Source organism: Sphingomonas sp. CFBP 13706, assembly GCF_014842355.1.
Taxonomy (GTDB): domain Bacteria; phylum Pseudomonadota; class Alphaproteobacteria; order Sphingomonadales; family Sphingomonadaceae; genus Sphingomonas; species Sphingomonas aerolata.
The window spans coordinates 56,874-168,524 of the sequence record NZ_JACYVM010000004.1; the positions used below are offsets into that span (position 1 = coordinate 56,874).

Below are 111,651 nucleotides of genomic sequence, written 5' to 3' on the forward strand. Positions count from 1 at the left end.
CCAAGGCGATGGCGCTGGCGACGCTGGCGATCGACCCCGCGCCCGACGCGCTCGCGGCCGATGTCGTCAAGCCGCTGGTCAAGGTCGAGGGCCGCCAGCGCGTTCTCGCCGACGCGGCGCAGACGGTTCTCGATCAGCGCTATGCCGACACCACGGACACCGTGCGCAAGCTCGGCCTGCGTCCCGAACGCGTCGCTGCTGCCGCCAAGCGCACTCAAGCGAGCAAGCAGGCCGCCATGGGCGGACCGCTGGTCGCCGCCGACAGCCCCGAGGCGCTGGCCGATGTCCGCGCCGACGCCCAGTTCCGCACGCTGTTCCAGACCTGGAAGAAGCTCGACACGCTGCAGCAGGGGGTGATCGCGATCCCTTCGGTCCAGCCGGTTCATCTGCTGTCCTTCACCAGCAATTTCGGCATCCGGTCGGATCCATTCCGCGGGACTGCCGCGATGCATGCCGGCGTGGACATTCCGGGTCCGGTCGGCACGCCGATCTACGCCACGGCTGACGGCATCGTCTCGCATGCCGGTCGCCAGGGCGGCTATGGCAATCTCGTCGAACTCAATCACGGCAAGGGCATCGCGACCCGGTACGGCCACCTCTCGAAGATCCTCGTCGGCGACAATGCCCGCGTGACGCGGGGCCAGCTGATCGCGCTGATGGGCTCGACCGGTCGTTCGACCGGCCCGCATCTTCATTATGAAGTCCGGATCGACGGTCATGCCGTGAACCCGATCCCGTTCCTCACGACCGCCGACTACCTCCTCGCCGCGCAGGATCGCTCGGTCGGTGCGATCCCGGTCTCGACCGACGGACCGGCAGCGCAAGACTGAGCCGCACGGTTTGCTATCAAGCCCGGTCCGCGGTCCTGCGCGGCAGGGCGAGGTTGCCGCGGATAGCGGGACCGCCTATCTCGGGACCATGGCAACTCTGGCTCCCGACATCATCCTGACCCCCTCCGCCGCGGCGCGCGTCGCCGCTATTGCTGCCCGACAGGGCAAGCCGGCGATCCTGCGCCTTTCGGTCGATGGCGGTGGCTGTTCGGGGTTCCAGTACAAGTTCGGTTTCGCCGATGCGGCCGAGGCGGATGACGTGGTCGCCGAACGCGACGGCGTCCGGCTGGTCGTCGACAGCGTCAGCATCGATCTCGTCCGCGGTTGCGCGGTCGACTATGTCGAGTCGCTCGCCGGCGCGGCGTTCCGCGTGGAGAATCCCAATGCAGCCTCGGGCTGCGGTTGCGGCTCGAGCTTTTCGGTCTGACGCCCGGTGAAGATCGTCACGTACAATATCAACGGGATCAAGGCCCGTCTCCCGCGGCTGATCGAATATCTTGCCGAAGAGCAGCCCGAGATCGTCTGTCTGCAGGAACTCAAGACCAGCGACGAAACGTTCCCGGCCGCGGAGATCGAGGCGGCGGGGTACGGTGTTGTCTGGCATGGGCAAAAGGCCTGGAACGGCGTGGCGATCCTCGCCAAGGGCCAGACCCCCAGACTCCGGCAGCGCGGCCTCGAAGGCGAGCCCGAGGACGAGCACAGCCGCTATATCGAGGCAGAGGTCGACGGACTGACGATCGCCGCGCTGTATCTGCCCAATGGCAATCCGCAGCCCGGCCCGAAATTCGACTATAAGCTGCGCTGGATGACGCGGCTTGCGGCGCGCGCGCGCGTGCTGCTGGCCGATGAGGTGCCTGCCATCCTCGCGGGCGATTACAACGTGATCGCGAATGACGACGACACGTTTTCGGTGTCGCGGATGCAGGACGATGCGTTGATGCAGCCCGAAAGCCGGAGCGCCTATCGTGCGCTGCTCGGGCAGGGCTGGACCGATGCCCTTCGAACGCAGTTCCCCAAGGGAGGCGTGTGGACCTTCTGGGACTATCAGGCGGGCGCGTGGCAGCGCGACGCGGGCTTCCGCATCGATCATCTGCTGCTCAGCCCGCAGGCGGCCGACCGGATGATCGATGCCGGTGTCGACAAGGCCTATCGCGGCCGCGAAAAGGCGAGCGATCATGCCCCGACCTGGGTCCGCCTGCGATGAACGCACCGGCGGGGCGGCCTGCGACACGGCTTGCCGCGGGTGTGCTGGCGACGCTGCTATTGGCCTGTTCGACCCAGGTTTGTGCGCAGGAGCGCGACTATTGCCCTGAACGCCCGGGGATCGATACGCCCGCCTGCACCATGGAAAAAGGCCGCGTCTCGGTCGAAGCCGCGCTCGCCGACTGGACGCGCGACGACGGGGCAGGCTCGCGTGAGGACAATGTCCTGATCGCTGATACGCTGGTCCGGGTCGGGCTCAGCGACACGGTCGAGGCAAGGGTGGGATGGACGCCGTTCGGCCATGACCGGACGCGCGACGAAACGGGGATCGACGTCGCGGACCGTATCGGCGACGTGTCGCTGAGCATGAAGGCCAGCCTGAGCCATCCCGACGGCAAGGGCCTGTCGATCGCCGTCCTGCCGTTCGTGACGCTGCCCGTCGGCCGTTCGCCGGTCGGTGATGGCGACTGGGGCAGCGGGTTGCTGCTGCCGGTGACATTCGAAATGTCCGATACGGTGTCGCTCGACCTGACACCCGAAGTCGATGCCGCGGTCGACGATGACGGGCATGGCCGGCACCTGGCCTATAGCAGCGCGGTCGGCCTCGCGTTCACGCTCGACAAGGCGGTGACGCTGAACGCCGAGCTGCAGGCGCTGCGCGACGATGACCCGGCCGGCCGCAGCACCCAGGCACTGGCTGCGCTGTCGCTCGCCTGGATGGTCCGTGACGATCTTCAGTTTGACATTTTCGGGGCGGCAGGCTTGACCCATGATACCCCCGACGCGCGGCTTTATGCGGGGGTGGCGCGGAGGTTCTAGATGATCGCGGTGCTGATCGGACTGCAGGCCGTCGCCGGCCCCCCGCTCCCGCGCGAACTTCGCCCCCCGGTCGCTCGGGCGGCGACCCCCTGTCCCGTAACGCCGCCCGGTGGCGAGATCGTCGTCTGTGGCCGGCCGACCGACCAGCGTCTTGCACGGCTTCCCACGCCGCCGGTCAACGCACCCGATGCGCCGATGACGTTCCGTCTGCCGGGCGGCGGGACGGGCAAGGTCCACGCGGTCCAGAGCACGCTGCCGGGGGCGACCGGATCCGGGGCGGTCGTCACGCTGCGCATCCCGTTCGGTCCGGGTCGCCGAGCGGCCGACCCCGCCCGGTAGGCTCAGGCCGGGTCGCGTGGCCGGGTCCGCAGCGCATCGCTGAGCGAGGCGGTGCCGCTGCCGCGTCGCGCCGGCTTGGGCTGTGACGGGGCAGGCGACCAGCCGGTGAGGAAGATGATCTCGAATCGTTCGGCGGTCCGTCCGTCCGCGTCGGCGAGCTCGGCAAAGGCCTGTGCGAGCCCCGCCAGCGCCTGCCGGCCGAGTGCGCTACGCCCCGCGAGCACGTTCGTCGCCGCCATCCCGCGAAGATCGCCGAGCAGTCGCCCGACATCGCGATAGCCGACGTTCAGCGTCTCGATGTCCGCTACCGGCAGCGCGAACCCCGCGCGCATCAGCAGATCGCCCGCCGAACGGACGTCGATCTGCGGATGCAGCCGCGCGGCGGGTCGCTCCGCCTCCGCCACCCGCAACGCCTGGCGGAGTGCCGGAAGGCTCCCGGCCCCGACGAACGCGCCGAGAAACAGTCCATCCGGGCGCAGCACGCGGCGGATCAGCGACAGCGCGCCGGGCAGATCGTTGACCTGGTCGAGCACGCCCGCGCTGACGACGAGGTCGAACGATGCGTCGGCAAAGGGCAGCCGGTCCTCGTCGGCCTGAACGCCGCCCGCGTGCGCGGCAAAGCCGTGGCCCGCATCGCAGCGTACGACCCGTGCGCCCGGGGGCGCGACGAACGCGCCGTCGAAACAGCCGAGGTCGAGAATGTCGACAAAGTCCCGCGTCACCGCATCGAGCCGCTCGGCGATCCCGTCGAGCATCGTCGCGCGTACGAAATCCGCGTCGGCATAGGCGGCACGCGCGCGGTCGCGGCGCTGGCGGCGGGCGACCCGGTCGAAGATTTCCGGGGCGCTGCCTTGGCTGGGGTCTGGGATCTGCACGCCGCGCTTGTGCCGTCTGCATGCTTTGACGACAAGGGCGGATGCGGTTGCTCGATCCGATTGGCGCGGTGATCCGGCTGGCGCTGCCGCCGCGCTGCCCCGGCTGCGGCAGTCCGGTGGCGGCGGACCACCGGTTCTGCGCAAGCTGCTGGAACGGCCTGCACTTTCTCGGTCCGCCCTGGTGTGCCGCGTGCAACCTGCCCTTTGCGCATGATCGCGGCGACGGCGCATTGTGCGCCGCGTGCCTCACCCAGCCGCCGCGTCACGCAGGCGTCCGCGCCGCGGTCGCCTATGGACCGGTGGCGCGTGGCCTGGCGCTGCGGTTGAAATATGGTGGCCGAACCGCGTTCGCCGCGACGATGGCGCGCGCCATGCACCGGCTCATGCCCGAGCAGGCAGCGCTGATCGTGCCGGTACCGCTGCACCGCTGGCGGCTGTGGTCACGCGGGTTCAACCAGGCGGCGCTCATCGCGACGACACTCGCGAACCTGTCGACCGTGCCCGCCGACCTGAATGTCCTCGTCCGGACGCGGCAGACGACCGTGCTGCGCGGGCTCGGCAGGCGTCAGCGCGGCAGGGCGGTGGCGGGCGCCTTCGCCGTCGCGGCGGGCGGGCGCGACCGGCTGTGCGGCAGGGCGGTCGTGCTGATCGACGACATCTATGCGAGCGGGGCGACGAGCGCGGCGTGCACCGGCGCGCTGCTCGCGGCGGGGGCGGAATCGGTGACGATCCTGTGCTGGGCACGTGTTCTGGACGACACCGATTATTGACAAGCGCGCGGTCAGACCACACCTGAAAATAATGGCTAAAGTTGAAATCTACATCAAACAATTCTGCCCCTATTGCACGCGGGCGATGAAGCTCCTTGCCGCCAAGGGCGTCGAACCCGAAACGTTCGACGTGACGATGGGCGGGCCGAAGAAGAAGGAGATGGTCGAGCGCTCGGGTGGTCGCATGACCATGCCGCAGGTGTTCATCGACGGGAAGCATATCGGCGGGTCGGATGACCTTGCCGCGCTCGATGCCCGGGGTGGGCTCGACCCGCTCCTGGCCTGATGCCCCGCATCGCGCTTCTGCAGATGACCAGCGGGATCGATCCCGCGGGCAATGCTGCAACGCTGGTCGCTGCGATCCGGTCGGCGGCAGGGCAGGGCGCGGTGATGCTGTTCACCCCGGAAATGTCGGGTCTGATCGACCGCGATCGCGCGCGGGCCGCCGCGTCGATCGTGGCCGAGGCCGACGATCCTGTGCTCGCTCGCGTCTGCGCCGCTGCGGCCGATGAGGGGATCTGGGTGCATCTTGGCTCGCTCGCCGTCCGCCGGGCAGACGGCCGGTTTGCCAATCGCGGGTTCGTGATCGATCCGTCGGGCATTATCCGCGCGCGCTACGACAAGCTCCATCTCTTCGATGTCGACCTGCCGACGGGAGAAAGCTGGCGTGAATCCGCGGCCTATGCCGCGGGGGACGCGGCGATCGTCACGCAGACGCCAATCGGCATGCTGGGCGCATCGATCTGTTATGACCTGCGCTTTCCCGACCTGTACCGCGCGTTGAGCCATGCCGGCGCGACGGTGCTTTCGGTCCCGGCGGCGTTCACCAGGCCGACGGGGGCCGCGCATTGGCATGTCCTGCTCCGCGCCCGGGCGATCGAATCGGCCTCCTACGTCGTCGCTGCGGCGCAGACCGGCGTCCACGCCGATGGTCGCGCGACCTATGGCCATTCGCTGGTGATCGATCCCTGGGGCACGGTCCTGCTCGACATGGGTGAGGCGGCAGGGCTCGGTTATGCGGAGATCAGCCCGGACAGCGTGACGGATGTCCGCGCGCGAATCCCGGCGCTCGATCATCGGCGGCCGATCCCTTCCGTGGCTGTGATCCGGTGATCGTCTTCGACCTGAAATGCGGCACCGGGCATGTGTTCGAGGCGTGGTTCGGCTCGAGCGCGGCCTATGAGGCGCAGCGCGCAGCCCGACAGGTCGAATGCCCGCTCTGCGGCGATGCAGAGGTGGCGAAGGCGGTGATGGCGCCGGCCGTTTCGGGCAAGGGCAATCGTATAGCTGAGGGGCCGACGCCCGCGCGGATGAAGGCGATGATGACGATGCTGGCATCGAAACAGGCCGAACTGCTCGCGTCATCCCGGTGGGTCGGCGGCGCCTTTGCGGATCGCGCGCGCGCGATGCACCTGGGCGACGAGGCCCCCGAACCGATCCACGGCCAGGCCAGCCTCGCCGAGGCCAGGGCGCTGGTCGAGGACGGTGTCGCCGTGCTGCCGCTGCCGCTGCCGGTCACGCCACCCGATACGATCAACTAAAGATGGGGTCGCCCGGCCTTACCCCGTAACGCGCGCAAGCACTGGTTTCAGCGCCGACTTGATCTCGAAGAACAACGGATGCTTCAGCAGCCGCAGCGCGATGCCCCACAGGGCGATGCCGATGCCGACGGCCAGGACGATCGGAACCAGCGGCGTCGTCGCGGCCCAGCCATGCCAGGCCATGACGATGATCGCCGGCGCGATCGCGACGCTGGTGGCGATTCCGCTGCGCAGATAGATGGCGAACATGTCGCGGTACTGACTGTCCGTGATCCGGCGGATATGCGGCATGTAGAGCACGCAGGCAAAAATCGCATCGATGACCTTCGCCATCGCGGCGGCCTCGATGCTGATGAAGCAGGCTGCCGAAAATACGACGAAGCCGACGATGCTGCGCACGAATTCAAAGCGTGCCTGACGGCCGGTTTCGTCGGCGATGATGAACAGATCCCACGCCATCGCGATGGCGGTGTTGAATACGCCGACGACGCACAGGATCGACAGGCACATCGCGATCGAAACCCATTTCGCGCCATAGATGAGCAGCACGAACGGCCCCGACAGCACGCCAAGCCCCAGGAATGTCGGCCACATCAGCGCGGTGAACAGGGCCAGCGCGTTCTGATAGCGCGGCCCGATCGGCAGGCCGGCGCGGATCCCCGCGGCAAAGTCGACGAACATGATGCGGCAGATCACCAGGAACACGCTGTCCCACAACATGCTGAAAATGTTGCCGGACCTGGAATATAAGCCAAGCGCAGCCAACCCCAGCAAGCGGCCGAGCGCCATATCCTGCAACCGCGAAAAGACGCGGGAAATGCCCAGCGTGGCGAGCACGTTGATGCTGAACCGATGCACGTCGCGCCAGTTGTCAAACCCGACCTTGACCCTGGCATGATGCGGCGCAAGGCCGATCGCCATCGCGGTGCTGATCAAGGCGGCGATGATCTGCCCATAGGCAAAGCTCATATAGCTCTGGCCCGCGACCGCGAAGGCCACGGTGGCGATCGTGCCCGACGCCGTCGCCAGCATCTTGATGATCGACACGGCTTTGAAATCGCCGTCACGCTCGAGCAACGTCAGGGGCATGAAGCCGGCGGCCGTGATGATCGGGATTATCGCCAGACAGAACAACACGGGCCGGACCGCAGGCTCGTTGAAGACCGCACCGCTCACCAGGCCGAACCCGGCAATGATGAAGGCCAGGACGATTGCGACGCCGAGATTGATGCTGAAGACGGTCGACGACAATTCTGCCGTGAGATTCTTCTCGCGGATGAGATAATTGTTCAATCCGAGCGACTGAATGATGGAGATCAGTCCGCTGGCCGCAAAGGCGACAGCGAAAATGCCGACCTCGTACGGGGTGAGGATGCGCGCCAATACGACCGAGCTGACCAGCTGGAGTATGAAATATATTGCCTGCGAACCGGCCATCCATCCAATTGACTTGCGCATACGCATCGTCTCGGGCTCACTCTATCACTGTCGTTGCGAAGTATACGGCTTGGGGTATGCGCGCACGCGATGCGCGGCGGCGCTAGCGGATCAGTCGTGCGACCTTCCTGATCGCGCGCCCGGCATATTGCCGCACGATGAAGGGATGTCCAAGGAACAGCCGGATGGCCTGGCCGCGCTTGCCCGACTGCACCGCGTGGCGAAATCCGTTCAAGGTCTCGAGCCGTCCAAGCGCCTGCCTGCGATCGTGCAATAGTGCGACCAGCTTGCCGTCACCGGCAACGTCGGAGCGTTTCGCCAGCGATGCGCTCATCGCAATCTGCGCCGTATAATCGACGGTCGTCTGGCTTTTGCCCGATGTGCGCAGCGTCCAGACATAGCCGGGTTGCGGGGTAATGACGAACTTTGCCCCGCACAGCATGGCATCGAAATACATCTTGAAGTCTTCACCATGGCGGATGGCCGGATCATAGCGAATGGCGTGGTCTTCGAGAAACTGACGGCGGAACATCGGTTTGAGCAAACCATAGTCCATGTCCTGGTTGAACGGCCGGGCCGCCGCAACGAAGGCGTGGCGGTCAATCTCGGTGGCGGACCGGATTGCCCGGATTTGTGGCGGGCTCGACGCCGCCTGGGCCTCGTCCAGAAATCGCACATTGTCCGCAACCATATCGGCGGCAAACGCACCGGCGACGTCGAGGAGGTGCCGCAACCGGCCGGGTTCGAAGGCGTCATCGGCATCGAGCACCGCGATCCACGGCGCGCGAGCCGCCGCAAATCCCGCATTGCGCGCCGCCGATGGGCCGCCGTTCCGGTCGAGCCGGATCACGGAGAGGTTTGCGACATGACCATAGCGCGCCGTCACGGCTGCGTGCGTGTCATCAGGACAATGATCGTCGACGACGATCACTTCGAGCGCGACGTCGGTCTGGGACAGGGCAGAGTCGATCGCCTTGCCGATGAACTGGGCCGCACGATAAGCCGGGATAACGACGCAGATCTCAGGCGTATTCATCTGAATTGCGCTCGTCGGCGAAACGCTATTTGGCATCTTCGAAGTCCTGGATTGAGCCGCCAAATGCGTACTTGACGGGCCTTAAGCGGACGTCCGCTCGAATTGCAATACACCGCGGGCTGCTAACCAAGGTCAAGACGGGACAGGTCAAATCGACGCCGCGTCGTAGATGATCGCGCGATTGGCGACACGTCGCCGTGCTTCCGTGTCAGCGACGTGGAGCGGCTCAGTTGTCGCTAAGCAACCTCAAGCGCATCGTGCGGTATCATGCCAATTGTCACGTGCGGCACGATCATACGGCCGAAAATGCCCCATATGGCGAGGATGAGCGTCAGACTTATCAGTTCGCCGCCATCTTCGACGAGCGTGCTGATCGTCTGAAAATGCCCGGGGCCGATCAGCATCTCATGAAGCTTGTCGACGACCACGGCGAAGAACGCGGTGACGCAGAAACCGAAGAGCAGCATGAGGGCGGGGGCGATGCGATCGCGAGCAAGCCTGACCATGCCCAACAGGGTCAGCGCCAGGGGAATGCCGGACAAGATTGCCTGCGCAAGAATTTCGCCATGAGGTCCGATCACGGCATACTGCGACAGCACCGCGCCGAAATGCTCGTGAAGCCGCAGCGAGTCGTCGGCGAGTACCACCAGAAACAGGAGCGCATAGGCCGCGTAGAAAAGCTCCTTCGCGTGGAGGAACGCATAGAGCGCGAGGCCGATGATCGTCAGTTCCTTGAGATATCCCCAGATCTCCATCAACGATCCGTCGACGGACGAGTAGAGCAGCTTACCATAGAGCATGCTCTCCGTCACATTCGCGTGCTCGACATAGGCCCAGCGCAGGAACATCCCGAGTATGACAAGGTCGATCGCTAGAATGACCCCCAGGCCGATCAGCATGGGTCTTGCAGCCGTGGCGATCATTTTTTTCATCACGGCCCCCAATTACCCTGTCACAAAACTGTAATGCGTTTGTTAACAGTTGCATAGGTGGTTTGGATGATGCGCCTTTTCGACGGCCTAGCCTGTTTGGGCAGGGCACAGGTTCGCGCTCCAGCGTTCGCCCGACTTTCAGCCGCGCAGATTAGGGTCTGGCTGTCATGATCGCCTGCGTCGGCGGACGCGCGCAGTCTGGACCGACGGGAATGGGGCTAGTATGGACGTCGCGTGCGTGGCCCCGTAGCTCAGCCGGATAGAGCACCAGATTCCTAATCTGGGGGCCAGTGGTTCAAATCCACTCGGGGTCACCACCACCGACATTATCAAGCGATCCGCCGCCTGCGGGCATCGCGACACGCGTCAGGGATGTAGATTGGCTGGCGACAGGGGGTGCCGTCTGGCGCGGCCCGGTCGCAACGTTGGGGAGCAATCAGGCGACGTTGACCCCTCCGCGGAGGTGGCAACGTCGCCTGGCGTCCCGGTCAGGCTTAGGCCTTGACGTGCTGCGAGATGTACTTGTTCATCTCGAACATGGTGCACTTGTCACGGCCGAAGACCTTCTTCAGCTTCTCGTCGGCGAGGATCTCGCGCTTGTTCTCAGGGTTCTGCAGATTGTGGGCCTTGATATAGACCCAGACCTTGCTGATCACTTCGCTGCGCGGGAGCTTGTCGTTACCGACGATCTCGCCGAGCTCGGGAGAGGGCTGGACGGGGGCGTGGATGCCGCCGGTCTTGGGAGCTGTAGCCATAAGCATTCCTTCCTGTTCGCATGCGTGCGTTAGGCACTGCACGCGTGGTCACGCCTTGTTGAGCGCGCCCGCCTTGTGCGCTGCCTTGCCGCCATTGTCACTCTTTACGATGAATTGCGGCTCGTCCTTGGACGCGCGGACGGTGTGGCCCTTGATCGTCGTGTCGCTGGTCTGCTTCTTTTCGACCGTGCCGTGCGCGGTGCCGCCGGGGGATTTCCAGGTGACTTCGTCGCCCTTTTTCGGATCCTTCATCACACCATCTCCTTGATATTCAACGATCAAGCGCAGAGGTGCGGGTTTTGTTGCATGATCCGCGGTTGCAGACCCAGGGGCTGCGGTTCATCTGATGCGCCACCAAGGAGACCCATGCATGAAGACCCGCGCCGCCGTAGCCTTCGAGGCGAAAAAACCGCTCGAGATCGTCGAGCTCGACCTCGAGGGACCCAAATCCGGCGAAGTTCTGGTCGAAATCATGGCCACGGGCATCTGTCACACCGATGCCTACACGCTCGACGGACTTGATTCGGAAGGCCTTTTCCCGAGCGTGCTGGGGCATGAAGGGGCGGGCATCGTCCGCGAGATCGGCGCGGGCGTCACCAGCGTCGCGGTCGGCGATCATGTCATCCCGCTCTACACCCCCGAATGCCGCCAGTGTAAGTCGTGCCTGAGCCAGAAGACCAACCTGTGCACCGCGCTCCGCGCGACGCAAGGGAAAGGGCTGATGCCCGACGGCACGACGCGGTTCAGCTACAAGGGGCGGCCGATCTTCCATTACATGGGCTGCTCGACCTTTTCGAACTTCACCGTGCTGCCCGAGATCGCACTGGCCAAGATCCGCCCCGACGCGCCGTTCGACACCTCCTGCTATGTCGGTTGCGGCGTGACGACGGGCGTCGGCGCGGTCGTCCACACCGCGAAGGTCCAGCCCGGCGATACGGTCGTGGTGTTCGGGCTCGGCGGGATCGGGCTGAACGTGATCCAGGGTGCGCGACTGGCGGGTGCAGGAATGATCGTCGGCGTCGACATCAATCCCGACCGCGAGGAATGGGGTCGCCGCTTCGGCATGACGCATTTCGCCAATCCCAAGGATGTGGGCGACATCGTCCAGCATATCGTCGCCCTGACCGACGGCGGTGCGGATTACACGTTCGACGCGACCGGCAACACGACCGTCATGCGCCAGGCGCTCGAGGCCTGTCATCGCGGCTGGGGCACGTCGATCGTGATCGGCGTGGCCGAGGCGGGCAAGGAGATCAGCACGCGGCCGTTCCAGCTCGTCACCGGGCGCAACTGGCGCGGGACCGCGTTCGGCGGTGCGCGCGGACGGACCGATACGCCCAAGATCGTCGACTGGTATATGGACGGCAAGATCGAGATCGACCCGATGATCACGCACCGCCTGACGCTCGACGAGATCAACAAGGGGTTCGACCTGATGCACGCCGGCGAGAGCATCCGCTCCGTCGTGATCTACTGAGGAATACGCCATGTTTAGCCATGTCATGCTCGGCGCCGACGATATCGCGGCATCGAAAGCGTTTTACGACGCGAGCCTGGGTGCGCTTGGCGTTCCCGAGGGCGTCGTCGATGAGTGGGGCCGGCTCGTCTATGCGCACGCTGGCGGCCGCTTCCTGCTGACCAAGCCGATCGACGGGCAGCCGGCCACCCACGGCAATGGCAGCACGATGGGGTTCGTCGCGACCTCGCCCGAGGCGGCGGACGCCTGGCATGCCGCGGGGCTCGCGCATGGCGGCACCGCCTGCGAGGATCCGCCCGGCGTCCGGCACGGCACCGCAGGTCGCACCCTGTATCTGGCGTATCTGCGCGACCCGTCGGGCAACAAGCTCTGCGCCGCTCATCGGGTCGCGTGATGGAGACGCTATCGACCAGCACGGCGTTCGGCGGCACGCAGGGCGTCTATCGCCACGCGTCGACCGCGACCGGCACCGACATGACCTTTGCCGTCTATATCCCGCCGCACGCGCCGGATGCGCGCTTGCCGGTTCTGTGGTTCCTGTCGGGGCTGACCTGCACGCATGCCAATGTCATGGACAAGGGCGAGTATCGCCGCGCCTGTGCCGAACACGGCGTGATCCTGATCGCGCCCGACACGAGTCCGCGCGGAGAGGGGGTTCCCGACGACGACGCCTATGATTTCGGCCAGGGCGCGGGCTTCTACGTCGATGCGACCGAGCAGCCCTGGGCCGCGAACTTCAACATGAAGCGCTATGTCGAGGACGAACTCCCCGCGCTGATCGCGGCGGAGTTTCCGATGGCGGACATGACGCGGCAGGGGATCACCGGGCACTCGATGGGCGGGCATGGCGCGCTGACGATCGCGCTGCGCAATCCCGACCGGTTCCGCAGCGTGTCGGCCTTCGCGCCAATCGTCGCGCCGCTGCACTGCCCCTGGGGTGAAAAGGCACTGACGGGGTATCTGGGGCCCGACCGTGCCGACTGGCGTGCGTACGACGCCTGTGCGCTGATCGCCGATGGCGCGCGGGTCGCCGACATCCTGGTCGATCAGGGGGAGGCCGACGGCTTCCTCGACGAACAGCTGAAGCCGGCGCTGCTGGCGGACGCGTGCGCGGCGGCGGGGATCGACCTGACGGTGCGGATGCAGCCGGGGTACGACCATAGCTATAATTTCATATCGACCTTCATGCCGGATCATGTCGCCTGGCATGCGGAACGGCTGCGGCGCGCCTGACACGCCGTCGCGCAAGCGATATGATGCGGCCCTTGTGTTCGGGCCGCGGACGGCCGCATGGCGCGGCGGGCGGGAGTCCGCTGCGATATTGTTGATATTATGATACCTCGGTCGGGCTTTCGTACCGAGGACCTTGCACGCCGTCCTGCGGCGGAATGATGGAGCGCTGTGATGATCGCCGAAACGCCTTTTGCCGATGCCGAGCCAGCCGTCGGCCCGGATGGCAAGCTGATCGTTCCGCAGGAGGTCGAGGCGGCGATCCGGACGCTGATCCGCTGGACCGGCGACGATCCGACGCGCGAGGGGCTGGTCGATACCCCGCGTCGGGTCGCGCGCGCGTGGAAGGAATATTGCGCGGGCTATGGCGACGATCCGGCGCGGCATCTCGAACGCGTGTTCGAGGAGGTCGGCGGCTATGACGAGATCGTGTTGCTGAAGGATATCCCGTTCCAGTCGCACTGTGAGCATCACATGGCGCCGATCATCGGCAAGGCGCACATCGCCTATCTGCCGCGCAACCATGTCGTCGGCATCTCGAAGCTGGCGCGCGTGCTGCACGGCTTTGCCCGCCGGTTGCAGGTGCAGGAGCGGCTGACCGCGGAAGTGGCCGACTGCATCTGGGAGCAACTGCAGCCGCAGGGCGTCGCGGTCGTGATCGAGGCGACCCATGCCTGCATGGCCGCGCGCGGCGTGCGGACGCCGGGGGTGACGATGGTCACCAGCCGGATGATGGGCGTGTTCCGCGAGGATGAGCGTAGCCGCAAGGAGGTGCTGTCGCTGATGGGCGCGCGCGCATGATCCGAACCGTCCTGGTCACCGGCGGGGCGAAGCGCTTGGGCGCCGCGATCGTCCGGCGGCTGGCGGCGGACGGGCATGCGGTGGTCGTGCATCAGGGGCATTCGCCCGAGGAAGCCGATGCGCTGGTCGACGAGATTGTCGCGACCGGCGGCCGTGCGGCGGCGGTCGAGGGCGATCTGAGCGATCTGCACGGGGTCGGCGATCTGTTCGCGGCGGCGCGGGGCGCGATCGGCGGTCCGATCGACGGGCTGGTCAATTGCGCGTCGAAGTTCGCGTTCGATCGGCCGCCCGCGGTCGACCCGGTGCTGTTCGCCGAGCTCGCTGCGATCAACTGCGGCGCGCCGGTGCTGCTCGCCTCGGCGCTCGCGTCGCAGGAGGATGTCCGTGACGGCGCGATCGTCAATCTGCTCGACCAGAAGGTCGCCAACCTCAACCCCGACTTCTTCTCCTATAGCTGCGGCAAGATCGCGCTGGAGGGGGCGACGGTGATGCTGGCGCAGGCGCTGGGGCCCCGGATCAGCGTCAACGCAGTGTCGCCGGGGCTGACGCTGCCGAGCGGCGACCAGACCGACGCGGAATTCGAGGCAGTGGCGAGCGACAACCTGCTCCAGCGCCCGGTCGGGGCGAAGGCGGTCGCCGATGCAGTCGCGTGGCTGCTGGGTGCGAAGGGCGTGACCGGGCAGAACCTGTTCGTCGATTGCGGGCAGCGGTTTCTGGCGCGCGACGGCGACGTGATGTTCGACCGGCATCATGGGGAGCGCAATGGCTGAGTTCACGACGATCCTCGACGGGCTCGAGGTGATGATGCGGCTGGGCATTTATCCGCACGAGGTGGCGCCGCAGCGCGTCGTCGTCTCGGTCGAGATGACGGTCGTGTATCCGGGGCCGCTCGGCGAAGATGCGATCGGCGAGGTGCTCGATTACGACTTCGTCCGCGCCGGGATCCTGGCGATGGCGGCGGAGCGTCCGTTCGCGTTGCAGGAGACGCTGTGCGAGGCGATCGCGGCGCTGTGCCTGGGTGACGCGCGGGTGCGGCGGGTCGAGGTCGAGACGATGAAGACCGACATCTACCCCGATGCCGCGATCGGGTGCCGGATCGTGCGCGAACGCGTGATCTAGTGGAGGCGATAGTCCCACGACCGGGCGCATTTGGTGCCCGTGAGCGGCGCCGATCCCGGCGCCGGCTCGTTCCCTGCCCATAACCCCCTATCCGGAGACTTATGGTGAACATTCTCGTCGTCCTTACCTCGCATGCCGATCTCGGCGATACCGGCCGCAAGACCGGCTTCTGGCTCGAAGAGCTTGCCGCGCCCTATTACGTGTTCAAGGATGCCGGCGCGACCATCACGATCGCCTCGCCGGCCGGTGGCCAGCCGCCGCTCGATCCGAGCAGCGCGAAGCCCGATGCGCAGACCGATGCGACGCGCCGGTTCGAGGGCGATGCCGAGGCGACGGCTGCGCTCGCCGACACGCGGAAACTGTCCGAGATGAAGATCGCCGATTTCGACGCGGTGTTCTATCCCGGCGGACACGGCCCATTGTGGGATCTGGCCAACGACCAGGCGTCGATCGCGCTGATCGAGACGACCATCGGCGCGGGCAAGCCCGTCGCGCTGGTCTGTCACGCGCCCGGCGTGTTGCGCGACGTGAGGGCGGCCGATGGCTCTCCGCTGGTGAAGGGGAAGACGGTCACCGGCTTCACCAACAGCGAAGAGGCCGCGGTCGGGCTCAGCGATATCGTGCCGTTCCTCGTCGAGGACATGCTCGCGCAGCAGGGTGGAAATTATTCGAAGACCGCCGACTGGGGCGTGCATGTCGTCGAGGACGGCCTGCTGATCACCGGGCAGAACCCCGCATCGTCGGAAAAGGCGGCACAGGCGCTGCTGGCGAAGCTCGGCTGAGCGAATGGCCACCGGCTTGACCGGTGGCCGCCCTTCTGGGTGTCAGGCGCGGTTGGCGGCGCTGAGGACGGCACGGACCGAGGCGGTGGCGATGTCGGTGTCCATGCCGACACCGAACACCGTCTTGCCCGCCGCGGTCCGGCATTCGACATAGGCCGCCGCCTGCGCGTCCGCGCCGTGGCCGATCGCATGCTCGTTATAATCCACCACATCGAGCGTCGGGCCGGTCGATTCCGCGATCGCCGCGATCACGCCCGAGATCAGCCCGTTACCGCGCCCCGAGATCGACCGTTCCTCGCCATCGATCGCGACGCGGCCGATGAAGACGCGCTGCCCCGCGGTGCCGCTTTCCTCATAGTCGCGCAACTCCACGCGATCGTCGGCGTGCGGGAGGTAGGTCCGCTCGAACAGCTGCCAGATATCCGCCGCATTCAGTTCGCGGCTCGTCTCGTCGGCATAGGCCTGCACGTGACGGCTGAAATCGGCCTGCAACCGCTTGGGCAGCTTCAGCCCCTTGTCCTGCTCGATCACCCAGGCGACGCCGCCCTTGCCCGACTGCGAGTTGACGCGGATCACCGCCTCGTAGCTGCGGCCCAGGTCGGCGGGGTCGATCGGCAGGTACGGCACCTCCCACAATGTGTCGTTCTTCGCCTCCTGCGCGGCGAATCCCTTCTTGATCGCATCCTGATGGCTGCCCGAAAACGCGGTGAAGACGAGGTCGCCGGCGTAGGGCGTGCGCGGGTGGACTGGGATGTTGGTGCAGTAATTCACGGTGTTCACGACCGCGTCGATGTCCGACAGGTCGAGCTTCGGATCCACCCCCTGCGTGTACATGTTGAGCGCGACGGTCACGAGATCGCAATTGCCGGTGCGCTCGCCATTGCCGAGCAGGCAGCCCTCGACCCGGTCCGCGCCCGCCATCATGCCGAGCTCGGCGGCGGCGACGCCGGTACCGCGGTCGTTGTGCGTGTGCAGGCTGATCGCGACCGAGTCACGATTGCGGATGTGGCGGCCGAACCATTCTATCTGGTCGGCATAGATGTTGGGCGTCGCGCACTCGACGGTGGCGGGCAGGTTGAAGATGATCGGGTTTTCGGGCGTCGGCATCAGGACGTCCATCACCGCCTCGCAGACCTCGAGGCTGAACTCGAGCTCGGCGGTCGAGAAGGTCTCAGGGGAATATTCGAACTGCCAGCGGACGTTCGGTTGCTTGGCGGCCTCGTCACGCAGCACCTTGGCGCCGTCGATCGCGATCTGCTTCACCTGCGCGCGGTCCATCCCGAACACGATCTTGCGCCAGGCGGGGCTGACCGCATTGTACAGGTGGACGATCGCGGTCTTCGCGCCGACGAGGCTGGCAAAGCTCGTCTCAATCAGGTCGCGGCGCGACTGCGTTAGCACCTGGATCGACACGTCGTCGGGGATCCGGCCGGTCTTGACCAGGCCGGATATGAAATCGAATTCGGTCGCGCCCGCGCTCGGGAAGCCGACCTCGATTTCCTTCAGCCCGACCTTGCAGAGCAGGTCGAAGAAGCGGGTCTTCTTCTCGGCATCCATCGGGTCGATCAGCGCCTGGTTGCCGTCGCGGAGATCGGTCGACAGCCAGCGCGGCGGCTTGACGATCGTCTTCGACGGCCATTGGCGGTCGGGCAGGTCGATTTGCGGGAAGGGTCGGTATTTGGTCGATGGGTCGCGCAGCATGGCTCGTGTCTCTCGTGATCGGGAGCGTTCGGGTCAGCCCTTAGGCGCGAGGCGCGGGGGCTGGCCACCACGCAAACGATCGGCGCGCCTAAGGGCGCGTAAGTCGAAGCAGCAGGAGGCGACCGTGAGACATTGCGTCTTCCCTATCGCGCGGACACGGTAAATGTCCAGCGCGATAGGGTCGGCGTACGTATTATTGCGCAGCGAATGCCGCGTTGATCGTCAGGTCGACCTTGTCCGACACGACGGGGGCATAGGCGCCGATGTTGAAGTCGCTGCGTTTGATCGAGGTCGTCGCGCGGAAGCCGAAGTTCAGCTTCTTGTTCATCGGGTTCGCGCCCGCACCGACGAACGTCGCCTGCAGCACGACGGGCTTGGTGACGCCCTTGAGCGTGAGATCACCGGTGATCACGGCCTTGTCGCCGGTCGCGACGACCTTGGTCGAGACGAACTTGGCGGTCGGATAGGTCGCGGCGTCGAAGAAGTCCTTCGACTTCAGATGGCCCGCGAACGGCGCGGACGTGACCGAGAGCTGGTCGATCGCGAAATTGACCTCGACCTTGGTCGCGTTGGGCTTGGCCGGATCGATCGTGATGCTGCCACCCGATGCGCCGAGCTGCCCCTCGAGCATCGAGAAGCCCATGTGGTTGAGCTGCCACGTCACCTGCGTGTGGTTGGCATCGACCGCATAGGTACCCGCGGCGACACGCGCCTTGACGGGGGCGCCGGGGACGGCGGCAGTCTGCGCCAATACGGGAGCGGCGGTGAGGGCGAGGATGGTGGCTAGGGCTAGGCGCATGCGGGGTCTCCTGTTGAACGCGCGATGCTGGCCGAGCGGAGGGAGCGCGTCAAATGACGTTATGCCAACGCTGTGTTTCGGATTTGGGTCGGTGGGGGGTGGGGGGAAGGCACGCTCGCTGTTGTTCCCCCGCGGATGCGGGGGCCCAGCTGAACCACGATCACCGCCCGAGACCCTGGACCCCCGCCTTCGCGGGGGAACGGGTGTGGTTGGGAACGGCAGTGGTGTGGGAACGGGGAGGAGAGCGGTTACCCCCCCCAAAAAAAACAACCACCCCGGCGAAGGCCGGGGCCCAGTTGGGGGACGGTGGTAACGGAAGACGGCGCTTCGTTACTCCGGCCTTCCCAACTGGGCCCCGGCCTGCGCCGGGGTGAGGTAGCGTCGTGCAGGGGGCAAACGGAAGCCGTTCCCCACGCCCGCCCGTCGGCCACGGCGAAGCCGCGCCCTATGGGCGGGCTCCGTCGTGCCGGCCGCGCTCGCGCTTAGTTGCGCTCGCGATCCACCAGCGCGTTCTTCCCGATCCAAGGCATCATGCCGCGCAGCTCGCTGCCGATCTTCTCGATCGGATGCGCCAGCGCCTGCTTGCGCGCCGCCTTAAGCTCGGGCTGGCCCGCGCGGTTGTCGAGGATGAAGTTCTTCACGAACCGGCCCGACTGGATGTCGGCCAGTACGCGCTTCATTTCCTTCTTCGTCTCGTCGGTGATGATCCGCGGACCCGTGGTGATGTCGCCATATTCGGCGGTGTTCGAGATCGAATAGCGCATGTTGGCGATGCCGCCCTCATAGAGCAGGTCGACGATCAGCTTGGTCTCGTGCAGGCACTCGAAATAGGCCATTTCGGGGGCGTAGCCGGCTTCGGTCAGCGTCTCGAACCCGGCCTGGATCAGGTGGGTGATGCCGCCGCAGAGCACGGCCTGCTCGCCGAACAGATCGGTCTCGCATTCCTCGCGGAAATTGGTCTCGATGATCCCCGAGCGACCGCCGCCGACGCCCGATGCATAGGCAAGCGCGATGTCGTGCGCGTTGCCCGACTTGTCCTGGTCGATCGCGATCAGGCAGGGGACGCCGCCGCCGCGGACATATTCGCTGCGCACGGTGTGGCCGGGGCCCTTGGGCGCGATCATGATGACGTCGAGATCGGCGCGCGGCTCGATCAGGCCGAAATGGACGTTCAGGCCGTGCGCGAACGCGATCGTCGCACCCTGCTTCAGATTGTCGTGCAGGTCAGTCGCGTAGATCGCGGCCTGATGCTCGTCGGGCGCGAGGATCATGACGATGTCGGCCCAGGCCGCCGCCTCGGCGTTCGACTTGACCGCGAAACCCGCCTCGATCGCCTTCTTGGCGGTCGGCGAGCCCTCGCGCAGCGCGATCGCGACGTCCTTGACGCCCGAATCGCGCAGGTTCTGCGCGTGCGCATGGCCCTGCGAGCCGTAACCGACGATCGCGATCTTCTTGTCGGTGATCAGGTTCAGGTCGGCGTCGCGATCGTAATAGACACGCATTATATTCTTCCTTCTTTCGTCATTCCGGCGAACGCCGGAACCCAGGGTTCCAGGCGGCGCCGTTCGTGGCTCTGGGTCCTGGCGTTCGTCAGGATGACAGGTAAATTCAGGCCGGTTCTTTGCCGCGGGCGATCGCGACGATTCCGGTTCGGGCGACTTCGATCAGGCCGACTTCGCCCATGAGTTCGACGAACTTGTCGATCTTGTCGATCCCGCCGGTCACCTCGAACACGAAGCTCGACGTCGTCGCATCGACCACGCGCGCGCGGTAGACGTCGGCGAGGCGGAGCGCCTCGATCCGGTGGTCGCCGGTGCCGCGCACCTTGACCAGCGCCAGTTCGCGCTCGACGTGCGCACCTTGCGCGGTCAGGTCGGTGACCTTGTGGACGGGGACGAGCCTGTCGAGCTGCGCGAGGATCTGCTCCATCGTCGCGGGCGATGCGCTGGTGACGATCGTGATCCGGCTGACCGCCTTGTCGGCGGTGATCTCCGACACGGTCAGGCTCTCGATATTATAGCCGCGCGCGGTGAACAGGCCGGCGATCCGGGCGAGGATGCCCGGCTCGTTGTCGACGATCACGGCGAGCGTATGCCGCTCGGCCTTTTCCTGGGAAATATGCATCAAACCAGTGCCTTCGCTTCGTCGTCCATCGTGCCCGACACTTCGTTCGCCTGCAGGATCATGTCGGTATGCGCAGCACCGCTCGGAATCATCGGGAAGCAGTTGGTCAGCTGCGACACGCGGCAGTCGACGATCACCGGGCCGTCATGGGCCAGCATCTCCGCGATCCCGCTGTCGAGCTGGTCGCGCGTCTCGATCAGGATGCCCTTCCAGCCATAAGCCTCGCCCAACCGGACGAAATCGGGCAGCGAATCCGAATAGCTCTCGGCATAGCGGCTCTCATAGGTGAGCTCCTGCCACTGGCGGACCATGCCCATATACTGGTTGTTGAGGATGAAGATCTTCACCGGCAACCGGTATTGGGTGGCGGTCGCCAGCTCCTGGATGTTCATCTGGATCGACGCTTCGCCGGCGATGTCGATCACCAGCGCGTTCGGATTGCCGAGCTGCGCGCCGATCGCGGCGGGCAGGCCATAGCCCATCGTGCCGAGACCGCCGCTGGTCAGCCATTTGTTCGGCTTTTCGAAGCCGAAATGCTGCGCGGCCCACATCTGGTGCTGGCCGACCTCGGTCGTAATGATCGGGTTGCGTGCCTTGGTCGCGTCGAACAGCGCCCGGATCGCGCGCTGCGGCATGATCTCGTTCGGGTCGTTCTCGGGGAAGTCGAGGCACTTCACCGCACGCCAGCCGGCGATCCGCCGCTGCCAGTCGGTGGTGTCGGGCTTGGGATGCTGACGGCTCTTCCAGATCCGCACCATGTCCTCGAGCGCATGGCCGACGTCCGCGATGATGCCGAGATCGACGCGCACCGTCTTGTTCACCGACGAGCGATCGATGTCGATATGCACCTTGCGCGAATTCGGGCTGAACGCGTCGAGCCGTCCGGTCACGCGGTCGTCGAACCGGCTGCCGAGCGCGACGACGAGGTCGGCCTGGTTCATCGCCATGTTGGCCTCGTAGGTGCCATGCATCCCGAGCATGCCGAGCCACTGCTCGCCGCTCGCCGGATAGGCGCCGAGGCCCATCAGCGTCGACGTCACCGGCGCGCCGGTGATCCGGACGAGCTCGCACAGCAGCTGGCTCGCGGCCGGGCCCGAATTGATGATGCCGCCGCCGGTGTACAGGATCGGACGTTCGGCCGCGGCGAGCATGTCCACCAGCTGCTCGATCTGGCTCTGGTCGGCCTTCACCTGCGGGCGATAGGTCTTGTGCTGGATCGGGCCGGGCTTGGTGTAGCGCGCGGTCGCGACCTGCACGTCCTTGGGGATGTCGACGACCACCGGCCCCGGACGACCCGAGGTGGCGATGTGGAACGCCTCGTGGATCACCCCGCCGAGCTTGGCCGGATCCTTCACGAGATAATTATGCTTCGAACAATGGCGCGTGATGCCGACGGTATCGGCCTCCTGGAACGCGTCGGTACCGATCAGCGCGGTCGGCACCTGACCGGTGATCACCACCATCGGGATCGAATCCATCAGCGCATCGGTGATCCCGGTGACCGCATTGGTCGCGCCGGGCCCCGAGGTGACGAGCACCACGCCGGGCTTGCCGGTCGAGCGGGCATAGCCCTCCGCCGCATGCGTCGCGGCCTGTTCATGGCGCACCAGGATGTGCTTGATCCGGCCGCTGCGAAACAGCGCGTCGTAGATCGGCAGCACGGCACCGCCCGGATAGCCGAACACGACCTCCACGCCGAGATCGCACAGCGCCTCGATCAGGATATCGGCTCCACTCTTCTCGGTCATCACGTCAAAATCCTTTCGAATGCGCCGCCTTTAGCGCCTCGTGGAGGGGGCGGCTACCGATATAAAATATGCGTGTCAAACATCACTTTAGCAATATAGTTTCAAATTGCTGCAAGCGCGTTGGAAAATCGAGCGCAGCGGTGCGCGTCCAGGCGGCCGGCGGTTGGTGGCGAAGCCAGGTATATTGCCGCTTGGCATAGCGCCGCGTAGCGAGCGATCCGGCCGCGATCGCGTCGGTTTTTGACATCTCTCCGCGAACGAGCCCGGCGATCTCGGGGACGCCGATCGCGCGGCGGATCGGCGCGTCCTGCGGGATGTCGGTGCGGGCGAGGAGTGCGGTGACTTCCGCTTGGCTGGTTTCGGCCATCTCGGCGAAGCGCTGGTCGATGCGCGCGTTCAGCCAGTCGCGGTCGGGGATCAGGATCAGCGCGCGGACGTCCAGCCGGTCGCCGATCCCGCCCACCCGTTTGGTCTGCCAGTCGGCGAGCGTGCGGCCGGTCCCGCGGACCACCTCCAGTGCGCGCGCAACGCGCGTGGTGTCGGCGGCGTTGAGCCGCGCGGCGGCGCGGGGGTCGAGCAAAGCGAGCGCGGCATGCGCCTCGGCGACCGGGAGCGCGCGGACCTGCTCGCGCAGATCGGGGTCGATCGCGGGGACGGGGGCGATGCCGTCGAGCAAAGTGCGGATATAGAGCCCGGTGCCGCCGACCAGGATCGGCAGTCTGCCCTCCGTCACCACGTCGTCGATTGCGCGCGTCGCCTCGGCGGCCCAGCGCGCCGCCGAATAGGTCGCGTCGGCGGCGTCGACATGGCCGAACAGGCGGTGCGGGACGCTCGCTTCCTCTTCGGCCGAAGGACGCGCGGTGAGGATGCGGAGATCGGCATAGACCTGCGCGGAATCGGCGTTGATGACGACGCCGTCGTGGCGCGCAGCAATGGATAGCGCGAGCGCGGACTTGCCGCTCGCGGTCGGCCCTGCGATGAGCGCGACCTTCGGGAGATGTTCTATGTTCACGGCAACGCTTATAGCCTCGGGCACGCTGACCGCAGGCGATATTTCGTCCGCGATGGACCGGCTCCGCGATGCGGGTTGCGCACCGGGTGCGAGCGGCTGGATCGACGAAGGCGACGCCGCCGACCTGTTCTTCGGCATGGCACCCGACGCGGCGCGGACCGCGCTCGAAGGGGCGTTCGGCAAGACCGATGTGGTCGTGCAGTCGAGCCTGACCCGGATCAAGGCGCTGCTGATCGCGGACATGGATTCGACGATGATCACCGTCGAGTGCATCGACGAGCTCGCCGACTATGCGGGGATCAAGCCGCAGATCGCCGAGATTACCGAACGCGCGATGCGCGGCGAACTCGATTTCGACGCGGCGCTCGATGCGCGCGTCGCGCTGCTTGAGGGGCTGGCGGAGAGCGACATCGAACGCTGCCTCGCCGAACGGGTCCGGATCATGCCGGGCGCCAAGGCGCTGGTGCGGACGATGCGCGCCCGAGGGGCCGCGACGGTGCTCGTCTCGGGCGGGTTCACGCGTTTTGCTGAGCCGGTCGCGCGCGAGATCGGTTTCGACCGCGCGATCGCCAATGTCCTGAAGGTCGAGCGCGGCGTGCTGACGGGGGCGGTCGAAAAGCCGATCGTCGGATCGCAGACCAAGCTGACGACGCTGCGCGCGGCAATCGCTGACGGGCAGCTGGTCGAGGGACAATCGCTGGCGGTCGGCGACGGCGCGAACGACCTGGCGATGATCGAAGCGGCCGGCCTGGGCGTCGCGTATCACGCCAAGCCGATCGTCGCGGCGGCGGCGGCGGCGAGGATCGACCATGGCGATCTGACCACGCTGCTCTACGCACAGGGGCTGCCCCGTGCGGCGTGGGTAAACGATTAATCCCCGTCACCGCGTCCGTAGGCCGCCGAGTCCCACTTTGGTGATCCAGGTTAAGGCCGTGCACCATATCTCAGCTTGCCAAGTCACGCGCAAAATTTAGGGGTCGCGCCAAAGACTTGCGATTGATTGGCTGAGACGAATGGATGCTGGCTGGGACTATGAACGCTTCAAGGCGTTCACCTGTGCGGACGACGACGACATTGATACCTTCCGCCGGCTCGCCGGGCCAACGATCGGTTTGAAGCGTGGCGAGATCCTGCGGATGCAGGGGGAACCTGACCCGCAGGTCTATATGCTGCTGAGCGGCTGGGTCGCGTGCAGCATCATCGTCGGCGAGAGCGCGCGGCAGATCGTCAAGGTTCATCTGCCCGGCGATCTGGTCGGGATGCCGAGCCTTGCCGCCCCGACCGCGTGTGACACGATCGAAGCGGTCTCGACGGCGAAGCTCGGCGTGATCGAGACCGCAGCGATCGGGCAGGTGTTCAGCAGCAACCCGCGGCTCGCGGCATTGCTGTTCCTCGTCTCGCAGCAGGAGCGCGTGTTGCTGATGGAGCGGCTCGCGTCGATCGGGCGGACCAGCGCGGCGAGCCGGATCGCCGCGCTGATCCTCGAACTGCGCACCCGGCTGCGGCGCAACGACCCGACGATCGAGAATGTCGTGCCGGTGCCGCTGACGCAGGAGGATATCGGCGACATGACCGGGCTGACCCCGGTCTATGTCAACCGGACGCTGCGCCAGCTGCGGACCTCGGGGATCGCGACGTGGCGGCGCGGGGTCATCACGATCGACGACCGCGACGCGCTGGCGGTCCTCGCCGCGTTGCCGCAAAGTCCGGAACGCGACACGAGCTGGATTCCGAGCCGGCGCGGCTGAACGCCGGGCGTGTCGGGATGCGTCACGGGGCGACGATGACGCAGGGCTGGCCTGACGCGGCGCAGGCGCGCGTCGCGTCCGCCCGGCTGGCGAACCCGCCCGCCTGCAGCCGCGTCACCGGTCCCGCCGCGACATAGCTGGGCTGCGCGCCGCCCAGCCTGCCCTTGACCTTGCCCCACAGCGTCTCGGCATTGCCGCGATCGCGGAACGCGCCAAGCTGGATCCGCCATTTCCCCGACCCGGCCACCGGCTTCGCTGCTGGCTTCGGCACGGGCTTCGGCGCCGGCTTGGGCGCGGACGCGAGCCGGGGCGGGGTGACCGGTGCGGGTCTGGTCGCGGCTTGCGAGGCAGCACGCTCCGGCGCAGCGCGCGGGGGCACCGGCGCGGGGGACACGGATGAGGCGGGGACCGTGGTGCGCGCGACCGGCGTCACCGGCCGGGGAGCGGGCTGGGGAGCGGGCCTGGCAGGGCCGGTGGCCGAGATCGGCGGTGGCGACGCGGACGACAGGCCCGACCGCGCGATCTTTTCCTGCGCGGCATAGCGTTCGGCGAGCGCCGTGCCGCGCTGGCGGTCTTCGGGGGAGATATACTGGTCCATCTGCGCCAGCGTCTGCGAGGCCGACTGCAATCCCGACGTGCTCGCGCGCGACATCAGCGCATAGGCGCGCGGATAGTCGCGGGGGACCGCGTCGCCGTTGAACAACATCGTCCCGAGCACGAGCTGCGTCCGCGGTTCGCCGCGCGCCACCGACTTTTCGAGCCAGGGCAGCGCGTCCGCCTTCTTGTTGGCCTGGAACAGCGCGAGGCCGTAATTGTCCTGCGCCTGGACATGACCCTGCAGCGCCGCCTTGCGGAACCAGCTTTCGGCGAGCGCGGGGTCGAGCGTGACGCCGCGGCCGAGCTTATAGGCCTGGGCGAGATTGAACTGCGCATCGGCGTCACCCGCGATCGCGAGCGGACGCCACTGGTCGATCGCGGACGCATAGTCGCCGCGGCTCCAGGCATCGACGCCGGCCTTCACGTCCGCCGCGGCCGGCACCGCGCCCAGCGCCGCTACCGTCGCCGCCGCGCCCAGAATCAGGTTGCGCATCGAGTACCTCGTTAAAGCCAAATGATGATCGTCATGTCGCGATAGCCCGGCGAAGGCAAAGATCGGGTTAAACCGTGCGCCGGTCGGGTGCGGGGGCGCGGCACGTCGTCGTAACGGCTTGGGAACCACGCGTTAACCGCTTCTTATCCGCTGGCATGGCATCGCGTGCCTTGGTTGACGAGACGTAAGGGGGCTTATGCGCGTTCTGGCGATGGCATCGCAGAAAGGCGGGTCGGGAAAGACGACTCTGTCCGGGCATCTCGCGGTCCAGGCGGAGCGCGCCGGGCAGGGGCCGGTCGTGCTGATCGATATCGATCCGCAAGCGTCGCTGACCGACTGGTGGAACGAGCGCGAGGCGGAGGCGCCGGCGCTGGCGCAGACCACGGTCGCGCGGCTCGCCGCCGATCTCGAAATCCTTCGCCAGCAGGGGTTCAAGCTCGCGGTGATCGACACGCCGCCGTCGATCACGGTCGCGATCCAGACGGTGATTCAGATCGCCGAGCTGATCGTCGTCCCGACCCGGCCGAGCCCGCATGACCTGCGCGCGGTCGGCGCGACCGTCGATCTGTGTGATCGCGCGGGCAAGCCGCTGATCTTCGTCGTCAATGCCGCGACCCCCAAGGCGCGGATCACGGCCGAGGCGATCGTCGCGCTCTCTCAGCACGGCACCGTCGCGCCTATGACAATTCACCAGCGCACTGATTTCGCCGCCTCGATGATCGACGGCCGCACGGTCATGGAGGTCGATCCCAAGGGCAAGTCCGCGGCGGAGATCGAAGCGCTCTGGACCTATGTCACCGACCGGCTCGAAAAGAATTTCCGGCGCACGGTGTTCAGCGTGCCCAATGCAGGTGCGGGGTTCGGGCAGCGCGGGCCCGCGCCGGGCTTCGGCCGGCGGGTGGTCGGATGAGCGCGATGCCCGCCCGCCCGCCCGTCCAGTCGCATTCCGAATCGGCCGACGTGCCGAAGCCGCTGGGCTCGCTGTCGGCGTCGCTGCTGGCGCGCAAGGGCGACGCCCGCCCGGCGATGCGGCCGCTCGCGCTGGGTACCGCCACGGCCGAACCCGTCGAGGATGATGCCGCTCCTATGGCGTCGGTGACGTTTGCGACCGCACGCCGGATCGCGCGCGAGAGCGCGACCAAAACGCGCAACGGCAAGGCCGCCTTCACGCTTCGCCTCGACAGCGACCGGCATGTCCGGCTGCGGCTGGCGAGTGCGATGACGCGGCATTCGTCGCAGCACCTGGTGACGCTCGCGCTCGATGCCTTTCTCCAAAATCTGCCCGAGGTCGATGCGCTCGTTGCGCAGCTTCCCGTGACCAGGGCCCCGAAATGAACCGGTGGGATCATAGCCGATGACGACACGAATCCTTCTTTCGATGGGGCTGTCGGCCCTTGTACTGGGCGGCACGATGGTCGGGTGCAGTGCGGGCGAGACCGGCCGCGGTCTCGCGTCGGCGAGCGATCGCAACGCCGATCTCGAGGCCAAGGCGGGCGCGGTGAACGCGCACCGTGCAGAGGTCGCGCTGGCCCGGCACGATGGCGGCGCCGCGGTCTATTTTGCCGAGGCGGCGGTGGCGATGATGCCGCAATCGGCGGCCTATCGGCTGCTGCTCGCGCAGGGCTATCTCCAGGCGGGGCGGTTCACGTCGGCGCGACAGGGGTTTGCCGACGTGCTGGCACTGTCGCCGGCGGACGGGAAGGCGGCGCTCAACCTGGCGCTGACACAGATTGCCGGTGGCGACACGCAGGGCGCGCGGCAGACGCTCGAACGCAACGCATCGATCATACCGCCGAGCGATCGTGGCCTCGCGCTGGCGCTGGCGGGCGATGCAGGCGGCGCGATCGGGCTGCTGACCGAGGTCGCACGCTCGTCCGAAAGCAATGCCAAGGCCCGGCAGAACCTGGCGCTCGCGCTCGCGCTGGCAGGCCAGTGGCAGGCCGCGCGCGTCGTTGCCGCCGCCGATCTCGCGCCGACCGAGGTCGATGCGAGGCTCGAACAATGGGCGCGTTTTGCTCAGCCGACGACGTCATATGATCAGGTCGCCGGCCTGCTCGGCCTGCGTGCGGTCGCCGATGCCGGCCAGCCCGCCGCGCTCGCGCTTAACCGCGCACCGCTCATGCCGACGGTCTCGCCGATCGAGGCGCTGGCCGCGGTCGAACGCAGCGCGCGTCCCGTCGCACTGGCCGAAGCGGGATCGACTTCAGCCCCGTCGAGGATCACCTTCGCCGCGCCGCGCGAGGTCGTTCAGGCCCTGCCCGGCGGCATGCCGACGATGCTCGCCAGCCGCAGCGAGGGCGCCGTGCTCGCCGCGCGAGCGCAACGCGGCGTGCGCGCGATCCCGGCGGGGACGGGCGACTGGTATGTGCAGATCGGTGCCTATGACAATGCCGGCGTCGCCAAAGCCGCCTGGAGCCAGGCGACGCGTCGCTTCGACGGCTTCTCCGGCCGCCAGCCCAACGGCATGGCGTTCAGGACGAATGGCGAGGCCTATTACCGCCTGTCGGTTGGCGGGTTCGGTCGCGACGAGGCGGATCAGGTCTGCCGGCGCTACCGCGCGACCGGCGGCGCGTGCTTCGTCCGGCAGGGGGCCGGCGACCAGATGGCGCAGTGGCTGCGCGGCGGCGGCGTCGAGGTCGCCACCCGCTGAATGACGGGTGAGATCCGACGCGCGATGCCCGTCAGATCTCGCGGCCGCCTTTCCAGACGCGCAGGACCTTGCCCTGAACCGGCAGGCCGTCGAACGGCGTGTTGTTCGCGCTGGCGGCGAACGCGTCACCAGTGATCTGCCACGGCGCCTGATCGTCGAACAGCAGCAGATCGGCGGGCTTGCCGACCTTGAGCGTTCCGGTGTCGAGCCCGAGCACGGCGGCCGGGTTGCAGCTCAGCAGCGCGAACAGCCGCGACAGCGTCACCCGTTCGTCGCGCACCAGCATAAGCGCGAGCGGCAGCAGCGTCTCGGCCCCCGCCATCCCGGCGCTCGAATCGGCGAAGGGCAGGCGCTTTTCCTCTGGTCCGCGCGGATCATGCGCCGAGCAGATCACGTCGATCGTGCCGTCGGCGACCGCCGCCAGCGCCGCCTGGCGATCCGATTCGCTCCTGAGCGGCGGCGAGAGATGCGCGAAGCTGCGGAAGTCGCTGACCGCGATGTCGGACAAATGGAGATGCGCGGGCGTGATGCCGCAGGTCACCGCCACACCGCGGCGCTTGGCGGCACGGATCAGGTCGAAGCCCGCGGCAGTCGTCACCTGGCGGATGTGAAGCCGCGCACCGGTGTCCTCGGCCAGCATCAGGTCGCGCGCGATCGCCAGCGCCTCGGCGATCGCGGGGGCGGCGGGCAGGCCAAGCCGGGTCGCGGTCTCGCCTGCGGTCGCGACGGCGCCCGCGGTCAGTCCGCCGTCCTCGGCATGCGTGACGACCGCGATGTCGAGGTCGCGCGCATAGGCGAGCACGCGGTGCATGACGCCGCTGTCGGCGATCCAGCCCTTGCCGGTGCCGACCGCGCGCGCGCCCGCCGACAGGCAGACCGCCATCTCGGCAAGGTCATGCCCGGCCAGCGCCTGAGTCGCGGCGGCGATCGGGTGGATCCACAGGTCGGGCTTGCCGATCAGCGCGGCGCGCTGGACGATGCCGGGATCGTCGAGCACGGGCGACTGGTCGGGCATCAGCCCGACGCGGACGATCCCGCCCGCGCGGAACGTGGCGCGGTCGATCCGCGCCACGCCAAGATCGACGATGCCGGGGGCGAGCGTCTTGCCCGCGCAGTCGATCGTCTGCGCATCGGCGGGGATCTCGACCAGCCCGGTCGCGACGACGACGCCGTCGCGGATCAGGAGATTGCCCTTGCTGATCCCGCCGACCGGGCAGACGAGCGTCGCATTGGTGAGCGCGAGGATCATGCCCAGCCCTCCACGCCGCGCGCGCGGCGGGTCAGTACGTCGAGGCACGCCATGCGGACCGCGACGCCCATCTCGACCTGCTCGGTGATCGCGGAGCGGGCGTGATCCGCGACCGCTGAATCGATCTCGACGCCGCGGTTCATCGGCCCGGGGTGCATCACCAGCGCATCGGGCGCCGCGCGCGCGAGCCGTTCGAGCGTCAGCCCGTAACGCATCCGGTATTCGCGCGTGGAGGGCACGTACGCGCCGTCCATCCGCTCGTTCTGCAGGCGCAGCATCATGACCACGTCGGCGCCCTCCAGCGCGGCATCGAAATCGGTGAACGCGGTGACCCCCATCTTGTGGATCGCCGCGGGCATCAGCGTCGACGGCGCGCAGACGCGGACCTCGGCGGCGAGCGCGGTAAGTGCGAGGATGTTCGAACGCGCGACGCGGCTGTGCAGCACGTCGCCGCAGATCACGACACGCTGCCCCGCGATCGATCCGCGGCGGCGGCGGATCGTCAGCGCGTCGAGCAGCGCCTGGGTCGGATGTTCGTGGCGGCCGTCGCCTGCGTTCAGGACGGGGCAGTCGACCTTGTCGGCGATCAGCCGCACCGCACCGCTCGCCATGTGGCGGATGACGATGACGTCGGCGCGCATCGCGTTCAGCGTCATCGCGGTGTCGATCAGCGTCTCGCCCTTCTTCACGCTCGACTGCGCGGCGTGCATGTTGACGACGTCGGCGCCGAGCCGCTTGCCCGCGATCTCGAACGACAACAGCGTGCGCGTGCTGTTCTCGAAAAACGCGTTGATCTGTGTCAGGCCCGCGAGCCTTTTGTCGGGGGTCGCGTGGGTGCGGTTCGCCTCGACCCAGGTTTCCGCCTCGTCGAGCAGGAACGCGATTTCGTGCGGCTGGAGCCCGTCGATCCCGGTGAGGTGCCGGTGCGGGAAGACGGCGCCGCCCTCGATAAGGGTGGCGGGGCGGTGATCTGAACGTTGCATCAAGCGCGCTGGGTAGTGGGCTGCGGCGGCGGGGGCAAGGTTCGTCGCTCGACGCGGGGTGGTTAACCCGGTTTTAGGGGCGGCCTGCGATCAGGGACACATGGTGGGGACTGATAACGAGACTGACGTGACCACGCAGCGCGCGCGGTGGTGGGAGCACGGCCGGGTTATGGTCGCGCTCGTTGTCGCGGCGGCGGTGCCGTTGTTGTGGCCCGCGTTGCCGCCGCTGGGCGATCTGCCGGGGCATATGGGGCGGTGGCACATAGCGATGGCGCTGGGGGATTCGCCCGATTTAACGCGCTATTATACGTTTCACTGGGCACTGATCCCCAATCTGGGGATGGACCTGGTGGTGCCCGCGCTCGCCCTTATCATCGGATTCGAGTCCGCGACGAAGCTGGCGGTGATCGCGATTCCGGTGGTGACGGTCGCCGGCCTTTTATGGACCGCGCGCGAGGCGCACGGGCGCGTGCCGCCGACCGCGATCCTTGCGGTGCCGCTCGTTTATGCCTGGCCGTTCCAGTTCGGGTTCGTCAATTTCGCGCTGTCGCAGGCGCTGGCCTTTTGCGCGCTGGCCGTCTGGATCCGCTGGGGGCGTGAGGGGCGGTTTGCGGTGCGCGCGGTGGCATTCGTTGCAATCGCGCCCGTGCTGTGGGTGGCGCACAGCTTCGGCTGGGGGATGTTCGGGTTGATGGCGGCGGCCGCCGAACTCGCGCGGTTGCGGGCGGCGGGGCGGGGCTGGGGCGCAGCGCTCGGCGGGACCATCAGCCAGTGCCTGCCGCTCGCGGGGCCGCTGGGCATCATGGCCTTCCAAGCGGGGCTTGGGTCCGGGCACGGGGAAGCCGGGCTCGGTGCGTCGGACTGGTTCAACATGCCCGCCAAGGTCGGGTGGATCCTGTCGATTTTCAGGGACCGGTGGCAGGCGTTCGACCTTCTGTCGCTGATCCCGCCTGTCCTCGTCCTTTATGCCGCGGCGCGCAGCCATGACTGGCGGTTTTCGCAAATTCTCGGCTGGCCTGCGCTGGCGTGTCTGGCGGCGTTCGTTGCGTTGCCGAGGTTGCTGATGGGGGGCGCCTATGTCGATATGCGGATCGCGCCTGCCATGGTGATGCTCGCGCTGATCGCGATCGCGCCGCCGGTGACGGGGAAGGCGACGCGGATGACCGCGTGGCTGGCGGTGCTGTTCGTCGTTGTCCGTCTGGGCGGCACGACATTGAGCTTTGTCGAGCGCTCTGCCGAGCAGCAAAGCGAGCTTTCCGCCATTGCTGCAATCCCGCGCGGCGCGGCGGTTTTGTCGCTGGTCGCACGGCCCTGTTTTGGCGCATGGACCGATCTGCGGCGCGATCACCTGCCTGGGCTGGCGATCGTCCGGCGCGACGTCTTCACCAATGTTCAGTGGGTGATCGAGGGCCAGCAACTGCTGAGCATCCGGCATCAGGCCGCCGCCCCCTATCTCGCCGATCCGAGTCAGAGCGTTTTTCCTGCCCAATGTTCCGATATCGGGTCCAACTTCAGCGCAGCGATCGCCGGCTTCCCGCGCGCGGCGTTCACGCATGTCTGGACGATCGGGTATCCACCGGGGGCTGCGCAGGCCGCGGACTTGCGCGTCGTGTGGACCAACGGGACGTCGACTTTGTACCGCGTGGCGGGGCGCCGCGTCGTCCGCTAGATCTGCGCGGTCACCAGCGCGTCGATCGCGCCCTGGAGGATGTACGCCGCCGCCATCTTGTCCACCAGCTCGGCGCGCTTGGCGCGGCTGGCGTCCTGTTCGATCAGCGTGCGCGTGACCGCGACGGTCGACCAGCGCTCGTCCTGCAGCAGGATCGGCAGCCCCATGTCTTTCAGGTTCTGTGCGAACGCACGGGTCGATTGCGAACGCGGGCTTTCGCTGCCGTCGAGGTTGATCGGCAGGCCGATGACGAGCCCGACGACCTTCTGCGCCGTGATCATCTCGGCAAGCGCGGCCTTGTCCTTCTGGAACTTGGTGCGGCGGATCAGCAAAGCTGGGCTCGCGAACGACCAGCCCGCATCGCAGAGCGCGGTGCCGATCGTCTTGGTGCCGACGTCGAGGCCGATCAGCCGCCCGCCATTCGGGAGCGCATCGCGGAACTGCGCGGGGGAGAGCGTGATCATCGCGTGAACGCCGCAAGACGGCGGTTGGCGTCGGCGCGCACATTTGCCCAGAACAGCGGATAGTCGTAGACGTGGTAGTTATTCCCGGGGAGCACGTAAGGCCCGAGATCGGGGCCCTCACCGATCAGCAGGATACCCCGGTCGCCGCAGCGCGCGGGCACGTTGCCGATCGACAGCGTCGCGCTCGACAGGTCGGCGGAGGGCACGAGCGTACCGAGATTGGCGGTCGCTGGCGCGCCGGCATCGGCGGTCCCGGTCAGCGGGTTGGTGCAGATCATCGGCGTGCCCTTGCGCGGTTGCCCGTCGAACCCGGTGGTCCGGTCATAGGTCTCGACGACGAGCGACGGATCGGCGGGCTCGGAAAAGCTTTCCCATGACAGGATGCAGCCGGTCTGGTCGGCGCTGCGGCATTCGGCCAGGCCCATCCGCGGCAGGTCGGTGACGCGCGAGACCGGCCAGCCGACGACATAGGCGGCGACGATCCGCGCCTTCAGCTTCGGGTCGGTCGCGATCCGGTCACGCAGCAGCCGGGTGAGGTGGAGCGCGCCCTGGCTGTGTCCGGCGAGGATAATCGGGCGGGTCGGGCCGGCTTCCTTGAGGAACCGGTCGAACGCGGCGGTGACGTCGCCGTATGCGAGCGCGAGCGCGCGTTCGCTGTCGGCCTCGCTGGTCAGGAACGCGCCGAACGTCGCCTGGCGATAGCGCGGTGCCCAGATGTCGCCCGCGCCGTTGAACGCGCTCGCCTGGCCGCGCAGGAACAGTTCGGCTCGGGCATTGGTCTCGGGATCGTCGATCGGCGCGTTCCAGTGGTCGCGGCTGATGTACGAGGTCGGGTGGATGAAGAAGATCGCCGCGCCCGTTCCCGGGGTCCCGGGCGCATAGCCTTCGGGTGTCCAGAGCGCGGGATTGCCGGGGCGATCGGGGCGCGCGAGCCACAGGATCTTGCGCGCATAGATGTTCGCGGGCGCCTTGCGCTGCGCCTGGAACGTCTCGCTCGGGACCATCGCGATCCGCATCAGCTCGGTCCCGTACAGGCGATAGGCGAGCAGCGCGGCGATCGCGAGGACGATCATCGCGGTGACGAAATAGAGAAACTTGCGGGCCAAGCGGGACCTTCCGTGCAGGCGGTGGCGTCCCCGTGCCGCATGCGCGGCGCGGTTGCAACGGGTGCGTTTCCGCGGGGGAACACGAAGGGTGTTGCGCGCTCGCGCCGCGCGGTGCTAGCCGAGCGCCATGTCCGTAGATACTGCAACCGTGAAGCGGATCGCGAGCCTTGCGCGCATCGCGATCACCGACGAGGACGCCGCGCGTATCGCGCCCGAACTCGGAAACATCCTTGGCTGGATCGAGATGCTGGGCGAGGTCGATACGACCGGCGTCGAGCCGATGACCGCCGTCATCCCCAACACGCTGCGGCTGCGCGACGACGTCGTCAACGCCGATCCGCTGACCGGCGGCAATATCCGCGAGCAGGTCCTGGCCAACGCCCCCGTGGCAGAGCACGGCTTCTTCGCCGTGCCCAAGGTGATCGAATAATGACCGACCTTACCGATCTCGGCATCGCCGGCATCCGCGACGGCGTGCGCGACGGCAGCTTTTCGGCGCGCGACGTCGCCGATGCGTTCATCGTCAAGGTGAGCCAGGCCAAGGCGCTCAACGCGTTCCTGGTCGAGACGCCCGACCACGCGATCGCCGCCGCCACCGCCGCGGATACCGCACGCGCCGCCGGCGAGACGCTCAAGCCGCTGGCCGGCGTGCCGATCGGCATGAAGGACCTGTTCTGCACCAAGGGCGTCACGACGACCGCGGCGAGCCATATCCTCGAAGGCTTCACGCCGACCTATGAGTCGACCGTCTCGCAGAATCTGTGGGATGCGGGCGCGGGAATGCTCGGCAAGCTGAACATGGACCAGTTCGCGATGGGATCGTCGAACGAGACCTCCGCGTTTGGCAACGTGATCAGCCCCTGGAAGCGCAACGACGGCGGCAACGCCGCGCTCGCACCCGGCGGGTCGTCGGGTGGCTCCTCGTCGGCGGTCGCCGCGCGGCTGTGCCCCGGCGCGACCGGCACCGACACCGGCGGCTCGATCCGCCAGCCCGCCGCCTTCACCGGCATCAGCGGCATCAAGCCGACCTATGGCCGCTGCTCGCGCTGGGGGACGATCGCGTTCGCCTCGTCGCTTGACCAGGCGGGGCCGATGGCGCGTGACGTCCGCGACTGCGCGATCCTGCTCGAGGCGATGGCCGGGTTCGATTCGAAGGACGGCACCTCGCTCCAGCTCGACGTGCCCAAGTGGGAAGCCGGCCTGTCGGCCAGCCTCGCGGGCCTGCGCGTCGGGATTCCCAAGGAATACCGCGTCGAGAACATGCCCGAGGAGATCGAGGCGCTCTGGCAGAAGGGCATCGACTGGCTGAAGGATGCCGGCGCGACGATCGTCGAGGTCTCGCTCCCGCACACCAAATACGCGTTGCCCGCCTATTACATCATCGCGCCGGCCGAGGCGTCGTCGAACCTCGCGCGCTATGACGGCGTGCGCTACGGCATCCGCGACCTGCCCGCGGGCTCGGGATTGCAGGACATGTACGCCGCAACCCGCGCGGACGGCTTTGGCCCCGAGGTGAAGCGCCGCATCATGATCGGCACCTATGTGCTGTCGGCAGGCTATTACGACGCCTATTACACGCAGGCGCAGAAGATCCGGACGCTGATCGCGCGCGATTTCGAAAAGGCGTGGGAGACGTGCGACGTCCTGCTCACGCCGACCGCACCCTCGGCGGCGTTCGCGCTTGGCGAGAAGTCGGCCGATCCGATCGCGATGTATCTGAACGACGTCTTCACCGTGCCGTCGTCGCTCGCGGGTCTGCCGGCAATGTCGGTGCCGGGTGGTCTCGACAAGCAGGGCCTGCCGCTTGGGCTTCAGATCATCGGCAAGCCGCTCGACGAGCAAGGCGTGCTGAACGCCGGGCTTGCGATCGAGCAGCGGGCGGGGTTCACCGCCCGGCCCGAGGCGTGGTGGTAACCGATCGCGCCTTCGTCACGCGCAACGTCGCCGTGCTGCGCGAGGCGCAGAACGCGCTCAACGTTGCGTTCGGGGCGATCCTCAGCGCCTATGTCGGCGTGTCGCTGACCGAGATCGACAACCGGCCGTTCGATCACGCCGTACTCGCACGCTTCTTTCTCGGGCTCGCGGTGTTCATCCTGTGCCTGTGCGTCGGCAACAGCGTGATCCTGCGCGGCGATTACCGGCTGGGCGCGGTGTTTCTGGTGCTGGCCGGCGGTGCCGCCGCGGCCGCGCATCACGAGGCGCTGGTGCTCGGTTTCGAGGGCGCGATCCTGCGTATTCTTTCGGCATGCTGGGTGGTCGGCCTGCTCGGCAGCAACGCGGCACTGACCGCGATCAACTATATTCATCATCGGAACCGGATATGAGCGACTATCGCATTCAGGGCGACACGGGCGAGTGGGAGGTCGTGATCGGCCTCGAAGTCCATGCGCAGGTGACGTCGAACGCCAAGCTGTTCTCGGGCGCGGCGACTGCGTTCGGGGCTGAGCCCAACACACAGGTCAGCCTCGTCGACGCGGCGATGCCCGGCATGCTGCCGGTGCCGAACCGCGAGTGCATCCGCCAGGCGGTCCGCACCGGCATGGCGATCGAGGCGCAGATCAACAAATGGTCGCGGTTCGACCGGAAGAACTATTTCTACGCCGATCTGCCGCAGGGCTATCAGATCAGCCAGCTCTATCATCCGATCGTCGGCGAAGGCGCGATCGACATCAGCCTCGACGAGAAGAACCCCGATGCCGCGGGCAAGCGGATCGGCGTCGAGCGCATCCATGTCGAGCAGGATGCGGGCAAGCTGATGCACGACCAGCATCCGACCCAGTCCTATGTCGACCTCAACCGCTCGGGCGTCGCGCTGATGGAGATCGTGTCGAAGCCCGATCTCGCATCGCCGGCGGAGACGGGCGCGTATCTGCGCAAGTTACGGTCGATCCTGCGCTATGTCGGATCGTGCGACGGCAACATGGAAGAGGGCTCGATGCGCGCCGACGTCAATGTCAGCGTGCGCAAGCCCGGCGACGAGCTCGGCACGCGGACCGAGACGAAGAACGTTAATTCGGTGCGCTTCGTGATGGCGGTGGTCGAGCAGGAGGCCAGGCGCCAGGTGGAGGTGCTCGAGGCCGGTGGCAAGATCGTGCAGGAGACGCGGCTCTACGATCCCGATCGCAACGAGACGCGGTCGATGCGGTCCAAGGAAGACGCGCATGATTACCGCTACTTCCCCGATCCCGACCTGTTGCCGCTGGTGCTCGACGATGCGTTCCTCGAGGAATGCCGGGCGTCGCTGCCCGAACTGCCTGATGCGAAGCGCGCGCGGTATGAGGCGCTCGGGATCACCGCCTATCAGGCGACCGTCCTGACCGCCGAGGTCGAGGCGGCGCGCTGGTTCGACGCGCTGCTCGATGCGGGCGTGAAGCCGGCGGCGGCGGCGAACTGGACGACGTCGGAGCTGTTCGGTGCGCTCAACCGGACGGGCAGGGACATCGCCAACTCGCCGGTGTCGCCGGCGCAGGCAGCCGAACTGCTCGGGCTGATCGCCGATGGTACGCTGTCGGGCAGCCTTGCCAAGCAGGTGTTCGAGGTGATGCTCGAGACCGGCGACGGCGCGGCGAAGGTCGTCGAGGATCGCGGGCTGAAGCAGACCAGCGACACCGGCGCGATCGAGAAGGTTATCGCCGAGGTGATGGCCGCGAACGCGGACAAGGTCGCGGATTACCGCGGCGGCAAGGACAAACTGTTCGGGTTCTTCGTCGGCCAGACGATGAAGGCGATGGGCGGCAAGGCCAACCCGGCGGTGGTGAACGAGGTGCTGAAGACCGCGCTCGGGGAGTCGGTGGCGCCGTAAGCCTGTTCTCCCGCGCAGGCGGGAGCCCAGGGTGACGGAGCGCAGCGCTGCTGGACTCCTGGGCCCCCGCCTTCGCGGAGGAACGGTAGGGGGCGGGTGTCCAGAAGCTCACCACCCCGGCGCAGGCCGGGGTCCAGTTGGCAGACGTTGCTGATCAGGCGCTGCGTCCCATTACCCCGGCCTCCCAACTGGACCCCGGCCTTCGCCGGCGTGGAGGCTCTCAGGTCGGAAGCATTACCCCGCCGCCTTCTGCGGATGGTGCGGCACCAGGATCAGTACATTCTTCTCGACCCGCCACGATGCGAGTCGCGACAGGAAGTTCATCCCCAGCACATTGGTGTCGCCGAACGCCGGCGACACCACCACCTGAAGGTCGCGCGCGACGATCGCCCCGAGCTTCAGCTCGCCGATCCGGCCCGACTGCGCGGGAATCGCACCATTCGCGGTCTGGAGGACGATCGGCACCACGCTCGTCCGCGCATCGATACTGGCGGCGTCGGCCGTCTTCGTCGAAATCGCGGTGATCGTCGCACCGCTGTCGATCAGCAACCGGCGCTCGACCCCGTCGATCCGCGCCCGTGCCCAGAAATGGCCGTCGGGCGACATGCGGATTCGCACCTCGCCACCGACGACGGTCTGGTCCTCGATCCGCAGCAACTTGGCGATCTTGCCGAGATAGGGGTCGAACTGGCTGCGCTGGCCGATCGCGACGAACAGCAGACCGACCAGCGCCAGCGTCATCACGAGATTGACGACCGTCCGCAGGATCGGGATCCGCTGCGCAAGGACGAAGACCAGCACCGCGACCCCGAGTGCCACGTACAGCGTCTGATGCTGGGCCAGGTCGGGGAGCAGCCCGAAAAGCGGGGTGCTGGCGGGCGTGGAAATGGGCGGTTCCTGCAAGAAGGGGGTGGACAGCATCTGCTATCCACCCCCGCATTTATGGTTGCTGACCGGCGCGGCTTATTGCGCGTCCGAATCCTGGTTCTTGATCACGCCGCCGGTGCCGCCGACGCCGTCGGGCATGCCCGTCTTGGTGAACGTCTCGGGCTCGTCGCCGCCTTCGCCGCGTTCGACCGCGTCGGAGCGCGATTGCACCGCCTGCTCGATGTCGCTGCGCGTGTCCGCGTCACGGTCCTCGGGGCGGGTTTCGGGATTGGTGCCCGCATGGGGATCGGCCATGATCAGAACTCTGGCTGGATGGGGGCGGGATCGGTCGACGGCGCGCCCGGATCGGGAACGTCGATGTCCGGCGCGGGCGGATTGAACTCGGGCGGCGGCGTCGTCGGCTCGGCAGGCGACGAGGGCGTCGGGAATTCTGCTGGGGGTTGGGTAGCCATGATGCTCTCTCCTTCTTCTGCATCAACGCGCACGATCGTATCGAGTTGCCCACCGACTTACCTTGCGTGCTTGCCCCGGGATACAACGTTGGTATAGACGCGCCCGCTACGGCGATGTCCTGTGCGGGCGTGGCGGAACTGGTAGACGCAGCAGGTTTAGGTCCTGCCATCGCAAGATGTGGGGGTTCGAGTCCCTTCGCCCGCACCACTCCGCCGCACTGGCGGGGCGACCGCCAGATGAATTTTTCCCGAATGCTCTTTTAGACAAAGGCCGGACATGCAGACTGTCGAGACGTTGAACGAGGGCCTCAAGCGCGCCTACACCCTCACCATCACTGCGAAGGATATCGATTCGAAGGTCGATGTCGAGCTGAAGCGCCTCGCGCCGCAGATGAAGATGCCGGGCTTCCGTCCGGGCAAGGTGCCGGCAAACCTCATCCGCAAGATGCACGGCCCCGCGCTGACGCAGGACGCGCTGAACGCCGCGATCCAGGAAGGCGTGCAGAGCCTCGTCGCCGAAAAGCAGCTGCGTCCCGCGATGCAGCCGTCGGTCGAGCTGGAAGACGGCTATGACCTCGGCAAGGACGCGGTCGTCAAGGTCGAGATGGAGGTCCTGCCGCAGGTCCCCGCACCCGCGATCGACGGCCTGAAGCTCGAGCGCCTGACCGTGCCCGTCGCCGACGAGGCGGTCACCGAGCAGCTCCAGAAGTTCGCCGACCAGCAGAAGAAGTGGGACGACGCTGCTGACGATTATGTCGCGGCGATGGGCGACCTCGTCACCGTCGATTTCGTCGGCAAGACCGCCGATGGCGTCGCGTTCGACGGCGGCACGGGCACCGACATGGGCGTCGAGCTCGGTGCCGGGCGTCTGATCCCCGGTTTCGAGGACCAGCTGGTCGGCGTGAAGACCGGCGAGGAGAAGGTCCTGAACGTGACCTTCCCCGAGGAGTATCAGGAGAAGTCGCTCGCGGGTCAGCCGGCGACGTTCGACATCACCGTCAAGTCGGTGAAGACCGCGGGCGAGAGCAAGATCGACGAGGATCTGGCCAAGTCGCTGGGCCTCGAGAGCCTCGAGCAGCTTTCGGGCCTGCTCAAGGGTCAGATCGAGCAGGAGCATAACGGGCTCACGCGCACGCACATGAAGCGCAAGCTGCTCGACCAGCTCGCCGAGGGTCATGACTTCGAGGTTCCGCCGTCGATGGTGGAAGCCGAGTTCAACCAGATCTGGTCGCAGCTCCAGCACGAAGCCACGCACGAGGCCGATCCCGAGGCCGCAATGGCCGAGATGGAAGGCGAGCGCGACGATTACCGCAAGATCGCCGAGCGTCGCGTGCGCCTCGGCCTGCTCCTGTCCGAGATCGGTCAGGCGAACGGCGTCGAGGTGTCCAACCAGGAAATGCAGCGTCTGCTCGCCCAGGCTGCGCAGCAGTATCCCGCCGAGCAGCGCCAGCAGTTCATGCAGTATGTCCAGTCCGAGCCGATGGCCGCCGCCCAGCTGCGTGCCCCGCTGTACGAGGACAAGGTCGTCGACTTCCTGTTCGAGAAGGCCGAGATCACCGACCGCGAAGCGACCCGCGAGGAGCTGGAAGCCGCGATCGAGAGCGAGGACGGTTTCGCCAGCGGCACGCACGTGCATGACCATGACAACCACAAGCCGAAGAAGAAGGCTGCCGCGAAGAAGAAGGCCGCACCTGCCGACGACGCAGCGGTGACGGACGAGGCGCCAGCTTCGGATGCCGCGGACGAGGCCAAGCCTGCCAAGAAGGCTCCCGCCAAGAAGAAGGCGGCTCCGGTCGAGGCTGAGACGGCGGTAACGGAATCGTCGCCGGTCGCGGCTGAAAATGCCGAGGGCACCGAAGCTGCCGATGCGCCGGCCAAGAAGCCGCGCGCCAAGAAGGCGGCGACCAAGACCGAGGCGTAAGCCGATCGGAGTGCCTCGTCGCTGAGGCACTCCCCCCGTTTTCGTGCCACTTCCCCGGCGGAGGCTGGGGTCCAGTTGGAAAGGTTGCTGTGACGGCGCGCAAAGCTTCGTTATGGACCTTGCCCAACTGGGCCCCGGCCGCCGCCGGGGATTTGCGTTGATTGGAAGACGCGTTGATCGTTACGCCGTCTTCGACTGTACAGGGCAGGGCATGACCGAACCGAGAATCGCCGTCCTGCTGCCCTGCTACAACGAAGAGGCCGCGATCGCGCAGACGGTAGCGGGGTTCCGCGACGCGCTGCCCGGGGCGACGATCTACGTCTACGACAACAACAGCGCCGACCGCACGGTCGCGGTCGCGCGCGCGGCTGGCGCGGTCGTCCGGACCGAGCGGATCCAGGGCAAGGGCGCGGTCGTCCGGCGGATGTTCGCGGATATCGATGCCGACATTTATGTGATGGCGGACGGCGACGCGACCTATGACGCGGCATCCGCGCCGGCTTTGGTCGCGCGCGTGCTCGACGAGCAGCTCGACATGGTCGTCGGCTCGCGGATCAGCCAGGTCCAGGAAAGCTATCGCCGCGGACACCGCTTCGGCAACGCGCTGCTCACGGGCATGCTCGCGCGGCTCTTCGGGCGCAGCTTCACCGATATCCTGTCGGGCTACCGCGTCTTCTCGCGGCGGTTCGTGAAGAGCTTCCCGTCGCTGTCGGCGGGGTTCGAGATCGAGACCGAGATCAGCGTCCACGCGCTCGAGCTCAAGATGCCGATCGGCGAGGTCGAGACGCCCTATTTCGCGCGCCCCGAGGGGTCCGAATCGAAGCTGAGCACGTACGGCGACGGCTGGCGGATCCTGCGGACGATCATGACGCTGTACCGGATCGAGCGGCCCTTGTGGTTCTTCGGCGCGATCGGCGGCGCGTTCGCGCTGCTTGCACTGCTGCTCGGCATCCCGCTGGTGCTCACCTATCTCGAAATCCATCAGGTGCCGCGCTTCCCGACTGCGATCCTGATCACCGGGCTCGGCATCTTCGCCGCGCTGAACGTCTTTACCGGGCTGATCCTCGACACCGTCGTCCGCGGCCGCCGCGAGGTACGGCGGCTGGCCTACCTGGCCTACCCCGCGCCTGGCGTCTGACTCCCTCTCCCCGAGGGGCGGGGGGTAGGTGGTTCTCCTGACGGGTAGCAGGGCTTGAACTCCCCCGTGCGAGCGCCGATGTTGGCGGTTCACTGGGGCATAAGAGAGATTTCCATGCACAATCCGTTCGAGACCGGCGATTTCGCGAGCCCGTTGGCCAGCGCCGGGCTCGGCCTGCAGCAGACGCAAGCAGGCCTTGTTCCCATCGTTATCGAGCAGTCGAACCGCGGTGAGCGCTCGTTCGACATCTTCTCGCGCCTGCTGCGCGAGCGCATCATCTTCGTGACGGGCGGCGTCGAGGACGGCATGGCCTCGCTGATCACCGCCCAGCTCCTCTTCCTCGAGTCCGAGAACCCGAAGAAGGACATCTTCATGTACATCAACTCGCCGGGCGGTGTCGTCACGGCGGGCATGGCGATCCACGACACGATGCGGTACATCCGTCCGCGCGTCGGCACCGTGTGCATCGGCCAGGCCGCCTCGATGGGCAGCTTCCTGCTCGCGAGCGGTGAACCCGGCATGCGCGTTGCAATGACCAACGCGCGTATCATGATCCATCAGCCATCGGGCGGTGCACAGGGCATGGCGAGCGACATCGAGATCCAGGCGCGCGAGATCCTGCGCATCCGCAAGCGGATGAACGAGCTCTATTCGCAGTATACCGGTCAGCCGATCGAGGAGATCGAGCGTCGCATGGACCGCGACACCTTCCTCGAAGCGAACGAAGCGAAGGATTTCGGTCTGGTCGACGAGGTTTTCGACAAGCGTCCCGCCCCTGCGGACGACGCGGCGAAGCCTGCATAAGGCGAATCGTAAGCCTGGCGGGTTTATTTGATTGTAGGATATCCGGGGTGCGTTACGATGACCGCCCCGGAAACGGCACGCGCACCGACATGCGCGAGAGGTGATTGAATGACGAAGCTGAGCGGTGGCGACTCGAAGAGCACCCTCTATTGCTCGTTCTGCGGCAAGTCGCAGCACGAGGTGCGCAAGCTGATCGCCGGGCCGACGGTCTTCATCTGCGACGAGTGCGTCGAGCTATGCAACGACATCATCCGTGAGGAAACGAAGTCGGCGCTGGTGTCCAAGAAGGACGGCGGCGTGCCGACTCCGCAGGAGATCTGCGACGTCCTCGACGATTATGTGATCGGCCAGAAGCGCGCCAAGCGCGTCCTGTCGGTGGCGGTGCACAATCACTACAAGCGGCTCAACCACGGCGCCAAGGGTGCCGATGTCGAGCTTTCCAAGTCGAACATCCTGCTCGTCGGGCCGACCGGTTGCGGCAAGACGCTGCTCGCGCAGACGCTCGCCCGCATCCTCGACGTGCCGTTCACGATGGCCGATGCGACGACGCTGACCGAGGCCGGCTATGTCGGTGAGGATGTCGAGAACATCATCCTCAAGCTGCTCCAGGCCTCCGACTATAATGTCGAGCGGGCGCAGCGCGGGATCGTCTATATCGACGAGATCGACAAGATCAGCCGCAAGGCCGAGAACCCCTCGATCACGCGCGATGTGTCGGGTGAAGGCGTGCAGCAGGCACTGCTCAAGCTGATGGAAGGCACCACCGCGTCGGTGCCTCCGCAGGGCGGTCGCAAGCATCCGCAGCAGGAATTCCTGCAGGTGGATACGACCAACATCCTGTTCATCTGCGGCGGCGCGTTCTCGGGTCTCGAAAAGATCATCGGCGATCGTCTGCAGGGCAAGTCGATCGGCTTCGGCGCCTATGTCGCCGGGCCGGACGAGCGCAAGACCGGCGAGACGCTGAAGTCGGTCGAGCCTGAGGATCTGCTGAAGTTTGGGCTCATCCCAGAGTTTGTCGGTCGCCTGCCGGTGATCGCGACGCTCGAGGATCTCGACGTCGACGCGCTGGTGAAGATCCTGAAGGAGCCGAAGAACGCGCTGGTCAAGCAGTACCAGAAGCTGTTCGAGATGGAGGACGTCGCGCTCGGCTTCACCGACGACGCGCTCGTCTCGGTCGCCAAGAAGGGCATCGAACGCAAGACCGGTGCACGCGGGCTTCGCTCGATCCTCGAGAGCATCCTGCTCGACACGATGTTCGACCTGCCCGGCATGGACGGCGTCGACGAGGTGATGATCGACAAGGACGTGATCGAGGGCCGCAAGGAACCGATCCGCGTCTATGCCGAGAAGAAGAAGGCCGGCGACGCGGCCTGATCCGCGGCGACATCGGTGAGGAAGGGGCGTCGAGCGATCGGCGCCCTTTTTTTGTCCCGGGAAGGCGCTTCATTGTCCGTCATCCTGACGAGCGTCAGGATGACGGAGCGTGCGTTAGCGGCCGCGTGGGCGGTGGATCGTCAGCGGGACGGACCCTTATCGGGGCGTCGGGCATTCGTTGTCTTAGTGCAACGAGGGAGACCGCATGACGATCGAAGTGGCTGAACAACCGAAGGTAACGGTGGTGGAGACGATGCCGGACCGGCTGGCATTGCCCGTCTGGACGCTGATCGCACCCGGCTTGGGGCTCGTCGCGGTGCTCTTCGGCCTCGCCAAGATGGGGTCGATCGGGACGGCGGCGGCGATCGTGGTGCTGATCGCCAGCGTGCTCGCCGCGGTCCATCATGCCGAGGTCATCGCGCACAAGGTCGGCGAGCCGTTCGGGACGCTCGTGCTGGCGATTGCGGTGACGGTGATCGAGGTGTCGCTGATCGTGTCGCTGATGCTGTCGGATGCCGGCGACGCTGCGGCGCTCGCGCGCGACACCGTGTTCGCCGCGATCATGATCATCCTCAACTTCATCATCGGGCTCTGCCTGCTCGCGGGCGCGGTGCGGCATCACGAACAGCGTTTCACGTTGAAGGGGATGAGCGCGGCGCTGGGCGTGCTGGCGGCGATGTCGGTTCTCTCGCTCATCCTGCCCAATTACACCTCGTCGACGACCGGGCCGACCTATGCGCCGTCGCAGCTGGTGTTCGTCGCGATCGTCTCGCTGGTGCTCTACGGCACGTTCGTGCTGGTCCAGACGGTCCGGCATCGCGACTATTTCCTGCCCTCGGCTGACGACATGGAGACGCACGCGCACGCCGCCCCGCCATCGCAGCGCGCGACGGGGATCGCGTTCGGCATGCTGCTCGCCGCACTGGTGTCGGTCGTCCTGCTTGCCAAGACGCTGTCACCGACGATCGAGGCCGCCGTGCTCGGCGCGGGCCTGCCGCTCGCGGTCGTCGGGGTCGTGATCGCCGCGCTGGTGCTCGCACCCGAGAGCCTCGCCGCGTACAAGGCGGCGCGGCGCAACCGGTTGCAGACCAGCCTCAATCTTGCATTGGGCTCCGCGCTGGCGACGATCGGGCTGACGATTCCGAGCGTCGCGATCGTCTCGCTCGTGCTCGACCTGCCGCTTGCGCTGGGGATCGACGCCAAGGGGATGACGCTGCTCGCACTGTCGCTGTTCGTGGCGACGCTGTCGCTCGGCACCGGACGCACGACCGTGCTGCAGGGCGTCCTCCACCTCGTGATCTTCGCCGCCTATCTGTTCACGACGGTCGTGCCCTAGGGGCGCTTATCCGTCACCCACTCCGTCATCCTGACTTTCTTCAGGATCACGGCTGGGGTGGTATCCGCGAGTGACTTGCATTAGCATCGCCCCAGCGGGTTTCGACCCAATAAGCGGGAGAGCGGATGTGAAGACGGCATGGATGGGCGCAGCGATGCTCGCGCTGATGGCAGCAGGCGCGGCGGATGCGCATGAAGTGTGGGTCGAGCGCGACGGGGCAGGACCCGCGCGGATCTATCTCGGCGAGCCCGCCGAACCGATGCCCGTAGGCGGCGATCCCGAATTCGCCAATCTGAAGGCCCCGCGAATCGTCGCGCCAGCCGCAGCCGCGCTGGTTCGCAAGGCCGGGTTCCTCGAGGCGCAACTGCCCGCGGGCGACGTGCATGTCTGGGACGACGACGTGTTCGCGCCCTGGGGCGATCCGGGCAAGCGCGAGGGCATCATCTACTACGCGCGCGCCGGTCGTGCCGATCCGCGCACCAAATTGCCGTTCGAGATCGCACCCGCGACCGCGAACGGGACGCGCTTCGTCCTGACGCGCGAGGGGAAGCCGGTCGCGGGCGCGAAGGTCACGCTGATCTCGCCGACGCGCGTCTCGACCGAGCTGGTCACCGATGGCGCGGGTGCGATCACACCGCCGCTCGTCGAGAAGGGCCGCTATCTGCTGTCCGCCGCCGCCAAGGATATGACCGAGCACAGCCTGCCGCGCGGGCCCGTGACAACGCTCCACCGGATCACGACGACCAGCTTCACGCTCCCCTAAAAACGCGCGCCGGCTTCGCCGCCGGTCGCGTCAGCGCGCGCGCTGCCGGGCGGCGAGCGCGAGGCCCGCGGCGATCTGGACGACGGCATAGAGGCGGCGGCGGCCCGGGCGGTCGACGAACGGCTGAACCAGCGCCTCGGTCCCGAGCGCGTCCTCCTTCCACAGATCGACGTGGCGGCTAGGCTGGAGCAGCCCGAGCAGCCCGTCGCCGACCATGAAGATCGCCGCCATCTCCGCGGCGCGGGCGGGCCACGGGTTCTCCTGCGCATGCACGAGCCCAGGGTGAGGCGCGGCGACGCTCGTGGCTGCTGGGCCGCCGCCTTCAAGGGGGGACGGATCGGTCATTGCGGTTTCGCCTTCGCTGCCTGTGCGGATTTCCACGCGGACACCGCCTCGAGCGCGATGCTCCGGCGAAGGACCAGTGCATCGGGGTCGATCACGACATGCGCGCCCTTCGGCACGGCGAGCGTCGCGGTGCCCGTCGTCATCGGCAGCATCCGCGTCTTGCCGTCGATCTGCACCTCGACCGGCAGCGGGAAGCGGCCATTGCCCGGCACCTTCCACGCCAGCGTGAGCGTGGTGCCGGTGCGTGTCTCGATCAGCTCGGGCAGTGCCGCCTGGCGGAGATACACGTCGAAGAACCAGCCATAATCCTTGCCGGTGACGCGGCGGACGATCGCCTCATACTCCTTGGTCGAGCCGAAGCGGGGGGTGAAGTTGCCGGGCTTCGGATCGGGGCGGCCATAGACGGCGCGGCGCGTCACGTCGAAAAAGGCGGTGTCACCGATCAGGCCGCGCAGCGTGTGCAGCATCCACGACCCCTTGTTGTAGATGTCCTGTCCGGCGCCGCCCTTGTCGAGCTCGTACACCTCCTCCTCAGTGGTGATCCGCTGCTGGGTCATCGGCATGCGGTTCATGATCGATGCACGCTCACCCTGCAGCATCGTCGCATAGCGCGCGCGCCCCTCGCGCCACTGGCCATAGAGCGGCTGCATGTAGGTGCCATAGCCCTCGTGCAGCCAGTAATCGTCCCAGTTAGCGGCGGTCAGCTGATTGCCGAACCATTCATGCGCGAATTCATGCTGGAACAGCCAGTCGAACCCCTCGGGCGCCTTGGCATAGTCGTTGCCGTACGCGTTGATCGTCTGGTGCTCCATACCCTTGTGCGGGGTCTCGACGACGCCCAGCTTCTCGTCGCCGAACGGGTAGGGGCCGATCATGCTCTCGAAAAAGTCGAGCGTCGGGGCGAACTCGGCGAACAGCTTTTCCGCCTGCGGCTTCTCGCCCGGCAGATACCAGTAGAACATCGGAATGCTGTTGCCGAAGCGGCTCTTGTAGGTGCCGCGGACCTCCTCATACGGCCCAACGTTGAGCGCGATGCCATAGGTGTTGGGGTGCTTGGCGCGCCAGTTCCAGGTGGTGCGACCGTCGGCGAACGTGTCGACGCCGACCAGCACGCCGTTCGACGGCGCCTTCAGCCCCTTGGGCACGGTGATGTGAAGATCGACCAGCGCAGGCTCGCCAGTCGGGAAATCGAGGCACGGCCAAAACAGGTCGCAGCCATAGCCCTCCGCGGTGGTCGCGAACCAGGTGCGCCCGTCGGGGGTCTTCGACCAGACCATGCCGTCGTCCCACGGCGCCTTCACCGCGACATGCGGCGTGCCCCCATAGGTGATCGTCGCGGTCACCTTCCCGCCCGCCGGCACCGGCCGGGGCAGCGTGATGGTCAGCCGCCCCTCCGGATTGGTCCAGGCGGAGGCGGGTAGCGCGACGCCGTCGATCGCGATGGCGCTCACCGGCAGGTTGCGGTCGAGATCGATCGGCAGCCGCGCGACCGGCGCCCGCGCGGTGAAGCGCAGCGTCGCGACGCCGTTCAGCCGCTGCGCATCGGGCAGTACCTCGAAGGCGAGATCGGCATGTTCGAACTGCAGCGCGGTCTGTTCGGGGGTGAGCACGCCCCCCGAACGCTGCGTCTGCGCGGTGATCGCGGGTTCGCCCTTGCGCGGCAGCTGCGCGGAGGCCGGGGGGATGGCGAGCAGCGTGGTGCAGCTGGCGGCGAGGAGGAGGCGCGGGATCATGCGGCGCGTTCTCGCGCGGCGTTCGGATCGATACAAGAGCGATAGGCGCACCCGTGATAGGACGGCACGGTGTGACGGAGTCCCGGACGGTGTGTGGGGGCGGTTCGGCGATTACGTAGCCCGGCGATTGATGGATCCGCCATCCTCACCATATAATGAGCTGACGCCGACCTTGTTCGGTCCGGTACCGGAGCTTGCATGACCCACTATCCCGTTCTTCCGTTGCGCGACATCGTCGTGTTTCCGCACATGATCGTTCCGCTGTTCGTCGGCCGCGAGAAATCTGTCGCGGCGCTCGAGGCGGCGATGGCGGCAGAGAAGGAGATCTTCCTGGTCGCGCAGCTCGACCCGGCGGAGGACGATCCCGCGCGCGACGATCTCTACACGATGGGCGTGACCGCGACCGTGCTCCAGCTGCTCAAGCTGCCGGACGGTACGGTACGCGTGCTGGTCGAGGGCAAGGTCCGCGCGACGCTCGAGACGCTCGACGAGAGCGGTGACTTCCTCACCGCCGAAGTCGCGACGGTTGCCGACACCGAGGTCGAGGGGCCCGAGATCGCGGCGTTGATGCGCTCGGTCGTCGACCAGTTCGAGAATTACGCAAAGCTCAACCGCAAGCTGCCCGCCGAGACCGCGACCCAGCTGTCCGAGATCACTGAGGCCGCCCGGCTGTCCGATGCCGTAGTCGCCAACATCCAGATCAAGGTCGCCGACAAGCAGGCGATGCTGATGCAGACCGACCCCGCCAAGCGCCTCGAAATGGCGTTTGCGGCGATGGAGGGCGAGCTCGGCGTCCTGCAGGTCGAGAAGAAGATCAAGAGCCGCGTCAAGCGCCAGATGGAAAAGACGCAGCGCGAATATTACCTCAACGAGCAGTTGAAGGCGATCCAGCGCGAGCTCGGCAACGAGGGTGACGAGGGCGAAGGCGACGAGATCGCCGAGCTGACTCAGAAGATCGCGACGCTCAAGATGAGCAAGGAAGCGCGCTCCAAGGCGACCGCCGAGCTCAAGAAGCTGAAGACGATGGCGCCGATGAGCGCCGAGGCGACCGTCGTGCGCAACTATCTCGACGTGCTGCTGGGGCTCCCCTGGGGCAAGAAGTCGAAGATCAAGAAGGACATCTCGGCGGCCCAGGCGGTGCTCGACGAGGATCATTATGCGCTCGAGAAGGTCAAGGACCGGATCATCGAATATCTCGCGGTGCAGGCGCGCACCAACAAGCTGAAGGGGCCGATCCTGTGCCTCGTCGGCCCTCCGGGCGTTGGCAAGACCTCGCTCGGCAAGTCGATCGCCAAGGCGACGGGGCGCGAGTTCATCCGCCAGTCCCTGGGCGGCGTGCGCGACGAGGCCGAGATTCGCGGTCATCGCCGCACCTATATCGGCTCGCTGCCGGGCAAGATCGTCACCAACCTGAAGAAGGCGGGGGCGTCGAACCCGCTGTTCCTGCTCGACGAGATCGACAAGCTCGGCCAGGATTTCCGCGGTGATCCCGCGTCGGCGCTGCTCGAGGTGCTCGACCCCGAGCAGAACGGCAAGTTCCAGGATCATTATCTCGAGATCGACCTCGATCTGTCGGATGTGATGTTCGTGACGACCGCGAACACGCTCAACCTCCCCCAGGCGCTGCTCGACCGGATGGAGATCATCCGCCTCGAGGGCTATACCGAGGATGAGAAGGTCGAGATTGCCGAGCGGCACCTGATCGCGAAGCAGATCGAAGCGCACGGCCTCAAGGACGGCGAGTTCGTCCTGACGCAGGAGGGGCTGCGCACGCTGATCCAGCAGTACACCCGCGAGGCGGGCGTGCGGACGCTCGAGCGCGAGATCGCCAAGCTCGCGCGCAAGGCGCTGCGCCGGATCCTCGAGGGCAAGGCGACGAGCGTGACGATCACGCCCGACAACATCGCCGAGTTCGCGGGCGTGCAGAAATATCGCCACGGCCTGTCCGAGACCGAGAACCAGATCGGCGCGGTCACCGGGCTCGCCTGGACCGAGGTCGGCGGCGAATTGCTGACGATCGAGAGCGTCACCGTGTCGGGCAAGGGCGCGGCGAAGCTGACGGGGACGCTCGGCGACGTGATGAAGGAGTCGATCGAGACCGCGTTCAGCTACGTCAAGGCACGCGCGCCGAGCTATGGCATCAAGCCGTCGCTGTTCAACCGCAAGGACATCCACATCCATCTGCCCGAAGGCGCGACGCCCAAGGACGGTCCGTCGGCGGGTGTCGGGATCGTCACGTCGATCGTCTCGACGATGACCGGCGTGCCGGTGCGGCGCGAGGTGGCAATGACCGGCGAGGTGACGCTGCGCGGTCGCGTGTTGCCGATCGGCGGGCTGAAGGAAAAGCTGCTCGCAGCGCTGCGCGGCGGGATCACCACCGTGCTCATCCCGCAGGAGAATGAAAAGGACCTCGCGGACATTCCGGCGAACATCAAGGAGGGGCTGAAGATCATCCCCGTCAGCCATGTCGACGAGGTGTTGCGGCTTGCCCTGACCGAGCCGCTCGAGGCGATCGAGTGGACCGACGCGGACGAACTGGCGGCCTTGCCGCCCGCGCCGATCCCGCCGGTCGGGGGTGGTCTTCACCACTGAGCGCATCCGGCGCGGTATTTCGCCGCGTCACGATGGCCGTTACCGAACCGCGCGGTTAGAGCGTCGCGCGGCGGTTTCGTTTGACAGCAGACGATACCGCCGCGTTACTGCCTGGAGATTGGCGCCGCGATTCCATCGCTGCCGATTCGGTATTTGTTTGGGGGATTAACTGTATGAACAAGCAGGAACTGATCGCGACGGTCGCGGACACGTCGGGGCTGGTCAAGGGCGATGCGGTCAAGGCCGTCGAAGCCGTTTTCGACGCGATTTCGGCCGCGCTGAAAAAGGGCGAGGAAGTCCGGCTGGTGGGGTTCGGCACCTTTTCGGTCTCGAAGCGCAAGGCCTCGACGGGACGCAACCCGCGCACCGGCGAGCCGATGACGATCAAGGCGTCGACCCAGCCCAAGTTCAAGGCGGGCAAGGGGCTGAAGGATTCGGTCAACTGATCGACCGATCATGACCGACAGGGCTGGACAGCGCGGCACGCCGCGCTTAAAGGCCCGCTTCCGAACCAGTTTCGGGCGCGTAGCTCAGCGGTAGAGCACACCCTTCACACGGGTGGGGTCACAGGTTCAATCCCTGTCGCGCCCACCAGATTTACGCCGGTCCTCTCCATTGCGAGCGGGCTGGCGTTTCTGTTTTTGGGGTTCTTTCAGTGCCTTAGTCGATCTTTGGCGCTCCTGTGATCGACTGCGTGAATGTACTAGATCGGCATTCTGCATTTCACGCTGCGCCGCAGCATCCCATATATGATGCGTCGCACAAATTTGAGGAGCTACCCCATGTCGATCATCGGCACCCAGCTGAAGCCGTTCACCACCCAGGCCTATCGCCAGGGCAAGTTCATCGAGGTGTCGGACGCCGACGTCACGGGCAAGTGGGCGGTCTTCTTCTTCTACCCGGCCGATTTCACGTTCGTCTGCCCGACCGAGCTCGAGGATCTGGCCGACAATTATGCCGCGTTTCAGAAGATGGGCGTCGAGGTCTACAGCGTGTCGACTGACACCCACTTCTCGCACAAGGCCTGGCACGACACGTCGCCGGCGATCGGCAAGATCGATTACACGATGCTGGGCGATCCGTCGGGCACCATCACGCGCAACTTCGACGTGATGCGCGAAGGCCAGGGGCTGGCCGATCGTGGCACCTTCGTCGTCGATCCGCAGGGTGTAATCCAGCTGATGGAGATCACCTCGGAAGGCGTCGGCCGCAACGCGATGGAGCTGCTCCGCAAGGTCAAGGCCGCGCAGTATATCGCAGCGCACCCCGGCGAGGTCTGCCCCGCCAAGTGGGAAGAGGGTGAGACCACGCTCGCCCCGTCGCTCGATCTCGTCGGCAAGATCTGAGCCACTGACGGAGCCGGTCGCCCGGCTTCGTCACAAAAGGGGGAGGGGTTTACTCCTTCCCCGGCCTGCCGGACTTCGGTCTGGCAGCCACCCTGCCGCATGACGCCCCGATGTCGTGCGGCACGGTGGACCCCGGACCCGGTCCGGGGTGACGATTTTCGCGACGGCAGCCTGCCGCGCGTCCCTTTCACCAGACAGGAGAGCGTCCGTGCTCGATGTAAACCTTACCGCGCAGCTCAAGACCTATCTGGCGAACATCGTCCAGCCGATCGAACTCGTCGCCTCGCTCGACGACGGCGCCAAGTCGCGAGAGCTTGAGGGCCTGCTGACCGAGATCGCGGCGCTGTCCGATTCGGTGACGATGGTCCGCAAGGATGACGACAAGCGCCGCCCGTCCTTCATGATCCGCCGCGCCGGGACCGATATCGGCGTGCGCTTCGCGGGCATCCCGATGGGGCATGAGTTCACCTCGCTCGTCCTCGCGTTGCTGCAGGTCGGCGGGCATCCGTCGAAGCTGACGCAGGAGGTGATCGAGCAGGTCCGCGGGCTCGACGGCGATTTCGCGTTCGAGACCTATTTCTCGCTCAGCTGCCAGAACTGCCCCGAGGTGGTTCAGGCGCTGAACCTGATGAGCGTGATCAACCCGCGGATCAGCCATGTCGCGATCGAGGGCGGCGTGTTCCAGGACGAGGTGACGAACCGCAACATCCTGTCGGTGCCGGCGATCTTCCTCAACGGCGAGCCGTTCGCGCAAGGCCGGATGAGCGTCGAGCAGGTCGTCGCGAAGCTCGACACGGGCAGCAGCGCGCGGGCCGCCGAGAAGATCGCGGGCAAGGATCCGTTCGACATGCTCGTCATCGGTGGCGGTCCCGCGGGTGCGGCGGCGGCGATCTATGCCGCGCGCAAGGGCATCCGCACCGGCATCGCCGCCGAGCGCTTCGGCGGACAGGTGCTCGACACCATGTCGATCGAGAACTTCATCTCGGTCGCGCATACCGAGGGGCCCAAGCTCGTCGCGCACATGGAGCAGCATGTCGCCGAATATGGCGTCGACGTGATGAACCTGCAGACCGCGAGCAAGCTGATCCCGGCAGCGCAGGTCGGTGGCCTGCACGAGGTGCAGCTCGCGAGCGGCGCGTCGCTGAAGGCACGGACCGTGATCCTGTCGACCGGTGCGCGCTGGCGTCAGATGAACGTGCCGGGCGAGGAGGCGTATCGCAACAAGGGCGTGACCTATTGCCCGCATTGCGACGGCCCGCTGTTCAAGGGCAAGCGCGTCGCGGTGATCGGCGGCGGCAATAGCGGCGTCGAGGCGGCGATCGACCTGGCGGGCCTCGTCGCGCACGTCACGCTGATCGAGTTCGACAGCGACCTGCGCGCGGATGCGGTGCTCCAGCGCAAGCTCGCCAGCCTGCCCAACGTCAAGGTCGTCACCTCGGCGATGACCACCGAGGTGCTCGGCGACGGCAAGCAGGTGACGGGGCTCAGCTACAAGGATCGCAACCACGACACGCTGCATCAGGTCGAGCTCGAGGGAATCTTCGTCCAGATCGGGCTGGTGCCCAACACCGAATGGCTGACCGACACGGTCGCGCTGACGATGCGCGGCGAGATCGAGGTCGATCACCGCGGCGAGACGTCGATCCCCGGCGTGTTCGCGGGCGGCGATGTGACGACCGTGCCGTTCAAGCAGATCGTGATCGCGATGGGCGAAGGCTCGAAGGCAGCGCTTGCGGCATTCGACTACATGATCCGGCTCGCGCCCGAAGAGCAAGACGCGCTCGCAGCCTGAGGGCGGGGGGCTTCCCCCCCGTCCGTCATCCCGGACCCAGGGTTACGCGCGTTGGCGTTCGTGGCTCTGGATCCTGACGTTCGTCAGGATGACGATGTGTGTGGGGTAAGCGTCACCCACCTCCGTCATCCTGGACTTGATCCAGGATCCAGAGTTGCGGGCGGTGGTGCTTGTGGCTCTGGGTCGTGACGTTCGTCAGGATGACGGTAAGGCGAAGCGCCGACCGAAAATCCCGGCAGCGCAAAAGAAAAAGGCCGGGGGATCCCCGGCCGTTTCCTCACTTCTTCTTGGCTTTGCGCGCCGCATATTTGGCGTCGCGGAGCGCCTTCTTGTCGGCGTCGGACATTTGCGACTTGGCTTCGGCCTCGAGCGCACGGGCTGCGGCTTCGGCGGCGGCGGCCTTCTTGGCGGCCTTGGCCTCCTCTTCGGCGTCGCGCTTGGCCTGGCGCTTGGCGCGCTCGGCCTCCTCCTTGGCGGCGCGGGCGGCGGCGCGCTCGGCGGCGACCGCCGGATCGATCGCAGGCTTGGCGCGCAGTTTCTCGAGCGCCTTCAGCTTCGCGTCGTTCGCAGAGGCGGTACGTTCCTGAAAACCGGGGTCCTTGAAAGAGGCCATACTCGTCGAAAATTCCTGTAATCGCGGTGAAATCCGCGGGATTGCCCGGATAAGGGCCTTGCTAGCGTCCGTGCCCCTTAAATCATTGTGCCGCGCAGCGAAAGCGGGGTGATGCACCCCGGGTCCCCGCGATGCCGTCCGTCGTCGTCCCGCCCCGGCTCAACGCGCGCATCTCCGCCCGGGTGTCACATTGCTGAAACACCGCCGTCATCCGGCCGTCATCGAAACCGCATCTCGCTGTCATCTACGCCGCCTAACCGCCGTTGAGAGATCGGCAGGGGGACCCGAGTCGATCCACGCAATCAATGATCGACCGGGAGTTCCGTGAATGACCAGCTTCAAGCGCATCGGCCTTATCCTGCTGACCAGCACCGCCTGTGCGGCGCTGTCGGCATGCGGAGGCGCGGACAGCGTCGCGTCGCCGGGTGCGGGGACCATCGTGATCCCCCCCGCGACGCCGACGCCGACGCCCACCCCCACGCCGACGCCGACGCCCAGCGCGATCACCGCGGCACAGTTCGCTGCCCCGACCACGGTCAACACCATCACGATCACGCCTGACGAGCAGCTCGCGGTCGTCAACGCCGGCACGAACAACAATGTCAGCGGCGTCAGCGCCGGGCTGAACGGCCTGTATCCGACCTCGGCGACGTCGCTTACCACGCCGATGGATCCGTCGACGCTCAACAGCTTCTTCACCAGCACGAACTTCGTCGGCGCGCTCAACGGCCCGACCGACACCGCGTTCCAGGGCTGGACCTGCAACTCGACCTCGGCCGAATTCGGCGGCTCGGGCGCACGCTGCACCGCGGTGCCTTCGGTTGGCGCGGTCACCGCGGCGAGCGTCTGCCCGACCGGCACGACCGATGACGGCCTGGTCGCGACGTTCCGCGCCTGCCGCCTGCCGACCGTGATCAGCGGCACGCTGACGCTGCCGAAGATCGCGGGCGTCTTCTATCGCCTGCGCGGCCAGACCGAAATCGGCACCGATGTCGGCACGACCGGTGCGGACAATGGCGCGATCCTCAACATCGAGGCCGGCGTCGTGATCGCCGCGGATTCGAGCGAGACGACTAACGACCTGCTGATCGTCAACCGCGGGTCGAAGATCAACGCGATCGGCACCGCCACCGCGCCGATCGTCTTCACCTCGCAGCAGAACCTGGCGTCGAACGGCGTCAGCGACGCGACGCAGGGCCAGTGGGGCGGGATCGTCATGCTTGGCCGCGCACCGGTCGCGGTCTGCGCCACCGGCACCGGCCCGAACAATGCCGCCGGCAGCAGCACGACCTGCCAGCAGGCGATCGAGGGTGTCACCGGGCGCTTCTATGGTGGCCCGACGGCCGCCGACAGCAGCGGCACGATGCAGTACGTCCAGATCCGCTACAGCGGCATCGCGATCAGCGACGGCAACGAGCTGCAGGGCCTGACGCTCGGCGGCACCGGCTCGGGCACCACGCTCAACCACATCCAGAGCCACAATTCGGCGGATGACGGCATCGAGATCTTCGGCGGCACGAGCAACCTGAAGTATATCGCGATCACCGGCGCGGACGATGACGGCTTCGATATCGACAATGGCTATCGCGGCTTCATCCAGTTCATGATCGCCGCCCAGCGCACGCTCGGTGCGACCGCCGACTCCTTCTCGACCGAGATTGATTCGAACAATGCCGAGGACCTGCTGCCGCGCACGTTCGGCCGCTACGCCAACTTCACCTTCATCCAGACCGCGCTGGCCCCGGCCGCGATCCGCCTGCGTGGTGGTGCGGATATGACCTTCGTCAACGGTGTGGTGAAGACTCCGGCGAACGTCGCCTGCGTCAACATGATCGCGGGCGAACAGACGACGGGCGGCCGCACCACGGTCCGGCCGGCGGATGCCGCGCTGCAGGACGTCGGACCGCCGGCGTTCAGCTCGGTCTACTTCGCCTGCCAGGGCCGCTGAGGCGGGCGCCAATTGAATGCGCCGTGATGCCGGGGCGGTCCTTGGGGGACCGTCCCGGCATTCGCCTATGACTTTACGAATCGGGATTACAGGCCATGTCCAAGCGCCGCGCCTACGGAACACTGCTCCTCCTCACCTCGACGCTGGTCGCGCCCGCCGCGCTCGCGCAGACCGCGCCCGCGCCGGCCGCACCGCCGCGGCCCGCCGCGACGCCGCAGGCCGAGGCGGACCAGACCAACGCCGCGACGCCGGGCACGACGGCCCAAGAGCAGACCACACAGCAGGCCACACCGCAGGCCGCACCCGAAGCCGGCGTCGAGGTCTCGAGCCCCGGCTATGACGCCGCGGCGGGCGAGGACATCGTCGTCGTCGGGCGCAACATCCCGAACACCGTGCGCGCGACCGCACAGATCGTCTCGGTGCTGTCGAGCGCGGACATTGCGCGGACTGGCGAGGGCGACATCGCCGGCGCACTGACGCGCGTGACCGGCCTCAGCGTCGTCGGCGGCGGCTTCGTCTATGTCCGCGGTCTCGGCGATCGCTATTCGTCGTCGCTGCTCAACGGTTCGCCCTTGCCGAGCCCCGAGCCGCTCCGCCGTTCGGTTCCGCTCGACATCTTCCCGACCGCGATCGTCGGCTCGGCGCTGGTCCAGAAGACCTATTCGGTGAACTATCCCGGCGAATTCGGCGGCGGCGTGATCAACCTCACGACCAAGGCGATCCCGGAGAAGAACTTCCTGAGCATCGGCGGGTCGATCTCCGCCGACACCGTGACGACCAGCGAGCTCGGCTATACCTATTATGGCGGCGATGCGGACTGGATCGGCTTCGACGACGGCGCGCGCAAGGTGCCAGCCTTCATCAAGAACGCGCCTGGCGGCACCGGGATCATCCCGACCGACCAGGTCGCGCAGCTCACCAATGCGAACACGACGCTGCTCCAGCGCAACAACCAGCTGCCGGCCAACTGGTCGGGCGAGCTGAGCGGCGGATCGGTGTTCGACTTCGGCTCCGACCGGCTGGGCATCATCGCATCGCTGAGCGCGAGCAACACCTTCCGCACGCGCTCGTCGACGCAGCAGGATTCGGTGTCGACCGACGGCACGCTGCGCAATGATTTCCAGACGCTGCTGACCGACAACCGGATCGTCACCAACGCGCTGATCGGGCTGGGGTACGAATTCGGCCCGAACACGATCCGCTCGACCACCGTCTATATCCACGACACGCTGAAGCAGGCGCGCGGATCGTCGGCGACCGTCTACAACAATTCGAGCGGGCTGCGTTTCCAGCAGAACACCAACTGGTTCGAACGCCAGCTGTTCGAGAGCCAGCTGGTCGGCGAATTCAAGCTGACCGACGCGCTGAAATTCGACGCGCGCGGCGCCTATGCCAATTCGAAGCGTAATGCGCCGTACGAGCGGCAGTTCGACTATCTGTGCTCGGCGACCACCACGACCGGCCTGCCGATCAGCGTCGAGGCGCCCAATGGCTCGGATGGCGCGCAGTGCAACGGCGCCTATCAGGTGACCCAGCGCTTCACGCCGTTCGCCTCGATCATTTTCAGCGAACTCAACGAGGATCTGTACACCGGGCAGGGCGACCTGTCGTACAAGCTCGACACCGAGCGGCCGATGACGCTGTCGACCGGATATTTCTATTCGGACACGAAGCGCAATTCGACGCGCCTCCAGTTCAACTACCAGACCGCCGCGGGCGGCGGCACCGCGCCGGGCTATCCCTACAACCTGCTGCGGCCCGACTATCTGCTCGGGATCGATTCGCTCAACGCGAACCAGATCCAGCTGCAGTTCAGCACGCCGCTCGGTGCCTATGCCTATGATGCGTCGCTGCGCATCCATGCGGGCTATGTCCAGGCCGAGGCCGAGGCGACCGACGGCGTCCGCGCGACGATCGGCGTCCGCTACGAGACCGCCGAGGAGCGGGTGACGCCGATCGGCACGACGACGACGCGGCTGAAGAACGATTATTTCCTGCCCGCCGCGACGCTCACCTATAATTTCGCGAACAACATGCAGCTGCGTGCGAGCGCATCGAAGACGATCTCGCGCCCGCAGTTCCGTGAGCTCGCGCCGCAGCAGTTCCGCGATCCCGAATCGGATCGGCTGTTCTTCGGTAACCCGCTGCTGAAGGACTCGGAGCTCTACAATCTCGAGGGCCGCTACGAGTGGTTCTTCGCGCGCGACCAGCGCTTCACGCTCGGTGGCTTCTACAAGGAGATCAAGAACCCGGTCGAGCAGGTCGGCTTCTACACGGGCGCGGACGACCGGCTGCAGACCGGCTTCACCAACCTGCCCGAGGCGACGCTGTATGGCGCGGAGGTCGAGCTCCAGAAATATTTCGACCTCGATTTCCTCAATTCCGACTTCTTCGCGACGCGCCGAGCGCTGTTCATCGCCAACTACACCTATTCGAAGTCGTCGATCACCGCGGACAATAGCTGCGTCCCGAACGTGCTCAACCAGACGCTTGGCGGGTGCCAGGCGGGCTTCGGTCCGGCCTCGCTCCAGTTCCGCGACGGCGCGTCGCTGACCGGCCAGTCGGACCATCTGGTCAATGTCCAGGTCGGGCTCGAGGATACGGCGTCGCTGTCGGCGATCACGCTGCTGTTCAACTATGCCAGCAACCGCGTGACCAACCGCGGCCCGTCGAACCTCAGCGGCGTCGGCTTCCAGCCCGACATCATCGAAAAGCCCGGCATCCGCCTCGACCTGGTCGCACGGCAGGGCTTCGAGCTCGTCGGCGGCAAATGGGAGCTGAAGGCCGAAGCGCGCAACCTGACCGGCACGCGGTTCCAGGAAGGCCAGACCTTCGACAATGGCGCGCAGGTGTTCATCAACCGCTATAATCTGGGCCGGGTCTTCACGCTGGGGCTGAGCACGACGTTCTGAAGTCGGGCAGCGGCGGGCTGGGCCGGGGGGTGGCCTGCCACCGGCCCGTCATCCCAGCGAAGGCTGGGATCCAGAGTTCCAAAGGACGGCGCTGCTCGGCTCTGGATCCTGGGTCGAGCCCAGGATGACGGGTGGGTGGGGTGAGCGGTTCATCTGCCACCCCTCCGTCATCCCGGCGAACGCCGGGACCCAGGGTCACGGGCGGACCGCTGCGTGGCTCTGAATCCCGGGTACCGGGGTAGGGGCGGCTACCCCCAGGGGCGCTCGCGGTACCATTTCGTGATGACGTATTTGACGCCGCTGCGGACCTTCATGCCGTGGTGGAGCGTCGCGGGGTTGGGCGAGCCGTCGGGCCGGCGGTTGTTCCAGGCGAGCAGCTTGCCCGTCTCGGGCTGGACGATCTTGTCGATCGCCTTGAACCGCGTCGCGCCGCCTGCCTCGGGCTGGTTGAGATAGACCATCACGGTCCAGGTACGATTGCCCGCGACGCTGCAATAGCGGTCATAGTCGACACCGGTCGGCTCGAAATAATCGGTGTGTCCCTTGAACTCCTGCCCGACCGCATAACGCTGCCCCTGGAGCGGTTCGCCATAAAGGCCGTCGAGCCCGGTCAGCGCGGCGATCCGCGCCTCGACGTCGGTGACCACCGGATCGGCGGGGTCGAGGTCGCCCGTCTCGCTCGTCCGGTAGCTCGCATCGCCGTTCGAATCGGAAATCGTCGACGGGCGGCGGACGGCGTCGATCCGCTCGAGCAGTGCGGCGCACAGCGCGGGCGGCAGGAAGCTGCGGTTGAGGAACAGCGTCAGCTTGGGGCTCGGCACGCGCTGGACCCCGGGGGCTGCGGTCAGCCGTGCGACGACCGGCTCGGCGGGCAGGCCGCTGCCGAGCGAGACCGGAGAGGGGGCGGGCGGCGTGTCGGCGGAGGTAATGACCATGATGCTGTTTTGCCGGGCAATCCGCGCTTGCGCCAGCGCGGCATAAATCTATCGCCAGATTGACGCGTAACTGTAACATGGCATGCCTAGCGCCATTGGGGGCGCCAATGGCGGCGGCACCGCGTCGGGAGGGGGTTCGCTCATGCGATTGACGATCGACGCACGTGCGCGCCGCATCCTGCGGCGGCTGCCCGTGATCACGGTATATTCCGCCGCCGAGCTCGCGCTGATGGCGGGGCTGGCGGTGCAGTGTGCGCGGCTGATCTGGGTCGCGGTGGCGCCGGTGACGCCGCTCGGCGCGTGGCGCCCGGCAGCGATCGCACCCGCGGGGGCGAATGGCGACATCCTGCGCAGCTTCGATCCGTTCTTCCGGCTGGGTGCGCCCGCCGGTGCCGGACCCGCGACGGTCACCGCGCTGCAGCTGACGCTGTTCGGGACGCGGATCGACGATGCGACCGGCCGGAGCTCGGCGATCATCGCGGGTGCGGACAATGTCCAGACCAGCATCGTCGTCGGCGAGGAGATCCAGCCCGGCGTCCGGCTGAAGGCGGTCGCATTCGACCATGTCACGATCGATCGCGGCGGCGTCGACGAGGACCTGTTCCTCGACCAGTCCGACGCGGTCGCGCCGGTATCCCCGACCGGCGCAGCGCCGGGCGCGGCGCCACCGCCGGGCGGCGCGGGCATCGCGATCGGCCAGTTGCGCAGCGAGATCGGTTTCATCCCGCGGATCGACGGCGGCCGCGTCAGCGGGCTGACGGTCCGGTCGCAGGGCTCGGGCAACGCCTTCCGCCAGGCGGGGCTGCGCGACGGCGACATCGTCACCTCGATCGGCGGGCGTCCCGTCACCGGGCCGGGCGATCTCGACCGCATCGCCGCCGATTTCGCGCAGGGCGGCAACGTGCCCATCACCGTCGAACGCGGCAAGGACACGCTGCCGCTCGCCATCACGATCGCACCCCCGCAATGATCTTCGGCATGACTCTAGCTTCCCTTCCCCTTTCCAAGACCAAGGCTGCAATGAAGAATCTGGTTTTCGCCTCGGTCCTTGCTCCGGTGCTGGCGCTGACGCTGGCGGCGGAAGCGCGCGCGCAGACGACGCTTAACGTCCGCGACGCCGATATCCGCGCGTTCATCGCCGATGCCGCCAAGGTCACGGGGCGCACCTTCATCATCGACAACCGCGTGTCGGGCAAAGTGACCGTCGTCACCGACCGGCCGCTCAGCCGGTCCGAATATTTCGAGGTGTTCCTCTCCACGCTGCGCGCCAACGGGCTGGTCGCGGTGCCGACCTCGAACGGGGCGTTCCGCGTGCAGCCGCTCGACAATGCCGCGTCGCAGCCGAGCCGGATCGGCGTCGCGGGGGCGGCGCGCAACAGCTATGTCACCGAGATCATCCGCCTGCGCGCGACCGACGCGGCGAGCGCGGTCGATACCGTCCGCCCGCTGGTCAGCGCGCAGGGGTCGGTCACCGCGAACCGCGGGGGCAACAGCCTGGTGGTGGTCGATTTCGCCGACAATATCCGCCGCATCCGCGAGGTCATTCGCCGGGTCGATACCGACACCTCGTCGACGCGCGTCGTCGCGCTCAAGAATGCGAGCGCGCGCGACATCGCGACCGCGCTGCAGGGCCTGATCGGCACCGGCGGGGCCCCGGGCGGCGCGCAGGGCGGCGGCGCGGGATCGGGGCCGACCGCGTCGGTGGTCGCGGTCGAGGGATCGAACGCGGTCGCGCTGCGCGGCGATCCGACCACGGTCGCGCGACTGGCACAGGTCGCCGCCGACCTCGACCAGAAGGCGCGCAACGGCACCGAGATCAAGGTCGTGTTCCTCGAAAACGCCGATGCCGAACAATTGCTGCCGGTGCTGCAGGAACTGGTCGGCCAGACCCCGACCCAGCCGAGCAGCCAGCCGCTGTCGCGCTCCAATTTCGGCGCGAACAGCAGCAGTGGCAGCAATGGCGGCGGATCGGGCTTTGGCGGCACCCAGCAGGCGCAGGTGAGCCAGCCGGTCCAGTCGAGCGGCGGATCGTCGGGATCGGGCTCTGGCCAGCCCGCGATCACCGCCGCGGGGGGCCGCACCGCCGCGGTCGTCACGCGCTTCATCGGCGCCAACGCGATCGTCATCGCCGCGCCCGCCGAGATCCAGCGTCAGCTCGCCGAGGTGGTCCGCCAGCTCGATACGCGCCGCGAACAGGTGCTCGTCGAGGCGATCGTCGCCGAGGTGTCGGACACCACCGCACGGACGCTGGGTGCGCAGTTCATCGTCGGCGATCCCAGCGGCGGCGCGTTCGGCGCGTCGACCTTCTCCAATTCCGCGCCGAACATCCTGCAGATCGCGGGTGCGATCGGCGCGACACAGCTCAACACGTCGACCACAACGACGACGAACACCGACGGCAGCACGACGGTGACGAAGAACACCAGCAGCGCCGCCGACACGCTTCAGCAATCTGCGATCAGTTCGATCCTCGCCGCGACCGGCGGGTTTGGCGGCTTTGGCGGCAAGATCGGCAGCACCTTCTTTGGCGCGATCATCAACGCGGTGAAGAGCGACACGACGTCGAACCTGCTCCAGGTCCCGCACCTCGTCACGCTCGACAACCAGGAAGCGCACAGCCTGGTCGGGCAGGAGATCCCGATCACCACGGGGCAGGCGCTGTCGAACAATTTCGACAACGCGTTCCGCACCACGCAGCGCCAGAATGTCGGCATCGAGCTGACCGTCCGCCCGCAGGTAAATTCGAGCGGGACGGTGAAGCTCAACCTGCGGCTCGAGGTCAGTTCGATCGCCGGGCCGGTGTCGAGCGACAATAGCGACCTGATCCTCAACAAGCGCGAGGTCGAGACCGTGCGCACCGTCGACGACGGGCAGATCGCGGTGATCAGCGGCCTGCTCGACGACAACGAGCGCCGCACGATCGAGAAGATCCCGCTGCTCGGCGACCTGCCGGTGCTCGGGCACCTGTTCACCTCGAAGGCGAAGCAGCGGTCGAAGACCAACCTGATGATCTTCATCCGGCCGACGATCCTGCGCACCGCGGGCGACAGCCGGCGGATCACCGAACAGCGTTACGGCTATCTTCGGCTGCAGCAGGGGCTCGCCGAGCCCGAGCGCGAGCCGTCGATCGACCAGCTGGTGCGCGATTACATGGGCGCGGCGCCGCCGATCCCGTCGGGGCCGATCCCCGGCAGCATCGAGGATCCGCGGATCGCGGTACCGGTGCGCAGCACGAGCACGGTCTTCCGGCCGGTGCAGAAATGATCATCCGCGAGGGGCATGACATTGCGCGTTCCCCGGCGGAGGCCGGGGCCCAGTTGGGTGATCCTGTCCCGTCGATCGCGACCGCTGCCCAACTGGACCCCGACCTTCGCCGGGGAACGGAGGTCGAAGACGTCGCACTCCCCCAGATCACCATCCCCTATGCCTTCGCACGCAAGTTCGGGGTCGTCGTCGACCACACCGACCCCGATTCGCCGCTCACGATCGCGATGCGCGCGGGCGCGGACCCGAAGGTGCTGCTCGAACTGCGCCGCTATCTCGGCCGCCCGTTCGCGATCGGCACGGTCGAGGCGCCCGCGTTCGACCGGCTGCTGTCCAACGTCTATGCGATGGACGGTCAGGCCAATGCGCTCGCCGCGGTCGGGATGGGCGACGAGCTCGATCTGCTCGCAGGCGACATGCCGACCGCGGAGGATCTGCTCGACACCGCCGACGACGCGCCCGCGATCCGGCTGATCAACGGGATCATCGCCGACGCCGCGCGCAACGGCGTGTCGGACATCCATATCGAGCCGTACGAGACCGGGCTCGTCGTACGGATGCGCATCGACGGCGTGCTGCGCGAGACTTTGCGCATGCCGCCCAACGTCGCGCCGGTCGTCGTCAGCCGGATTAAGGTGATGGCGCGGCTCGACATCGCCGAGCGCCGCGTGCCGCAGGATGGCCGCATGGGACTGACGCTGGGCGGCAAGCTGCTCGACGTCCGCGTCTCGACGCTGCCGAGCCGGGCGGGCGAGCGCGTGGTGCTGCGTATCCTCGACAAGGAGAATGCGGGCATCGACCTCGAGGCGCTGGGCCTCCCGCCCGCGTTGTTCGCGCTGCTGAACGAGGCGCTGAGCGAGCCGAACGGGATCATCCTGGTCACCGGGCCGACCGGTTCGGGCAAGACCACCTCGCTCTACGCCGCGCTGCGCCTGCTCAACGACGGCAGCCGCAACATCCTGACGGTCGAGGATCCGGTCGAGTACGCGGTCGATGGCGTCGGCCAGACCCAGGTCAATCCGAAGGTCGGGCTGACGTTTGCGGCGGGGCTGCGCGCGATCCTGCGTCAGGATCCCGACGTAGTGATGGTCGGCGAAATCCGCGACCGCGAGACCGCCGAGATCGCGGTGCAGGCGTCGCTGACCGGGCATCTCGTGCTGTCGACCGTCCATACCAACGACGCGATCGGCGCGATCACGCGAATGCGCGACATGAAGGTCGAAAGCTTCCTGCTCGCCTCGACGCTCCGCGCGGTGATCGCGCAGCGGTTGGTGCGGCGGCTGTGCCCGACCTGTCGCAAGGCAGTGCCCGCATCGGACACGGTCGCACCGCTGCTCGGCATCGCGCCGGACGCGGTGGTGTACGTCGCGCAAGGCTGCGACGACTGCAACCAGACGGGCTACAAGGGTCGGATCGGCGTGTTCGAGGCGGTCCGCATCGACGACACGATCCGTCGCCTGATCAACACCGACGGCGCCGAATCCGACATCACCGCGCATGCCTTTGCCAAGTCGCCGAACCTGGCGCAGTCGGCGCGCGAGCTCGTCCTGTCGGGACAGACCACGGCGGAGGAAGCGGTCCGCGTCTCGCGCCGCGACACGACCGAAGTCGTCGAGGTGGCGGCGGCATGACGCCGCTTCAAACCTCCGTTCGTTTCGAGCGCAGTCGAGAAATCGGCGCCACACGCGCGGACAGTGGTTTCTCGACTTCGCTCGAAACGAACGGGATAATGCGGCAATCGGGTCACCCGCATGGCTGATTTCGACTATGTCGCGATCGACACCAAGGGCGCCGAGCGCCGCGGCCATATCGCCGCGGCGGACATCGACCTCGCGCGCGCGACGCTCGACGCGCGCAAATTCTACGTCGTCAAGATCAGCCCGGGCGCGCCGCCGCAGGTGACCAAGGGACGGCCGCTGTTCGGGTTGCAGCTCGGCAAGCCCAAGATGTCGGGCAAGAACCTGACCTTGTTCACGCGCCAGCTCGCCACGCTCAACCGCGTGTCGCCGCTCGAGGAATCGCTGCGCACGATCACGCGGCAGACCGAACAGGACAGCGTCCGCGCGATCGTCCAGCACGTCCATGCGGGCGTCGTCGAGGGCCGGCGGCTGGCGGATGCGATGGCGCGCGAGCCCAAGAGCTTCCCGCCGCTCTACCGCGCGATGGTCGCGGCCGGCGAGAGTTCGGGGTCGCTGCCGACGATCCTCGATCGGCTCGCGGCTTTGCTCGAACGCCAGGCGGAGATCCGCGGCAAGCTGATCACCGCGCTCGCCTATCCGTCGATCCTCGCGCTCGTCGCGATGGGGGTGGTCACCGCGCTGATGATGTTCGTCGTGCCGCAGGTGGTCGAACAGTTCGACACGGTCGGGCAGGAGCTGCCGCTGCTGACGCGGATGGTGATGGCGTTTTCGGCGTTCCTCGTCGGATACTGGTGGGTGATCGCGCTGGTCCTGCTGCTATCGGGGCTGATCCTGTGGCGCGCGCTGAAGGATCCGGGCTTCCGGCTCGCCTTCGACAGCTGGCTGCTCAGGATCCCGATGCTGGGGCGACTGCTGCGCGACCTGCACGCGGCGCGAATGGCGCGGACACTGGGGACGATGGTCGCGAGCCGTTTGCCGCTGCTCGACGGGCTCAACCTGACCGCGAGCACGATCCACAATCGTCGGCTGCGGCTCGCGTCGGACCAGATCGTCGACGCGATCCGCGGCGGCGGCAGCCTGTCCGCGGCGATGCGGCGTGCAGGCGTGTTTCCGCCGCTGCTGACCTATCTCGCCGCGTCGGGCGAGGCGGCGGGGCGGCTCGACGAGATGCTCGAACGCGCCGCCGACTATCTCGAACGCGAATTCGACCGTTTCACCGCCACCGCCCTGTCGCTGCTCGAACCGCTGATCATCGTCGTGATGGGCGGCATCGTCGCGACGATCGTGCTATCCATCCTGCTCCCGATCCTCCAGCTCAATACGCTGGCAGGCCAATGAGGTTTTGTATGCGTCCGGAAGAGAAGAAGAAGCGTCGTGAAGCGGGTTTCACGCTCGTCGAGCTGATGGTGGTGATCGTGATCATCGGCCTGCTGGCGACGATCGTCGCGCTCAACGTGCTGCCCTCGGGCGATACCGCGCGGATCCAGAAGGCGAAGGCGGACATCGCGCAGATCGAGGGCGGGCTGGAGCTCTACAAGCTGCAGAACATGACTTTCCCCAACACGTCGCAGGGGCTGAACGCGCTCGTCACCGCACCCGCCGGGCTGACCGATCCGTCACGCTATCAGCGCGGTGGCTATCTGAAGAAGCTGCCGAACGATCCCTGGGGTCGCCCGTATCTCTATGCCTCGCCCGGCACGCATGGCGAGGCCGACGTCTGGACCTTCGGCGCCGATGGCAAGGAAGGCGGCGAGGGGATCGATGCCGATATTGGCAGCTGGCAGTAGGTCCCGGCGTCACGCCGACCGCGGTTTTACGCCCGCGAGGCGTTACGCCGAACACGGCTTCACGCTGGTCGAGCTGATGGTCGTGGTGACGATCATCGGGCTCGCATCGGCGGTGGCGGTCTTCGTCATGCCCGATCCGCGCGGCCGCGTGTTCGACGAGGCGACGCGGTTCGCGGCGCGGACGCGTGCGGCGCATGATTCGGCGATCGTCGAGGCGCGCCCGGTCAGCGTCTGGATCACCGGCGGTGGCTATGGCTTCGACCAGCGGCTCGCGGGCGGCTGGACGCCGATCAGCGAGAAACCGATGCGCGTCGAACGCTGGAACGACGGCACGCGCGCGGTGATCGGCGATATGAGCGGGCGCGTCCGCGTGACCTTCGACCCGACCGGGCTGGTCGACCGACCCGCGGTCGTGACGCTCAGCCGCGGCGGAGCGAACGCGACCGTGACGATCGACGCCGATGGCACCGTGCGCGCCGATGCGCGCTGATCCTCATATTTGCACGCCGATGCGCACCGAAACCGATCGCGGGTTCACGCTCATCGAGATCATGGTCGCACTGGCCGTGTTCAGCCTCGCGGCGATGGCGCTCGTCCGGCTGGAGAGCGCGACGATCCGCGGCGCGTCGATCCTCGACGACACGCTGGTCGCGCAGATGGTCGCGCGCAACGTCGCGATCGACGCGGTGACGCAGGCGCAGCCGCCGACCGCCGGGACCGTGACCGGCGCCGAGACGAATGGCGGGCGCCGCTGGGCCTGGACGCGCTCGGTGCGCGCGATGGGCGGCTCGTCCGTCTTGCGTATCGACGTGGCGGTCGCGGATCGCGGCGGCGCGGTGCTCGGCCGCCTCACGATGATCCGCCCCGCCCCGCGCCAGTCCGCGACGACGGTGACGACGTCATGACCGCGCGACGCACGGTGCGTGCCGCCGAGCACGGCTTCACCCCCGGTCGGCGCTCCGCAGAACACGGCTTCACTCTGGTCGAGGTGATGGTCTCGCTGCTGATCTTCGGCATGATCGCGGCGGCGGGGGTGGCGATCCTGTCGTTCAGCGTGAAGGCGCAGAGTGCGACGGGGACGAAGCTCGACGATCTCGGCGCGCTGACGCGGACGATGTCGATCCTGTCCGCCGATCTCGGCCAGGCGGCGCTGCGGGGCACGCGCGACGAATCCGGCGCACCCTTGCCCGCCTTCGTCGGCGAGAGCGGGTCGGACGTCGCGCCGATGCTCCGCCTCGTCCGCGGTGGCTGGACCAATATCGACGGCGCAGCGCGGTCGAACACGCAGAAGGTCGCCTACCGGGTCGCGGACGGCGCGCTGCAGCGGATCGCCTATCCAATGGTCGACGGCGCGCCGCCGCTGCCGCCTGCCGTGCTGCTGCCCAATGTCCGCCAGGTCCGGCTGCGCTACCGGCTCGGCGGCGCGTGGAGCGACCGCTGGGACGGCGTGCAGGGCGTGCCCTTGCCCGAGGCGATGGAGCTGAGCGTCCAGCGCACCGACGGCCTGGTCTATCGCCAGCTGTTCCTCGTCGGATCGGGCTATGCGCCGCCCGCGCGGGAGGTCCAGAATGAAGCCCCCTGAGCACGAACGCGGCGCCGCGCTACTGACCGTCCTCATGCTCGTCGCGATCGTCGCGGTGATGGCGGGGGCGGCGCTCGAGAAGCTACGGCTGTCGACGCGGCTGGCGGGCAATGCCGCGGCGGGGGAGCAGGCGCGCGCCTATGCGCTGGCCGCCGAGACGCTCGCGCTGACGCGGATCGACGCGATGCTGGGGCCCAATGTGAAACGCGTGACGTTGCAGGGCGACTGGAGCGGCAAGCCGTTCGGGATGCCGCTGCCCGGCGGCGGCTTTGCGACCGCGCGCGTGCGCGACGGGGGAAACTGCTTCAATCTCAACAGTTTGGTGAGCGGCCGCGCCGGCGCCTATGTCACCGACCCGCTGATGCGGCCGCAATTCGTCCGGCTGATGCGGCTGCTCGACATCCCCGCGCAGGTCGGTGAACAGATCGCCGCGGGCGCCGCCGACTGGATCGACAGCGATCAGGACCAGCAGGCGATGGGCGCGGAGGACGGCGCCTATCTGAACCGCGAGACGCCCTATCGCACCGCCGGCACGCTGATGACCGACCCGAGCGAACTTCGCGCGGTGGTCGGCATGACGCCGCAAATCTATGCGACGCTCAGGCCGTGGATCTGTACGCTGCCGGTCGCGCAGGCCGCGCCGATCAACGTCAACACGCTGCTCCCCGAACAGGCGCCGATCCTGGCGATGCTGTTTCCCGACACGATGTCGATCGCGGGTGCGCGCCAGATGATCCTGCAACGCCCGCCGCAAGGGGTCGCGACCACCGACGTGTTCTTCAAGAGCGCGGCGTTGCAGGGCAATTCCAATGCGGACGGCGAACGGGGGACGGCAGTGGTGTCGAAATGGTTCACGCTCGATATCGACGTGACGGTGGGGACGACGGTTTTGCAGGAACAGGCACTGATGGACGCGACGACGCTTCCCGCGCGGCTCGTATCGCGGCAATGGGGCGAGCCGTCATGACCACGCTCCTGTTCCTTCCCTCCGGCGCGACCGGCTTTCGCTGGATGCGGATCGCCGACCAGCGCATCGTCGCGCAGGGCGAGGGGATCCCGACCGCCGATGAGCGAAGTGACCTCGGCGCGGACACTGGCATCATCGCGGTGGCGCCGGCGGAGGCGGTGACCTTGCACTGGGCCGAGCTGCCGTCGCGCAGCGCCGCACAGGCGACCGCCGCCGCCCGGCTGCTCGCGGCAGAGGCGAGCGCGGCGCCGCTCGGCGAACTCCATGTCGCGGTCGGGGACGAGGGGCAGGGCGACCGGCCGATCGGCGTGGTCGGGATCGAGGCGATGCAGGGCTGGCTGCGGCTGCTCGCGGCGGCCGGCGTCGATCCGGTGGCGATGCTCCCCGCGCCGATGCTGCTGCCGCGCCCGGACGAGGGCTATGTCCGCGCCGAGCTGGCCGGCGACACGGTCGTGCGGGGCACGTCGACGGGATTTGCCGACGAGCCGGGGCTGACCGCGCTGGTGACGGGCGACACGCCGCCGGTGGCCGTCGAGCCCGACGCGCTCGAGGCGGCGCTGGCGGCGGCGGTCGCGACATGGCCGCTCGACCTGCGGCAGGGGATGTTCGCGCGGCGGCGGCGATTCGCGCTCGACTGGGCGCTGATCCGGCGGCTGGCGGTGCTGTCGGGGCTGATCCTCGCGGTGACGCTGGCGATCACGCTGGTCCGGATCGCGAAATACAGCTTCGGCGCGGACATGATCGAGGCGCAGACCGAACAGGTCGCCCGCTCCGGCCTGCCACGCGGCGAGACGGTGAACGATGCCGGGCGCCAGCTTGGCGAACGGCTGTCGCGCGTGCGCGGGCCGGGGCTGGGCTTCAGCACGACCACCGCCACGATCTTCGCCGTGGTCCAGGCGACGCCGGGCAGCGAGATCACCGCGCTCGACTTCCAGCCGAACGGGACCGTCCGGTTGGGCGTCGCGGTCGAGCGTGAGGCGCTGGCGACCGATCTCAGGAGTGCGCTCGAGCGTGCCGGCTTTGCGGTTCAGGCGGGCGTCTTCCAGGCGGCGGCGGGGCGCGTGTCGGGCGAATTCACGATCACGGCGGGCCGTGCAGGCGGGAGCGAGGGCGCATGACCGGGTTGCGGCACTGGTTCGAGGGGCGATCGCTGCGCGAGAAGCGGCTGTTGCTGGTGATGGCGGCGCTCGCGGTGCTGACGCTGCTCTGGGGCGCGGTGATCCGGCCGGTCGGCGACGGTCTGTCGAGTGCGCGCGAACGCCATGCCAATGCCGTGACCCGGCTCGGCGAGACGCAGGCGATGGTCGCGCTGCTCCGCGACGCGCAGCGATCGCGGCCCACGCCGCTGACGGGCTCGCTCGATGCGATCGTGCGGACCCAGGCGGATCTGGCGGGGTTCGCGATCACCAGCCTCGACCAGGAGGGCGCAGACCGGGTGCGGATCGTGATGCCGTCGGCGCGGCCGGGCGCGCTGACCGCGTGGCTGGCGCGGCTCGAGCGCGCGGGCATTCTGGTCGACGCACTGACCATGACCGACAAGGGTGACCGTACGGTGAGCGTGACGATGACGTTGAAGGCGCGCGCCGCATGAGCGACAGCGCACGCTTCGTGGGCGTCGGCGCACGCCGCGTCACGCGGATCCGGTTGCGGACCGGCCCGACCGCGATGTTCGGCGGGATGCTGCTGCTCGCACTGATCGTGTTTTTGCCGATGCGCGCCGCGCTTGGCTGGGTCGGGATCGAGGATGCGGGCCTCGTCGCGCGCCGGGTGACGGGCACGATCTGGGGCGCGACGCTGACCGATGCGCGGTTCGGCGAACTGTCGCTCGGCAACCTCCATGCCCGGCTCGCGCCATTGCCGCTGCTGGCGGGTCGCGCGCGGATCGTGCTGGCCGGGCCCGAGACCGATCCGCGGCCGCTGCGTGGGTCGGCGAGCGTCAGCCGGCACGGGTTCGGCGTCGACGATCTGACCGCGACGATCCCGACCGGCGCGGTGTTCGCGCCGGTACCGGTCACCACGCTCGATCTCGACGGCGTGACCGTGCGGTTCGCCGATGGCCAGTGCGAGCGCGCCGAGGGGCGGGTGCGCGCGACGCTGGGCGGCGAGGTGGCGGGGATCACGCTGCCGCAGTCGGTCAGCGGTACGCCCAAATGCGAGGGCGACGCGCTCATCGTGCCGCTCGCCAGCCAGGCGGGGACCGAGGGAATCACGCTGCGGATCGACGGCACGGGCCGCTACCGCGCGGTGCTGACGCTGCAACCGACCGACCCGATCGTCCAGCAGCGGCTCGAATCGATCGGCTTCGTGCGCGGGGCAGGCGGCTATAGCCAGGCGATCGAAGGCAGTTTTTGACGACATTCGACGCCGCGCATGATCGCGGCGCTTGACGGACCCGAACAGCCCGCTTAGGGGCACGGGCCTTCGCGGCGATCGTAGTTCAATTGGTTAGAGCGTCGGCTTGTGATGCCGGATGTTGCGGGTTCAAGTCCCGTCGGTCGCCCCATTATTTTCCCAACTGCTTGGCCTTGCGCCGCTTTGTGCTGGTAAAACCGGCCGGAAAATAATATTTCAGGTTTAAGCAATTTTCTTCTTCCTGATGGAGCCGGCGATGACAGCGGTTTGGGACCTTCCCGATTTCGACGACCATGAGGGCGTTCACGTCTTCACCGATCCGGTTTCGGGTCTCCGCGCCGTCATCGCGCTGCATTCGACCAAGCTCGGCCCCGCGGCCGGCGGCACCCGCTTCTGGCATTATGCGGACAATGGCCGCGCGGTGACCGACGCGCTGCGCCTGTCGCGCGGCATGAGCTTCAAGAACGCGATGGCCGGGCTCGAGCTCGGCGGCGGCAAGGGCGTGGTCCTCGCGGCCAAGCCCGGCGACGTGATCACCACCGAACAACTCGAGGCGTTCGGCCGCGCGGTCGACTCGCTTGGCGGCCGCTACGTGACCGCCGAGGACGTCGGCATGTCCGAAGAGCGCATGAAGGTGATCGCGACCCAGACGCGCTACGTCTCGGGCCTGCCGGTCGCGAGCGGTGCGGCGGGCGGCGATCCGGGGCCCTACACCGCGCTCGGCATTTATCTGGGCGTCAAGGCAGCGGCGCAGCGCGGGCTCGGCGCAACCGACATGAAGGGCGTGCGGGTCGCGATCCAGGGCGTCGGCTCGGTCGGCGGCGGACTCGCCCGGCTGCTCGCCAAGGACGGCGCGGTGCTGACGCTGGCGGACGTCGACGAGGGCCGCGCGCAGGCGCTGGCGGGCGAGCTCGGCGCGACTGCAGTCCCCGCTGAGGCGATCCTGACGACCGACACCGACATCTTCAGCCCGAACGCGCTGGGCGCGATCCTGACCGAAATGTCGATCGCCGCGCTGAAGGCCAAGGTCGTCGCGGGCGGCGCGAACAACCAGCTCAGCGTCCGCGAGGACGGTGCGCGACTGCACGCACGCGGCATCCTCTATGCGCCGGATTACGTGATCAACGCGGGCGGCATCATCAATGTCGGCCTCGAATATCTCGGCCAGGGCGACGAAGCCGAAGTGAAGGCGCGGATCGCACGCATCCCCGAGCGGCTGATCCAGGTCTGGGACGAGAGCGACCGCAGCGGCGAACCGTCGTCCGACGTCGCCGATTCGATCGCAAAGCGCCTGATCGGCCGTTAAGTCCGTCCCCCTTTCGCGGGGACGGTGACACGGCGGGCCACTCCCTCTCCCCACGTGGGGAGAGGGGCTTTAAGTCCGTCACGACTTGCCATAGTGGTAACACCCAGTGGCCACCCTGCACGCCCTTGCCAATCCCGCGCGCTTCCTGAAGATCGCCAGGCCGCTGACGCCTGCTTTGTTCTGGGCGGGCGTCGCGCTGATCGCGCTGGGCTGCTGGGCGGGACTGACGCAGACCCCGCCCGACTATCTGCAGGGCGAGACGGTGCGGATCCTCTACATTCATGTCCCCGCCGCCTGGCTCGGCATGGGCGGATGGAGCGGGATCGCGATCTCCAGCATCATGCTGCTCGTCTGGCGTCACCCGCTGGCCGGCATCGCCGCACGCGCGATCGCGCTGCCCGGCGCGGTGTTCGCCGCTTTGTGCCTGATGACCGGCTCGATCTGGGGGCGGCCGACCTGGGGGACGTGGTGGCAATGGGATGGGCGGCTGACCTCGATGCTGCTGCTGTTCTTCGTCTATCTTGGCTATATGGCGCTGGCGAAGGCGGATGCGGACCGCGGCGGCGACGGGCGCGTGCCCGCGCTCTACGGCGTGGCCGGATCGGTGCTGCTGCCGATCATCCGCTATTCGGTGATCTGGTGGAACACGCTGCACCAGGGGCCGAGCATCGGGCTGACCAAGTCGACGATCGATGGCGCGATCCTCTGGCCGCTGCCGATCATGCTCGCGGGCTTCACCTTCGTCTTTGCGGGAATCGTGCTGATGCGGATGCGGACCCTGCTCGCCACCGCCAAGGCCGAGGCGCGGATGCGTCGGATGGCCAGAGCGTGAAGGTGCGCGCATGACCGCCTGGCCGTTCGTGATTGCCGCCTATGCCGTGACGCTGGGCGGCGGCGCCGTCGTCGCACTGCTCAGCTATCTGGCGATGCGGAAGGCGGAGCGATGAAGGCCAAGCATCAGCGGCTCACCCTCGCGTTGCTCGCGCTCGGCGCGGTCGTCGTCGCGGGGCTGCTCGCTCTGTCCGCGCTGAAGGACCAGGCGTCGTTCTTCTACGCGCCGTCCGACGTGAAGCGCGACGGGTTGCCGCTCGGCCGCGCGGTCCGGCTTGGCGGGATGGTCGCGGAAGGATCGGTCAAGCGCGCGGCGGACGGCGTCACCGTCCACTTCACCGTCACCGACGGCGCCGCGACCACGCCCGTCGTCTTCGCCGGAATCGTCCCGAACCTGTTCCGCGAGAAATCGGGGGTCGTCGCCGAGGGGCAGTTCCAGCCCGATGGCCGGTTCGTCGCGTCCAATCTGCTCGCCAAGCATGACGAGAAATACATGCCCCCCGAAATGGCGGGCAAGATGCACGAGACCAAGACGCTCGCACCGGACCGCGGTTCATGATCGCCGAAGCCGGACTCGCGGCGCTCTGGCTCGCCGGCGCGCTGGCGGCGCTGCAGCTGGCGATGGCGGTGATCGGGATCGCGCGCGGCGGCGACGACGTTGCCGCGGCGGTGCGGCCGGTGGCGATCGTCCAGGGCGTGCTCGCCGCGCTGGCGATGGCGCTGCTGATCAACCTGTTCCTCAACTCAGACATGTCGGTGAAGCTGGTCGTCGAGAACAGCCATTCGGCCAAGCCGTGGCTGTACAAGTTCGCGGGCGCCTGGGGCAATCACGAGGGGTCGATGCTCCTATGGGTGACGATCCTGGGGCTGGCAGGCGGCGCGGTCGCGATCTTCGAACGTACGCTTCCCGAACGCACCCTGGTCGCGACGCTCGGTGCGCAGGCGACGATCGCGCTCGGCTTTTATGCGTTCCTGCTCTTCTCCTCCAACCCGTTCGCACGGCTGACCCCGACGGCACCCGACGGGCTGGGGCTCAACCCGCTGCTCCAGGACCCCGGCTTGGCGTTCCACCCGCCGACGCTCTACACCGGCTATGTCGGGCTTTCGGTCGCCTTCTCGTTCGCGGTCGGTGCGCTGGTCACGCGTGACGTCGGACCGGGCTTCGCCAAAGCGATGCGCCCTTGGGTGCTGATCGCGTGGATCTTCCTGACGCTCGGCATCACTGCTGGCAGCTACTGGGCCTATTACGAGCTCGGCTGGGGCGGCTGGTGGTTCTGGGATCCGGTCGAGAATGCGTCGCTGATGCCGTGGCTCGCGGCGACCGCGCTGCTCCATTCGGTGACGGTGCTGGCGACGCGCGACGGGCTGCGTGCGTGGACGATCATGCTCGCGGTGGTCGCCTTCTCGATGTCGATGATCGGCACGTTCCTGGTGCGCTCGGGCATCCTGACCAGCGTCCACGCCTTTGCGGTCGATCCGGAGCGCGGCGCGTTCATCCTCGCGCTGCTCGCCATCTATATCGGCGGCGCGCTCGCTCTGTTCGCCGCGCGGATCGGGACCGTGCGCGCGGGCACGACCTTCGATCCGGTCAGCCGCGAGGGCGGGCTGGTCGCGAACAATCTGCTGCTGTCGGTGATCCTCGGTATCGTCCTGATCGGCACGCTCTACCCGATCGTCGCGGCGAGCTTCGGCGTGCAGTTGTCGGTCGGGCCGCCCTTCTTCAACAAGGCCGCAGGACCGATCGCGCTGGCGCTGGTCGCGGTGATGGCGGTCGGGCCGCTGCTGCGCTGGCGTCGTGACGAGGCGAAGGCGGTCGTCGGCCGGGTCGCGCTGCCGATCGCGGCCACCGTGGTGGCGGCGGTCGCGCTGCTGTTCTTCTGGCCGGGCGTGCTGCCCTGGGCCGGGCTTAGCCTTGCCGCAGGCCTCGCGGTCGCCAGCGTCGCGCCCTTGTGGAAACGCAATCTCCGGCGCACGCCGATGTTCACCTATGGCATGGTCCTCGCGCATCTCGGCATCGCGGTCAGCCTGGCCGGCATGGCGTCGGACAGCGCGTTCACCAAGGAAACGCTGGTCGCGGTGCGCGCAGGCGAAGCGGCGCGCGTGGGGCCCTACAGCGTCACGCTCGACGGGATCTCGCCGGTGATCGGCGAGAACTGGTCCGCGCTCGAGGCGCAGTTGACCGCGACGCGCGGCGATGACAGCACGCGGCTCCATCCGCAGCTCCGCTTCTTCGCCAACCCGCCGACCAGCACCAATGAATCGGCGATCCTGACCGCGCTCGACGGCCAGCTCTATACCGTGCTCGGCCAGCCCGATGGGCAGGGGCGGTGGCAGCTGCGGCTGTGGTGGAAGCCGTTCGTGACGCTGATCTGGTTCGGCGGCGTGCTGATCGCGCTGGGCGGCGCGCTGTCGCTGGTCGGGCGGCTGCGTCGCGAACGGCGCAGCGCAGTCCGGGCGGCTTGGGCATGAAGCGGTTCGCGCTCTGGGCGCCGCTGGCGATCTTCGCCTTGCTGTTCGCGGTGGTCGCGAGCGGGCTGTTCCGGCCGGCGGACAAGGTCGTCCGCTCGGCGATGGTCGGCAAGCCGCTGCCCGATTTCGCGCTGCCCGCGATGGTGCCGGGCAAGCCGGGGCTGACCAGTGCGTCGTTCAAGGGCGGTCAGCCGCGGCTGCTCAACGTGTTCGCCAGCTGGTGCGTACCCTGCATCGCCGAGGCCCCGCACCTGATGCGGCTGAAGACGATGGGCATCCCGATCGACGCGATCGCGATCCGCGACACGACGCCCGCGATCGCCGGCTTCCTGCGCCGCAACGGCGACCCCTATGCGCGGATCGGCAGCGACACCGCGAGCCGGGTGCAGCTCGCGCTCGGCTCGTCGGGCGTGCCCGAAACCTTCGTGGTCGACGGCCGCGGGATCGTCGTGAAACAGATCATCGGCGACATCCGCGAGGACAATATCGGCGAGATCGTCCAGGCCGTCAGGGAAGCCCGATGAGCGGGCGGTTGAGCCTTGGGCTGGCGGGAATCGCGGTGGTCGCGACCCTGGTTTTCTGCACTGCACCCGCCGCCGCGCAGCCCGTCACGCCGCCCGCGCATTACGCCAATGTCCAGCTCGCCGACCCCGCCAAGGAGGCCTCCGCGAAGGCGCTGATGGAGACGCTGCGCTGTCTCGTCTGCCAGGGCCAGTCGATCGCGGACAGCGATGCCGACATGGCCGCGGACATGCGCGCGCTGGTCCGCGAACGGATCGCGCGCGGCGAGACGCCCGCCTCGGTCCGTGACTGGCTGGTGTCGCGCTATGGCGACTATGTCACCTATGACCCGCCGCTGTCGGGCCTGACCTGGCCGCTATGGCTGGCGCCGATCGCGCTGCTGGCGATCGGCGCGTGGATCGCACGGTCGAGTTTCCGCCGGAGGACGCGCTGATGGGCTGGCTCTGGCTCGGGATCATCGCGGTCGGGGCGTTCGCGCTGCTGGCGGTGCTGAGGGTCGACCGGCTGCTCTGGTCGATGGTCGCCGCCGCGCTGATGCTCGGCGCGGCGGGCTATGCGCTGCAGGGCGAGCCCGAGCTTGCCGGGCATCCGGTCGTCACGGGCACGACGATCACGCCCGATGACGGGTCGATGATCGACCTGCGCGACAAGATGCTCGAACGCTATACGGGTGCCGCCGCCTATCTGGTCGCGGCCGACGCGATGACTCGGATCGGCGAGCGCCGCGCCGCGGTGAAGGTTCTGCTCGGCGGGATCCGCGTGGCACCGAAAAGCCTCGTCCTGTGGACCGGGCTCGCCAATGCGCTCGCCGCGCATGACGGCGATCAGGTCTCGCCGCCGGCGCTGTTCGCATTCCAGCAGGCGATGCGGATCGCACCGCGCCACCCGGCGCCGCCCTTCTTCCTTGGCCTCGCCTATGTCCGGTCGGGCAATTTCGCGGCGGGTCGACCCTATTGGGCCCGCGCGCTCGCGCTGACCCCGAAAAGCGTGTCCTATCACGACGAGATCGCGGTGCGCCTCGCGCTGCTCGATCAGGTGATGGCCGCACAGGACGCCGCACCGGCGAGCTAGGCACCGACGCAAAACGGGACCCGGATCGTCCGGCGCGATGCCGGGGATCCTGGGTCCCGTTCCGTGCCGCAAAAGGGCTTACTGGCCGCGGCCGGTCTTGCCCTGGAGCTCGTCGATCTTGAGCGAGGCATCCGCCTTCGACAGCGATTCGTCGAATTCCTCATGCGCCTCTTCGGACAGCGTCTTCAGATAGCTGGCCTGTGCGCCGGTCATCTTCTCGTCGCCGGTCGTCCAGTCGTGCGGATCCTTCTCGGCGTTCGAAAAGGGCTCGGACTTGGGGTTCGGGGTGTCGGACATGCGTGAAATTCCTTCCGCCTGTCCAACCCCCGTGTTCCGCATCCGTTCCCGCTTAATTCGACCAAGCTTCGTAAGGTAAACCCAGATCATCCGCGACCGCCTTGTACGCGATCTTGCCCTTGTAGACGTTGAGCCCGTTGGCGAGGTGCGGGTCGGCCTTCATCGCGGCTTCCGCACCCAGATTGGCGAGCTTCAGCGCGAACGGCAGCGTCGCGTTGTTGAGCGCGAAGGCCGAGGTGCGCGCGACCGCGCCGGGCATGTTGGCGACGCAGTAATGAATCACGCCGTCGACCTCGAACACCGGGTCCTCGTGCGTGGTCGCATGGCTCGTCTCGAAACAGCCACCCTGGTCGATCGCGATGTCGACCAGCACCGAGCCGCGCTTCATCGTCTTGAGCATCTCGCGCGTGACGAGCTTGGGTGCCGCCGCGCCGGGGACGAGCACCGCGCCGATCACGAGATGCGCGTTCTTCACCGCCGCCGCGATCGCGGCCTTCGACGCATAGGCGGTCTTGATCTGGCTCGAGAAGAACATGTCGAGCTCGGCAAGGCGATCGTTCGAAATGTCGTAGATCGTCACGTCGGCGCGCATGCCGACAGCCATCTGCGCGGCGTTGACGCCCGACACGCCGCCGCCGAGGATCGCGACCTTGGCCGGCGCGACACCGGGGACGCCGCCGAGCAGGACGCCGCGGCCGCCCTGTTCCTTTTCGAGATAATGCGCGCCGACCTGCACCGACATGCGGCCCGCGACCTCGGACATCGGCTTCAGCAGCGGCAGGCCGCGGCGATGATCGGTGACGGTCTCGTACGCGATGCAGGTCGCGCCCGACTTCATCAGGCCTTCGGCCTGCGGCTTGTCCGCAGCGAGGTGGAGATAGGTGAAGAGCAGGTGGCGCGGTTCGAGCATCGCGATCTCGACCGGCTGCGGCTCCTTGACCTTCACGATCATGTCGGCGGCGGCGAACACCGCGGCAGCGGTCGGCAGGATCGTCGCGCCCGCGTCGACATAGTCCCGGTCCTCGAAGTCGATGCCCGAGCCTGCCTGGGTCTCGACGACGACCTCATGGCCCGCGGCGACCAGTTCGGCGACCGACGGCGGGGTCAGGCCGACGCGATATTCGTGATTCTTGATTTCCTTGGGAACACCGACGCGCATCATTTCCACTCCATTATCTTTGACCGCAGTGTAGCGCGCATCGACCGGGAAGGGTTCGCAAAGCCGTCCCGCTACCCTATCAGATCTGGGAAAATATTGCACTCAGAGACGGCAAAGCGGGAAATTTGTGAGTATCGCGATCGAGCGCAGGATCCTGGACCTGCTGGCCGCCAATTCCGACCTGACCAGCGCCGAGCTGGGCGAGGCGGTGGGCCTGTCCCCGAGCGCGGCGCATCGCCGCGTCGCGCAGCTGCGTGAGAGCGGTGCGATCACCGGCTATCGCGCGGTCCTGTCGCGCGCGGCCCGCGGCGATCCGAGCATCGTCCTGGTCAACGTCACGCTGCGCGACCAGCGCAAGGAGACGATGGCGGCGTTCGAGGCGGAGATCGTGCGATGCCCGCAGGTAGTGCAATGTTTCCTGATGAGCGGCGAGGCGGATTACATGCTCCACGTCGAGCTCCGCCGCGGCGAGACGTTCGAACGCATCCACCGCGAGACGCTGTCGCAACTGCCGGGCGTCACGCGGCTGGCCTCGCATTTCGTGATTCGCGAAGTCGTCACGCGCTGACGTTTTCCTGCGTATGCCGGAACCCAGGACCACGCACGGCAAAGCCCGTTACCGATAGCGTCCTGCCTCAAACAGGCGAAGCGGCGTGATCAGCCCCGGTTAATCCACATTGCCGGCGGTCCCGTTGCCGCTCTCCAACCCCCATGCTAAATGCGCCAGCTTGGGGCACAGGGTGAAATCGGAATTTCGATGATGATTGCTGCACTTCCGGGTCGATTCACCGTCCAGTGAGCGTCGATCCCACAGCCGCGGCCTCGACCGTGCCCCCCGCCGGTCTCGATCCGGATACCGGCCACCATCATGCGGACGGCATGCTGAAACTCGCCTTTGGCGCGATCGGCATCGTCTTCGGCGATATCGGCACGAGCCCGCTCTACGCATTCCGCGAGACGTTCGCCGGGCACCACAAGCTCGCGCTCGATTCGGCGCACATCATGGGCGTCATCAGCCTGATGTTCTGGTCGATGATGATCGTCGTGACGGTGAAATACGTCATCATCATCATGCGCGCGGACAACAAGGGCGAGGGCGGCAGTCTCGCGCTGCTCGCGCTCGTCTCGGGCAAGACCAAGACACGGCGCTGGAGCAAGGGGATCATCCTGCTCGGCGTCTTCGCGACCGCGCTGTTCTACGGCGACAGCATGATCACCCCCGCGGTCTCGGTGCTGTCCGCGGTCGAGGGGCTCGCGGTCGCCGCGCCGAGCTTTGCCGGGCTCGTCCTGCCCATCGTGATCGCGATCCTGATCGCCTTGTTCTGGGTCCAGAAGAGCGGCACCGCGCGCATCGGCATGGTGTTCGGGCCGATCATGCTGGTGTATTTCAGCGTCATCGCGGTGCTCGGCATCCTCAGCATCATCCAGACGCCGGGCGTGCTCTGGGCCTTTTCGCCGCATTATGCGGTCGAGTTTTTCCTGATCGATCCGACCCGCGCCTTCCTCGCGCTCGGCTCGGTGGTGCTCGCGGTGACCGGCGCGGAGGCGCTTTATGCGGACATGGGGCATTTCGGTCGCCGGCCGATCGGCATCTCCTGGCTGTTCTTCGTGCTGCCCGCGCTGATCCTCAATTACATGGGGCAGGGCGCGCTGCTGTTCCGCGACGGGCAGGCGGCGCTCGTCAGCCCGTTCTACAATCTCGCCCCCGAAAGCCTCCAGCTGCCGCTCGTCCTCCTCGCGACGATGGCCGCGGTGATCGCGTCGCAGGCGGTGATCTCGGGCGCGTTCTCGGTCACGCAACAGGCGATCCAGCTCGGCTTCATCCCGCGGCTGCGGATCGAGCATACCAGTGCCGCGACCGCGGGCCAGATCTACATCCCGCTGGTCAACGGTGCGCTGATGGTGATGGTGATCCTGCTGGTGCTGTTCTTCCGCACCTCGTCGAACCTGACCAGCGCCTACGGCATCGCGGTGACGGGGGCGATGCTCATCGACACCTGCCTGCTCGGCGTCGTGCTGTTCCGCCTGTGGAACTGGCCGAAGATCGCCGCGATCCCGCTGCTGGCGATCTTCTTCCTGGTCGACGGCGCCTATCTCGTTGCGAACCTCACCAAGGTGCCCGATGGCGGCTGGTTCCCGCTGCTGATCGGCCTCATCATCTTCACCTTCCTGACGACCTGGTCGAAGGGGCGGCAGCTGATGATCGACCGGATGCGCGAGGCGGCGATGCCGATCAAGGTGTTCATCGGCTCGGCTGCGAACTCCGCGTCGCGCGTGCCGGGGACCGCGGTGTTCATGACCTCGACCTCCGACGGCGTGCCGCATGCGCTGCTCCACAACCTCAAGCACAACAAGGTGCTGCACGAGCGCGTCATCCTGCTGACCGTCAAGATCGTCGGCCAGCCCTATTGGCCCGCGCACGACCGTGCGGTGCGCGACGAGCTCGGCGACGGCTTCCACCGTCTGATCCTGCGCTACGGCTTCATGGAGGATGCCGATGTCCCCGCCGCGCTGCGCCAGGTGCACAGCTGCGGCGCGGACTTCAAGATGATGGACACCAGCTTCTTCCTCTCGCGCCAGACGCTGCTCGCCTCGGACAAGCCGGGGATGATGCTCTGGCGCGAAAAGCTGTTCGCATGGATGCTGCGCAACGCCGAAAGCGCGATGGAATTCTTCCGCCTGCCGACCAACCGCGTCGTCGAGCTCGGCAGCCAGATCGAGATTTGATCGGATTGTCGGTCGGCACCCCGCACCTCCCCGGCGGAGGCCGGGGCCCAGTTGGGAAACGTCGATGGCGGACGTCCCACGAAGTTACATCAACCTTTCCAACTGGACCCCGGCCTGCGCCGGGGAGGTATCTGCATGATGGCTAGCACGACCGAAGTCGCCCCGATCATCGTCACCGCGCTGTTCGGCCGCCAGGACACCGCGTTCTTCGACGCGATGCGGCGCGAGCATTTCCCGCCCGAGCGCAACCAGCTCGATTCGCACCTGACGCTGTTCCACCACCTGCCGCCCTCGGGCCTCGACGAGCTGAAGCGCCGGCTGAACCAGGAGACGCGCGGGCTGCCCGCACCGCGGGCGCGGATTGGCGGGCTGATGTCGCTCGGGCGCGGTGTCGCCTACCGGATCGAATCGCCCGAGCTGGTCGGGATCCGCGCGCGGCTGGCCGATGCGTTCACGGGGATGCTGACGCCGCAGGACGCAGGCGGCTGGCGTCCGCACGTCACGATCCAGAACAAGGTCAACCCGTCGGTCGCCAGGCTGCTGCTCGGCAATCTGCAGCGCGACTTCGCGGCACGGGACGTCGAAATCGCCGGGCTCGGCGCCTGGTGGTATCGCGGCGGACCCTGGGAAGCGATTTCGCGTCACATGTTTGCTTGACCGCCTCGAATCCGCTTCCTATAGGCCGCGCCTCGCAGGGAAGAATGCTTCCCCGCAGACGGTACGGCGAAGTAGCTCAGTTGGTTAGAGCACGGGAATCATAATCCTGGGGTCGGGGGTTCAAGTCCCTCCTTCGCTACCATTTTCAAACACACCGAACGGGTCGTTGACGACCAGGATCGCGTCGCTCCGGGCGAGCGCGAGCAGCGTCAGGCCGTGCGTGCGCGCGTGATCGATCGCGAGACTGGTCGGCGCGGAGATCCCCACCAGCATCGCCACGCCCGCGACCAGCGCCTTGTCGACCATCTCGAAGCTGATCCGCGACGTGACGAGGATGAAGGCGGGGGGCTCGGTCGACCGGATCGCCAGCCCGCCGACGAGCTTGTCGAGCGCATTGTGCCGGCCGACATCCTCATAGGTGGCCAGCACGTCCCCTGACCGGTCGCAGGCGGCGGCGGCATGGATCGCCCCCGTCGCGGCGTTGAGCGGCTGATGCGCACGCAGCCCCGCCAGCGCGGCGAAGATCGCGGTGACGGGCACGTCGGGGCGGGGCGGGGTAGCTGCCACCGGCTTGCGCAGCTGTTCGAGCCCGGAAATGCCGCACAGCCCGCAGGACGTGTCGCTGGTCCGGTGGCGGACGCGGTCGTGGATCCGCCCCCTGCACCGCTCCGACAGGCCGACCCGGACAATCCAGCCCGCCTCCGCCTCGAACACGTCGATGTCGCGCACGTCGTCGGCGCTGTCGGCGAGCCGCTCGGTCAGCAGGAAGCCGGTGGTGAAGGCGGGCAGGTCGGCGGGCGTCATCATCATCACCGCATAGCCAAGCCCGTCGACCTCGATCGCGACGGGCACCTCGATCGCGATCGCACGCGTGCCCGCCGTGACGGCGTCGGGGCGCAGGATGGTGATCGCTTCGGTACGGGCAGTCGTCACAGCGCGGCCATGTCCTCGGGGGTGTTGATGTTGGGGATGATCCCATGCGCGGGGATCGGCAAGGCGCCGATCGCCTCCGCCCAGCCGCGCACCGACCGGCGCGTCGACGATTCGATATGCGCGATCAGCGCAGCGGCGGACGCGGTCTCCCAATGCCCCAGCACGGGCGCGTCAGGGCAGAAGGCGGGCGCGCGGCGGGCGAGCGCCGCCAGCAGCCCGTCGGGCAGCGCTGGCACGTCGCAGGCGATCGTGAGGACTGAGGTGTAGCCCAGCCCCGCCGCATGATGCAGCGCACCCGCTATACCCCCCAGCGGCCCCAGATCGGGCCCCGGCAGGTCGTGGATCAGGCCATCCCGCCCCGCGACGACCGCGTCATCGACATGCGGCTGGAGCAGCGCACGGGCGTGATCCGCAAGGCGGCGCCCGTCAAGCAGCGCCTGCGCCTTGTCCGACCCGAACCGCGACGATCGCCCGCCCGCCAGGACGACGCCGAGGATCCTGGGCGTGCTCAGCGCGTCTTCTCGATCCGCACCGGCACCGACTTGGCGGCAGGCACATGGCTTTCGCGCGCATGGTGCGCGACCGGCATAAGCAGGTTGCACTCGGGGTAATAGGCCCCGACGCACCCTTCCGGAATCGAATATTCGACGACACGCAGCTTGTTGAAGCGGCGGTCGCCATTGTCGCCCGCATCGCCGACCAGATCGACGTCGTCACCATCGGTCAGCCCCATGCGCAGCATGTCGCTGCGGTTCATGAAGACGATGTCGCGCGTGCCCTTCACGCCGCGGAACCGGTCGTGATAGCCATAGACCGTCGTGTTGAACTGATCGTTCGACCGCAGCGTCATCAGCCGGAACCGCCCCTCGCTCTCCTCGAAACCGGTGACGTTGAGCGAGTGGGGGACGTTGATTTCTGCCTTGCCGCTCTCGGTCAGCCATTCGCGGTGCGCCGCCGGCACGCCCTTCCAGAAGCCGCCGGGGGTGAACATCTTGGCGTTGAAGTCGGAGAACATGTCCGGATAGGTTTCGGCGATCGCATCGCGGATCCGCGCATAGTCGCGCACCCACGCATCCCAGTCGAGCTTCGGATTGGGCGCCAGCGTCGCCTTGGCGATACCCGCGAGGATCGCCGGCTCGGACAGCAGCGTCTCCGCGGCGGGCGTCGCCTTGCCCTTTGAGCCATAGATCTGGCTGAACGAATCTTCGACCGAGACGCTCTGCGGCCCGGTGCCCTGCATGTCGGTCTCGATCCGGCCGAGGCAGGGGAGCAGATAGCAGGTCTTGCCGGGCAGCAGGTGCGAACGGTTAAGCTTGGTGGCGATGTGCACCGTCAGGTCGATCCCGCGCCACGCCGGTTCCATCCGCGCATGGTCGGGGATCGCGCGGACGAAATTGCCGCCCAGCCCGATGAACGCCTGCGCCTCGCCCTTGAGCACCGCCTCGCACGACGCGACCGTGTCCCAGCCGAGCTCGCGCGGCGGCTCGAAGCCATATTGCTCGGCGAGCTTGTCGAGCGGGGCGAGCTCGGGCTTTTCGGTGATCCCGACGGTACGCTGCCCCTGGACGTTCGAATGGCCGCGAACCGGGCCCATGCCCGCGCCCGGCTTGCCGATATTGCCGCGCAGCAGCATCAGGTTGACGAGCATGTGGACGTTGTCGATGCCGCCGACATGCTGGGTCAGGCCCATGCCGTACACCGCGATCACCGCCTTCGACGTGGCATAGACCTTGGCGGCCGATTCGATCTCGACGCGCGACAGCCCGCTTTCATGCTCGATCGTCGCCCAGTCGGTACTGCGCGCGACGTCCGCGAACTTCTCGAACCCGGTGGTATGCTCGGCGAGGAAGGCGTGGTCGAGGATCCGCAGCGTGTTGAGTTCGCGCGCGCGATCGTCGGCCTCGATCAGATATTTGCACATCCCCATCAGCGCGCCGACGTCGCCGCCGGTCTTCACCTGGTGATATTGCGAGGCGATCGGCGTGGACTTGCCGGTGACCATTTCCAGCGGATTCTGTGGATCCTGGAATTTCTCCAGACCGCGCTCCTTCAGCGGATTGAACACGACGATCTCGACACCGCGCTTGGCGCAGTCGCGCAGCGGGTGGAGGAAGCGCGGGCTGTTCACGCCCGGATTCTGCCCGAAATAGAAGATCGCGTCGCACTTCTCGTAATCGGAGAGGTGGATCGTCCCGACCGCCGAGCCGATCGCCGATTTCAGCCCGACCGAGGTCGTCTCATGGCACATGTTCGAGCTGTCGGGCAGGTTCTGGCTGCCGTACATCCGCGCCATGAGGCTGTACATGTACGAGGTCTCGAGGCTCGCGCGACCCGAGGCGTAGAAGATCACCTTGGTCGGGTCATAGGTCTTGAGCTTCGCGCCGATCCCGGCGAACGCCTCGTCCCAGCTGCACGCGGCATATTTGTCCGTCGCGGCGTCATATTTCAGCGGATGCGTCAGGCGCCCGGCCTGTTCGAGATCGAAATCCTTCCAGCCGAGCAGCTCGGTGACCGTATGCTCCTGGAAGAAGGCCGGCGTCACGCGGTAGGAGGTCAGCTCCCACGCGGTCGCCTTGGCGCCATTCTCGCAGAATTCGGCGGCATGCGGATGCGCGGGCTTGCCCCAGGCGCAGCTGACGCACGCAAAGCCCTCGGGCTTGTTCTGCCGCGTGAGTTCGCGCAGCGCCTCTGGGCCGATCTTCTCGCGCGCGGATATCTCCACGAGCGATTTCATCGACCCCCAGCCGCCGGCGGGTGCGGTATAGTCTTCGATCTCGATGGTCCGGTCGTCGCTCATACGTCTCTCCGCTTTTGCCTTCCAACGAAGCGGGGCGGCAAACGATGCACGCCGATTGCGGTGGCGATGGTTCAAATCGCATGCTCCATCGCCTAGATGGGATCCGAAACTCCAAGGATATCACGATGACGACGCACACGACCCGCATGCTCATTCTCGGTTCCGGGCCTGCCGGGCTGTCGGCCGCGATCTATGGCGCGCGCGCCGGGATGGCGCCGATCGTCGTCCAGGGGATCCAGCCCGGCGGCCAGCTGACCACCACGACCGATGTCGAGAATTATCCCGGCTTCAAGGACGTCATCCAGGGCCCGTGGCTGATGGAGCAGATGCAGGCGCAGGCCGAGCATGTCGGCACGCGGATGATGTGGGACACGATCGTCAAGGTCGACGTCAGCAGCCGCCCGTTCCGCCTGACCGGCGACAGCGGCGACGTGTACGAGGGCGAGACGCTCGTCATCGCGACCGGCGCGCAGGCCAAGTGGCTCGGGATCGACAGCGAGGAGCCGATGAAGGGCAAGGGCGTCAGCGCCTGTGCGACCTGCGACGGCTTCTTCTACCGCGGCAAGAAGGTCGCGGTGATCGGCGGCGGCAACACCGCGGTCGAGGAGGCGCTGTACCTCACCAACCATTCGCCCGACGTGACGCTGATCCACCGCCGCGATTCGCTGCGTTCGGAGAAGATCCTCCAGGAGCGGCTGTTCGCGCACAAGGGCGTGACCGTGCTGTGGAACAAGGAAGTCCGCGAATTCGTCGACGGCGGCGGCAATGCCGGGCTGGTCGCGCTCGAGCTCGAGGACACGGTGACGGGCGAACGTTCGCGCCTCGCGGTCGATGGCGGCTTCGTCGCGATCGGCCACCACCCCGCGACCGAGCTGTTCCGCGGGCATATCGATCTCGACTCGGACGGCTATATCTCGGTCGAGACCGGCTCGACGCGCACCAGCGTCGAGGGCGTCTTCGCGTGCGGCGACGTCGCCGACAAGGTCTACCGCCAGGCGGTGACCGCAGCGGGCACGGGCTGCATGGCCGCGCTCGACGCGGAGCGGTTCCTGGCGGCGGCGGAATTCGCCGAACTGGCCGAAGCCGCGGAGTAAATGCGGGGCGTGCGTCCCCGATTCACGCCTCCTCGTTCGCATGATGAGGGGGCGTGCTCTCGCCCCCTCACGCCCTCCGTCATCCTGACGAAAGTCAGGACCCAGAGCCAAGGACGGCATCGCCCGTAACCCTGGATCCTGACTTTCGTCAGGATGACGAGAGTAGAGGTGCCGGTGTTCCCCTCACACCTTTCGCCATTATGACGGACGGGGGAGTGCCAGCGTCCCCCCACACCCTCCGTCATCCTGACGAAAGTCAGGATCCAGAGCCAGGAACGGCATCGCCCGTAACCCTGGGTCCTGACTTTCGTCAGGATGACGAGTGGGGGGAGGCGGTGGCGCCTGCGTCGTGCGTGCCGTCGATCACGGCCCTGAGCGCCGCCTCCAACGCAGCGGCATTGGCGGTCCCGGCAAAGCTGTGCGAACCCGTAGTCAGCCGCACGATCCGCGCCGCGCCGCGGTAACGCGCTGCAAACACCTGCGCGGTCACGTCGCCGGTCGCGAGCAGAATGACGACGCGATCCGCCCAGCCGTCGATCGCGCCGCAGACCCGGCTAGCAAGATCGCCCTCGACCTCCCCCGACGCCCGCGACAGCCTCACCACACCCCGGACCAGCTTGCGCAGATCGATCCCGCCGCGGATCAGGCTGAGCCACGCCGCCGGATCACGCAACCGCGCGGCATAGCGCGCGCGGATCGCAGCGGCAGGGGGCAGGTCGTCGGTCGGCGCGATCACCCAGGGATTGGCGAGAAGCAGCCGGTCGACCCCCGCCGCCGCGCCGAATAGCGCGAGCGCGCTCGCCGCGTCGCAATTGCCGAATCCGACCAGCCGCGTGACGTGCGGCGCGGCGGCGCGGAACGCCGCGGCGGCGGCGACCAGATCGGCCTGCGCCGACAGAAAGCCGCCATTCTCGCCGCTCGAATCGCCGATGCCGCGGCGGTCATAGCGGAACACCGGCGTACCCCCCGCCGCCAGCCGCCGCGCGAGCATCGCCATGCCGCGGTGCGCGCCGCTGCGGATCTCGTTGCCGCCCGACACGATCAGCACCCCGGTCGCGCCCGCCGCCTCGTCGAGCGTCGCGATCAGCGTCTCACCTTCGCAGGGGACCGCGATCAGCCGCCGCATGTCGCGATCCACCCGGCCACATCGGCGGCGAGCGCCTCGGCGAGCGCCGCATCGCTCCCCGGCTCCGACCGTCGCCACAGCGGCGCGCCGGGATAGCGCGCATCCGCCGGACGCGGATCGCTTTCGAGTCGAACCGTTCGCGACGCGTCGTAAGGCACCGCGTCGCGCAGATCGGCGAGCAGCGCCTCGGACAGACTGTTGCCCGCATACCCATCCTCGTCGGGCATCGTCGACGCAGCGCGGATCCGGCTCAGGTCGCGCAGAAGGTCACCGCCCGACTGCGGTGCGAGCTGCCACCGCCCGGCGAGGTGGGCGTCGCAATCAACGAGCGCACCACTCCGAATCGTGACCGCGTAAACCGGCACGTCGAGCATCCCGACAAGCGCAGCAAAGGCCTGGCGCAGGTCGGCCAGCCGCAGGTCACGCGTCTCGACCACACTCTCGCCGGTACCAGGCAGGTCGGGCAGGATGCTGCCGATCCCGCGCCCGGCCAGCGCGCGCAGCATCGCGACGAGGAACGCGCGCGTCCGGTTCGCCTCCTCGAACAGCGGCAGCACCGCGACGACCCGCGGTCCGGCATCGGGGCCGAAGCGCAGCATCGCCTCGCGCCCGCCGGCCCAGTCATAGCGATCGAAGCGGGGGCCGGTCATCCCGGCCGAGGCTAGACCAGCGCCTTGCGCGCCGCAAACTGGACGAGCGCGCCGAACGTCTCGAGCATCTCGCCGTCGATCTCGTCATCCTCGATCAGGATGCCGAGCCGGTCCTCGAGCTCGGTCAGCACGCTTGCGACCGCCATCGAATCGAGTTCGGGGAGCGCGCCGAACAACGGCGTGTCGTCGGTGAATGCCGCGACTCGCTCGGCGCTAAGGCCAAGGATGTCGGCAAGGACGGCGCGGACCGTCGTTTCAACCTGGGAAGTACCTTCGAAGATCACGAGCATCGCCTGAACCGTTGCGAACCGGGCCCCGCTAGCCTGTGGGGGTGAATTCGGCAACGGCTTGGCGCTATGGAGGACCCATGACCTCGCCCGACCCCGTCCCGTTTCCGATCGATCGCCTGACGTCGCGCGGCGCAGCCGACGACGTTGCGCTGATCGACCGCGCAGGGACGATGACGTTCCGCGACCTCGAAACCGCGGTCGCCGCGCTCGCGGGTTGGCTGGTGGGGCAGGGGTTGGCGACGGGTGCACGCGTCGCGACCTGGCTGCCCAAGACGCGGGTCGCCTGCGTGATGCCGCTCGCGGCGGCGCGTGCGGGGCTGGTCCATGTCCCGGTCAACCCGCTGCTGCGGCGCGCACAGGTCGCGCATATCCTCGCCGACAGCGGTGCGGCGCTGCTGGTGACGCAGGGTGCGCGCGCGGCGACGCTCGAGCCGGGCGACGTGCCCGCGGACTGCGCAATCGTCGACGAGACCGCGCTCGATCTGCAAGGCGAGGGCGGCCCGGGCCCGTCCGATGCCGATCCGGCGACGCTCGCCGCGATCCTCTACACCTCGGGATCGACCGGGCGGCCCAAGGGGGTAATGCTGAGCCATGCCAATCTGTCGCTCGGCGCGGTGTCGGTCGCGCACTATCTGAAGCTCACGCGCGACGACCGAGTGCTGGGCGTGCTCCCGCTGTCGTTCGATTACGGCCAGAACCAGCTCTTCTCGACCTGGGCGGCGGGCGCAGCGGTCGCGCCGATCGACTATATGGTCGCGCGCGACGTCGTGAAGGCGGTCGAGCGGGTCGGCGCGACGACGCTGGCGGGGGTTCCGCCGCTCTGGGTGCAGCTGCTTGAGGCGGACTGGTCGGCGGAGACCGCGGCGCGGCTGCGGCGGCTGACCAATTCGGGCGGCGCGCTGACCCCGCGGCTCGTCACAGGGCTGCGTGCGCGGTTCGCCGGCGCGGACATCTACGCGATGTACGGGCTGACCGAGGCGTTCCGCTCGACCTATCTCGACCCTTCGCTGATCGACGCGCACCCCGATGCGATGGGGCGCGCGATCCCGTTCGCGCAGGTGTCGGTGATCCGGCCCGACGGCCGTCGCGCCGCGCCGGGCGAGCCGGGCGAACTGGTGCATGCAGGGCCGCTGGTCGCGCAGGGCTATTGGCGCGATGCCGAGCGGACCGCGCAGCGCTTCCGCCCCGCGCCCGACGGCAACGGCATGGCGGTCTGGTCGGGCGACACGGTGGTCGAGGGCGCGGACGGGCTGCTCCGCTTCGTCGGCCGCGACGACGAGATGATCAAGAGCGCGGGCAACCGGATCAGCCCGCTCGAGGTCGAGGAGGCGGTACTCGCCGGCAACGAAGCCCGCGAGGCGGTCGCGGTCGGGGTGGCCGATCCGCGGCTGGGGCAGGCGATCGTCGTGATGCTCGCAGGCGACGCGGCGGACGAGCCCGCGCTCAGGACCCGGTTGCGCACCGCGCTGCCGAGCTTCATGCAGCCCGCCGGCTATCTGTGGCGCGACGCGCTGCCGCGCAACGCCAACGGCAAGCTCGACCGGTCCGCGATCGCGGCCGAGGTCCGGGCATGGTCGTCGGCACAGGAACAGGGACAGGCATGATGAAGCCGATGGGGGCGTTGCCGCCCGAATTTGCGCACCAGTCGGGCGCACTGACGATCGGCGGGCGGTCCGCGGAGGCCTGGGTCGCCCACGCCGGCGACACGCCGCTGTTCGTCTATGACAGCGCCATCGTCGCGGCCCGGATCGCGCGGTTCCGCGCGGCGATGCCCGCGATCGACCTCCACTATGCGATCAAGGCGAACCCGCACCCGGCCCTGCTCGCGGCGGTCGCACCGCTGGTCGACGGGCTCGACGTCGCGTCGGCAGGCGAGCTCGGCATGGCGCTGGCGGTCAAGCCGGCGCACGCAATCAGCTTCGCCGGTCCCGGCAAGCGCGACGACGAACTGACGGCAGCGATCCGCGCCGGCGCGACGTTGAACGTCGAATCGGAGGGCGAGGCCACGCGCGGCTTCGCGATCGGCGCGCGGCTGGGCATCGCGCCGCGGATGGCGGTGCGCGTGAACCCCGATATCGAACTGCGCGGATCGGGGATGCGGATGGGCGGCCGCGCCTCGCCCTTCGGCGTCGATGCGGAGCGTGCCGCGGCGCTGGTGCGCGCCATCGTCGCGGCGGGCGCGGACTGGCGCGGGTTCCACATCTATGCGGGCAGCCAGGCGCTCGACGCGGGCGCGATCATCGAGACGCAGGCCGCCACGCTCGACCTCGCCGCGCGGCTCGCCGACGCGGCGGGCGTCGCGCCGCCGCTGGTCAATCTGGGCGGCGGGTTCGGCGTGCCCTATTTCGCCAACGACGTCGCGCTCGACGTCGAGCGGGTCGGCGCGGCGCTGCACGCGGCACTCGAGACCCGCGCGGCCGTGCTGCGCGACACCCGGTTCGCGATCGAGCTCGGGCGGTGGCTGGTCGCCGAAGCCGGCGTGTACCTGACCCGCGTCATCGACGTGAAGCACAGCCAGGGCGAAGTCTTCGTCGTGGTCGATGGCGGGCTCAACCATCAGCTCGCGGCGAGCGGCAATTTCGGCACCGTCGTCCGGCGCAATTATCCGCTCGCGGTCGCCGCGCGAATGGGGGAGGCGGCGGCGGCCGACGCAGTGTCGGTCGTGGGACCGCTGTGCACCCCGCTCGACCGCCTCGGCGACCGCGTCGCGCTGCCGCCGGTCGTGCCCGGCGACCTGATCGCGATCTTCATGGCGGGCGCATACGGCGCCAGCGCGAGCCCGGCGGCGTTTCTCGGGCATCCACCCGCGCTCGAGATCGTTACTTCAGTCCAACCCCAGCCATGAGCGTGGCGGCGGGCGGGGTTGCGGAGCGCTCCTAAACGCTATCTTCACCTGTTTCCCTGCATAGCCCGTGCGAGTTTAACCGGCCATCGGACACCCGTTGCCGGGATGGCGCCAGGAGATCAGTGCCCATGCGTTCCGGACCCGTTTCCCGTTCCCTGTTCACGCTGGGGCTCGCCGCATCGTCGCTGGCCGCCTGCAGCAGCACCGGCGGTCCGCCCGAACTGCCGCCCGCGGCCTATGTCGCGAACAAGGAACTGCCGGGCGAGGAATATGTGATCGGCCCGCTCGATCAGCTCAACATCTTCGTCTGGCGCAATCCCGAACTGTCGTCGAAGGTCCAGGTCCGCCCCGACGGCCGGATCACGACGCCGCTGGTCAACGACATGTCCGCGGTGGGGAAGACGCCCGCACAGCTCGCCGACGACATGAAGAAGGCGCTCGGCGAATATGTCAAAAACCCGATCGTCTCGGTCATCGTCGAAAACTTCAGCGGGACCTACAGCCAGCAGGTCCGCATCGTCGGCGCGACCGAAAAGCCCGCCTCGATCCCCTATCGTGCCAATATGACGCTGCTCGACGCGATGATCGCGGTCGGCGGGCTCAGCCAGTATGCGGCGGGCAACAAGGCGCGGCTGGTGCGCTACGACCGGGCGAGCGGCAAGCAGAGCGAGTTCTCGCTGCAAATCTCGAACCTGTTGAAAAAGGGCGATTCGTCCGCCAATGTCAGGCTTGAGCCCGGTGACGTCATCATCATCCCCGAATCGATGTTCTGAGGCGTGGCGGTATGAACGGCATCTATGACGAGGCGCGGGTCGCGCTGCACGCGATCTGGACGCGGCGGTGGCTCGCGCTCGCGATCGCGTGGGGCGTGTGCGTCCTCGGCTGGCTGTTCGTGTCGCAGATCCCGAGCCGCTATGAATCGCGCGCGCGCGTGTTCGTCCAGATGCAGAACCTGCTGCCCGCGAGCATGGACCAGCCGTCGGCCTCGAGCCGCACCGACATCGACACGATCCGCCAGACGCTGACCTCCGCGGTCAATCTGGAGAAGGTCGTGCGCGGCACCGACCTCGCCAACACGGTGGCCAGCGACCGCGACGTCGCCGACCGCGTCGCCAGCCTCGCCCAGTCGATCAAGGTCACGTCGGCGCAGGACAATCTGTTCGAGATCGCGACGACCGCGGCGAGTCCCAAGCTCGCGCGAACGATCACGCAGAAGCTGATCGACATTTTCGTCGAGGGCAATCTGGCAGGCGACCGGACGAGCACCAGCCAGAGCCTCAGCTTCCTCGACAAGCAGCTGGCGCAGCGGCAGAAGCAGCTCCAGGACGCGGAGGCCAAGCGCGCCGACTTCCAGAATCGCTATCTCGGCGCGCTGCCCGGCACCGGGTCGGTCGCCGACCGGATCGGTGCCGCGCGTTCGCAGATGGCGCAGGTCGATGGCGATCTCGCGGCGGCGCAATCGGGACTGGCGGCGGTGCAGGGACAGATGGCCGGCGTCGCGCGAACCGTCGCGGGCAGCGGCGGCGTCGCCGGTGCGGCCGGACCCGCACGCGCCCGGCTGGCGGCGATCCAGGGGCAGCTCGCCGATGCCCGTGCGCGTGGCTATACCGAAAGCCATCCCGACGTCGTCGCACTGCGCGCGCAGCTCGCCCAGGCAACCGCGGCGGCGCGCGGCGAACCGCTGTCGGGCGGCAGCGGCGCGGGCTCGTCGCCCAATCCGCTCTATGTCTCGCTGCAGGCGATGATGGCAGACAAGCAGGCGGCGGTCGCGTCGCTCAGGATCCGCCGCACGCAGCTGCAGGGCGATCTCGACCAGCTCAACGCGAAGCTCTCCGAGGATCCGACCGTCGCCGCCGAACAGGGCGCGATCGACCGTGATTATCAGGTGCTGAAGGACCAGTATGACCAGCTGCTGACCCAGCGCGAGCAGATCGCATTGCGGGGCCAGGCGCAGTCGCAGACCGATCGCGTCAAGTTCAGCGTGATCGACCCGCCGACCACGCCGCAAAAGCCGAGCGCACCGAACCGGATGCTGCTGCTGACCGGCGTGCTGATCGCCGGGCTCGGTGCCGGGATCGGCGGCGCGTTCCTGCTCGGCCAGCTCCGCGGCACGTTCGCGACGAGCGCCCGGCTTGAACGCGTCGCGGGGATGCCGGTGATCGGGTCGATCGGCGAAGTCGTGACGCGCACCCAGTCCGAGCTGCGCGCCAAGCAGTTCCGGATGTTCCTCGGCGGCACGGCAGCACTCGGCGCCGCCTATGTGCTGCTGCTGGGTGTCGAGATCCTGCAGCGTGGCCTGGCGGCCTGAGGACGTGACCATGCGTAGCAAGATCCCCCAATCGCACGATGCCAGCGGCGAGCCGCCACGCGCGCCGTCGCTGCTCGAACGGGCCGCCACGGTCTATGACTTCAGCCAGCACGTGCGGGCCCGGCCGCCGGTGCCGCCGGTGCCGCCGGTCGAACCCGTGCCGTCTGCCGCACCGGTGTCCCCGGCCCAAACGGCGGCGCGGGTCGAGCCGGCACGCGCGCCCGAGCCGGCCGCCGAGCCCGTCGCGCCGTTCGAACCCGACGCGTCGGAGCCCGAGGATCCGACCTTCCTCGCGATCCCGCCCGAGCTTCGCGCGCCGATCGGGCAGGAATTGCCCGACGAGTTCCACCTGCCGCTCGTCGCCAGCGACACGGCGATGATCGATCGCGGGATGCTGGCGGCGAACGGCATGATGGTGCCCGGTGCGCCGGTCGGCCCGCTGGCGGAGGAGTTCCGCCTCATCAAGCGGCAGCTGCTGATTACGCGCGCGCAGATCGAGGCCAGCGCGGTGCCCGACAAGGCGCGCACGATCCTCGTCTGCTCGGCGCGGCCGAACGACGGCAAGACCTTCTGCGCGATCAACCTCGCGCTCTCGATCGCGGCGGAACGCGATACCGAGGTGCTGCTGGTCGATGCCGATGTCGCCAAGCCCGACGTGCTGCGGCAGCTCGGGCTGGATGATGGCCCCGGCCTGCTTGATGCGCTGGCCGATACGAGCATCGACGTCGAGACGCTGGTGATCCGCACCGACGTGCCGCATCTCTCGATCCTGCCCGCGGGCGACCGGACGACGATGGATACCGAGCTGCTCGCGAGCGCGCGGACCCGTGCGGTGCTCGCGCGGCTGCTCGCGGCGGATCCGCGGCGCATCGTGATCTTCGATTCGCCGCCCGCGCTCGCCGCGTCGCCCGCGGGCGTGCTCGCGATGCTGGTCGGGCAGGTCATGCTCGTCGTCCGCGCCGATCACACGCCCGAGAGCGAGGTCCGCGCCGCGGTCAACCGGCTCGACACCTGCGAGCATATTCAGCTGGTGCTCAACGCGGTGTCGTTCGTCCCCGGCGGCGCGCGGTTCGGCAGCTATTACGAGCAAGGCGGCGCGCGGTGAGCGATGTCCGCCTGATCCTCGGCGGCGCGGCGGCGCTGTTCGTCGCGGCGCCCGCGCTCGCCCAGTCGGTCTCCGATACGGGGTCCGGAGGCGGGCAGGGCGCACGGCGCGTCGTCGTCCGGCCCTATATCGAGGCGACGCAGATCCTCACCGCGGATCTCGGCGGTGGCGATGTGCTCACCTACACCTCGCTCGCCGCCGGCGTCGATGCCGCGGTGTCGACCGCGCGGATCAACGGGCAGGTCAGCTATCGCTACGAACGCCGCTTCGCCTATGACGACGATATCGGCGACACCGACATCCATTCGGGTCTCGCGCGGGTCGAGGCGCAGCTGACGCGCAACGTCTCGCTTGAGGCAGGCGGGATCGCCACGCGCTCGCGCTCGGACATCCGCGGCGCCGCGCCCGGCGTACTGGTCGGCAACGTGTCGAACATCGCGCAGGTCTATGCCGTCTATGGCGGCCCGAATTTCGCCGCGCAGGTAGGCGACGTCGCGCTCAACGCCAACTACCGGCTGGGCTATACCAAGGTCGAGACCCCGACCTTCGGCACCGCGGCGACCGGCGGGCAGCGGCTCGATTATTACGACGATTCGATCGGCCACACCGCGACTGCCAGCGCGGGGTTCCGGCCGGGCACGCTGCTGCCGGTCGGGCTGACCGCGAGCGCGGGGTTCGACCGCGAGACCGCGGGCCAGCTCAGCCAGCGCTACCAGGGCTATTTCGGCCGCGGCGACGCGGTGCTGCCGGTGTCGCCCTATGTCGCGCTGACCGCGGGCCTCGGCTATGAACGGATCGAGACGAGCCAGAAGGATGCGCTGGTCGATGCCGCGGGCGTGCCCGTGCTCGACCGCGACGGCCGGTTCCGGACCGCGCCGGGATCGCCGCGCCGCATCGCCTATCGCACCGACGGGCTCTATTACGACGCGGGCGTGATCTGGCGGCCGAACCGGCGCACTTCGGTCGAGGCACGGATCGGCGAACGCTATGGCTCGCTCAGCGTCACCGGCACCGCGACCTACCAGGCGTCGAAGGACGTCGGCGTCGCGGTCAACGTCTATGACGGCGTGCAGACCTTCGGCCGCCAGCTGCGCACCGGCCTCGCCAACCTGCCGACGAGCTTCCTCGCGCCCAACCAGGGCTTTGCGCAGCAGTTCAACGGCTGCGTGTTCGGCGCGACCGGCGCGGCGCCGGGCGGGTGCCTCGACGACGTGTTCCAGTCGATCTCCACCTCGAGCTACCGTGCGCGCGGGATCGACGCGGTGCTCGTCGCGACGCGCGGGCGGACGACCTTTGGCGGCGGGATCGGCTATGCCAATCGCCGGCTGTTCGCGCCGCGCGGCGCGCCCGGCCTCGTCGTCACCGGCCTTGAGGACGAGAGCTATTACGGCCAGCTCTATTTCGCGCGGTCGCTGTCTTCGGTATCGGGGCTCAATGCGACCGCGTTCGTGAACTATTTCGACAGCCAGCTCGGCGGCGGTTTCGTTACCGCGGGCGATGGCGGGGTCTGGTCCTATGGCGCGACCGGCACCTATTACCGTAATTTCGGACGGCTCGGCACGACCGCGTCGCTCGGTTTATACAGCTTCAAGGTCGGCGACTTCGACAGCGACTGGGCCGCACAGGCGCTGCTCGGTGCACGGTATCAGTTCTAGGATATTTGGCAGATGTACGACGAACATTACGGACTGACGGGACGCTCGTTCCAGCTCACCCCGGACCCCCGATTCTGGTTCGAATCGGGGACGCATCGCAAGGCCATGGCGTATCTCGGCTATGGTCTGGCGCAGGGCGAGGGCTTCATCGTCATGACCGGCGATATCGGCGCGGGCAAGACCACGCTGGTCGGGCATCTGATGGACACGATCGACCATCAGAGCCTGAACGCGATTCGTCTGGTGTCGACCGCGATCGAGGCGAGCGACCTGCTGCGGATCGTCGCGACCGCGCTGGGTGTCGACCCGGCGGGGCTCGAAAAGGCGCAGCTGCTGACCGCGATCGAACGCGGGCTGCACGCCGTCGCCCGGACCGGCAAGCGCACGCTGCTGATCGTCGACGAGGCGCAGGCGCTGCCCGTGTCAGCGCTCGAGGAACTGCGGATGCTGTCCAATTTCCAGACCGCCGGCCATGCGCTGCTGCAGATCCTGCTGCTCGGCCAGCCCGAATTCCGCGACAGGCTCCACGGCTCCGACGGGCTCGAACAGCTGCGCCAGCGGGTGATCGCGATCCACCATCTCGATCCGATGGAGCCGCATGAGGTCGCCGACTATATCGCGCACCGCCTGTCGGTGGTCGGCTGGGAGGGCAATCCGGCGTTCACCGACGACGCGGTCGCCGCGCTGTTCGACGGGTCGGACGGCATCCCCCGCCGCCTCAACATGCTGGCGGGACGCGTCATGCTCTATGCCGCGATCGAGGATCTGCGCGTCATCGACGGCGCCGTCGTCCGCGCCGTGCAGAGCGACCTGACCGCGGACCTGCCGACACTCGCGACGACGCCCACGCCCGAGCCTGCCCCCGAACCCGCCGCCGAACCCAAGGCACAGCCCCGCGGCACGCCCGACCCCGCCACCGACCCCGCGGTCCTCGACCGGCTCGCGATGCTCGAGGCGCGCGTCGAGCAGCAGGACCAGGCACTGCGCCGTGTCCTGACCTTGCTCGTCGAGTGGGTCGAGGGCGACGAGCCCAGGCCCGATCACAAGCCGATCCGCGGCGCGTCGCACTGGCACGACGCGGCGTGATCCGGTGACGACGGCGGTAACGGCCGGGCCGATCCGCAACGGCATGTCGGTCGATGTCGAGGACTGGTTCCAGGTCGGCGCGTTCGAGACGGTGATCGACAAGGCGGACTGGGACGGCCTCCAGTCGCGGGTCGAGGCGAATACCGATGCGGTGCTCGCGCTCTTCGCGGAAAGCGGCGTGCAGGCGACCTTCTTCACGCTCGGCTGGGTCGCGCATCGCTATCCCGCACTGATCCGCCGGATCGTCGATGCCGGGCACGAGATTGCGAGCCATGGCTGGGATCACCAGCGCGTCTTCACGATGGATGCAGGCCTGTTCCGCGCCGACCTCGCACGCGCGCGCGCGGCGATCGAGGATGCGGCGGGACAGCGTGTCACCGGCTACCGCGCGCCGAGCTTCTCGATCGACCAGCGCACGCCCTGGGCGCATGGCGTGCTGGCCGAAGAGGACTATGCCTATTCGTCGAGCGTCGCACCGCTCGCGCACGATCATTATGGCTGGTGCGACGCACCGCGCTTCGCCTTCCGCCCGCTGGCCGACAGCGCATTGCTCGAAGTGCCCGTCACCGTCGCGCAGTTCGGCACGCGCCGCGTCGCCACGGGCGGCGGCTTCTTCCGGCTGCTGCCCGCCGCGCTGATGGATTTCGCGGTCCGCCAGGTGAATGCCGCCGACCACCCGGCGATGTTCTATTTCCACCCCTGGGAGATCGACCCCGCCCAGCCGCGCGTCGCGGCGGCACCGTTGCGCTCGAAGATCCGGCATTATTCGCGGCTTGGCGCGATGGCGGGCAAGCTGCGCGGGCTGCTCGGCCGGCATGACTGGGGGCGCGTCGATGCCGCGGTCGCGGTCGAGGCGGGTCGGCTGCGGTGACGACGGCCATAGTGCGCGAGACAGATCTCGCCGACGCGGACGAGCGCGCGCGGATCGCGGCGTTCGTCGATGCGACCTCGGCGGCGACGCCGTTCCACCTGCCCGCGTGGAGCATCGCGGTCGCGCGCGGTTGCGGCCAGCGCGCACGCTATCTGGTCGCGGAGCGGGGCGGGACGATCACCGGCGTGCTGCCGCTGACCGAGATGCGGTCGCCGCTGTTCGGGCGCGCGCTCGTCTCGGCGGGGTTTGCGGTCGATGGCGGCGTGCTCGGCGATGGCGCGGTCGAGCCGCTCGCCGCGGCGGCCTGGGATCTGGCGCAGCGGCACGGCTGCCCGTCGGTCGAGCTTCGCGGTGGCGCTGTGCCCGCGGGGTGGGACAGCGACGCGGACAGCTATCTGGGGTTCGCACGCGATCTGGCGGCGGATGACGATGCCGAGCTCCTCGCCATCCCGCGCAAGCAGCGCGCCGAGGTGCGGCGCGCGCTCGGCTTCGATCTCGACATCGCGACCGGCCGCGACCGCGCAATGCTCGCCGAGCATTACCGCGTCTATGCCGAATCGGTGCGCAATCTGGGGACGCCGGTCTTTCCCGCGCGGCTGTTCCGCTCGGTCGTCGAGACGATGGACGCCGACGTACTGACCGTCCGCCACCGCGGCCGCGCGGTCGCGAGCGTGCTCAGCCTCTATCACCGCGGGACGGTCTATCCCTATTGGGGCGGCGGGACCGAGGCGGCGCGGGGCCTGCGCGCGAACGACCGGATGTATTTCGCGCTGATGGCGCATGCTCGTGCGCGCGGCTGCACGCGGTTCGATTTCGGACGGTCGAAGACCGGCACCGGCGCGGCGGCGTTCAAGAAGAACTGGGGATTTACGCCCGTGCCGCGGCTCTACGCCAAGCGCAGCGACGGGCCCGCGCGCGAGGTCAATCCGCTCAACCCCAGATATGCGCTGATGGTGCGCAGCTGGAAGAAGCTGCCGCTCTGGGCGGCGAACCTCGCCGGACCATGGATCTCCCGGGGTCTGGGGTGAGCGATCTGCTGTTCCTGGCGCACCGCGTGCCGTTTCCGCCCGATCGCGGCGACAAGATCCGCAGCTTCCACGTCCTCCGCTATCTCGGCGCACGCATGCGCGTCCATCTTGTCGCGTTTGCCGACGACGCGGCGGACCTCGATCCGCCTGCGGCCTTCACGGACATGCTGGCGAGCTGCACGATCCTGCCACGCGGCAAGTCGCAGGCGCGCGCCGGACTCGAGGCGCTGGCCACCCGCAAGCCCGTCTCGCTGACGGCGTTCGCCGCTCCCGCCATGCAGGCCGCGGTCGACCGCATCCTTCCACGCGTCGACGGCATCTACTGTTTCTCGGGTCAGATGGCGCAGTACCTCCCCGATGACGGGCCCCGCATGGTCATGGACTTCGTCGACATGGACTCCGCCAAGTTCGCAGGCTTCGCGGACGACTCCCGCGGCCCGATGCGCTGGATGATGCGCCGCGAGGCACGGCTGTTAGGGGCCTTCGAGCGGGCGGTTGCGGCGAGGGTCTCCGCCAGCCTGTTCGTCAGCGAAGCCGAAGCCACCCTGTTCCGCACCGGCGGCGCCACCGGCCGCATCCTCGCGGTCGAGAACGGCATCGACTCGGCGACGTTCGATCCGGCGGGGCAGGCTGGGAAGGCTGGGCAGGCTGGGAAGGCTGAGCAGGCTGGGAAGGCTGAGCAGGCTGGGAAGGCTGAGCAGGCGGCACCCCCATCCCACCACCCCGGCGAAGGCCGGGGCCCAGTTGGAAAGGTCGCAGTAACAGCGGACGATCCGTCGCCATCAACGTCCCCCAACTGGACCCCGGCCTCCGCCGGGGAGGTGAAGGGCAGGGCGACCGACCCGGCTGCGCATGGCGGGCACGCCGCACCCCCATCTTTCCACCCCGGCGAAGGCCGGGGCCCAGTTGGAAAGGCCGCAGTAAAACCGGACAGTCCGTCGTCCTCGACGTCCCCCAACTGGACCCCGGCCTCCGTCGGGGAGGCGAAGGGCAGGGCGCCCGATCCGGCTGCGCAGGTTGGGCAGGCCGCAACCCCATCCCACCACCCCGGCGAAGGCCGGGGCCCAGTTGGAAAGGCTGCAGTAACACCGGACAGTCCGTCGTCACCCACGTCCCACAACTGGACCCCGGCCTCCGCCGGGGAGGTGAAGAGTGGGCTGGTCATCGGCAGCGCCCACGCAGACCCGCTGATCGTCTTCACCGGCCAGATGGACTACCGCCCCAATATCGACGCCGTGACCTGGTTCGCCCGCGACATCCTCCCCCGGATCCGCACGCAACACCCGACAGCCCGGTTCGCGATCGTCGGCCGCGCCCCGACTCCGGCGGTGCAGGCGCTGGCAGGCGAGGCGGTGATCGTCACCGGCGCGGTCGACGACGTGCGCGGCTGGCTCGCCGCAGCCGATGTCTGCGTCGCCCCGCTGAAGCTCGCCCGCGGCATCCAGAACAAGGTGCTGGAGGCGATGGCGATGGCGCGGCCGGTCGTCGCCTCGACGGCGGCGGCGGAGGGCATCGACCACGCCGGCACGATCCGCGTCGCGGCGGACGCGAGCGAGTTCGCCGCACAGGTCCTTGCGCTGCTCGACGCACCCGCCGACGCGGCAGAGCTGGGGCTGGCCGCGCGCGCGCAGGTCCTGCGACGCTATGGCTGGGACGCGCGGCTCGCACCGCTCGATGCGCTGTTCGGGGTCGAGGGCAGCGGCCGGTCCGCATCGTGACCGATCGCCCCGCGACGTCCTGGCCCCGGCATCTGCTCGCGCTCGGCATCGCGGCGACCCTGTTGCTCGTGCTGTTTCGCCGCGACGTCGCCGATCTGACGACGATCTGGTGGACCAGCACGACCTTCGGGCACTGCCTGTTCATCGCTCCGGTGATCGCCTGGCTGGTGTGGCAGCGGCGTGGCGAGCTCGCGCAGCTGACGCCGGTCGGCTGGTGGCCGGGGCTGGCGCTGGTCGCGGTCGGCGGGGCAGGTTGGCTGATGGGCGACGCGGCCTCGGTCAATCTCGCGCGGCACCTCGGGCTGGTGCTGATGCTGCAGGGCGCGGTCGTCGCGATCCTCGGCCCCAATGCCGCACGCGGATTGCTGTTTCCGCTCGGCTATGCGCTGTTCCTCGTGCCCTTCGGCGAGGGGATCGAGCCGCCCTTGCAGGCCGTGACCGTCGCGATCGTCATGCCGCTGCTGCATCTCGTCGGCGTGCCCGCGGTCGTCGACGGCGTGCTGATCCATGCCGGGCGCTATTATTTCGAGGTGGCGGAGGCGTGTTCGGGCGCCAAGTTCGTGATCGCGATGGTCGCGTTCGGGGTGCTGGTCGCCAATGTCTGTTTCGTGTCGTGGCGGCGGCGCGCGGTGTTCCTCGCCGTGTCGGTCGTCGTGCCGGTCGTCGCGAACGGGTTTCGCGCCTTCGGGACGATCTGGGCGGCCGAGCTGACCTCGGTCGAGGCGGCGACGGGGATCGACCACATCGTCTACGGCTGGCTGTTCTTCGCGCTCGTGATGGCGGCGGTGCTCGCGATCGGCTGGCGCTGGTTCGACCGCGCGCCCGACGATCCCGCCTTCGATCCCGCGCAGCTGCAGGCGGTCCCGCGCTATCGGGGCGATCTCGCCGTCATCACGCTGCTCGTGCTGGCGGTAGCATCGGCGTTTCCCGCATGGAGCACGGCCATCGCCGGGCGGCGGCAAATGTTGCCAGCGCATATCACGCTGCCCGACGTGCCGGGCTGGCACCGCGTCGATGTCAGCGTGCGCGCGCCGTGGATGCCCTGGTATCCGGGCGCGGACCATTATCTGTTCGGCCGCTATGCCGACGCCTCGGGCGCGACCGTCGACATGGCGGTCGCGGTATTCGGGCGGCAGGGCGACGGGCACGAGCTGATCGCGTTCGGCACGGGGGTGCTGCGCGAGGAGGATCGCTGGGTCCGCGTCGCCGACCTGCCCCCGGTCGCGGACGCCGCGGGGGCGCGCGGTTCGGCGATGCGCATTACCGCGCCGGGACCCGTGGAGCGCATCGTCGCGACGTGGTACCGGGTCGGCGATGCTACCACCGATGACGGGATGATCGTGAAGATCGAGACGATGAAGGCGCGGCTGTTCGGCGGACCGCAGCGCGCGGTTGCGGTGCATCTGTCGGTCGAGGGCGGCGATCCGCGACCGATGGCGCGCTTCCTCGCCGCGCTCGGGCCGGTCGGCACGGTCGCCGATCACGCCGCGGGCCTGCGCTGAATGTGCGGGATTGCCGGGATCTTCCACCCGGGCACGCCAAAGCCGGTCGATCCGAACCGCATCCAGGCGATGATCGCCGCGCTCGCGCATCGTGGTCCCGATGGCGACGGCATCTGGACCGCGCCGGGCGTCGGGCTGGGGCATCGCCGGCTGTCGATCATCGACCTCGAAGGCTCGCCGCAGCCGATGTCCGACGGCGAGCTGACGATCAGCTACAACGGCGAGATCTACAATTTCGCCGAGCTTCGCGCCGACCTGATCGCGGCCGGCGCGCGGTTCCGGACCAGGGGCGATACCGAGGTGCTGCTCCACGGCTGGCGCGCCTGGGGGCCGTCGATGCTCGACCGGCTGAACGGCATGTTCGCCTTCGCGATCCACGACGCCGGCGCCCGCGCGCTGTTCCTCGCGCGCGACCGGCTGGGGGTGAAGCCGCTTCATTATGTCGAGCTTGCGGATGGGTCGGTCGCGTTCGCGTCCGAACTGAAGGGGCTGCTCGCCAACCCGCTGGTCCGGCGCGCGCCCGATCTGTCCGCGGTCGAGGATTACATGGCGCTCGGCTATGTCCCCGACGACGCCTGTCTGGTCGCGGGCGTGAAGAAGCTCGCGGCCGGCCACTTCCTGCTGATCGAGCGCGGGCGCGGCATGCCCGCACCGCGCCGCTGGTGGGACGTCGACTTCTCCAACCGTGCGACCGGCTCCACCAAGGCGCTGGGCGAGGAGCTGGTCGAGCGGATGCGCGCGGGCGTGCGGTCGCGGATGGTCGCCGACGTGCCCTTGGGCGCGTTCCTGTCGGGCGGGGTCGACAGCTCGGCGGTGGTCGCGCTGATGGCGGAGGCGAGCCCGCGCGCGGTCCGGACCTGCACGATCGGCTTTGACGAGGCGGGGCATGACGAGCGCGGCCATGCGACGACGATCGCACGCCGCTTCGCCACCGATCATGCCGAGCGGGTGGTCGATCCCGACGATTTCGCGCTGATCGACACGCTGGTCGCCGCGTTCGACGAGCCGTTCGCCGACGGATCCGCGCTCGCCACCTATCAGGTCTGCGCGCTCGCCCGCGAGCGGGTGACGGTCGCGCTGTCGGGCGATGGCGCGGACGAGGCGCTGGCGGGCTATCGCCGCTACCGCTTCCAGGCCGCGGAGGAGCGCGTACGCGGCATGCTCCCCGCGCATCTCAGGACGCAGATATTCGGCGCGCTCGGCCGGCATTATCCCAAGGCCGACTGGGCGCCGCGACCGTTCCGCGCGAAATCGACCCTGCTCGCGCTCGCGGCAGGCGGCGGCGAGGCCTATGCCCGCTCGGTCGGCGTCACGACGCCCGAGGTCCGCGCGCGGCTGTTCTCGAACGCCGCGCAGGCCGCGCTGGGTGGCTACCGCGCGGAGGAGCGCTATGTCGCGACGATGGCCAATGCGCCCGCGCGCGACGCGATCGACCGCGCGCAATATGCCGATCTGAAGCACTGGCTGCCAGGCGACATCCTGACCAAGGTCGACCGCACCAGCATGGCGGTCGGGCTCGAGGCGCGCGAACCGCTGCTCGATCACCGGCTGGTCGAGTTCTGCGCGACCTTGCCCGTCGGCATGCGGCTGCGCCACGGCGAGGGCAAATGGCTGATGAAGAAGGCGATGGAGCCCTATCTGCCGAAAGAGATCCTCTACCGCCCGAAAATGGGCTTCGTGACACCGATCAGCGCGTGGTTCCGCGGCGCGCTGGCGGGCGAGGCGAGCGCGCTCGGATCATCGCGGATGCTCGCCGAGACGGGGTGGTTCGACATGGCTGCGATCACCGCGCTCGCCGAGGCGCATCGCGGCGGGCGTGCCGAGCATGGCCGCACGCTGTGGCAGCTGATGATGCTCGAACGATCGCTGAAGCGGGTGTTCGGCTAACCCCGGGCACGCACACCCGCCGTCAGAGCGGCGCTTCGGGCCCGATCGCCTCGCGCATCCAGCGGTCGAACAGCTGCGGCCAGAGCGAGCCCGGCGAACTCGCGGGCAACCGCGTGCCGAAGCCGTGGCGCCCACGACGCAGGATATGCGCCTCGACCGGAATGTCGACGCGGCGCGCGGCGGCGAGCATGTCGAGGCTGTTGGCGACCGGCACCGTGTCGTCATCCTCGGCATGGACCAGGAACAGCGGCGCGTCGCCGCTGCGCAGATTGCGGTCGATCGCATAGCGCGCCTGCATCGCCGGATCGGGATTGGGCCCCAGCAGCTGCGCGCGCGACCCGCCATGGCTGCGCCCCGGATCCATGTTCGACACCGCGTACATCAGCCCCGCAAAGGCCGGCCGCGCCGACAGCCGGTCCGCGGCATCGACCGGGCGATAGACCTCGAGCCCATGATGGATCTCGAGCGACCCGGCGAGATGCCCGCCCGCGGAGAAGCCGAGCACGCCGAGCGTCTCGGGGTTGATCGCATAGCGCTTCGCATTGGCGCGGATCAGCCGCATCGCGCGCTGCACGTCGGACAGCGGCACGTTGGCGCGGTCCGCCCAGCCTTCGCCCGGCAGCCGGTAGCTGAGCACGAACACCGTGATGCCGAAGCCGTTCAGCACCCGCGCGACGTCGATCCCCTCGTTGCGCAGCGAGGTGATCGAATAGCCGCCGCCGGGGCAGACCAGCACCGCGCGGCCATCGGGGCGGGCGGCGCGGAACACGCCGACCTCGGGCTGGACGACACCGCGCATCTGCACGTCGCGGTAGCCGCCCGGGCGTCCGGTGATCATCGGGCGCGGGCGCGGCAGCGGGGTCGGCGCGCCCGCCGGAATGCCGGGCCACAGCGCAAACCGCTCGGCGGGCGGCCAGACCGGATCGCCGGCGAGCCGCGCGCCTCGACTGGCGCTCCCGTTCGTCGCGGACTGGCCGGCGGCGTCGGAGAGCAGGGCGGCGGGGGCGATCCCGGCAGCGAGCGGCAGGGCGAGCAAAGTGCGGCGGTCGAAGGTCATGGCGCGGTAGCTAGCCGATCCCGATTGCGCAGGGGAAGGGGCGATCGACACGCATCGCCGGCAATGCTCCCGTCAGAATACCGCCATCGCCGCGTGCAGCGTGAGCGCGATCAGCGCGAGGCTCGACAACAGGAACAGGATGAACCGCGTCTGCACCCGGTTGGTCGTCGCCTGCGCGATGCTGTGCGCGACCCGCAAGCCGACATAGGCCCAGGCGATCCACGCGTTGACCCCGTTGCCGGTATGGCTGAGCGCGAGCACCGCACACACCGCGTAGAACAGCGTCGGCTGTTCCATCAGATGGTTGTAGTTGTGCGCCTTCCACTGCGCACTGGCGGGCAGCGAACGGTCCGCATCGGCGGCGCGGGTGCCGACGAGCTGGCTGAGGTCGACCCCTGCCGCCCTCATCGCGGGCAGGCGGGTCGCCAGCATCCAGAGCAGCATCACCAGCGTCCAGGCGATCAGCGCGACCACCGGCCGCAGGATCTCGCTGTGGATCAGGTCGTCATGCATGAAAAAGCCTCCCCCGGTTCCCCGGAGGAGGCTGCATCAATCCCGCACCGGGAGCAATCGCAGAATCCTCCCCCTTTCAGGGGAGGATCAGCGCGCCCGCCTCAGGCCTTGTCGAAGCTCGCGCCCCACTTGCGGACCGGACGGTCCTTCCACAGGCCGCGGTGATAGGCGTCCGATGCCAGCAGCGGCATAACCGAACCCGCTTCGGCGAACACCATCTGCTCGATGCCGGTGTTGACCTTGCCCCACGAAGCCGCCTCCTGCAGCGTCGACGACGAGCAGGCGCCGTCGCGCACGTCGGCGACCGTGATCTGCACCGCGTACTTGTGGACCTGGACGTCGTCATGGCCGAGGATCTCGGCGCAGACGACCGTGTCCTGGATGAAGTTCTTCGGCACGCCGCCACCGATCATCAGCAGGCCGGTGGTGCCCGCCTTGATCTTGATCTCGGTCAGCTCGCGGAAATCGGCGATCGCGTCGAGGACCATGTACGGCTTGCCTGCCTTCGCGGCATCGACCTGATGCTTGACCAGACCGAAGCCTGCCGAGCTGTCGACGAACGCCGGGCAGAAGATCGGCACGTCATGCTCATAGGCGAGCTTGACGAGGCTGTTCTCCTTCTTGCCGTGCTCGACCAGATACTTGCCCATCTCGCGGATGAACTCGCGGCTCGAATAGGGGCGGGGTTCCAGCGTCTCGGCGATCTCGAAGATCGTGTGGTCGACGTGCTGGAGCTCTTCCTCGTCGATATAGGTGTCGTAGATCCGGTCGATCATCAGCGAGCGCAGCACGTCGTCGTGCGGCACCTCGAGCGCTTGGTAATGCTTGTGGCCGAGGCCCTCGAAGAAATCCATGTCGACGATCGTCGCGCCGGTCGCGACGATGCCGTCGATCATGTTGTTGCGCAGCAGCTCGGCATAGAGGTCCATGCAACCGCCGGCCGAGGTCGAGCCCGCGATCACGAGGAAGATCGTGCAGTCCTTGTCGGCGAGCATCTGGTTGTAGATGTCGGTCGCACGGCCGAGGTCGCGGCTGGTGAACGACATCTTCTTCATCGCGTCGACGATCGGCCGCGCGTCGAAGCTGGTGATGTCGATATGCTCGACGGTGGTGGACAGGAGCTCAGCCTTGCGCTGCGCGTCGATGCGGGTGTCTTCGGTCATGGTCATCATCCTCAAACGTCGTCATCCCCGCGCAGGCGGGGATCCATAAACTCGGGGGCAGATGGAGCCGCGCCGATAGCGTTTATGGATTCCCGCCTGCGCGGGAATGACGGTAGAAATAATAGGTAGTGGTTACAGCGTGACGACGTTGGACGCGAGGTCCTGGTACCGTTCGTCGTACAGCGAGACCATCGGTTCGTCGGTGACGATCACCGTCTCGTCCGATCCGAACCCGTTGAACGCGGTCCGCATCGCCGAGCCGTATGCGCCGAGCATGCCGATCTCGATATAGTCGCCGGCCTGGATGTCGGCGGGCAGCAGGAACGGCCCGGCCATGTGATCCATGTCGTCGCACGTCGGACCATAGAAGCTGAACTCCATGTCCTTGGCACGGCTGTCCGGCTCGCGGAGCAGCTCGACCGGGAAGCGCCAGCCGATATGCGCCGCATCGAACAGCGCGCCATACGCGCCGTCATTGATGTACAGCTCGGTCCCGCGGCGCTTTTCGACGCGCACGATGATCGACGAATATTCCGCGCACAGCGCCCGGCCGGGTTCGCACCACAGCTCGGACGAATAGCTGACGGGCAGCGATTCGAACGCACGGTGGATCGTCTCGAAGAAGCGCTCGAGCGGAGGAGGCTCCATCCCCGGATAGGAGGACGGGAAGCCGCCGCCGACGTCGATCACGTCGACCGTGACCGCTGCCTCGACGATCGCCGCGCGGACGCGCTCCATCGCGTTGGAATAGGCTTCCGGAGTCATCGCCTGGCTGCCGACATGGAAGCAGATGCCGAGCGCGTCCGCCGCCTGGCGGGCCGCGAACAGCAGTTCCTTTGCTTCATGCGGCGCGGCACCGAACTTCGACGCGAGGCTCAGCTTCGAATGCTCGGACGACACGCGCAGCCGGACGCACAGCGTCAGGTCGGTGGCTTCGCGGGTGGCGCGCACGACCTTGTCCAGCTCTTCCAGGCTGTCGAGGCTGAAGGTGCGGACGCCATGCGTGAAATACGCCTCGGCGATCGCTTCCTCGGCCTTGACCGGGTGCATGAAGCACAGGGTCGCCTCGGGCAGCGTCCGCGCGACCAGGCGCACTTCGGCGATCGACGCCACGTCGTAATGCGTGATGCCATTGTCCCACAGGATCTGCAGGAGTTCGGGAGATGGATTCGCCTTCACCGCATACATCGAGCGGCCCGGGAACTTCTCGACGAAGAACCGAGCGGCGCGCGCAGCAGCGTGCGGACGAACGAGCGTGACCGGATTGACCGGGCGCCCCTTAGCGATGTCGATGCCGCCCCCGATGAGGGGAGTGTCGGCGGTCGAATGGGCTTTCGCTAACCCCAGCGCGATATGATGCTTGACCAATTCAAGGGACCTCCAATGTCCTGAGACAAATTACGAAAACACTGCCTTGCGGTTGGAAGTCCCATGGGGCAGCGGAAGCGCGATTTAGGGGCGCACGCCCCCCATGTAAATAGCATCTGCACCACAGGAGACGACGTGTGACGATTTTGCGACAGCCGACACGGGCCGGGGTCCGTGACGCGGCAGAGAAGATCGCGCGCATCCTGCCGCCGACGCCGCTGTTCGTGGCCGAAATCCGGGGGATAGCGGTCGCGTTCAAGGCGGAATCGCTGCAGCCGGTCGGCGCGTTCAAGATTCGCGGCGCCTGGCATCGGCTGACCGCGATTCCCGAGGCCACGCGGGCGCGCGGCGTCGTCGCCTTCTCTTCGGGCAATCATGCGCAGGGCGTGGCGTGGGCGGCGCGGCGACTCGGCATCGCCGCGACGATCGTCATGCCGTCGGACGCGCCGCGCACGAAGCGCGATGCGACGCTGGCGCTCGGCGCGGAGGTCGTCGCCTATGACCGCGCGACCGAAAGCCGCGAGGCGATCGCCGCACGGCTCGCCAAGGCACGCGGCGCGACTTTGGTGCCGAGCTTCGACGATCCGTGGATCATCGAGGGGCAGGGCAGCGCGGGGATCGAGGCGCATGCGCAGATGGCGGCGCTGGGGCTGGGTTCACCGTCCCGCATCGTCGTCCCGTGTGGTGGCGGCGGGCTTGCGGCGGGGGTCGCGCTCGCGGTCAAGGACGCGGCGATCACGGTGGTCGAGCCCGAGGGGTGGGACGACATGCGGCGGTCGCTCGAAGCGTCGTGGATCGAGCCGGTCGGGCCGAACCCGCCGCCGACCGCGTGCGATTCGCTCCAGACGCAGCGCGTGTCGCCGCTGACCTTCGACGTCCTGTCGCGCCGCGATGCGACCGGCGTCGCGGTCAGCGAGGCGGAGACCGCGGCGGCGCAGCGCTGGGCGGCGGAGCGGTTGCGGCTGGTGATCGAACCCGGCGGCGCGGTCGCGCTCGCGGCGCTGCTGGCGGGCAAGGTCCATCCCGAACCCGGGCTGCTCG

The 111,651-nt window shown here is 67.9% G+C and carries 109 protein-coding genes, 5 tRNA genes and 1 pseudogene (2 of these 115 running past the window's edge); 79 read left to right on the forward strand and 36 right to left on the reverse strand.

Translation table 11 applies throughout. The features are described 5' to 3' along the window. The 5 genes from IFS44_RS09020 to IFS44_RS09040 all read left to right on the forward strand — a co-directional run. On the forward strand, positions 1-830 hold the 3' portion of the coding sequence (locus tag IFS44_RS09020) for a M23 family metallopeptidase (protein WP_192098256.1). The gene continues 394 nt to the left of window position 1, outside the view; the window shows 830 of its 1,224 coding nt (coding positions 395-1,224); its start codon lies beyond the left edge, outside the window; the stop codon is at positions 828-830. Positions 831-918: 88 nt separating this feature from the next. Beyond that, complete coding sequence (gene erpA, locus IFS44_RS09025; protein ID WP_031394554.1) at positions 919-1,257, forward strand: iron-sulfur cluster insertion protein ErpA; 339 nt, start codon at positions 919-921, stop codon at positions 1,255-1,257. Positions 1,258-1,263: 6 nt separating this feature from the next. Continuing rightward, on the forward strand, positions 1,264-2,034 hold the full coding sequence (gene xth / locus IFS44_RS09030; protein ID WP_192098257.1) for an exodeoxyribonuclease III: 771 nt from the start codon (positions 1,264-1,266) through the stop codon (positions 2,032-2,034). After that, a complete protein-coding gene (locus IFS44_RS09035) occupies positions 2,031-2,852 on the forward strand; it encodes a transporter (RefSeq protein ID WP_192098258.1) in 822 nt (273 codons plus the stop codon). Before xth ends, IFS44_RS09035 begins: the two co-directional genes overlap by 4 nt. After that, positions 2,853-3,191, forward strand: coding sequence for a hypothetical protein (locus IFS44_RS09040; RefSeq protein WP_056680225.1), 339 nt, complete (start codon positions 2,853-2,855; stop codon positions 3,189-3,191). It begins immediately after the preceding gene. A 2-nt stretch (positions 3,192-3,193) separates the two neighbouring features. On the opposite strand, the gene IFS44_RS09045 is transcribed toward IFS44_RS09040, so the two are convergent. Further along, positions 3,194-4,066 carry a class I SAM-dependent methyltransferase gene (locus IFS44_RS09045; protein WP_342366386.1) on the reverse strand — a complete coding sequence of 291 codons (873 nt, stop codon included), beginning with the start codon at positions 4,064-4,066 and terminating at the stop codon, positions 3,194-3,196. A 41-nt stretch (positions 4,067-4,107) separates the two neighbouring features. On the opposite strand from IFS44_RS09045, the gene IFS44_RS22200 reads away from it, so the two are divergent. From IFS44_RS22200 to IFS44_RS09065, 4 genes are read left to right on the forward strand one after another with little or no spacing between them, the layout of a single operon-like run. Further along, positions 4,108-4,836, forward strand: a complete 729-nt coding sequence (locus IFS44_RS22200; RefSeq protein ID WP_244650120.1) for a ComF family protein — start codon at positions 4,108-4,110, stop codon at positions 4,834-4,836. A 31-nt stretch (positions 4,837-4,867) separates the two neighbouring features. Continuing rightward, positions 4,868-5,122: a glutaredoxin 3 gene (gene grxC / locus IFS44_RS09055; RefSeq protein ID WP_031396302.1), complete on the forward strand. Its 255-nt coding sequence runs from the start codon at positions 4,868-4,870 to the stop codon at positions 5,120-5,122. Next, a complete protein-coding gene (locus IFS44_RS09060) occupies positions 5,122-5,949 on the forward strand; it encodes a carbon-nitrogen hydrolase family protein (protein WP_192098261.1) in 828 nt (275 codons plus the stop codon). The genes grxC and IFS44_RS09060 overlap by 1 nt, the downstream gene beginning before the upstream one ends. Further along, the gene (locus IFS44_RS09065) at positions 5,946-6,377 is read left to right on the forward strand and encodes a DUF1178 family protein (RefSeq protein WP_192098262.1); all 432 of its coding nucleotides are present in this window, start codon (positions 5,946-5,948) and stop codon (positions 6,375-6,377) included. The genes IFS44_RS09060 and IFS44_RS09065 overlap by 4 nt, the downstream gene beginning before the upstream one ends. Positions 6,378-6,395: 18 nt before the next feature. On the opposite strand, the gene IFS44_RS09070 is transcribed toward IFS44_RS09065, so the two are convergent. The 3 genes from IFS44_RS09070 to IFS44_RS09080 all read right to left on the reverse strand — a co-directional run bounded on the left by IFS44_RS09070 (position 6,396) and on the right by IFS44_RS09080 (position 9,782). After that, a complete protein-coding gene (locus IFS44_RS09070; RefSeq protein ID WP_342366387.1) occupies positions 6,396-7,841 on the reverse strand; it encodes an oligosaccharide flippase family protein in 1,446 nt (481 codons plus the stop codon). A 76-nt stretch (positions 7,842-7,917) separates the two neighbouring features. Further along, entirely contained in the window at positions 7,918-8,850 is a 933-nt protein-coding gene (locus tag IFS44_RS09075; RefSeq protein ID WP_192098264.1) for a glycosyltransferase family 2 protein, read from the reverse strand. Positions 8,851-9,086: 236 nt separating this feature from the next. After that, the gene (locus IFS44_RS09080; protein ID WP_192098265.1) at positions 9,087-9,782 is read right to left on the reverse strand and encodes a hypothetical protein; all 696 of its coding nucleotides are present in this window, start codon (positions 9,780-9,782) and stop codon (positions 9,087-9,089) included. Between the two features lie 240 nt (positions 9,783-10,022). On the opposite strand from IFS44_RS09080, the gene IFS44_RS09085 reads away from it, so the two are divergent. Continuing rightward, a tRNA-Arg gene (locus IFS44_RS09085) sits at positions 10,023-10,099 on the forward strand. Positions 10,100-10,276: 177 nt separating this feature from the next. Here IFS44_RS09085 and IFS44_RS09090 read toward each other — a convergent pair. Continuing rightward, the gene (locus IFS44_RS09090) at positions 10,277-10,537 is read right to left on the reverse strand and encodes an SWIB/MDM2 domain-containing protein (RefSeq protein WP_031394799.1); all 261 of its coding nucleotides are present in this window, start codon (positions 10,535-10,537) and stop codon (positions 10,277-10,279) included. A gap of 48 nt (positions 10,538-10,585) precedes the next feature. After that, a complete protein-coding gene (locus tag IFS44_RS09095; protein WP_031394798.1) occupies positions 10,586-10,789 on the reverse strand; it encodes a DUF2945 domain-containing protein in 204 nt (67 codons plus the stop codon). A gap of 118 nt (positions 10,790-10,907) precedes the next feature. Between IFS44_RS09095 and IFS44_RS09100 the strand changes: the two genes are divergently transcribed. The 7 genes from IFS44_RS09100 (at position 10,908) to IFS44_RS09130 (ending at position 15,946) form a co-directional block, all read left to right on the forward strand. Continuing rightward, entirely contained in the window at positions 10,908-12,014 is a 1,107-nt protein-coding gene (locus IFS44_RS09100) for an S-(hydroxymethyl)glutathione dehydrogenase/class III alcohol dehydrogenase (protein WP_192098266.1), read from the forward strand. 10 nt (positions 12,015-12,024) lie between these two features. Continuing rightward, on the forward strand, positions 12,025-12,408 hold the full coding sequence (locus tag IFS44_RS09105) for a VOC family protein (protein WP_192098267.1): 384 nt from the start codon (positions 12,025-12,027) through the stop codon (positions 12,406-12,408). Then, positions 12,408-13,247 carry an S-formylglutathione hydrolase gene (fghA, locus tag IFS44_RS09110; RefSeq protein WP_192098268.1) on the forward strand — a complete coding sequence of 280 codons (840 nt, stop codon included), beginning with the start codon at positions 12,408-12,410 and terminating at the stop codon, positions 13,245-13,247. The genes IFS44_RS09105 and fghA overlap by 1 nt, the downstream gene beginning before the upstream one ends. A 171-nt stretch (positions 13,248-13,418) precedes the next feature. Beyond that, the gene (gene folE, locus IFS44_RS09115) at positions 13,419-14,045 is read left to right on the forward strand and encodes a GTP cyclohydrolase I FolE (RefSeq protein ID WP_107932321.1); all 627 of its coding nucleotides are present in this window, start codon (positions 13,419-13,421) and stop codon (positions 14,043-14,045) included. Next, positions 14,042-14,815: an SDR family NAD(P)-dependent oxidoreductase gene (locus tag IFS44_RS09120; protein WP_192098269.1), complete on the forward strand. Its 774-nt coding sequence runs from the start codon at positions 14,042-14,044 to the stop codon at positions 14,813-14,815. The genes folE and IFS44_RS09120 overlap by 4 nt, the downstream gene beginning before the upstream one ends. After that, positions 14,808-15,164, forward strand: coding sequence for a dihydroneopterin aldolase (locus tag IFS44_RS09125; protein WP_031439104.1), 357 nt, complete (start codon positions 14,808-14,810; stop codon positions 15,162-15,164). The genes IFS44_RS09120 and IFS44_RS09125 overlap by 8 nt, the downstream gene beginning before the upstream one ends. 104 nt (positions 15,165-15,268) lie before the next feature. Beyond that, the gene (locus tag IFS44_RS09130) at positions 15,269-15,946 is read left to right on the forward strand and encodes a DJ-1/PfpI family protein (RefSeq protein ID WP_192098270.1); all 678 of its coding nucleotides are present in this window, start codon (positions 15,269-15,271) and stop codon (positions 15,944-15,946) included. A gap of 42 nt (positions 15,947-15,988) precedes the next feature. Here IFS44_RS09130 and leuA read toward each other — a convergent pair whose 3' ends face one another. The 6 genes from leuA to miaA all read right to left on the reverse strand — a co-directional run bounded on the left by leuA (position 15,989) and on the right by miaA (position 23,330). Next, a complete protein-coding gene (gene leuA, locus IFS44_RS09135) occupies positions 15,989-17,647 on the reverse strand; it encodes a 2-isopropylmalate synthase (protein ID WP_192098271.1) in 1,659 nt (552 codons plus the stop codon). Positions 17,648-17,840: 193 nt separating this feature from the next. Then, positions 17,841-18,446 (reverse strand): YceI family protein, encoded by a 606-nt coding sequence (locus IFS44_RS09140; RefSeq protein ID WP_056680256.1) that lies wholly within the window; start codon positions 18,444-18,446, stop codon positions 17,841-17,843. Positions 18,447-18,928: 482 nt separating this feature from the next. Continuing rightward, positions 18,929-19,948, reverse strand: coding sequence for a ketol-acid reductoisomerase (gene ilvC / locus IFS44_RS09145; RefSeq protein ID WP_107932328.1), 1,020 nt, complete (start codon positions 19,946-19,948; stop codon positions 18,929-18,931). Positions 19,949-20,054: 106 nt separating this feature from the next. Next, on the reverse strand, positions 20,055-20,570 hold the full coding sequence (gene ilvN, locus IFS44_RS09150; protein WP_031395186.1) for an acetolactate synthase small subunit: 516 nt from the start codon (positions 20,568-20,570) through the stop codon (positions 20,055-20,057). Continuing rightward, a complete protein-coding gene (locus IFS44_RS09155; RefSeq protein WP_031439772.1) occupies positions 20,570-22,318 on the reverse strand; it encodes an acetolactate synthase 3 large subunit in 1,749 nt (582 codons plus the stop codon). The genes ilvN and IFS44_RS09155 overlap by 1 nt, the downstream gene beginning before the upstream one ends. A gap of 82 nt (positions 22,319-22,400) precedes the next feature. Then, a complete protein-coding gene (gene miaA / locus IFS44_RS09160) occupies positions 22,401-23,330 on the reverse strand; it encodes a tRNA (adenosine(37)-N6)-dimethylallyltransferase MiaA (RefSeq protein ID WP_192098272.1) in 930 nt (309 codons plus the stop codon). On the opposite strand from miaA, the gene serB reads away from it, so the two are divergent. Further along, positions 23,323-24,204 carry a phosphoserine phosphatase SerB gene (serB, locus tag IFS44_RS09165; protein WP_192098273.1) on the forward strand — a complete coding sequence of 294 codons (882 nt, stop codon included), beginning with the start codon at positions 23,323-23,325 and terminating at the stop codon, positions 24,202-24,204. The two genes, miaA and serB, sit on opposite strands and share 8 nt — an antisense overlap. A 139-nt stretch (positions 24,205-24,343) precedes the next feature. Beyond that, a complete protein-coding gene (locus IFS44_RS09170; RefSeq protein ID WP_192098274.1) occupies positions 24,344-25,078 on the forward strand; it encodes a Crp/Fnr family transcriptional regulator in 735 nt (244 codons plus the stop codon). A gap of 22 nt (positions 25,079-25,100) precedes the next feature. On the opposite strand, the gene IFS44_RS09175 is transcribed toward IFS44_RS09170, so the two are convergent. Then, positions 25,101-26,168, reverse strand: coding sequence for an SPOR domain-containing protein (locus tag IFS44_RS09175; RefSeq protein WP_192098275.1), 1,068 nt, complete (start codon positions 26,166-26,168; stop codon positions 25,101-25,103). A gap of 196 nt (positions 26,169-26,364) precedes the next feature. Here IFS44_RS09175 and IFS44_RS09180 point away from each other — a divergent pair, with 196 nt between their 5' ends. Genes IFS44_RS09180 through IFS44_RS09190 form a run of 3 tightly spaced genes read left to right on the forward strand, consistent with a single transcriptional unit; the run spans position 26,365 to position 28,818 of the window. Further along, positions 26,365-27,078 (forward strand): ParA family protein, encoded by a 714-nt coding sequence (locus IFS44_RS09180; RefSeq protein ID WP_031441008.1) that lies wholly within the window; start codon positions 26,365-26,367, stop codon positions 27,076-27,078. Next, positions 27,075-27,503 carry a hypothetical protein gene (locus IFS44_RS09185; RefSeq protein ID WP_446740847.1) on the forward strand — a complete coding sequence of 143 codons (429 nt, stop codon included), beginning with the start codon at positions 27,075-27,077 and terminating at the stop codon, positions 27,501-27,503. The genes IFS44_RS09180 and IFS44_RS09185 overlap by 4 nt, the downstream gene beginning before the upstream one ends. A gap of 19 nt (positions 27,504-27,522) precedes the next feature. Next, positions 27,523-28,818, forward strand: coding sequence for an SPOR domain-containing protein (locus tag IFS44_RS09190; RefSeq protein WP_192098277.1), 1,296 nt, complete (start codon positions 27,523-27,525; stop codon positions 28,816-28,818). 31 nt (positions 28,819-28,849) lie between these two features. On the opposite strand, the gene IFS44_RS09195 is transcribed toward IFS44_RS09190, so the two are convergent. Continuing rightward, positions 28,850-30,067 (reverse strand): dihydroorotase, encoded by a 1,218-nt coding sequence (locus IFS44_RS09195; RefSeq protein ID WP_192098278.1) that lies wholly within the window; start codon positions 30,065-30,067, stop codon positions 28,850-28,852. Beyond that, on the reverse strand, positions 30,064-31,050 hold the full coding sequence (locus IFS44_RS09200; protein WP_192098279.1) for an aspartate carbamoyltransferase catalytic subunit: 987 nt from the start codon (positions 31,048-31,050) through the stop codon (positions 30,064-30,066). Before IFS44_RS09200 ends, IFS44_RS09195 begins: the two co-directional genes overlap by 4 nt. Positions 31,051-31,177: 127 nt before the next feature. Between IFS44_RS09200 and IFS44_RS09205 the strand changes: the two genes are divergently transcribed. Next, the gene (locus IFS44_RS09205; RefSeq protein ID WP_162235348.1) at positions 31,178-32,719 is read left to right on the forward strand and encodes a hypothetical protein; all 1,542 of its coding nucleotides are present in this window, start codon (positions 31,178-31,180) and stop codon (positions 32,717-32,719) included. On the opposite strand, the gene ruvX is transcribed toward IFS44_RS09205, so the two are convergent. Together ruvX and IFS44_RS09215 are read right to left on the reverse strand one after the other, a co-directional pair. Then, positions 32,716-33,183 carry a Holliday junction resolvase RuvX gene (gene ruvX / locus IFS44_RS09210; protein WP_107932342.1) on the reverse strand — a complete coding sequence of 156 codons (468 nt, stop codon included), beginning with the start codon at positions 33,181-33,183 and terminating at the stop codon, positions 32,716-32,718. The two genes, IFS44_RS09205 and ruvX, sit on opposite strands and share 4 nt — an antisense overlap. After that, entirely contained in the window at positions 33,180-34,289 is a 1,110-nt protein-coding gene (locus IFS44_RS09215; protein WP_192098280.1) for a DUF3089 domain-containing protein, read from the reverse strand. The genes ruvX and IFS44_RS09215 overlap by 4 nt, the downstream gene beginning before the upstream one ends. A gap of 127 nt (positions 34,290-34,416) precedes the next feature. Here IFS44_RS09215 and gatC point away from each other — a divergent pair, with 127 nt between their 5' ends. From gatC to gatB, 4 genes are read left to right on the forward strand one after another with little or no spacing between them, the layout of a single operon-like run. Beyond that, positions 34,417-34,719 (forward strand): Asp-tRNA(Asn)/Glu-tRNA(Gln) amidotransferase subunit GatC, encoded by a 303-nt coding sequence (gene gatC, locus IFS44_RS09220; protein ID WP_031438976.1) that lies wholly within the window; start codon positions 34,417-34,419, stop codon positions 34,717-34,719. Continuing rightward, on the forward strand, positions 34,719-36,203 hold the full coding sequence (gene gatA, locus IFS44_RS09225) for an Asp-tRNA(Asn)/Glu-tRNA(Gln) amidotransferase subunit GatA (protein WP_166747618.1): 1,485 nt from the start codon (positions 34,719-34,721) through the stop codon (positions 36,201-36,203). The genes gatC and gatA overlap by 1 nt, the downstream gene beginning before the upstream one ends. Continuing rightward, positions 36,194-36,613, forward strand: coding sequence for a hypothetical protein (locus IFS44_RS09230; protein WP_031438974.1), 420 nt, complete (start codon positions 36,194-36,196; stop codon positions 36,611-36,613). The genes gatA and IFS44_RS09230 overlap by 10 nt, the downstream gene beginning before the upstream one ends. Next, a complete protein-coding gene (gatB, locus tag IFS44_RS09235; RefSeq protein WP_159511167.1) occupies positions 36,610-38,091 on the forward strand; it encodes an Asp-tRNA(Asn)/Glu-tRNA(Gln) amidotransferase subunit GatB in 1,482 nt (493 codons plus the stop codon). The genes IFS44_RS09230 and gatB overlap by 4 nt, the downstream gene beginning before the upstream one ends. Before the next feature lie 234 nt (positions 38,092-38,325). Here the strand turns inward: gatB and IFS44_RS09240 are convergent, their stop codons facing one another. From IFS44_RS09240 to IFS44_RS09250, 3 genes are read right to left on the reverse strand one after another with little or no spacing between them, the layout of a single operon-like run. Then, the gene (locus IFS44_RS09240) at positions 38,326-39,012 is read right to left on the reverse strand and encodes a retropepsin-like aspartic protease family protein (protein WP_192098281.1); all 687 of its coding nucleotides are present in this window, start codon (positions 39,010-39,012) and stop codon (positions 38,326-38,328) included. Between the two features lie 42 nt (positions 39,013-39,054). Next, positions 39,055-39,273, reverse strand: a complete 219-nt coding sequence (locus IFS44_RS09245; RefSeq protein ID WP_031438971.1) for a hypothetical protein — start codon at positions 39,271-39,273, stop codon at positions 39,055-39,057. Between the two features lie 2 nt (positions 39,274-39,275). Further along, positions 39,276-39,431 carry a hypothetical protein gene (locus IFS44_RS09250; protein WP_166747620.1) on the reverse strand — a complete coding sequence of 52 codons (156 nt, stop codon included), beginning with the start codon at positions 39,429-39,431 and terminating at the stop codon, positions 39,276-39,278. 123 nt (positions 39,432-39,554) lie between these two features. Between IFS44_RS09250 and IFS44_RS09255 the strand changes: the two genes are divergently transcribed. The 7 genes from IFS44_RS09255 to IFS44_RS09285 all read left to right on the forward strand — a co-directional run bounded on the left by IFS44_RS09255 (position 39,555) and on the right by IFS44_RS09285 (position 46,767). Then, a tRNA-Leu gene (locus IFS44_RS09255) sits at positions 39,555-39,639 on the forward strand. 69 nt (positions 39,640-39,708) lie between these two features. Beyond that, entirely contained in the window at positions 39,709-41,352 is a 1,644-nt protein-coding gene (gene tig / locus IFS44_RS09260) for a trigger factor (protein WP_056405482.1), read from the forward strand. A 211-nt stretch (positions 41,353-41,563) separates the two neighbouring features. Beyond that, complete coding sequence (locus IFS44_RS09265) at positions 41,564-42,490, forward strand: glycosyltransferase family 2 protein (protein WP_192098282.1); 927 nt, start codon at positions 41,564-41,566, stop codon at positions 42,488-42,490. Between the two features lie 114 nt (positions 42,491-42,604). Then, a complete protein-coding gene (locus tag IFS44_RS09270) occupies positions 42,605-43,294 on the forward strand; it encodes an ATP-dependent Clp protease proteolytic subunit (RefSeq protein ID WP_031396413.1) in 690 nt (229 codons plus the stop codon). A 108-nt stretch (positions 43,295-43,402) separates the two neighbouring features. Then, positions 43,403-44,668 carry an ATP-dependent Clp protease ATP-binding subunit ClpX gene (clpX, locus tag IFS44_RS09275; RefSeq protein ID WP_031396414.1) on the forward strand — a complete coding sequence of 422 codons (1,266 nt, stop codon included), beginning with the start codon at positions 43,403-43,405 and terminating at the stop codon, positions 44,666-44,668. 205 nt (positions 44,669-44,873) lie between these two features. Further along, a complete protein-coding gene (locus tag IFS44_RS09280) occupies positions 44,874-46,004 on the forward strand; it encodes a calcium:proton antiporter (protein ID WP_197977813.1) in 1,131 nt (376 codons plus the stop codon). Positions 46,005-46,131: 127 nt separating this feature from the next. Continuing rightward, entirely contained in the window at positions 46,132-46,767 is a 636-nt protein-coding gene (locus tag IFS44_RS09285) for a DUF4198 domain-containing protein (protein WP_235188235.1), read from the forward strand. A 30-nt stretch (positions 46,768-46,797) separates the two neighbouring features. On the opposite strand, the gene IFS44_RS22205 is transcribed toward IFS44_RS09285, so the two are convergent. Both IFS44_RS22205 and IFS44_RS09295 read right to left on the reverse strand, forming a co-directional pair. Continuing rightward, positions 46,798-47,112 carry a hypothetical protein gene (locus IFS44_RS22205; RefSeq protein WP_244650122.1) on the reverse strand — a complete coding sequence of 105 codons (315 nt, stop codon included), beginning with the start codon at positions 47,110-47,112 and terminating at the stop codon, positions 46,798-46,800. Beyond that, on the reverse strand, positions 47,109-48,845 hold the full coding sequence (locus IFS44_RS09295; protein ID WP_192098283.1) for a M1 family metallopeptidase: 1,737 nt from the start codon (positions 48,843-48,845) through the stop codon (positions 47,109-47,111). The genes IFS44_RS22205 and IFS44_RS09295 overlap by 4 nt, the downstream gene beginning before the upstream one ends. Positions 48,846-49,043: 198 nt before the next feature. Here IFS44_RS09295 and lon point away from each other — a divergent pair, with 198 nt between their 5' ends. The 5 genes from lon to ahpF all read left to right on the forward strand — a co-directional run bounded on the left by lon (position 49,044) and on the right by ahpF (position 54,575). Next, the gene (gene lon, locus IFS44_RS09300; RefSeq protein ID WP_192069998.1) at positions 49,044-51,437 is read left to right on the forward strand and encodes an endopeptidase La; all 2,394 of its coding nucleotides are present in this window, start codon (positions 49,044-49,046) and stop codon (positions 51,435-51,437) included. Positions 51,438-51,610: 173 nt separating this feature from the next. Further along, entirely contained in the window at positions 51,611-51,883 is a 273-nt protein-coding gene (locus IFS44_RS09305; RefSeq protein ID WP_031438963.1) for an HU family DNA-binding protein, read from the forward strand. A gap of 73 nt (positions 51,884-51,956) precedes the next feature. Further along, positions 51,957-52,031, forward strand: a tRNA-Val gene (locus IFS44_RS09310). A gap of 188 nt (positions 52,032-52,219) precedes the next feature. Next, on the forward strand, positions 52,220-52,783 hold the full coding sequence (gene ahpC / locus IFS44_RS09315) for an alkyl hydroperoxide reductase subunit C (RefSeq protein WP_031396422.1): 564 nt from the start codon (positions 52,220-52,222) through the stop codon (positions 52,781-52,783). 208 nt (positions 52,784-52,991) lie between these two features. Further along, a complete protein-coding gene (gene ahpF / locus IFS44_RS09320) occupies positions 52,992-54,575 on the forward strand; it encodes an alkyl hydroperoxide reductase subunit F (RefSeq protein WP_192098284.1) in 1,584 nt (527 codons plus the stop codon). Between the two features lie 277 nt (positions 54,576-54,852). On the opposite strand, the gene IFS44_RS09325 is transcribed toward ahpF, so the two are convergent. Next, positions 54,853-55,188, reverse strand: coding sequence for a DUF6481 family protein (locus tag IFS44_RS09325; protein WP_031396424.1), 336 nt, complete (start codon positions 55,186-55,188; stop codon positions 54,853-54,855). 328 nt (positions 55,189-55,516) lie between these two features. Between IFS44_RS09325 and IFS44_RS09330 the strand changes: the two genes are divergently transcribed. Next, positions 55,517-57,136 carry a hypothetical protein gene (locus IFS44_RS09330; RefSeq protein ID WP_192098285.1) on the forward strand — a complete coding sequence of 540 codons (1,620 nt, stop codon included), beginning with the start codon at positions 55,517-55,519 and terminating at the stop codon, positions 57,134-57,136. Positions 57,137-57,231: 95 nt separating this feature from the next. Beyond that, the gene (locus IFS44_RS09335; protein WP_192098286.1) at positions 57,232-60,048 is read left to right on the forward strand and encodes a TonB-dependent receptor domain-containing protein; all 2,817 of its coding nucleotides are present in this window, start codon (positions 57,232-57,234) and stop codon (positions 60,046-60,048) included. Between the two features lie 248 nt (positions 60,049-60,296). Here the strand turns inward: IFS44_RS09335 and IFS44_RS09340 are convergent, their stop codons facing one another. After that, positions 60,297-60,983, reverse strand: a complete 687-nt coding sequence (locus IFS44_RS09340; protein ID WP_192098287.1) for a prolyl hydroxylase family protein — start codon at positions 60,981-60,983, stop codon at positions 60,297-60,299. An 82-nt stretch (positions 60,984-61,065) separates the two neighbouring features. Here IFS44_RS09340 and IFS44_RS09345 point away from each other — a divergent pair, with 82 nt between their 5' ends. The 20 genes from IFS44_RS09345 to IFS44_RS09440 all read left to right on the forward strand — a co-directional run bounded on the left by IFS44_RS09345 (position 61,066) and on the right by IFS44_RS09440 (position 78,774). Then, positions 61,066-61,953, forward strand: coding sequence for a type II secretion system protein N (locus IFS44_RS09345; RefSeq protein ID WP_416365813.1), 888 nt, complete (start codon positions 61,066-61,068; stop codon positions 61,951-61,953). A gap of 50 nt (positions 61,954-62,003) precedes the next feature. After that, positions 62,004-64,247, forward strand: coding sequence for a type II secretion system secretin GspD (gene gspD, locus IFS44_RS09350; protein ID WP_192098288.1), 2,244 nt, complete (start codon positions 62,004-62,006; stop codon positions 64,245-64,247). Further along, positions 64,244-65,878, forward strand: coding sequence for an ATPase, T2SS/T4P/T4SS family (locus tag IFS44_RS09355; RefSeq protein ID WP_192098289.1), 1,635 nt, complete (start codon positions 64,244-64,246; stop codon positions 65,876-65,878). Before gspD ends, IFS44_RS09355 begins: the two co-directional genes overlap by 4 nt. Before the next feature lie 120 nt (positions 65,879-65,998). Further along, on the forward strand, positions 65,999-67,225 hold the full coding sequence (gene gspF, locus IFS44_RS09360) for a type II secretion system inner membrane protein GspF (RefSeq protein ID WP_192098290.1): 1,227 nt from the start codon (positions 65,999-66,001) through the stop codon (positions 67,223-67,225). Between the two features lie 8 nt (positions 67,226-67,233). Next, positions 67,234-67,674, forward strand: coding sequence for a type II secretion system major pseudopilin GspG (gene gspG / locus IFS44_RS09365; RefSeq protein ID WP_031395041.1), 441 nt, complete (start codon positions 67,234-67,236; stop codon positions 67,672-67,674). After that, the gene (locus tag IFS44_RS09370) at positions 67,649-68,164 is read left to right on the forward strand and encodes a GspH/FimT family pseudopilin (RefSeq protein WP_192007239.1); all 516 of its coding nucleotides are present in this window, start codon (positions 67,649-67,651) and stop codon (positions 68,162-68,164) included. Before gspG ends, IFS44_RS09370 begins: the two co-directional genes overlap by 26 nt. 19 nt (positions 68,165-68,183) lie before the next feature. Further along, complete coding sequence (gene gspI / locus IFS44_RS09375; RefSeq protein WP_183935287.1) at positions 68,184-68,579, forward strand: type II secretion system minor pseudopilin GspI; 396 nt, start codon at positions 68,184-68,186, stop codon at positions 68,577-68,579. After that, complete coding sequence (gspJ, locus tag IFS44_RS09380) at positions 68,576-69,256, forward strand: type II secretion system minor pseudopilin GspJ (RefSeq protein WP_192098291.1); 681 nt, start codon at positions 68,576-68,578, stop codon at positions 69,254-69,256. The genes gspI and gspJ overlap by 4 nt, the downstream gene beginning before the upstream one ends. Next, entirely contained in the window at positions 69,243-70,223 is a 981-nt protein-coding gene (gene gspK, locus IFS44_RS09385; RefSeq protein WP_037532276.1) for a type II secretion system minor pseudopilin GspK, read from the forward strand. Before gspJ ends, gspK begins: the two co-directional genes overlap by 14 nt. Next, complete coding sequence (gspL, locus tag IFS44_RS09390) at positions 70,220-71,341, forward strand: type II secretion system protein GspL (RefSeq protein ID WP_192098292.1); 1,122 nt, start codon at positions 70,220-70,222, stop codon at positions 71,339-71,341. The genes gspK and gspL overlap by 4 nt, the downstream gene beginning before the upstream one ends. Next, the gene (gene gspM, locus IFS44_RS09395; RefSeq protein ID WP_037532937.1) at positions 71,338-71,814 is read left to right on the forward strand and encodes a type II secretion system protein GspM; all 477 of its coding nucleotides are present in this window, start codon (positions 71,338-71,340) and stop codon (positions 71,812-71,814) included. Before gspL ends, gspM begins: the two co-directional genes overlap by 4 nt. Continuing rightward, positions 71,811-72,575, forward strand: a complete 765-nt coding sequence (gene gspN, locus IFS44_RS09400) for a type II secretion system protein N (protein WP_192098293.1) — start codon at positions 71,811-71,813, stop codon at positions 72,573-72,575. The genes gspM and gspN overlap by 4 nt, the downstream gene beginning before the upstream one ends. Positions 72,576-72,649: 74 nt before the next feature. Continuing rightward, a tRNA-His gene (locus IFS44_RS09405) sits at positions 72,650-72,726 on the forward strand. 105 nt (positions 72,727-72,831) lie between these two features. Continuing rightward, positions 72,832-73,881, forward strand: a complete 1,050-nt coding sequence (locus IFS44_RS09410) for a Leu/Phe/Val dehydrogenase (protein WP_192098294.1) — start codon at positions 72,832-72,834, stop codon at positions 73,879-73,881. 106 nt (positions 73,882-73,987) lie between these two features. Beyond that, positions 73,988-74,713: a heme ABC transporter permease CcmC gene (gene ccmC / locus IFS44_RS09415; RefSeq protein ID WP_031440724.1), complete on the forward strand. Its 726-nt coding sequence runs from the start codon at positions 73,988-73,990 to the stop codon at positions 74,711-74,713. A 111-nt stretch (positions 74,714-74,824) separates the two neighbouring features. Beyond that, the gene (gene ccmE / locus IFS44_RS09420) at positions 74,825-75,271 is read left to right on the forward strand and encodes a cytochrome c maturation protein CcmE (protein WP_192098295.1); all 447 of its coding nucleotides are present in this window, start codon (positions 74,825-74,827) and stop codon (positions 75,269-75,271) included. Next, positions 75,268-77,181 (forward strand): heme lyase CcmF/NrfE family subunit, encoded by a 1,914-nt coding sequence (locus IFS44_RS09425; RefSeq protein ID WP_192098296.1) that lies wholly within the window; start codon positions 75,268-75,270, stop codon positions 77,179-77,181. Before ccmE ends, IFS44_RS09425 begins: the two co-directional genes overlap by 4 nt. Continuing rightward, positions 77,178-77,705: a redoxin family protein gene (locus IFS44_RS09430; RefSeq protein WP_031440727.1), complete on the forward strand. Its 528-nt coding sequence runs from the start codon at positions 77,178-77,180 to the stop codon at positions 77,703-77,705. The genes IFS44_RS09425 and IFS44_RS09430 overlap by 4 nt, the downstream gene beginning before the upstream one ends. Next, complete coding sequence (locus tag IFS44_RS09435; RefSeq protein ID WP_192098297.1) at positions 77,702-78,136, forward strand: cytochrome c-type biogenesis protein; 435 nt, start codon at positions 77,702-77,704, stop codon at positions 78,134-78,136. Before IFS44_RS09430 ends, IFS44_RS09435 begins: the two co-directional genes overlap by 4 nt. Continuing rightward, on the forward strand, positions 78,097-78,774 hold the full coding sequence (locus IFS44_RS09440) for a tetratricopeptide repeat protein (protein WP_342366393.1): 678 nt from the start codon (positions 78,097-78,099) through the stop codon (positions 78,772-78,774). The genes IFS44_RS09435 and IFS44_RS09440 overlap by 40 nt, the downstream gene beginning before the upstream one ends. A 78-nt stretch (positions 78,775-78,852) precedes the next feature. Here IFS44_RS09440 and IFS44_RS09445 read toward each other — a convergent pair whose 3' ends face one another. Then, positions 78,853-79,071 carry a DUF3072 domain-containing protein gene (locus IFS44_RS09445; protein WP_031440730.1) on the reverse strand — a complete coding sequence of 73 codons (219 nt, stop codon included), beginning with the start codon at positions 79,069-79,071 and terminating at the stop codon, positions 78,853-78,855. A gap of 52 nt (positions 79,072-79,123) precedes the next feature. Further along, complete coding sequence (gene ald, locus IFS44_RS09450; RefSeq protein WP_192098425.1) at positions 79,124-80,230, reverse strand: alanine dehydrogenase; 1,107 nt, start codon at positions 80,228-80,230, stop codon at positions 79,124-79,126. Between the two features lie 127 nt (positions 80,231-80,357). Here ald and IFS44_RS09455 point away from each other — a divergent pair, with 127 nt between their 5' ends. The 4 genes from IFS44_RS09455 to IFS44_RS09470 all read left to right on the forward strand — a co-directional run bounded on the left by IFS44_RS09455 (position 80,358) and on the right by IFS44_RS09470 (position 83,756). After that, positions 80,358-80,798: an Lrp/AsnC family transcriptional regulator gene (locus tag IFS44_RS09455; protein WP_082446547.1), complete on the forward strand. Its 441-nt coding sequence runs from the start codon at positions 80,358-80,360 to the stop codon at positions 80,796-80,798. Between the two features lie 311 nt (positions 80,799-81,109). Beyond that, positions 81,110-82,957: a potassium transporter Kup gene (locus IFS44_RS09460; RefSeq protein WP_192098426.1), complete on the forward strand. Its 1,848-nt coding sequence runs from the start codon at positions 81,110-81,112 to the stop codon at positions 82,955-82,957. 138 nt (positions 82,958-83,095) lie between these two features. Further along, positions 83,096-83,614 carry a 2'-5' RNA ligase family protein gene (locus IFS44_RS09465; protein ID WP_192098298.1) on the forward strand — a complete coding sequence of 173 codons (519 nt, stop codon included), beginning with the start codon at positions 83,096-83,098 and terminating at the stop codon, positions 83,612-83,614. Positions 83,615-83,679: 65 nt separating this feature from the next. Next, positions 83,680-83,756 (forward strand) — tRNA-Met (locus IFS44_RS09470). On the opposite strand, the gene fdhD is transcribed toward IFS44_RS09470, so the two are convergent. The 3 genes from fdhD to IFS44_RS09485 are packed head-to-tail and all read right to left on the reverse strand — an operon-like array spanning position 83,735 to position 87,344. Continuing rightward, a complete protein-coding gene (gene fdhD, locus IFS44_RS09475) occupies positions 83,735-84,547 on the reverse strand; it encodes a formate dehydrogenase accessory sulfurtransferase FdhD (RefSeq protein ID WP_192098299.1) in 813 nt (270 codons plus the stop codon). The genes IFS44_RS09470 and fdhD overlap by 22 nt on opposite strands. Beyond that, positions 84,544-85,149, reverse strand: a complete 606-nt coding sequence (gene mobA, locus IFS44_RS09480) for a molybdenum cofactor guanylyltransferase (protein ID WP_342366395.1) — start codon at positions 85,147-85,149, stop codon at positions 84,544-84,546. Before mobA ends, fdhD begins: the two co-directional genes overlap by 4 nt. After that, on the reverse strand, positions 85,056-87,344 hold the full coding sequence (locus tag IFS44_RS09485) for an FdhF/YdeP family oxidoreductase (protein ID WP_192098300.1): 2,289 nt from the start codon (positions 87,342-87,344) through the stop codon (positions 85,056-85,058). The genes mobA and IFS44_RS09485 overlap by 94 nt, the downstream gene beginning before the upstream one ends. A 125-nt stretch (positions 87,345-87,469) precedes the next feature. On the opposite strand from IFS44_RS09485, the gene trxB reads away from it, so the two are divergent. Beyond that, positions 87,470-88,438, forward strand: coding sequence for a thioredoxin-disulfide reductase (gene trxB / locus IFS44_RS09490; protein ID WP_031395129.1), 969 nt, complete (start codon positions 87,470-87,472; stop codon positions 88,436-88,438). A 310-nt stretch (positions 88,439-88,748) separates the two neighbouring features. Here the strand turns inward: trxB and IFS44_RS09495 are convergent, their stop codons facing one another. From IFS44_RS09495 to IFS44_RS09505, 3 genes are read right to left on the reverse strand one after another with little or no spacing between them, the layout of a single operon-like run. Further along, on the reverse strand, positions 88,749-89,564 hold the full coding sequence (locus IFS44_RS09495; protein WP_192098301.1) for a hydrolase 1, exosortase A system-associated: 816 nt from the start codon (positions 89,562-89,564) through the stop codon (positions 88,749-88,751). Further along, positions 89,552-90,214, reverse strand: a complete 663-nt coding sequence (locus IFS44_RS09500) for a hypothetical protein (RefSeq protein ID WP_244650126.1) — start codon at positions 90,212-90,214, stop codon at positions 89,552-89,554. Before IFS44_RS09500 ends, IFS44_RS09495 begins: the two co-directional genes overlap by 13 nt. 11 nt (positions 90,215-90,225) lie before the next feature. After that, positions 90,226-90,504: an acyl carrier protein gene (locus IFS44_RS09505; protein ID WP_031441379.1), complete on the reverse strand. Its 279-nt coding sequence runs from the start codon at positions 90,502-90,504 to the stop codon at positions 90,226-90,228. Between the two features lie 77 nt (positions 90,505-90,581). Here IFS44_RS09505 and IFS44_RS09510 point away from each other — a divergent pair, with 77 nt between their 5' ends. The 12 genes and pseudogenes from IFS44_RS09510 to IFS44_RS09565 all read left to right on the forward strand — a co-directional run bounded on the left by IFS44_RS09510 (position 90,582) and on the right by IFS44_RS09565 (position 106,509). Beyond that, a complete protein-coding gene (locus IFS44_RS09510) occupies positions 90,582-92,108 on the forward strand; it encodes an acyl-CoA ligase (AMP-forming), exosortase A system-associated (RefSeq protein ID WP_192098302.1) in 1,527 nt (508 codons plus the stop codon). Next, complete coding sequence (locus IFS44_RS09515) at positions 92,108-93,349, forward strand: pyridoxal-dependent decarboxylase, exosortase A system-associated (protein WP_192098429.1); 1,242 nt, start codon at positions 92,108-92,110, stop codon at positions 93,347-93,349. Before IFS44_RS09510 ends, IFS44_RS09515 begins: the two co-directional genes overlap by 1 nt. Positions 93,350-93,477: 128 nt before the next feature. Next, positions 93,478-94,122, forward strand: a complete 645-nt coding sequence (locus IFS44_RS09520; protein ID WP_031393819.1) for an XrtA/PEP-CTERM system exopolysaccharide export protein — start codon at positions 93,478-93,480, stop codon at positions 94,120-94,122. Between the two features lie 11 nt (positions 94,123-94,133). Continuing rightward, positions 94,134-95,657 (forward strand): XrtA system polysaccharide chain length determinant, encoded by a 1,524-nt coding sequence (locus IFS44_RS09525; RefSeq protein ID WP_192098303.1) that lies wholly within the window; start codon positions 94,134-94,136, stop codon positions 95,655-95,657. A gap of 10 nt (positions 95,658-95,667) precedes the next feature. Beyond that, a complete protein-coding gene (locus IFS44_RS09530) occupies positions 95,668-96,762 on the forward strand; it encodes an AAA family ATPase (protein WP_192098304.1) in 1,095 nt (364 codons plus the stop codon). Beyond that, on the forward strand, positions 96,759-98,417 hold the full coding sequence (locus IFS44_RS09535) for a hypothetical protein (RefSeq protein WP_192098305.1): 1,659 nt from the start codon (positions 96,759-96,761) through the stop codon (positions 98,415-98,417). Before IFS44_RS09530 ends, IFS44_RS09535 begins: the two co-directional genes overlap by 4 nt. A 12-nt stretch (positions 98,418-98,429) precedes the next feature. Continuing rightward, complete coding sequence (locus IFS44_RS09540) at positions 98,430-99,503, forward strand: ExeA family protein (protein ID WP_192098306.1); 1,074 nt, start codon at positions 98,430-98,432, stop codon at positions 99,501-99,503. A gap of 43 nt (positions 99,504-99,546) precedes the next feature. Next, complete coding sequence (locus IFS44_RS09545) at positions 99,547-100,374, forward strand: XrtA system polysaccharide deacetylase (protein ID WP_192098430.1); 828 nt, start codon at positions 99,547-99,549, stop codon at positions 100,372-100,374. Then, entirely contained in the window at positions 100,371-101,402 is a 1,032-nt protein-coding gene (locus IFS44_RS09550; protein WP_192098307.1) for a FemAB family XrtA/PEP-CTERM system-associated protein, read from the forward strand. The genes IFS44_RS09545 and IFS44_RS09550 overlap by 4 nt, the downstream gene beginning before the upstream one ends. A gap of 1,178 nt (positions 101,403-102,580) precedes the next feature. Further along, positions 102,581-103,120, forward strand: a pseudogene (locus IFS44_RS09555) (glycosyltransferase); the annotation flags it as partial. After that, positions 103,117-104,622: an exosortase A gene (gene xrtA / locus IFS44_RS09560; protein ID WP_342366396.1), complete on the forward strand. Its 1,506-nt coding sequence runs from the start codon at positions 103,117-103,119 to the stop codon at positions 104,620-104,622. The pseudogene IFS44_RS09555 and the gene xrtA, both read left to right, overlap by 4 nt. After that, positions 104,623-106,509 (forward strand): XrtA/PEP-CTERM system amidotransferase, encoded by a 1,887-nt coding sequence (locus IFS44_RS09565; RefSeq protein ID WP_192098308.1) that lies wholly within the window; start codon positions 104,623-104,625, stop codon positions 106,507-106,509. It begins immediately after the preceding gene. A gap of 22 nt (positions 106,510-106,531) precedes the next feature. On the opposite strand, the gene IFS44_RS09570 is transcribed toward IFS44_RS09565, so the two are convergent. The 4 genes from IFS44_RS09570 to IFS44_RS09585 all read right to left on the reverse strand — a co-directional run bounded on the left by IFS44_RS09570 (position 106,532) and on the right by IFS44_RS09585 (position 110,610). Beyond that, complete coding sequence (locus IFS44_RS09570; RefSeq protein WP_166747647.1) at positions 106,532-107,566, reverse strand: alpha/beta hydrolase; 1,035 nt, start codon at positions 107,564-107,566, stop codon at positions 106,532-106,534. A 72-nt stretch (positions 107,567-107,638) separates the two neighbouring features. Then, positions 107,639-108,064, reverse strand: a complete 426-nt coding sequence (locus IFS44_RS09575; protein WP_166747788.1) for an MAPEG family protein — start codon at positions 108,062-108,064, stop codon at positions 107,639-107,641. Positions 108,065-108,180: 116 nt separating this feature from the next. After that, entirely contained in the window at positions 108,181-109,242 is a 1,062-nt protein-coding gene (locus IFS44_RS09580) for a 1,9-bis(guanidino)-5-aza-nonane synthase (RefSeq protein ID WP_031396469.1), read from the reverse strand. A 132-nt stretch (positions 109,243-109,374) separates the two neighbouring features. Next, positions 109,375-110,610: a type III PLP-dependent enzyme gene (locus tag IFS44_RS09585; RefSeq protein ID WP_031440749.1), complete on the reverse strand. Its 1,236-nt coding sequence runs from the start codon at positions 110,608-110,610 to the stop codon at positions 109,375-109,377. Between the two features lie 137 nt (positions 110,611-110,747). On the opposite strand from IFS44_RS09585, the gene IFS44_RS09590 reads away from it, so the two are divergent. Next, positions 110,748-111,651: the 5' portion of a threonine ammonia-lyase gene (locus IFS44_RS09590; protein WP_183935308.1), read on the forward strand. 59 nt of this gene lie beyond the right edge of the window; only the first 904 of its 963 coding nucleotides appear in the window; its start codon is at positions 110,748-110,750; the stop codon falls past the right edge of the window.

Excerpts from the sequence above, each read along its gene's own strand:
- IFS44_RS09460 (WP_192098426.1), top strand. The coding sequence starts at position 81,110 with ATGCTGAAACTCGCCTTTGGCGCGATCGGCATCGTCTTCGGCGATATC.
- gatB (WP_159511167.1), top strand. The coding sequence starts at position 36,610 with ATGAGCGACTATCGCATTCAGGGCGACACGGGCGAGTGGGAGGTCGTG.
- lon (WP_192069998.1), top strand. The coding sequence starts at position 49,044 with ATGACCCACTATCCCGTTCTTCCGTTGCGCGACATCGTCGTGTTTCCG.
- IFS44_RS09330 (WP_192098285.1), top strand. The coding sequence starts at position 55,517 with ATGACCAGCTTCAAGCGCATCGGCCTTATCCTGCTGACCAGCACCGCC.
- IFS44_RS09100 (WP_192098266.1), top strand. The coding sequence starts at position 10,908 with ATGAAGACCCGCGCCGCCGTAGCCTTCGAGGCGAAAAAACCGCTCGAG.
- IFS44_RS09170 (WP_192098274.1), top strand. The coding sequence starts at position 24,344 with ATGGATGCTGGCTGGGACTATGAACGCTTCAAGGCGTTCACCTGTGCG.
- ilvN (WP_031395186.1), bottom strand. The coding sequence starts at position 20,570 with ATGCATATTTCCCAGGAAAAGGCCGAGCGGCATACGCTCGCCGTGATC.
- folE (WP_107932321.1), top strand. The coding sequence starts at position 13,419 with ATGATCGCCGAAACGCCTTTTGCCGATGCCGAGCCAGCCGTCGGCCCG.
- IFS44_RS09500 (WP_244650126.1), bottom strand. The coding sequence starts at position 90,214 with ATGACCGGCCCCCGCTTCGATCGCTATGACTGGGCCGGCGGGCGCGAG.
- IFS44_RS09355 (WP_192098289.1), top strand. The coding sequence starts at position 64,244 with ATGATCATCCGCGAGGGGCATGACATTGCGCGTTCCCCGGCGGAGGCC.
- IFS44_RS09530 (WP_192098304.1), top strand. The coding sequence starts at position 95,668 with ATGCGTAGCAAGATCCCCCAATCGCACGATGCCAGCGGCGAGCCGCCA.
- IFS44_RS09105 (WP_192098267.1), top strand. The coding sequence starts at position 12,025 with ATGTTTAGCCATGTCATGCTCGGCGCCGACGATATCGCGGCATCGAAA.
- IFS44_RS09545 (WP_192098430.1), top strand. The coding sequence starts at position 99,547 with ATGTCGGTCGATGTCGAGGACTGGTTCCAGGTCGGCGCGTTCGAGACG.
- IFS44_RS09340 (WP_192098287.1), bottom strand. The coding sequence starts at position 60,983 with ATGGTCATTACCTCCGCCGACACGCCGCCCGCCCCCTCTCCGGTCTCG.
- fghA (WP_192098268.1), top strand. The coding sequence starts at position 12,408 with ATGGAGACGCTATCGACCAGCACGGCGTTCGGCGGCACGCAGGGCGTC.
- gspN (WP_192098293.1), top strand. The coding sequence starts at position 71,811 with ATGAGCGACAGCGCACGCTTCGTGGGCGTCGGCGCACGCCGCGTCACG.
- IFS44_RS09510 (WP_192098302.1), top strand. The coding sequence starts at position 90,582 with ATGACCTCGCCCGACCCCGTCCCGTTTCCGATCGATCGCCTGACGTCG.
- serB (WP_192098273.1), top strand. The coding sequence starts at position 23,323 with ATGTTCACGGCAACGCTTATAGCCTCGGGCACGCTGACCGCAGGCGAT.
- IFS44_RS09245 (WP_031438971.1), bottom strand. The coding sequence starts at position 39,273 with ATGGCCGATCCCCATGCGGGCACCAATCCCGAAACCCGCCCCGAGGAC.
- gatC (WP_031438976.1), top strand. The coding sequence starts at position 34,417 with ATGTCCGTAGATACTGCAACCGTGAAGCGGATCGCGAGCCTTGCGCGC.
- IFS44_RS09345 (WP_416365813.1), top strand. The coding sequence starts at position 61,066 with ATGCCTAGCGCCATTGGGGGCGCCAATGGCGGCGGCACCGCGTCGGGA.
- IFS44_RS09280 (WP_197977813.1), top strand. The coding sequence starts at position 44,874 with ATGACGATCGAAGTGGCTGAACAACCGAAGGTAACGGTGGTGGAGACG.
- IFS44_RS09495 (WP_192098301.1), bottom strand. The coding sequence starts at position 89,564 with ATGCGGCGGCTGATCGCGGTCCCCTGCGAAGGTGAGACGCTGATCGCG.
- IFS44_RS09070 (WP_342366387.1), bottom strand. The coding sequence starts at position 7,841 with ATGCGTATGCGCAAGTCAATTGGATGGATGGCCGGTTCGCAGGCAATA.
- IFS44_RS09035 (WP_192098258.1), top strand. The coding sequence starts at position 2,031 with ATGAACGCACCGGCGGGGCGGCCTGCGACACGGCTTGCCGCGGGTGTG.
- IFS44_RS22200 (WP_244650120.1), top strand. The coding sequence starts at position 4,108 with ATGCGGTTGCTCGATCCGATTGGCGCGGTGATCCGGCTGGCGCTGCCG.
- gspF (WP_192098290.1), top strand. The coding sequence starts at position 65,999 with ATGGCTGATTTCGACTATGTCGCGATCGACACCAAGGGCGCCGAGCGC.
- IFS44_RS09525 (WP_192098303.1), top strand. The coding sequence starts at position 94,134 with ATGAACGGCATCTATGACGAGGCGCGGGTCGCGCTGCACGCGATCTGG.
- IFS44_RS09335 (WP_192098286.1), top strand. The coding sequence starts at position 57,232 with ATGTCCAAGCGCCGCGCCTACGGAACACTGCTCCTCCTCACCTCGACG.
- ruvX (WP_107932342.1), bottom strand. The coding sequence starts at position 33,183 with ATGATCACGCTCTCCCCCGCGCAGTTCCGCGATGCGCTCCCGAATGGC.
- gspD (WP_192098288.1), top strand. The coding sequence starts at position 62,004 with ATGAAGAATCTGGTTTTCGCCTCGGTCCTTGCTCCGGTGCTGGCGCTG.
- IFS44_RS09520 (WP_031393819.1), top strand. The coding sequence starts at position 93,478 with ATGCGTTCCGGACCCGTTTCCCGTTCCCTGTTCACGCTGGGGCTCGCC.
- ilvC (WP_107932328.1), bottom strand. The coding sequence starts at position 19,948 with ATGCGTGTCTATTACGATCGCGACGCCGACCTGAACCTGATCACCGAC.
- IFS44_RS09185 (WP_446740847.1), top strand. The coding sequence starts at position 27,075 with ATGAGCGCGATGCCCGCCCGCCCGCCCGTCCAGTCGCATTCCGAATCG.
- IFS44_RS09570 (WP_166747647.1), bottom strand. The coding sequence starts at position 107,566 with ATGACCTTCGACCGCCGCACTTTGCTCGCCCTGCCGCTCGCTGCCGGG.
- IFS44_RS09565 (WP_192098308.1), top strand. The coding sequence starts at position 104,623 with ATGTGCGGGATTGCCGGGATCTTCCACCCGGGCACGCCAAAGCCGGTC.
- IFS44_RS09515 (WP_192098429.1), top strand. The coding sequence starts at position 92,108 with ATGAAGCCGATGGGGGCGTTGCCGCCCGAATTTGCGCACCAGTCGGGC.
- tig (WP_056405482.1), top strand. The coding sequence starts at position 39,709 with ATGCAGACTGTCGAGACGTTGAACGAGGGCCTCAAGCGCGCCTACACC.
- IFS44_RS09305 (WP_031438963.1), top strand. The coding sequence starts at position 51,611 with ATGAACAAGCAGGAACTGATCGCGACGGTCGCGGACACGTCGGGGCTG.
- gspM (WP_037532937.1), top strand. The coding sequence starts at position 71,338 with ATGACCGGGTTGCGGCACTGGTTCGAGGGGCGATCGCTGCGCGAGAAG.
- IFS44_RS09445 (WP_031440730.1), bottom strand. The coding sequence starts at position 79,071 with ATGTCCGACACCCCGAACCCCAAGTCCGAGCCCTTTTCGAACGCCGAG.
- IFS44_RS09125 (WP_031439104.1), top strand. The coding sequence starts at position 14,808 with ATGGCTGAGTTCACGACGATCCTCGACGGGCTCGAGGTGATGATGCGG.
- clpX (WP_031396414.1), top strand. The coding sequence starts at position 43,403 with ATGACGAAGCTGAGCGGTGGCGACTCGAAGAGCACCCTCTATTGCTCG.
- IFS44_RS09580 (WP_031396469.1), bottom strand. The coding sequence starts at position 109,242 with ATGACCGAAGACACCCGCATCGACGCGCAGCGCAAGGCTGAGCTCCTG.
- grxC (WP_031396302.1), top strand. The coding sequence starts at position 4,868 with ATGGCTAAAGTTGAAATCTACATCAAACAATTCTGCCCCTATTGCACG.
- IFS44_RS09270 (WP_031396413.1), top strand. The coding sequence starts at position 42,605 with ATGCACAATCCGTTCGAGACCGGCGATTTCGCGAGCCCGTTGGCCAGC.
- erpA (WP_031394554.1), top strand. The coding sequence starts at position 919 with ATGGCAACTCTGGCTCCCGACATCATCCTGACCCCCTCCGCCGCGGCG.
- IFS44_RS09040 (WP_056680225.1), top strand. The coding sequence starts at position 2,853 with ATGATCGCGGTGCTGATCGGACTGCAGGCCGTCGCCGGCCCCCCGCTC.
- IFS44_RS09295 (WP_192098283.1), bottom strand. The coding sequence starts at position 48,845 with ATGATCCCGCGCCTCCTCCTCGCCGCCAGCTGCACCACGCTGCTCGCC.
- leuA (WP_192098271.1), bottom strand. The coding sequence starts at position 17,647 with ATGCTGCGCGACCCATCGACCAAATACCGACCCTTCCCGCAAATCGAC.
- IFS44_RS09265 (WP_192098282.1), top strand. The coding sequence starts at position 41,564 with ATGACCGAACCGAGAATCGCCGTCCTGCTGCCCTGCTACAACGAAGAG.
- IFS44_RS09180 (WP_031441008.1), top strand. The coding sequence starts at position 26,365 with ATGCGCGTTCTGGCGATGGCATCGCAGAAAGGCGGGTCGGGAAAGACG.
- IFS44_RS09200 (WP_192098279.1), bottom strand. The coding sequence starts at position 31,050 with ATGCAACGTTCAGATCACCGCCCCGCCACCCTTATCGAGGGCGGCGCC.
- ccmE (WP_192098295.1), top strand. The coding sequence starts at position 74,825 with ATGAAGGCCAAGCATCAGCGGCTCACCCTCGCGTTGCTCGCGCTCGGC.
- ald (WP_192098425.1), bottom strand. The coding sequence starts at position 80,230 with ATGCGCGTCGGTGTTCCCAAGGAAATCAAGAATCACGAATATCGCGTC.
- ahpC (WP_031396422.1), top strand. The coding sequence starts at position 52,220 with ATGTCGATCATCGGCACCCAGCTGAAGCCGTTCACCACCCAGGCCTAT.
- IFS44_RS09410 (WP_192098294.1), top strand. The coding sequence starts at position 72,832 with ATGACAGCGGTTTGGGACCTTCCCGATTTCGACGACCATGAGGGCGTT.
- IFS44_RS09080 (WP_192098265.1), bottom strand. The coding sequence starts at position 9,782 with ATGAAAAAAATGATCGCCACGGCTGCAAGACCCATGCTGATCGGCCTG.
- IFS44_RS09485 (WP_192098300.1), bottom strand. The coding sequence starts at position 87,344 with ATGAGCGACGACCGGACCATCGAGATCGAAGACTATACCGCACCCGCC.
- IFS44_RS09155 (WP_031439772.1), bottom strand. The coding sequence starts at position 22,318 with ATGACCGAGAAGAGTGGAGCCGATATCCTGATCGAGGCGCTGTGCGAT.
- trxB (WP_031395129.1), top strand. The coding sequence starts at position 87,470 with ATGACGACGCACACGACCCGCATGCTCATTCTCGGTTCCGGGCCTGCC.
- IFS44_RS09505 (WP_031441379.1), bottom strand. The coding sequence starts at position 90,504 with ATGCTCGTGATCTTCGAAGGTACTTCCCAGGTTGAAACGACGGTCCGC.
- IFS44_RS09325 (WP_031396424.1), bottom strand. The coding sequence starts at position 55,188 with ATGGCCTCTTTCAAGGACCCCGGTTTTCAGGAACGTACCGCCTCTGCG.
- IFS44_RS09095 (WP_031394798.1), bottom strand. The coding sequence starts at position 10,789 with ATGAAGGATCCGAAAAAGGGCGACGAAGTCACCTGGAAATCCCCCGGC.
- IFS44_RS09140 (WP_056680256.1), bottom strand. The coding sequence starts at position 18,446 with ATGCGCCTAGCCCTAGCCACCATCCTCGCCCTCACCGCCGCTCCCGTA.
- IFS44_RS09090 (WP_031394799.1), bottom strand. The coding sequence starts at position 10,537 with ATGGCTACAGCTCCCAAGACCGGCGGCATCCACGCCCCCGTCCAGCCC.
- IFS44_RS22205 (WP_244650122.1), bottom strand. The coding sequence starts at position 47,112 with ATGACCGATCCGTCCCCCCTTGAAGGCGGCGGCCCAGCAGCCACGAGC.
- IFS44_RS09175 (WP_192098275.1), bottom strand. The coding sequence starts at position 26,168 with ATGCGCAACCTGATTCTGGGCGCGGCGGCGACGGTAGCGGCGCTGGGC.
- IFS44_RS09465 (WP_192098298.1), top strand. The coding sequence starts at position 83,096 with ATGGCTAGCACGACCGAAGTCGCCCCGATCATCGTCACCGCGCTGTTC.
- IFS44_RS09540 (WP_192098306.1), top strand. The coding sequence starts at position 98,430 with ATGTACGACGAACATTACGGACTGACGGGACGCTCGTTCCAGCTCACC.
- gspG (WP_031395041.1), top strand. The coding sequence starts at position 67,234 with ATGCGTCCGGAAGAGAAGAAGAAGCGTCGTGAAGCGGGTTTCACGCTC.
- gspK (WP_037532276.1), top strand. The coding sequence starts at position 69,243 with ATGAAGCCCCCTGAGCACGAACGCGGCGCCGCGCTACTGACCGTCCTC.
- gspI (WP_183935287.1), top strand. The coding sequence starts at position 68,184 with ATGCGCACCGAAACCGATCGCGGGTTCACGCTCATCGAGATCATGGTC.
- IFS44_RS09075 (WP_192098264.1), bottom strand. The coding sequence starts at position 8,850 with ATGAATACGCCTGAGATCTGCGTCGTTATCCCGGCTTATCGTGCGGCC.
- IFS44_RS09250 (WP_166747620.1), bottom strand. The coding sequence starts at position 39,431 with ATGGCTACCCAACCCCCAGCAGAATTCCCGACGCCCTCGTCGCCTGCC.
- IFS44_RS09425 (WP_192098296.1), top strand. The coding sequence starts at position 75,268 with ATGATCGCCGAAGCCGGACTCGCGGCGCTCTGGCTCGCCGGCGCGCTG.
- gatA (WP_166747618.1), top strand. The coding sequence starts at position 34,719 with ATGACCGACCTTACCGATCTCGGCATCGCCGGCATCCGCGACGGCGTG.
- IFS44_RS09240 (WP_192098281.1), bottom strand. The coding sequence starts at position 39,012 with ATGCTGTCCACCCCCTTCTTGCAGGAACCGCCCATTTCCACGCCCGCC.
- IFS44_RS09370 (WP_192007239.1), top strand. The coding sequence starts at position 67,649 with ATGCCGATATTGGCAGCTGGCAGTAGGTCCCGGCGTCACGCCGACCGC.
- gspJ (WP_192098291.1), top strand. The coding sequence starts at position 68,576 with ATGACCGCGCGACGCACGGTGCGTGCCGCCGAGCACGGCTTCACCCCC.
- IFS44_RS09060 (WP_192098261.1), top strand. The coding sequence starts at position 5,122 with ATGCCCCGCATCGCGCTTCTGCAGATGACCAGCGGGATCGATCCCGCG.
- IFS44_RS09435 (WP_192098297.1), top strand. The coding sequence starts at position 77,702 with ATGAGCGGGCGGTTGAGCCTTGGGCTGGCGGGAATCGCGGTGGTCGCG.
- gspL (WP_192098292.1), top strand. The coding sequence starts at position 70,220 with ATGACCACGCTCCTGTTCCTTCCCTCCGGCGCGACCGGCTTTCGCTGG.
- IFS44_RS09430 (WP_031440727.1), top strand. The coding sequence starts at position 77,178 with ATGAAGCGGTTCGCGCTCTGGGCGCCGCTGGCGATCTTCGCCTTGCTG.
- IFS44_RS09190 (WP_192098277.1), top strand. The coding sequence starts at position 27,523 with ATGACGACACGAATCCTTCTTTCGATGGGGCTGTCGGCCCTTGTACTG.
- IFS44_RS09120 (WP_192098269.1), top strand. The coding sequence starts at position 14,042 with ATGATCCGAACCGTCCTGGTCACCGGCGGGGCGAAGCGCTTGGGCGCC.
- IFS44_RS09195 (WP_192098278.1), bottom strand. The coding sequence starts at position 30,067 with ATGATCCTCGCGCTCACCAATGCGACGCTCGTCTGCCCGGTCGGCGGG.